Consider the following 115343-nt stretch of genomic DNA (forward strand, 5'->3'; position numbering starts at 1 on the left):
ATATGGAATTTTATAATGAAGAACGATACCAAACGAAATTAAACAGCCTAACACCGTTAGAATATCGGTACCAGGCTGCGGCATAGATTTTTATTTTTTTACTGTCCACTTGACAGGGCGCAGTTCATATTGATTACGTTCCGCATCGTAAAGACAAAACATTGATAGCTCTCTACTCGCCGCGGCAGACAAAAGAAGGAACGGTTTCAGCACCATTATTTTGGCATGAAGTGAACGAAGACTTGACACCCGCTTCCTTTACGATCGGAAACATGGTAGAACGCGTGCAATCATTCGAATGTCCTTTTGAGAGATATTTTGAGGTGGGGAATAAGCAGGATATGAGCAAGTTATTAGAAATGGTGAAAGGTAGGGACCCATAATAAAGTGAAACTTCACTACTTTGGCTCTGGGCTTTGGGCTTTGGGCTCTGACCCCAGAGTCCATTCGATCGATTAGAACCACTCTATTCAACCGAATGAAAGCGTCACGTTTGGCGAGTAATAGAATATTGCGGTTAGCCCCTAATTCCGCGATAGTTAGTGCCCAGAATCTGACGCCAAATCCATAAATTCAAGAAGTGACAGTGAACGCCCCCTGCAACTTTACGAATAAACCTTGCTTAACCCCTTTATTTATTGTTGTCCCATCAATGATAAAGAGTGTTTCCAATGCTTTACATATCTTTAATAAGGTGTCAACTTTAGGACTAGTTAACCCAGCTTCAATTCACCCAATCGTAATTTCGGGTGGTGACAGGCACTCGGAAAATGGTAAATAGGTCCAGAGCTAATTTTTGATAGTTTTACTTAAGGTCGGTCTTTTTTGCTTGAAATGAACACTTGACTAATTCTCCATTATACGTTGACCCCAATATCCTAAAAACTAGGACATTTTTCATTACGCCTAGCTTTTAATATATTTTCATCTGATAATATCGACATATTTCGAGTTGACACAGCACCCGTAGTATTATAGAACTTGTAGACAATCAGCCTATGTCCATGCCAACAACCTAGCAACATTTCTCGCCGTGGACTCTAGATTTTCAGGACCTTTTGCCAATGCTTCGTCCAACGCACAGGAACCCTCAGTAATACTGAAAACTGCATCAATACCGGCTTCATAAATCAATTCATAGTCTTTACCCAGGGTGCCACAAAAGGCAATTACTTTTTTCACACCTTGACTTTTCGCGGCTTGTGCTACACCAACTGGGGTTTTCCCATAAATCGATTGTGCATCTATTTTTCCCTCTCCTGTGATTACTAGATCTGCTCCAGTTACTCGTTTATAAAAGTCTGTCTCTTTCAAGACAATCTCCACACCTTTCTCAAGAAGGGCATCGAAACAGTGAAGCAAGCCTGCGCCAAGTCCTCCAGCTGCGCCTGCACCTGGAATGTCTTTCACGTCTCTACCTGTTACTCTAGCAAGCACGTTATGATAATTGGCCAATCCTTTGTCCAATTGCTCAACCATTTCCTCAGTTGCCCCTTTTTGAGGTCCATAAACCGCACTTGCACCATGTTTGCCTAAAAGTGGATTATCGACGTCACAGGCAACTATAATTTCAGTCTGTTCTATTCGTGAATCAAAATTTGCTAAGTTGATGTCTATCAAATCTACTAAAGTTCCACCGCCACGATTTGATGATTGGGAATCACGATAAATAAACTCCCCACCAAGTGCCTCAATCATTCCAGCACCTCCATCATTGGTCGCACTGCCGCCGATGCCAAGAATGATTTTTTTTACTCCATGGTCAAGTGCGTCTTTTATTAATTCACCAGTCCCATATGTTGTTGTAATCAACGGATTTCTCTTTTCCGCTGGAACAAGTGCGAGTCCGGACGCTTCAGCCATTTCTATAACCGCTAGTGATTGATCTCCAGATAAGGCGTATGTCGCCCTTACTTTTTCACCGAGTGGGCCGGTAACAACCTTTTCATACAGACTTCCGTGTAAGGCATCCATTAAAGACTCGATTGTCCCTTCTCCGCCATCCGCCATCGGAATGATATCTATGTCTAATGACTCACCAAAAACAGACCGGAAACCTAGTTTAATTGCTTCCGCAGCTTGTTTTGCTGTCATACTCTCTTTAAATGAGTCTGGTGCCATTACAATTTTCATTTGTACACATCCCCCCTGACATAATAGTCTTCATATAACACCGTATACAATGATAGATTTGATAGCCCTAAGCCGGATTACCTTGAAAATAACCATGATACCTGCCTATCGTTAAGAACGATTTAGATAGGCAAGGCATATTAATTTGATAGCAAACCAAATAAGTTAGGTAGCCATAGAGAGAGTTGGGGAATAAACGTAACTAATAAAAGCGCAACAATAATAGCTCCGTAAAACGGCAATAGTGGTTTTATAACATCTTCAATCTCAATTTTTGCTACGCTTACCCCAGCAAATAATGCACTTCCTACAGGCGGGGTAATATTACCAACACATAAGTTCATAACTAACATAATTCCAAAATGTATTGTATCCATTCCAAGATTGGATACAATCGGAAGAAAAATAGGTGTAAATCTCAATAGAGCTGGAGTTATATCCATAAATGTTCCAATAAACAGTAAAAATATATTTATCAATAATAGAATAAGTATTGGATTCGAAGTTATTCCTAATAGTGCTTCACTAATCATCTGTGGAATACCCGTAAATGACATTATCCATGACATAACACCAGAAGCGGCTACTAAAAGCACTATCATACATGTTAACACCACCGCTTCCATGAATATTCCAAGCTGAATACCGCCCATAACAATGACAATTAGCATTAAACTGTAACGGGGCGTGAGGCTGACCCCATAGCTTTAATGACATTGGATCTGACTCCACAGCCCCTAGCTGTTTCAGAGACTTTTCGGCCTTTTTCTTCTATCAGTTTTACTGCATATATTTTAAATTCTTTGTCATAACTTTTTTGTTTTTCCATTTAAAACACTCCGATCTAGTCGCTAGGATTCTATTATGCAAACTCAATTCGGTGTGTCCAATTTTTAGTCTAACATCAATTAATCAAACAATTCACTTACAGATACTTTATTATGAATTCGAAGCAGAGCCTCCGCAAGTAAAGGGGCTATCGATAAAACTTTAATTTTATCAATTCTTTTATCTTCAGTGAGATATATAGAGTTTGTAACTACTAGCTCTTTAATCTTGGAATTTTTTATTCTATCAATGGCCGGCCCCGATAATACCGGATGTGTACAACATGCATATACCTCTAAACAACCGTTTTCAGCTACTGCTTTTGCCGCTGCTGTCAAGGTTCCAGCAGTATCGATTATATCATCAATTATAATCGCCCGCTTTCCTTCAATATCACCTACAATGTTCATTACATCCGCAACATTGGGTTCTGGACGACGTTTGTCAATAAATGCTATCGGCACATCCATGAGGTTTGCTATTCTTCTTGCGCGACTAATCCCTCCATTATCGGGAGCAACTATTACAACATTCTCCAGTTCTTTTTCTATAAAATATTCGGATAATATATTAGTACTTAGAAGCTGGTCTACTGGTATATCAAAAAATCCTTGTATTTGTGGCGCATGTAAATCCATTGCAATTACACGATGTGCTCCAGATGTTTCTAATAAATCTGCAACCAGCTTTGCGGTAATTGGTTCACGTGAACGTGCCTTACGATCCTGACGTGCATAACCATAATATGGTATTAAAACATTAATAGTTTTTGCTGATGCTCTTTTTAATGCATCAACCATAATTATTAATTCCATTAAATGTTCATTAGTAGGGTCTGAAGTAGACTGAACGACGTAAACATCCCTACCGCGAACACTTTCCTCAATATTAATCTGAATTTCGCCGTCACTAAAGCGACCTACGGAACATTTTCCTAATTGCACTCCCAAAATTTCAGCAATCTCCTGTGCAAGTGGTTTATTTGAATTTAATGCAAATATTCTAAGTTCGGAATCATAACTCATTCTCTAAATCCTCCAATTGTAAGACTAATTCACTGCTGTTAGCGGACTTTCTCCAGTTAAAACTCTCTGAAGATTTTCCACTACTAAGTTTGCCATTTTTAATCTTGTCCCTTTACTAGCGCTACCAATATGTGGCAATGTGATCACATTTGGTAAATTTAGTAAAGGATAATCTACACTTACTGGCTCTTTTTCAAACACATCTAATCCAGCAGCCCAAATTTGCTTATTTTTAAGAGCATGGTATAGAGCAACTTCGTCCACAATTCCACCCCTAGCAGTATTGATGAGAATAGAAGAGTTTTTCATCATTTCTATTTCCTTTTCTCCAATTAAGTGGTGTACTTCTAAACTATATGGTATTAATACGCAAACGAAATCTGATTCCTTTAGTAATGTGCTTAAATCAGTAAATTCCATTTCATATTTACTTTCAAGTTCGGGTTTTCTAGAGCGATTATGATAGATAATATTCATATTAAAACCCCTTGCACGTTTTACCACAGCTTGTGCAATTCTACCCATTCCAATCATTCCAAGAGTTGCACCATAAATATCTTGTCCAGTTAATTGCATCGGTGACCAAGTTTTCCATTTTCCTTCTCGTAAATAATCAGAAGCTTCGACAAGTCGTCTAGCGGTTGCCATAATTAAAGCAAATGTTAAATCAGCAGTTGTTTCTGTTAGTACACCAGGGGTATTTGTGACTCGAATACCTCTTTTGGTCGCCTCATTTACATCAATATTATTAAAACCTACCGCCATACTTGCAACAACTTTTAATTTATTAGCATGCATAAATAACTCTTTATCAATATCTTCTGTTAACAAGCAAAATAAACCGTCCACTTCTTTTACTTCCCTTAGTAGCACTTCACGAGGAACAGGAGTGTCTTCATTCCATATAGAAACCTCGCTAAAAGTTTTCAACTTAGTAATTACAGATTCCGGTAATTTTCGAGTAACATATATTTTGGGCTTCAAGGCTAAACACCTCTTTTATATATATTTAATTATTTTGCTATAATTTGAAAAAAATCCTTCATTGCTGGGTATAATAAATTAAATTTGTAATATAAATCATCATATTTTACAAACGTTGATTCCTCTGGAATTACGTGGGAGACTGTTTTATTTTTAACAATATCCAAGTTATCAAAAAAACCTATTGATTTTCCAGCAATTAAACATGATCCGTAAACCCCAGTTTCGGATACTTCCTTAATTTCAATTTCCTTCTTTAACACATTCGCTTTAATTTGTGCCCATATTTTATTTTTTGAACCACCACCTATAGATGGAAACGTTTCTAACTGTAAATCATATTTTTTTTCGATAATCTCGTATAATTGTCTTAAACCAAAAGCAGCACCTTCATATATAGCGCGTAACATATCAGCTTTTGATGAAGTCAATTGTAATCCTGCAAAAACCCCACGTGCGTTTGGATCCCAAATTGGACTTCTTTCCCCTAACATATAGGGCAAAAAGAAAACACCATTAGATCCTATTTCTGACTCATTTGGTAATTTTTCTAGTATAGAGATGGATTTTTCATTTTCTAAAAAGTTTCTATAGAACCAATCAACTGATGCACCTGGCGTAGACATCGCCCCATGGGATAACCATTGCCCTTTCCATATATAGCACCTATTTAAAAATCGTCTGTCCATTTGTCCTGGGTCGTCAGTGCAAACTGTTAACACGTTAGAGGTTCCCACCGATTCAAACATTTGGCTCGGCTTTAATCCCAATGAAAAGCTTGAGCATGCCGTATCCGCTGCTCCAGCAACAACTGGAATCCCTTTGAAGTTACCAATAATTTCAAACGGCGAGACTACTTCAGGTAAAATACTTTTACTTACACCTAATAGTTCACAAATTTCATCCGACCATTTATATTCAATCACATTGTAAAGTCCTGTATACGAAGCCTGGGTCCAGTCCATTACAAATTCACCAGTAAGCTTATAAAGAATATATGTAGATAAGTTGCCCCATTTATCAGTGTTATTGTATATCTCAGGCTGATTTGCTTTCATCCATAAAAGAGAAGTAACCGTGTACATTCCCGGTTCTAAACGATTACGGGTTATATCAAATATATATTCGTCACTAAGCGTTTCTCGTACATGTTTAGCCTGTGTTATACTCCTTCGATCTAAGTAGATAATCCCATTACTTAATGTTTTTCCTCGAGCATCCAGGTGAACCGAAGAATTACAGAAGGTGGAGAGTGAAATAGCGTCCACTACTCCACTAATTTCACTCACCTTTTTTATCATTTCTTCAATAATTGTTTTCACTTTTTTCCAGATAACCGGAAAGTTAAGTTCTACCCAACCACTCTCGGGATATAAAAGAGAATATGATTGTTTAATAAAGAAAGTAAGGTTTGCCTCTTTATCAACCGCCCCTACTTTAATTCCACTCGTTCCAATGTCAATACCGATGATATGAGACATACTTTGTCACCTTCTTACTTATTATATAAACTCTTGTTCCCTTAAGTTTTGTGAAATATCTTTAAGCTTCATTTAATAAATGTTCATGGAGCTCTACCGCTTCCTTCACCGTACCATGATTATGAATAATATGCTTGAAGGCCTTTACTATAGCTGTAGGATTCGGACGATTCCATACAATTCGTCCAAAAGTAATACCAGTGCCGCCAGCATCAATTACATCGTAAACCATCTTAAAATAATCCTCTACATTATTTCCAATATCTCCCCCTGCACAAACAACTCTGGCAGGAGTAGATGAAACTACTTTATGGAATGTTTCAGGATCTCCAGTATATTTTGTTTTAACGATATCTACACCTAGTTCAGCTCCGGTACGTACTGCATAAGCGGTATTTCTCCAGTTGTCTCTCTCTTCTTCAGGAATTAAGTTTCCACGCGGGTAAATATGTGCAATTACCGGCAAACCTTTCGCATGTGCTTCTCCGGAAAGTTTGGACAAATTGAATAGTTGTTCTGGTTGATCTTCTCCACCAACAATAGCCCCCATAGAAATTGCATCAGCACCATGACGAATTGCTTCTTCGACCGTTGCAGTTTGAACATCGGAATTAGGTTGAAATGGAGAAAATGTAGATGCTTTAAAAATTAAACTGGTTTTACCTGCATGTTGATGAAAGCAAGAATCTGCAATCCCTTTATGCATTGTCATGGCATCAGGGCCACCTTCAACAATTTCACTAATCTTCCGATCAATTGGCATTAACTCATCAAAAACTCCACGAGCAGTTGCTTGGTCAACTGCTACAGCTAAAAGACGACCATCTTCATTTAGTAGACGATTTAAGCGAATTTGTTTACCCAATAACATAATTTACCACTCCCATTATTGTTGTTTTATATGAATAATTGACTTCATCCCAATTCCATTACGTACCGATTCAATAGCTTCCTGAATTGTGTCTAACGTAAATCCAGTTGTTGTAATAATTTCTGTATTAATTTTTCCTGAGTCAATTAAAGATAATGCCTCACGGAAGTAAGAGCGCTTTAAGGAAGAGGTGCCGTTAAGAGTAATTTCATCATAGTGAATGATATTTGGGTCAATTTCAGATAGTACACCTTTAGTAAATCCCGCAAAAAGATTTAATACTCCACCCTTCTTTAATAAACCGAGTGAACCATTTGTTAATTGCGGAACGCCAATTGCCATTATAACTATATCTGCTCCTAACTGGTCAGTTGAATCTAATACAATGTCACTCAACGACTCTTCTTCTGGATTTACAACAATATCTGCACCAGCAATCTTTGCCTTTTCACGACGATGTTCAATCAATTCACTTAAAATTACTGTTTTTGCCCCAGATATTTTAGCTAACTGTACATGTAAAAGACCAATAGGTCCTCCACCAATAATAACAACAACGTCATCCATTTTTACACTTGCTTTCTTAATACCATTTATACAACAAGCCAATGGCTCTGCAATAACTGCTTCTTCAAATGTAATATGATCAGGTATTTTTAAAATGTTTTTGGATTGAAGTGCCGTTTTAGGTATACGGACATATTCAGCGAAGCCTCCATCATACTCATACCCAATAGCAGTGCGATTTGCACAAACATTTTCCATATCATTTTGGCAATAATAGCAATGTCCACACGGAATAACAGGGGCTACCCCTACTCTATCACCCATTTCAAAATCTTTGATATTCCGACCTATTTTAGCAACAGTTCCAACCAACTCATGTCCGATAATTGAAGGAGTTCGAACCCCTTTTGTCTTTTTTCCTTGATATATTCTGACATCAGTGCCACAGACAGCAGCCATATCTACTTTAACTAATATTTCGTTTTCAGTAATTTCTGGTGTTTTTACATCTTCTAATCTAATATCATTTGGTCCATAAAATACTGCTGCTTTCATATTCATATCCCCCTTCATTTTGTAGTAAAATTCCTTCATTAAAAACATTATACACTTGATGGTAATTTCCTTCAAGCATTTATTGATTTATTTGAAATAAAATTCACAAATATGTTTTTGTTCCTGTTGGAAATACTTTTGTTTACTATATTCCGAACCATTCCAAAGGCGCTGTTATTAGTTGTGGGATGAAAATGAAAACTAACATAATAAGGAATGTTAATATAATCCAACGGAGAGTAGTCTCTGAAACTTGCTCTACCGAAAGTCCTGTTACGCTACTAGCTGTATATAAAACTACCCCAACTGGTGGAGTAATTAGTCCAAATGAAAGGAGCATGACCATAAAAATCACAAAAAATATAGGATCGATACCTGCGGCAGTGACTGTTGGCATTAATATTGGAGTAAGTAGAAAAATAGCTGCAGTGGCATCCATAAACATACCAACAATAATTAAGAATACAAAAATAAGCAACAATATAATAGTTGGGTTTTCACTAAAATTAGTAATTCCAGTAGCAATACGAGTTGGTAAACCATCATATTCAAAAATCCAACTTGCAGGTTGAGCTGTTACCGCTATAAATAAAATTGTACCTGTCATATTTGTAGTTCTTAAAAACATGTTTGGTAGCTGTTTAAGGGAAATTTCTTTATAAATAAATAATGTTACAATTAATGTGTAAAATACAGCAACAGCTGCTGCTTCCGTAGGTGTGAATAAACCACTGACAATTCCACCAATTAATATAACCGGAGCAAGCAAAGCGGGTATTGCTTTTACAAACTCTTTACCCAATACATTCAACTCAAACTTAACTGGCGCTCCAATATCATGTTTTTTACAGTAAAAGTAATTATATATCATATAAATCATAGCTAAAATGATACCTGGAATTAATCCACCGATTAAAGCAGTACCTACCGATACCCCGGCGGTTGAAGCAGCTACCACCATTAATATACTTGGTGGAATTACAGATGCTAGCATGGAAGAAATTAAGGTTATGCCTGTAGAGTAGCTTAGTGAATAACCATTTCTTGTCATAGCATTAATTGTCATACGACCTGTACTTGCTACGTCTGCTATGGACGATCCTGCCATACCAGCAAATATTAAACTTGCAAATACATTCACATGACCTAGTCCTCCACGCATCCAGCCGACAGCACTTTTTGCAAAATCAAAAATTCGTGTAGCGATTCCACCCTCGTCCATAATAATTCCAGCTAATATGAACAGGGGAACCGCGACCATTACAAAACTATTCATAGAACTATACATGGACTGTATAACAATACTTAAGGGGACATCAGTAAAGAGCAAAATAGTCAAAACAACAGAAATACCAAGCGAGGCAGCTATCGGTATTCCTATGAACAATAGAATAAAAAATAATATCAATAGAAAAATAGACAACTTTATTCACCCCTTAAATTAAATCACGATGATAAATTAAAGATTGGATAGTATTTATAATCCCAAGTGTTGCTGAAATTGGAATGCTGATTCCAATAATCCACATTGGGATCAATAACACAGAACTAGTCTCATTCATATTAATTTGCTGCCTTACTAGGTCTACCCCATATATAACCATGAACAACAGGAATCCTATAGTTGCTACGGCATAAATCCATCTCCCTAAACGTTTCACTGTTTCCGGCATGATATTAAGCAGGAAGGTTACCCGTGGTGATTCCGCTTTTCGAAAACCAATTCCTACTCCAATAAAAATCATCCAAATAAAAATATATCGAGTCATTTCTTCTGTCCAAGGTGCAGAAGTCCCTATTAATCTTCCAAACACCTGAATAATGACTACAACAAAAAGCATTACGGAAATTATTCCAGCAACAAAATCACTTGTTTTATTTAAATGTCTAAAAATTGTAGCATACTGTTTATTCTGATTTCCATCCATATTTTTATCCCCCTACATGAATCTAACTAATACAACGTCTCTTAGCTACAAATTTTTTCAATCATAAAAGAATATTTAAAACTAAATTCTTTACGGTATGTTAGAAAAGGAGTAGTCTCCATAATGATTCCATATTAGAATATGGAGACTACTGTGGTATTTTAATTACTCGTCTTTTCCGACAAATTCAAGGATTTGATTAAAGAACTCATCATTTTTTACTAATTTTTTAAAAGTTGGATAAGCTTCTTGGGAGACTTTCACAAACTCTTCTTGTTGTTCAGAAGTTATTTCATTTATTTCAATCCCCTGTGCAACAAGCTCTTCAATTATTCTTTCTGCATTTGAAGCATCGTTATCTACTTTCCATTCTTGGACTTCTTCTGTTGCTTCTCTTAAGATTTGTTGTTGTTCCTCAGTCAAATTACTAAACTTATCTTCATTAACGCCAACAACCCATGCTTCAGCCATATGATTAGAGATAGTTAAGTAATCCTGAACTTCATGTATGTTCGAAGATAAAATCACCCCTAATGGGTTTTCTTGTCCATCAATGGTACCTAGTTGAAGTGCGTTGTATACTTCGCTAAAATCCATTGGAGTAGTTGCTGTTCCAGCACCTCCAAAGAACTCTACCCATAGAGGGTTATTTGGCACTCGTAACTTAACCCCATCTAAATCTTCAGGTTCTGTAATAGGACCTAAAGAATTAGTAATCTGTCTAAATTCGCGTGACCATAAACCTAACCCTTCAATACCTAATTCATCCTTCGTATTTTTTAGCAGTTCCTCGGCAAGGTCACTATTTAAGAAGGAGGTAAATTGATCTGCGCCATCAAATAAATAAGGAATACTAATCGCATTAAATTTAGGTTCAAAGTTTGCGTATAAAGATGTGGACAGCACTAACATGTCTAAACTTCCTTCACCTAGTTGCTTAACAGCTGCCGAAGCATCTCCGCCATATAAGGTTCCATTTGGATGAACAGAAATTTCAATCGATCCTTCACTTTTTTCTTCTACAACTTTTGCAAATTCATTTGCCGCTTCCGTTATAGGTGAAGATTCTGGGTCAGGTGTTGCTAATCTAAAAGAAACAGTATCCCTGCCTTGCTCCCCACTTGTTGTTTGACCACAGGCGACTAACATTAGTGTCAAAATCACGAATAATGTTACATTGAAAACTTTCTTCATAATGTTTCCCCCCATTTTTTAATATTGCACTCGAATGACAGCGCTTTCTTCAAAGTCCAAATAAAAACCCTGTTTAAAATTACAGGTTTTTATCTGAGAATATTTTTTCATTATATACATAGTATCATTAGTGGGAATTTTCTTCAACACTTTTTCAAAAAAATAAAAGTTATTTTTATATTAGATTTTCTTTTCAATAGTGGAGTTTCTTGTTTTTTGTAAATTATCATAATAATTTTCATAGTCATTCATTGCCAAAACTGCTACCAATACATCAATAATGGTTAATTGAGCGATTCTAGAAGAAATAGCATCAGTTCGGAACAAGGTTTCCTTAGATGCGGTATGTAACAATATATCCGATACTTGGGTAATCGGTGACTTAGATGAATTAGTAATACAAATTACTGTTGCGCCAGCTTTTTTAGCCAATTTCATAGCATGGAGGACATCTCTGTTTGCCCCCGTATGCGATATACCTATCACTACATCGTCCTTACTTAACACACTGGCAGACATCGACTGTAAGACTGCATCACTATAAGCATATGTTTTCATTCCCATTTTTAATAACTTATGCTGAGCATCTATTGCAACTGCACCAGATCCACCTGTCCCATAAAATTCAACTATTCTTGCCTTAGCAATCGCCTCTACCGCACGCAGAATTTCATCATCACTGCAAACTTCTAATGAATCATATAATGCTTGAATATTTGATTGAAATATCTTTTTCTTGATAGTAAGTGCATCATCCTCTTTTTCAATCACTTCATGAATTTGTTTTTCAGGAGAAATAACATCTCTTGCTAAATGAATTTTTAAGTCTTGAAACCCCTTATAACCTAATCTCTTACATAAACGAACAACAGAGGATTCACTAGTATCACTCCGTTCAGCTACTTCTGTAATTGAAAGGTGAATAATTTCTTCGGGATTCTCTTCTATAAAGCTCACCACCTTTTTCTCCGCCCCCCTTAGCTTTGGGTAAGAAGCTTCTATTCGAGCAAAGAAACCTGGGTTTTTATTTACTTTCAATTCTTCCATATAAACTCCTCCTTATTTTATAATAAATTTAACATTGTTTTAGTAAACTTTGCAATTTTTATCTATAAGCAACTAAGTGTAACCGATTCACTGGTCGTTTTTTTAAATAATGGTTTATCACTAAATGGAAAAGGAACCATAACTATATCTTACCTTTTAAAGGTCATTATAAGCGTCATCCTTTTCGTTATCCCAAGCTTCTTTAAGCGATTCGTAAACAATTCCATCATATAAGTCATCTTCTTCCTGACTTAAAAACTGCCCAAATTTTTCTTTGATACACATAACCCGGTCAACGTAAATCTGTTGTTCTTCTTCAGAAAGAGATTTAATCAGGTTATCGAACTCATGAAGAATATCTTTTTTTAGAGCAGCCATAAATGGACACCTCGCAATTTAAGTTTTCTTTATTATATCATTTCCAATTAACTAAAAAAACTACATAGTGCACGGTCTGACCCCAATTCCCCAAGAAATTTATTGAAAAATAAAATTAAGAGGATTTGCAGTACTTCCCAGCTTTAGAAGTAACATCCACTTCTACCTCTTCTTCAACCTCCCAATATAAACAACCAGCCCAACAACAACCCCCAATAGCCCCACAATACCTCCAATATACCAACTTGGCGGGGGTCTGACCCCAATTACTCAAATAATCATATTTCAGAGAAAAACACCAAAACTTTTTGAATCGCATTCTTTATCACTAAATGCTATTTAATGCCGAAGCACTAGGCACAGACTATAAGAAAGAACGCCTTTTTTCTTTCATAATAGTCTGTGAGGTTTCAAATTGAACTTCCCTATTCCTCACTTTTCATGTGCGATTAACAGCAGATACCATTCTGGATTGATTTCTATACATAGGGTACTTTTCCCCACGTAAAAAAATATGACCAGTAATCCCTTAAGATTGCTGACATCGTCTTTATTAAATCTATCATCGGCTTCATTGGTTATATTTATTTTTGAATAAACTAAGATATTGGAGGATGTTGATATAAAAGTTCAACTGGGGCGGATCTCCTCCTTTAATGAGTATTCAAAAGCATCTATTTCTTCGGAGAAAACATTTATAGGATGTTTTTTCCGAAACACTGAAAAAATAGTAATAGATAGGAAGTCTACAAACTAAAACAATTGAGATAAACTGCAGGATTCAAGAGAAAACTACGGGTAGAATAAGGCTTTCTATGAACTTTATAAAAAACCCGCACTATTTGACTTTCGAGTTTCTATCCTTTTACAACCACACTAACCGGGGGTATGGATCTTCCCGTTTTATTGTTCCTACGGTTGATTGCAGGCCAAAAGACTACCTTACTCCAAAATCCCGCTCCCTCTCTTAATAAATATAGACATTTTTAATTTGTCTGTATAATCATACGAAATTGATTTAACTAAAGATGTTGACAATTTGGACATATATAATTATTATACTAATTAATAACTTTGTTATAACAAACTATCCATTTAAGGGGGTGGAAATAATAAAACTTACTTTAACGCAACAAATCTTTGAAGACATTTATAACAAGATCAAAACAGGTTATTATTCTGTTGGAGACCTGCTTCCGACAGAATATGAAATGCTAGAGATTTATGGAGTAAGCAGAGCTCCTGTTAGAGAGGCTCTGAAAAGACTTCAAAATGAAGGTTTTATTGTTAGAAAAGCTGGAGTAGGATCGGTAGTTGCCGAAAATACAGTTTTTTCTCGCTGGGCACCAATGGGAGGATTTAGTTATCATTTTCGTAATAAAACATCACATATCGAATGTAACACCATTGACGTATCTATAGCTATTGTAGATAAAAGCATAACGGACAGGTTGAAAGTTGCTGAAGAAACTCCATTAGTACAAGTAACTAGAGTCAGGAAAGAAAATAACATACCTATGTTCCTATTAAAACATTACTACGTAGATGTTGATATGGAGAAAATCAAGGAAGCTGGAGATATCCTCTATATGCGACAATTCGCTTCTCAAGTTCTAGAGATTGAATTTCAATATGTTGACGAAGAATTAATGGCTTGTAATGCAGATCTTCAGCTAAGTCACTATTTAAATACTGAAGTTGGTAAAGCACTTCTTAAATCTAAAAGAATCTCCTATAATTCCAATTACGAACCTGTAGAATACGTTGAGTACTATGTAAACACAGATAATTGGCCATACAAAATTTTATTTTCCAAAGACAGTAAACATCTGGAATTATAATTAGATTAATCATGAAGCCATATGATGAGTTCTTAAATTATACAAAGGGAGTGAGAATTTTGAGGAATTACAAAGACTTTGCTTCATGGGTACGAATTGTAAGCGCTGTATTATTGTTCTTAATCATAGTAATGACAATTGCTCAAGTGATTTTTAGATTTGTGCTAGGAAGTCCGCTTACTTGGACCGATGAATTGTCTAGATTCTTCTTAATATGGATGGTTTTTGTGGGAGCTGCAGCTGTATCCTTCGATGATAAACATTTAGCAGTAAATATTTTTCAAGAAGATATGGCACCTAGAACAAGGTTAATTACAGACTTAGTAATGAGGGTAGTTATTATTGCTTACTTAGCTGTTGTAGCATACGCAGCAATCGATTTAGTCATTGTAGCACAATATAATAGCTCCGGTGCATTAGATATCCCATTTTCTTATTGGAGAGCCGCTGTTCCGGTAGGCTTTGTATTAGTCATTGCTTACACCATAATAAGAAGCATCATCGATATCAAAAACTATAAATCCGGTAAGCTTAACAAAAATGAGTCAACTGGAGGTGAATTTACCGAATGATTTTTATTACTCTCATTGCAATGGTTGTATTAATTGTATTAGGGATGCCTGTAGCATTTGCGCTTGGATTAACATCTGTCATTTACTTTATTTTGGAAGGCGTAGACTTAGCTATGGTAGCACAAAGTCTTGTACGAGGAGTAGATTCTTTCACATTACTGGCAGTTCCATTTTTTCTGCTCTTAGGAGAGCTAATGAATTCAGGTGGGATCACCAATAAAATCATCGATGTTGCCAGAGTGTTTGTTGGCCATTTAAAAGGCGGGTTAGCTCAAATCAATATTTTCGCCAGTACCATATTCGCTGGACTTTCTGGTTCTGCTACTGCCGATACAGTTGCCTTAGGTTCTGTGTTAATACCAGCAATGGAAAAGGAAGGTTATGACAAAAAGTTCTCAGCTGCTATTACAGCCGCTTCCTCTATTGTTGGTCCGATTATTCCTCCAAGTATTACCTTGATTATTTTCGGAATTGTGACACAGCAGCCCATTGGCCCCTTACTTATAGCGGGAATCATTCCAGGTATATTGGTTTCCGTTTCACTAATGATTTACACCTATATATTGGCGGGTAAAAGAGAATACCCAAAATATGAACGGGCTACATTTAAGCAGGCTAAAAGCGCTATCTCATCAGGTTTTCTAGCGTTGCTCCTCCCGATTATTATTGTTGCAGGTATTGTAAGCGGCATCTTCACACCTACAGAGGCTGCTGCCATAGCAGTTCTATATGGTTTAGTCATCACGTTCTTTTATTATAAAAACGTAAATGTCAGATCACTTTTTGTAATTTTGAAAAAGACCAGCTTTGACTCTGTAAATGTTCTTTTTACATTAGCTGCAGCTACAATTTTTGCATGGGTTGTTACTATTTCAGGCATCTCACAAGTATTAGCAGATTTCCTATTAGGAATATCTACTAATCCATATATCATTCTATCAATTATGGTTATATTTTTATTAATTATTGGTTTATTTATGTTGCCTTCTGAAGGTATTATCGTTTTTGCACCAATTTTGACGCCTATTGTCATGCAGATCGGAATAGATCCTATTCATTTTGGTGTATTAATGGTTTTAACATTAACTATCGGAGGAGCGACCCCTCCAGTCGGAATTCTATTATACATTGTAGCAGATATAGCAAAGCTCCGGTATACAACCTTGGTTCGTGAAATGCTTCCAATGTATATTCCGCTAATTGTCGCTGCATTCATCACTGCATTCTTCCCATCATTATCACTAATTTTTGTTGATCTATTTATGGATTAATTTTAATTGAGGAGGCTTATTATGAGTAAAAATAAGAGCGCGTTGCATCTTATGACATGGAAAGAAATCGAAGAGGCTTTTAGAGAAAATCCTGTAGTTATCGTTCCACTTGGATCGACAGAGGAACATGGTCCACACTCTATTACAGGAGACTATTTAGCTGCCACCGAATTAGCGAAAAGAGTGGCGGAAAAAGCTAATGCTTACTACATCCCTACCATTCCGTTTGGAAACTCAGAGTATTTCAGAAGTTACCCAGGAACAATTTCTTTTTCACAGGAGACAGTTTTACGAATACTGGATGAGATTTTCAGAAGTCTAATTGAACATGGGATTACCAAGATAGTGGTATTCAATGGACATGCAGGAAATTCATCCGCAATCGATCAAGTTGCTAGAAAAGTAAGACGTGAAGAAAAAATAATGATCGCCTCCGTTGATTTATGGCAATTACTCAGCAAAGAAAAGAAAGCCAAAATTTATTATGAAGAAAAAGATCCTTCGGGACATGGGGGTGAACCACTCACTTCTGTCATGAGTTACCTTTATCCAGAAGAAATGAGGCTAGATTTACTCGATGATTGGTCGAACAATCAGAAATGGGAAGAATTCCAAGTAAATAGTTTTAAACAGGTAAAGCTCGGAGATTCATCAGCAAATATTTATTTTAATATGAACGAAATTTCAAAAGAAGGAATATTGGGTAATCCTACTAACTCTTCAGCGGAAAGAGGAGAGAAAATATTTAATGAACTTACTGATTATGGTGTACAGCTAGTCGAAAAGGTATTAAAGTCAAAAATGTCACTAGAGTAACAATTTTTTACCATACCCGACCTAGTAAAATGAGGTGGTTTAGAATGAATAGACTAATTTTAATCATAATTTTAGGGGTTAGTATCCTTATGTCCGCATGTACCCAAGATGCCAGTGGTGAAGAATCTGAGAGTTTCAATATATCATATAGTACTTGGGCTAACGAAGGTGAGCCAGCTTTTGATGGTATGAAAAAATTCAAAGAAATAGTTGAAAGGGAAACAGATGGTAATATAACGGTGGATTTATATCCCGGAAACCAACTTGGCTCCACAATAGAACAAATGGAACAGTTAAAACTAGGGATTATTGAAATGATGTCGAGTGGAGACCCAGGCTTGGACGAAATTGAATATTTGTCATTACCCTATTTGATGGCATCCAATAATCACTGGACGGCCGTATTAGAATCTGATGTAGCTCAAGAGTGGAATGATGAGCTAATTAATGTACAGGGAGTGAGAACACTTGATATTCTACCGCGAGGCGTACGAGTTATTTCTTCAAACATAGAAATAGTTAACCCTGAAGATACCAATGGGTTTAAAATCAGAACTCCTGCTGTTGATTATTACGTGCAAACCTTTGAAGCTCTCGGAGCTAATCCTACGCCAATGGATATGGGGGAACTATACAGCGGACTGCAAACTGGTGTAGTGGAAGGTCAAGAGAATCCCTTGGAAACTATTTATTCTTCAGGATTACATGAAGTTCAAAGATATATTATTAATTCTAACCATATGTTTAAGCCAGCCTTCGTTTCAATAAATGAAGAATTTTTCCAAAGTCTGCCGGAAGAATACCGAGATATAGTAGAGAAAGCTGCAGATGAAGGCAGAGAATATGCACAAGAACAATTGGAACTCGGTGAAGAAGAAATGATAAAAATAATGGAAGAAAGCGGAGTTACTTTCCTTGATCCAGATATCGAAGCTTTTAAGGAAGCCACCCAATCTGTAAGGGATAGTTTAGGATTTAAAATATGGGGAGAAGAAGATTATAGGAAAATTGTAGAAATAGGACAGTCAGAATTGGACTAGATTGTATATAGAGAAGGTTAATTACCTTCTCTATATAGCTTAAATAGGGAGGCCAAATGAAATGGATATTCAAGCATTAACTAACGAAATAAAAGACGAAATGATTCAAATCCGGAGACATATTCATCAACATCCGGAATTAAGCATGCAGGAATATCAAACAACCGAATTAATTATGGATACATTAAAAAATACAAGCATCGCTCTAACTAAATTGCCAGGCGATACCGGAGTTATTGGGGTATTACGCGGCGGTCATGATGGTAGGACATTGGGATTGCGTGCTGATATTGATGCTTTACCAATAAACGAGCAAACAGGTCTATCCTTCACCTCCAAGCGTGAAGGAATCATGCATGCGTGTGGTCATGATCTTCATACCACTGTCTTGCTAGGTACTGCGTTGGTGCTAGACCGAATAAAAGATACATTGTCGGGTAACATTAAATTCATCTTTCAACCCGGAGAAGAAATCATGCAAGGAGCTAAATTAATTATTGAAGAAGGTGTATTGGAAAAAGAACCTAAAGTTGATGAAATCATATGCTTACATACTTGGCCATTAGTGGATTCTGGTAAAATTGGAGTAAGAAAAGGACCAATTATGGCAGCAACTGATACATTTGAAATTATTATAGAAGGGTCTGGAGGACACGCAGCCCATCCTCATTTAAGTATTGATCCTATTCCTGTTGCTGGCCAAATTATTGGAGCTTTCCAGACTATCATTTCCCGAAGAACTTCACCACTTGATTCAGCCGTAGTTACTCTCGGTCAAATCCATGGCGGGAACACAAACAATACAATAGCAAAAAATGTTACAATTTCGGGTACAATACGGTCTTTGAGTCATGAATTGAGGGAAAGCATAAAAAAAGAAATAAAGGATATAAGCGAAAATATAGGAAAAGCTTTTAATACGGGTATTACCGTGACCTTTTTTCCCGGGAGTCCACCTGTTATTAATAATGATAAATTAGTGGATATTATGTCCGAAGCAGTCAAAGAAAACTTAGGAGATAACAATCTTGTATATCTACGGGAACCTTCCCTAGGGGGAGAGGATTTCTCCTTCTATCTTCAAGAAAGAGATGGGATGCTCTTTAGAATAGGAACAAGAAACGAAAATGAAGCCTCACAACGATCTTTACACAATCCTGGAATTATTTTTGATGAAGATGCCATTCCGACTGGAATTATCGCAATGAGCTCCTTTGCTTTAAAGTATTTGAATAAATATAACTAAAGTTAAACTATATTTATATGGGTACCCTCTTTAACTCGGGGTACCCTTTTTTGCTGGTGGATATAATTAAATGGCAATCTAAAACATAAAAAATTTTATTCTGGAAGGAATCTTAAAACATTTGTCTGAATAATTAAAATACATTTCAAATGCTTAGGATCAGAAGGTAATTCATACGTTGAGTTTAAGGAGGAGCAGGAGCAGGAACAAGAGCAGGGTTGGAGGAAGCAGAGGTATACTATTAATTAAATTTTGCATTGATAACAGCTAATTCAATAATAGATTTTAAACCTTTCACATCAAGTCAGGAATGATATTTTCGCCAATCAAGCCATCTTCAACTAATTCTCTTAGCGCTATCAATTCAAATTGACGCCCTCTCAAATAAGGAAAATACATCAACTATTCCCTCCAATGTTCATATAAAAAATCATTAAGTTTGGTGTAATCCTTTTTCTTAAAACTTGAAAAGTATACGAGGAACTTTAGCTCGTAAGGCACACCTCTGTATTCCTCAACCTCTTTAATATTTCTCTTCCTTAATTCACCAATCATATAGGAATGTGCAATGTTTATCTCTATATTTTCAAACCACTCCAGACAAGCTTTATAATAATTCATTTGTGTTGTATCTGGTAACTCACCATAATGCTTCATTAGAATATTCTCGTACTCTTTCTTTCTTAAAACCTTGAATATCAGTGTATGATTTAGTTTTTGCTCAAAATCTTCCGGTTCTTTTCTCATACTAATTGTATTTCTTTTTGTTAATATACATATTCCCACAGGTGTATCTTTCAGCATACCTCTTATCTTTTCGTAATTTGACTCACAAGTTACGACACAAACATGCTTAAAAGCCTTGTAGTAATCATTTATTTGACTATCCAGCCTTTCAAAGGAATCTAATTCTGTCTTTATTTCGTAGACGATTGCTTTACCATTTATTAAAACAAAATCAGCCTTTGACTTAGAAATTGGAACTTCATTTAAAGCAGTCGTCGTATGAAGACTGTGTCTCGCTAGCAATAACTTGTTTAATAAAGTATTTTTATAAAAATATTCATTTCTATATTCCTTCATTAAATACCTATAAATACTACTAATTATTTCCTTATTTGTTGTATTACTGCCCTTCAGTGAATATTGCTGAATACAGAGTTCATACAGTTCACTCCCTTTACTATTTATTAGTTTCCAAAGGGAATTTCGGGTGAATAGCTTATTTAAAGCAATATTATTACCATTCATGATTAACACCTTACTTCTACATATTATCTTAAACCAATTCTATCATAAATTAGCGTTATCGAATGTCCTGTACTTATGATATCACCTTGCCCCATTTAATATAGCTGTACCCTGTTGACCTATAATAAGTTCCATCATCCAAAAACTCCCCTGTATTTACTACATTCGACAACCGGGGTAAAAGTTCTACTTATTATTTCAACTTAATATTGTTTGAATCCATAAATCGTCGCCTATTCTTTTTGCAATAACTTGGATGTCTTCATTCCCGCTAGAGCAATTACTTCTTTTACATCCAACAAAGATCCTTCCTAAAATTGAAGATTTCTGTATCCAAAGGAAAACTACCGTACCAAGGTGTATCAATTTTTCCTTAACCTGCACCAATCAACCCAAAGGCTCTGCACTTACGGACTACCTTCAATGCAAATTCTATTGTGCTGTCAAAGCCTGCAAAATCTAAAATAACCTCAACACCACGGTTATTTGTCAAACCTTTTATCGCTGCTTCTGTATCATTATCCACACCAATAATAGCTGCATCTGACCCTAATTGTTTTGCAATTTCCAGTCTGCTTTCATTCATGTCTATAGCTATGATTTTTGCAGTAGTTAATACATTTAAAAATTGAATGGCATAACTTCCTAAACCACCTGCTCCTATAACAGCAACTGGAACTAGATATGGAGGTACCCGTTTTACAGCATTGGCTTAAGATTCAACAAAGAAGCTCTTTCGACTGTATACAGTCTTTCTCAATATACTAGCCAGTCTGAAAGGTAAGATCGGATTTTTTAGACCAACACCAGTTCTTATAACCGGTGTTGGTGCTTTGTTAAGAATAGATACCCTGACAGTATCCCTCCAACTATACCTTACTCAAACGTTCACAAGATCTGCTTCCTTCTTAGACAAATGTAGTAATTCGGAAGTTGATCTATCAATTTCTTTAAGGAGTTCCACATTTTCTATTAATGATTCATCAAAAGAAGGAATCATTTTTTTAAGTTTTGGTTGCCAAACTTCGAGATATTGAGAAAAATTGTACTTTAAAACATCGAGCATAACCGCTACAGATGTTGAAGCCCCAGGCGACTCACCGAGTAATGCTACCATTGAGTGATCTTCCGAATGGACAATCTCCGTTCCAAATTGAATTATTCCTCTTCCTAAATTCTTAGTATCTTTAATCACTTGCACACGTTTTCCAGCTACTCTTAATTCCCAATCTTCATCTTTTGCCTCTGGTACAAAGGTACGTAACTTTTCCATTCGTTTTGCCTTCGTAGCAAGGACTTCTTCAATTGAATATCTGATTAGTGAGGTATTTTTGGTAGCCGCAGCCAGCAACGTTAAGATATTACTTCCATTTATAGAATTAAAAAGGTCCAAATTAGACCCTTGTTTTAAAAATTTAGGACCAATTGCTGCAAATGGGCCAAATAACAGAGTGCTTTTTCCTTCTATATACCGCCTATCTAAATGGGGGACAGTCATTGGCGGCGTACCGTCTGGTTCCTTTCCATAAACTTTCGCTTCATGTTGATTTACAATATCTGGATTAGTACAAACCAAAAATTCACCACTGATTGGGAAACCACCAATATGCCTACTTTCAGGAATTTTTGTTTTTTGTAATAACGGAATTGCACCTCCGCCTGCTCCGATAAAAACAAAATCAGCTGTATGATATTCAATTGTGTTTTGCGAGAAGTTACGAACACTTACCTCCCATGAGCCATTTTCTGCACGTTTTATATCCGTGACGGTACTGTTAAATTGTACACTTATATTTTCCATTTTCTCTAGATTGGCAACCAACTGACGTGTCAGCTCACCAAAATTCACGTCAGTTCCTGAATCCATTTTAGTAGCAGCAATAGGATTTTCCGCCGTCCTTCCTTCCATCATTAATGGCATCCAGTTTGCTAATTGTTGTCTTTTCTCAGAATAAGTCATCGTTTCAAACATAGGCAGCCTAGATAAGGCATTGAATCGTTTCCGTAAGAAGTCAACATGTTTTTCACCGTACACAAAGCTAATATGTGGCAATGGTCGAATAAAACTTTCCGGATCACGAATTTCATTTACTTCAACCAAGTAAGCCCAAAGTTGCTTTGAAATTTGAAAGTGTTCAAAAATTTCAATCGCCTTACTAGTATCAATGGACCCATCCGGCAATTCAACAGTATAGTTTAACTCACACAAAGCAGCATGTCCTGTTCCAGCGTTATTCCATTCGTTAGAACTCTCACTTCCAGCTTGATCAAGTTTCTCAAAAAGTTTAATATTCCAATCGGGTTCTAGTTTATTCAATAGCGTGCCAAGTGTTGCACTCATAATACCTGCACCAATTAAAATAATATCTTTTTTCTGCTTAACATCCATCTTTTTTCCTCCAAGTATAATAAAGCTCTAATTATAGGATTATTCCCAAGCACTCAAGCTTCGTTTACCATGTTTTTTTCAATTGTCCAATCTTCTCAATCTCTACTATTAATTCATCTCCATCTTTCAAACACATACGCTCATCTTCCGGTCCCCTAAATCACATTTTCTGGAGTTCGTGTTAAAATTACATCTTTGGTAACAGTGTCAGATACTCTGAAAGGTAACTAACAATTTCTTCACAAGAAAATATCATATCTATTCGAATCCTACTTCACTTCGCAGCTAAGGATTGTTTTTAATACCAAATTATTTGGATTAGAAATCGTTGTTTTTGTTACGATATTAGGCCCTACTGGACAAAATCGTCAGATATTTTTCCTAACATCCACTGAGGGGTTTTCATTTGCATGTCACGAGCTGAGAAATCGTTTACTATCGTAAACCAGTCACATTCGGGAGGTACAGGCACACCAAAGCCCGGCACCCAACATATCGCTCTAGACAAATTCATAGCTATAACAAATTTTATATAATTCTTCAATCTCAGACAGTCTAGGAACTTTCGGGTTATTCTGCGGGCTTCCACTATCCAGAGCGTCCATCGCCATTTTATTGATAGCTCTTTCAAAATCTCCCTGTTCAATCCCCCAGCTACTGAGGTTAGGTATACTAAACTTCATACATAAGTCTTTTACGGAGGATACGGCAATGTCAGCAGCTTCATCATTAGAAAGTTGTTCTTTTTTAGACATAAAGATTCTCCCCAAATCTGCTAGGCGATCAATGGAAGCGTCTTTACTAAATTCAAGTATAGCTGGCAATAACATCGCATTAGAATACCCATGTGGCACATGGAATAATGCTCCAATCGGGCGCGACATTCCATGCACAAGACATACAGATGAGTTAGAAAATGCTAACCCAGCTTGTAATGCTCCTAATGACATTTTCTTCCTAGCCTTAATATTTTCTGCGTCTTCATAAGCTGTTAAAATATTGTTTACAATCAGATTCATTGCTGAAAGCGCCATGGTATCTGTCATTGGGTTTGCACGTTTTGAGATGTAGGCTTCAATAGCGTGACTAAGTGCATCGACACCAGTTGCTGCGGTTACTTGTTTTGGGGAGGTGGCGGTAAGTATGGGATCAACAATTGCCGCTTCAGGCATAATAGCAGATTGTTTTATCATCATTTTTACGTTGCTAGTTGTATTCGTTATGACCGTTACATCCGTTGCCTCGGCACCAGTCCCTGCTGTGGTAGGAACTGCAATATGTGGAATCGGGCTTATTGTTGCAATCTTTCTACCTCACATAGTCCCCTATGTAACCTCCGTTAGTCGCAACAACTGCGACTGCCTTTGCAGTGTCTATACAGCTGCCTCCTCCAAGAGATATTATGACATCGCAAGCTTCCTCGTGAAGTAAATCTAATGCCTGTGCCACATATTTGTCTGTCGGCTCAGATGTTACTCCAAGATAGCACTCGCTATCAACTCCTCTACTGGAAAGAATATTTCGACATCTATCGACGTAACCGAGACTATCCATTACCTTATCACTAATGATTAACGCTTTTCTTCCTCGAGAGGCACTTTCCTTTCCCAACCTTTCAAAAGCGTTTAATCCATATTTGATTATTTGCGGGGATTGATACAGGAATGACTCACTCATGTAATTCCTCCTAAAATCTATGAATTGGTTCATCCAGATTATATTAAGATTTTCATTTAAGACTACCTACTTTCTATAAAAAGATTGAAATATAATATATACCAGGTAAAGTTATTAAGCTTAACATCGCAGTAAACATAATTGTGATCGTACCGACTCCTTCCGAACCAGTGTATTTCTCAAAAAGTACACTTGCTGTCAAGAAGGATGGCATCCCAGCCTGGAGTGCAATAACCTGCTTTAGCGTTATACTTAATGGTAAAAATATAATGATAATCAAAGCAACAGCCGGCAAGAAAAAAGTCTTCACAAATGTTGCAGTGAAAATAAGTTTCTTGTATTGAGAACGAAGCAAAGATAGTTTTTCTTTCGTAAATAACATTCCAATATACAGCATGGAAAGCGGTGCCGCTACTGCAGCCAGCATAGCAGATAATTCCAAAAGGAAATCAGGAAGACCAATATTCAGAGATACTAAAGATAAACTAATGACAATCGTGATGAATGGAGCGTTAAGTACAGATTTGAGTTGCTTGAATGTGAATTTACTCGACTGTAAAAGCATGACACCAACTGTAAAGACCGTCAGCACCGTCCCAAGATCATAAATGGAAGCATATAATCCGGAAGACGTACCTAAAAACATACTGACAACTGGAATCCCCATAAATGCTGTGTTACCGCAACCTGACAGAACTGCTACTTTCTTTGAATTGGAAACGGATAAATGAACAAGCTTTCTGCAAATAAAATAACCAATAGTGATTCCGGTTCCATTTAAAAGTAATGCAATAAATACTACATAACTAAAGTTGATCCAGTCTTCCTTCGTGATGGTTGATTGAAAAATACTTTGAATAATCACTGCCGGTAAGGCAATATTCAAGACGATGGAAGCTAATAGATTCTTTGATTCCTTCGTCACTTCCACTCTTAAGGAGGTTAAAAATCCGATTAACCCAATAACTCCTAATATAAGAATTGGCTTTATGATTGCTATTATTGTCATTATTTCACCTATAACTTTATAGAAATAACAATAGCACTTGATGTTTTACCGCAAAGTGCTATTGCTTTATCATCTTCTTATATCTATCAAATAATATTGCTATGTGCTTTTGATTCTTCTTCATCTGTGTAAATGGACGGGTCAAACTTTCTTAAACTGCTGCTGATTATCGGTTGAAATTCCATTTGGCCCAATACATCCTTCTCCAAGTCAATTCCCTCTGCAATCTCAATTAACCTTAGACCTTGAGTGGTCAAGACGAATACAGCCCGTTCGGTAATATAATATACTTCTATACCTTGCTCGAGAGCAAATTCACCGCTGAAGGAGATCAGATCAACATTTTCAACGAATTTCTTAATCTTTCCTTCACGGTTTATAGAAATGCTGGAGTCATTAATATCAATGGCAAAACCGCCAGCTGTAAAGGTGGAGCAGAACACTACTTTCTTTGCAGCTTGGGTGATATCCATAAAGCCTCCACAGCCGACAATTCTATTGGAGAATTTACTTACATTAACGTTTCCATATTGATCAATCTCACCCGCACCCATAAAGGTCACATCAACAGCAGCCCCATGATAAAAGTCAAATTGACTTGCCTGACTTATAATCGCCTCTGGGTTTTTAGATATCCCAAATTGGTTTTTGCCAGCGGGAACTCCTCCAATCGGTCCTGATTCGACAGTGGAAATTATATTTAAATCTCTGCCTTTTTCTTTTATGATAGGGCCGATTACATCGCCTGGAATACCAATCCCTAAATTGATTACACTGTTCGGTTGCAGCTCTAGATAAGCTCTATTCCCAATGATTTTCCGTTCGTTCATAGGAGTCCTCTCACTTTTGTGCTCCGGCTCGATGAGATTCCCGTTATAAACAGGATTGTAGACATAGTCCGGTGTTTGTCGATGATTAACTTCATAATCATCCGCAATGACAACATAATCCACTAAAAATCCAGGAACTTGAACTTCTTTCGGGTGAAGCGTATTCTTTTTGGCTAGATACTTTGCCTGTACAATTACTTTTCCACCTGATGCCTTGGCAGCTTGTGCAGCAGTCAATATTTCTAATTTCAATGGTTCCTCTTCTGTTGACAGATTCCCATTTTCATCAATCGTTGTACCTCGAATGAGAACATAATCAAAAGGAACACTTTTATAGAATAGGTATTCTTGATTATCTATATGAACTACATCAATAATGTCTTCCTTATTCTCTGTAACTTGGTTTACCTTTCCACCGTTGATTCTCGGATCGACGAAAGTACGTAAACCGATGGGGGATATATGACCAGGCAGTTTATTTGCAATGGTACGGAATAGATGTGTCAACTGACCTTGTGGCAAGCAGTAAGCTTCCACTTTATTTTCTTCTATTAATTTACTCATTTTTGGTGCTAAGCCCCAATGAGCGCCGATGACTCTTTTGACTAACCCTTCTAACGCAATATGCTCTATTCCATTTTTACCATCAGATTGACCTGATGGATGGTAGATTGTCAGGTTATTAGGTTGATTTTCCTGCAAAAACCGATTTCGGATCCCTTTAAGTATCTTCTCACACTGGCTCATCCCGCCAAACCCGGCCATTGCAACCGTACTACCATTTTCCATTAAAGCTGCAACTTCTTCCTCAGTTACAAATTTAACCATGAATCTCATCATCTCCTTGATGAAGAATTATTAGACTTATCTGCCAATGTTCTTTAATAGTAAAAGAATCACATTTAAAAATAATTCCATTTTAACCATTTGGACTATTTTTGAAGTCCTCTTTATACCACCTAATGAGTTCTTTTTCTCTTTTATTATTCATTTCCTTATGGAACTTTTCATCCCAAACATAGTATCCCTTACCATTTTTTTGGCCATAGGAACTAGAATCGATCAACTCGACTAAATTCGGCAAGGACTTGCTATCATTTGATAAATCTGGGAAAATGTAATCCGAGATAGAACTGAAGACATCCAACCCTCCCATATCTGCAGTCAAGAAAGGTCCCGTAACTCCCAGCCTTCTGCCTATACTCATCTGGATAGCAGCATCAATATCTTCTACGGTCGCAACCCCTTCTTCCAGTAAGTACTGTGCCTCTCTAAAGAGAGCATATTGCAGTCTATTGCCCACAAATCCAAGTACTTCTTTTTCAACCTTAATTGGATATTTCCCAATATGTTGCATAAGCTCCACCGCTCGATCTACTGCAGTTTCCTTAGTGAATTTGTTTTTTACAATCTCCACTAGTGGGACCAGATGAGCAGGATTCCAAAAATGTGTCACTAACATTCTGTTCGGATCGATCATATCTTTGCTGATATCAGAAGGCTTTAAACTGGAAGTATTACTTGCCAAAATAGTTTCCCTGTCACAATAACCCTCTATTTCTTTATAGAGTTCTTGTTTAAATTCCAAGTTTTCGGGAGCGGCTTCGATAACGAATGTTTTATCCGCCAACGCATCCTTTAGGCTGATGGGAGTAGAGATGTTATTCTGCACTTTGATCTTTTCTTGAGGAGAAATCACCTCATTTTCCATCAATATATCTAACTTCTCATTGATACTGTTCTCGCCTTTTTTCACGTCTGCATCATCGAGTCCGATCATTGTCACTTCCATATCGGCTAGAGCGATACTTAATGCAATGGAATGCCCCATCGTGCCCGTGCCGATAACAGCTAATTTTTCTAAAGTCGGGTCTTTTACCATGCAGTCCATCCTCCGTCCACTTTAAGCGCTGTTCCGGTGACTAAATTGGACAAATCCGATGCTAAATACAATATCGCTCCCACAACATCTTTCGTTTCCCCTAATCTACCTAATGGGATTTTGTTTAATACTGCTTCTTTAAACTTTTCATCCTTGAAGTATCCTTCAGTTAACGGTGTTTCAATAAACGTTGGACAAACTGTATTAACTTGTATGTTACAAGGTGCTAATTCCAATGCAAGCACTTTATTCGCCAGCTCCAAACCACCTTTACTGGCACAGTATGCACCCCTATCGTAATATCCCACATGTCCCATCTGAGAAGATAAATTGATGATCTTACCTCTATTTCGATTTTTCATTCTATTCGCTACTGCTTGGGAAAGGAAAAATGCACCTTTTAAGTTAATGTTATGAATCGTATCCCAGTCTTCTTCAGTTACTTCTAATACTGGTTTGGGAATGTTTACACCAGCACAGTTGACTAATACATCAATATCACCTAATTTTGATTCTGTTTCTTCCACGATTCTCTTTATATCTTCAATACTTGAAACATCACCCTGAATTCCAATGGTATCGTTATTAACTTTTTTTAAATCGTCCACTGTTTCACTAAGTGTTTCAGGATTACGAGCAACTACGGCTACGTTAGCACCCAATTGTGTAAAATAAGTTGCGGTGGTCTTTCCTATTCCTTTGGAACCACCTGTAATCAAAACATTTGCACCTTTAATAGAATCAAATAAAACCATGTGACGTCCTCCCTTTAATTTATTTTAATAACGACGGTAACCATGTTGAAAGTTCCGGTATAAATGTGATAACCAGTAAAGCCACAATCATTACCAATACGAAAGGTATTATCGGCTTCGTCAGCCTTGCAACAGACACTCCTGAAATTTCAGAAGCAACGAATAAGTTAAGCCCGACTGGAGGTGTGAACATTCCAATTGCCAGGTTAACAATCATGATGATTCCGAAGTGTACAGGATCGATACCTAACTGTAATGCAATCGGTAGTAATATTGGTACCAACATTAATATTGCTGCTGCGGCTTCGATAAACATACCCGCTATTAACAGGATAAGGTTAACGAGTAAGAGAAAGACGATCGGACTATCAATAGTGCTTAATACTGCATTGGAAATAACTTCAGGGACATTTAGCAGTTGCATTACTCTACTAAATAAGCCGGCACCGCCAATAATTCCTAAAATAATTGCAGTTGTTATTGCAGAATCAACTAATATATTGACAAATTTCTTAAATGTGATTTCTCTATAAACAAAAAGACCTACGACAAAGGAGTATACAACCGCCACTACCGCTGCTTCAGTAGGAGTAAAAATTCCACCATAGATTCCACCAAGTACGATGACCGGCATAAGAATAGCTAAAATTGCTTTTCTGCCTGCTACAAGAACGTCTTTTATGGAACCTTTTTCGCCATCACCTTTATATCCATTCTTTTTAGAGTAAATATATGCATAGATTGCCAAACTAAGTGTAACTACTATTCCTGGTATTATACCTGCAATAAACATATCCCCAACAGAGGTACCTGCAGCAATCCCATATAGAATCATTGGGATGCTCGGAGGAATGATGATCCCTAGAGCACCCGCTGCGGATTGATTCGCTGTCGCAAATCTTAAATCATATTTTTTATCCACCATAGCTGGAATCAGTATTGCTCCGACTGCAGCTGTTGTTGCGGCACCGGAACCGGATATCGCTGCAAAGAACATTGAAGTTACGATAGCAACAAGGGCAAGTCCCCCAGACATATTCCCTACTAATGAGTTGGCGAAATTTACAAGCCGCTGGGAAATACCGCCATGCTGCATTAAACTACCAGCAAGTAGGAAGAATGGGATAGCCATTAACGGGAAGGAGTTGATAGAGTTAAAGATTTGTTGAACTACAACTACCATATCTGTAAGGTCGCCATTCCAAATCGTAATGGCAGAAGCGAGACTTAGTGAGAAAAAGATTGGTACACCTAATAATAACAATACAAGTAATAGTACGAATAACATTGCTATCATGCTTTTTTCTCCTCCTTCCCAACTATCTGATCAATTAATAGACTTATCGAATTCAGCACTATCACTATTCCAGATACCGGAAGTGCCAACATAGGCCACATCATGGAAACTCTTGTACTAGGAGCCGTCTGATATGAAACCATTCCTGTTAATTGAAATCCATAAATAATTAATATTAGAGCAAATAATATGCTAATAATAGGGATAATATATTTAAGTATGGCCCCAACCGTTTTACCTCCGAACTCAAGCAATACATCTAAAGAAATTAATGTTCCTTTTCTTAATGCATATGCCGAACCCAACATTGTCAGCCAAATCATGATGAATCTAGCTATCTCTTCTGAAAAAGTAAGTGGACTCCCTACAACAAATCGAGCAAACACTTGCCATGTTATCAAAATTGTCATTATAAGCAAAAGCAACGCAAGAAAGTACCCAACAAACTGATTTACTTTGCCCATCAATTTGTTGTAACCAGTTAACAATTTCATCCCATCACCTCATTCTCTATTCTTAAGAGATTTAAAAATAGAGAGAGCAGAATAATCCGCTCTCTTCTATTCTGAAACGAATTAATACTCAAAATTAAGCGCAGCATCTACTAAATCTTCACCAACTGTTGATTTCCACTCTTCAATTACAGGTTGAACCAACTCTCTAAAGGGAGCCAGATCTGGTTCGGTAACTGTCATTCCTTCATTTTCCAGTTCAGTTAAAAATTCTACTTCCTGTTCTTGACTCGCTTCACGTTGGACAGGTAACGCTGTAGCTGCCGCCTCTAAAATAAGTTCTTGATCTTCTTCAGTAAATGAATCAAACAGTTTTTTACTCATCATTAAAGGTGCTGGATGATACACATGTTTCGTAAGGTTCAAATAATCTTGTACTTCATAGAACTTTACATCATAAATTGTTGGCAACGGGTTTTCTTGACTGTCAATTACACCTTGCTGTAATCCTGTATACACTTCTGGCCACGCCATCGGAGTAGCATTCGCACCTAACGCTGTCCATGTATCGATTTGTACTTGACTTTCCTGAGTTCGATGATCAATTCCATTTAGATCCTCGGGTTTTTCAAACGCTCTTACAGAGTTTGTGTTATGTCTGAATCCGTTTTCCATCCATGCTAACAACTTTATATTTCCTTCTTCTTCCACTAATTTCGCCAATTCATCACCATATTCACTATCTAGAAAAGCATATACATGATCATGATTTTCAAAAACATATGGGAGGTCAAATAGTAAAAATTCGTCTATAAATCCACCCATCGGTCCAGTTGAAATAATACCCGCATCAATAGTTCCAACACCCATACCTTCGAAAACTTCACGTTCTCCACCTAAAGCATTATCATAATGAGGCCTTATAGTAATCCGTCCATCTGTTAACTCCTCTAGTTCTTCACCAAATTTCAACACACCAACGCCTTGCTGAGATTCAGCTCCAAGCGGCAAACTCACATCAATTACAATATTTTCTCCATCGCTATTCGCACTTGATCCCTCAGCATCACCACATGCTGCCAGTACCATTAATCCAATAATTCCAAAAACTACTAGTAAGTGTTTTTTGAATTTCATTTTTTATCCCCCTTTATAATTTATAATTGAGCTACCTCTACCACTGAATCAACCTCTTCGAAAAATTGAGCCGCAAGATTCATTGGTTCATCCCTAAATATGGCTGCTTCCATAACTTTTAATTTTGAGCTAACTGCTAATTCAAAATCGACATATGGTAAAATGTCTTTTTCAACAGAAACTCCGGGAGCTATCTCTATTAATTCAACGCCAGCATCAGTAAGTTGGAATACAGCTCTTTCTGTCACATATAAAACTTCTTGCTTGTTTTGAAGCGCAATATTTCCACTAAAGGTAATTTGTTTAACATTTTCAATGAATTTATTGAACTTACCTTCTTCTACAATAGATAGTTGCCCATCTTTAACTTCTGACATAAATCCTCCAGCTGTGAAAGTAGAGCAAAACACAACTTTCCTCGCATTTTGAGTAATATCGATAAAACCACCACAACCAGCTGTACGATTACCAAAGCTACTGACATTTACATTGCCTTGCTTGTCAATTTCAGCGGCACCCATAAAAGTTATATCTACTCCTCTACCAGCGTAATAATCAAATTGATAACCGTGCTCAATAATTGCTAGTGGATTCTCAACTACACCGAAGTCTGTACCACCCAGTGGAACGCCGCCAATTGCTCCCGACTCAACTGTTAAATAAATTTGATCTAAAATATCTTCTTCTCTAGAAACAGGACCAATAGTATCTCCAGGAATCCCTGTCCCTAAATTTACTATTGCTTCTGGAAAAAGTTCTAGTGCTGCCCTTCTGCCAATTACCTTTCTCACACTTAATGGTAGCGGTTCCATTTTGCTTGATACAGATTTGACAGTTCCGGTATACGCTGGATTAAAAGAAGTACTTGATGTTTGTCTATGCTTTTCTGTAAAGTCTTCCGTTATAACTACATGGTCAACGTAAATACCCGGAATCGTTACTTCTTTCGATGGTATACTGCCGCCTTTGACATAGTTCTTGACTTGCACAATTACTTGTCCATTGAAACGTTTGGTTGCTTGAGCGACTGATAAAGCTTCCAACTTTAACGCTTCTTCCTCGAATGAAATATTGCCATACTCATCAGCAGTAGTACCACGAATAATACACACATCTATCGGAACTTTATTGTAAAACAAGTATTCTTCACCATTAATTGAAATAACTTGTACTAGACTACTTGTCTTCTTCGCTTTTTCATTAACTCTTCCACCCTCTTGACGGGGATCAAGAAATGTTCCAAGCCCTACTTTTGAATACGTACCTGGCTTACCACCAGCCATATCACGGAACAAATGGACTAACTGACCTTGCGAAAGACAATGTGCTTCAAGTTGATTTTTTGTAATCATCTCACTTATTTTTGGTGCTAGTCCCCAATGTGAGCCAATTACTCTCTTAGTTAATCCTTCATGAGCAAAATGTTCAATCCCATCTTTTCTTCCACTGTGACCCGCAGCATGAAGTATTGTTAAATCTCTAGGGCTACCAGTTTGCAAGAAGCGATTTTCAACCTCTGTATAAATATCTTCACAAGCACCAACTAGGGAAAAACCACAAAGTGCAATGGTATCTCCATTTTTGATTACGTCTACAGCCTTTTTCGCAGATACATTCTTATTCTTCATATATATCTCCAGCCTCTTTAAGTTTTTAATTATTTTCCAATTACCGGCTCTAATTGGTTTCCATCATTGTCATATTGATAAAAACCTCTTCCAGTTTTCTTACCATAATTTCCTGATTCTACAATTTTCTTAAGAAGGGGACAAGGGCGATACTTAGAATCTTGAAAACCTTGATACAAACCTTCCATTGTCGCAAGGAGGACATCTAAACCGACGAAATCAGCTAAAGTAATTGGTCCCATTCTATGATTTGCACCTAACTTCATTGCATTGTCGACATCCCTTGGGTCGGCACCTTCCATTACTAAGTATGCGGCTTCATTCACCATCGGAATCAATAATCGATTCACAATAAATCCTGGATAATCTTGACAAAGGACAGGTTTTTTATCAATAATCTCAGCAAAAGAATACATCGTATCAATGGTAGACTGATCCGTAATTATTGATGGTATAACTTCCACCAATCCCATCACCGGTACCGGATAAAAATAATGGAAACCAATTACTTTCTCCGGACGGCTAGTAGCGGCACCAATAGCTGCTATGGATAATCCAGATGTATTGGAAGCCAGAATTGCATTTTCATTCGCATACTGGTCAATCTTAGCAAATGTATCCTTTTTTATGCTTAACTCTTCTGGGACTGCTTCAATAACAATCTCAGCATCTTTAATTTCATCCATAGAAGTCTTAGCTTCAATTAAGTCAAGTGCTTTTTGTTTAGCCTGCTCATCAATTCTACTCTTCTCAACTTTACGATTTAGTTGTTTTTCAATATTCTTTAATGATTGTGCCGCTCTGTCTTCATTCACCTCGATGATAGTTACCCTTCTTCCAGATTCAGCTGCATTTTGGGCAATACCAGCTCCCATTAAGCCTCCACCTATGACGGCAATACGTTTTATATCCATAGAATAAGTCCCCTTTCATAAAATTATAGAACCATACCTCCGCCAACATTGATGACTTCTCCCGTAATATAACTTGCCTGTTCAGACGAAAGAAATGCAATACAATTCGCAACATCTTCTGGTTTTCCTGCTTTACCCATTGGGATCTTAGAGATCATAAGATCCCAAACTTTCTCAGGTACACCTCGTGTCATATCAGTATCAACAAATCCTGGACAAATTGCATTTACAGTTATATTTTTCCTTCCAAGCTCTCTTGCAGCAGTTTTAGTTAAGCCTACAACACCAGCTTTTGCTGCTGAATAATTTGCTTGCCCTATATTCCCTAGCCAAGAGGCAGAGGAGATATTGATAATCCTACCCGATTCATTTTCTCTCATATGGACGACTGCAGGTTTCATCATGTTATAAACTCCGGTAAGATTTACATCAATTACTTGCTGCCAGTTATCAGGTTCAAGCTTATGCAGCATACTATCACGGTTAATACCGGCGTTATTTACTAAGATATCCAGTTTCCCAAGTTTTTTTATTGTTTCTTCCACTAAATTAGTTGCAGATTCATAATCAGAAACGTCTGCTACATAATACTCTGCCTTGCCACCATTCTCGATGATTTGCTCAGCTGCTGCTTTAGCCCCCTCTTCATTAACATCGCTTATGACGACATGTGCATTCAATTCTGCCAATTTACCGGCAATCCCAAAACCGAGCCCACGTGCTGCTCCGGTAACAATTGCAGTCTTTCCTGTTAGATCAATCATTTTATACTTCCTTTCTTAAACTTATTAATCTACTAATTCAAATAATGTCGCAATACCTTGGCCACCGCCGATACACATCGTCGATATGCCACGTTTTAATCCACGGCGTCGCAATTCGCTTAGTAATTTCACAGTAACAATCGCACCACTTGCACCAATTGGATGACCTAAAGCAATTGCACCACCATTAACATTCACCTTTTCCACATCCAGGTTCAAGTCTCTGATTACAGCCAATGTTTGGGAAGCAAACGCCTCATTTAGTTCTACTAGATCAATATCTTCAACAGACAGATTAGCTTTTTCCAATAGTTTTTTAACAGCTGGTACAGGAGCATATCCCATGATGGACGGATCAACACCGGCAACAGCTTGCTGTTTGACTACTGCTAGCGGCTTCAGACCTAACTCTTCCGCTTTTTCTGTGGACATCATGACTAGTGCGCCTGCTCCATTATTGATACCTGAAGAATTACCTGCAGTTACAGTACCATTCTCCTTAAAAGCTGGTCGTAATTTGTTTAACTTTTCAATCGTGAGTCCTCGCCGCGGATGTTCGTCCGTATCGACAACTGTCACATTACCTTTTCTATCTTTTAACTCAATAGGAGTTATTTCTTCTTTAAACTTGCCTTGGTCTATTGCATCAAGTGCTCGTTGATGACTTAATAGAGCGTACTCATCTTGCCTTTCTCTACTAACATCAAATTGTTCTGCTACGTTTTCTGCAGTGATTCCCATGTGTGCCTTACTAAATGGATCAGTCAGTGCTGTTACCAATCCATCTTCGAGCTCAGCATGCCCCATGCGGTAGCCATAACGAGCATCTCTTACATAAAATGGCAGCATGTCCATATTTTCTGTGCCACCGGCAACAACAACTTCCGATTCACCCAACTGGATTTGAAGTGCAGCACTATTTATTGCTTGAAGTCCGGAGCCACATAACCGATTCACAGTGAAAGCCGTAGATGATTTATCCAAACCAGCTCTTAATGCACTCATTCTAGCAATAAAAGCATTTTCTGCTACCTGACCGACACACCCTAAAATAACTTCATCCACTACTTCTTTCTCAATTCCAGCCCTCTCCACTGCCGCCTCAATGGCACGAGCTCCTAAATCTGCTGCATGATAATCCTTTAATTGTCCACCCATTTTACCAATTGGAGTCCTTGCAGTACTTACAATAACTACTTCTCTCATTTTATTCTCTCCTTTATTTTTTTATTGTTTAATTGTGCTTTCTCTCACTACTAACCTTGGTTCTAAAAAGAGTTGCAATGGTTGATGGTTTTCTTTACTATCGATAAGAGATTTCAGAGCATTGAACCCTTCCTCCCCCATACGATAAGCCTGAACATCAACAGTCGTTAACGAAACTTTAAAATACTCTGAGTAAAGTATGTTATCTGAACCAATAACGGATACATCATGCGGTACAGATAGACCTAAATCAAGACAACCCTTAATCACCCCCATAGCCATTACATCACTTGCAGCAAAAATTGCTGTAGGTACTTTGTTATTGTATTTTTTAAATAGTTTCATAGTTTGTTTGTATGCTTCACTAAAATCATAATCACCATTTATAATCCAATCCTCACGAATCGGGATACCTTGCTCATAAAGCACCTTTCGGAAACCCTTCTCTCGCAGTCGGCTGTTAAATCTGTTACCGCCTACAAAGGCTATTTCAGAATGACCTAAGTTCGTCAGATGTTTTGTGGCCAGCTCGCCGACCTTTAATGAATCGATGCCAACGTAGCTGCCTTTGTATCCCTCGGGAACCCTATTGATTAGTACTTTAGGGATTCCATATGTATCAAGTTTTTTCAATATTGGTGCTTCAGTGTCTTCTACTGTCGATAAGATGACTCCATCAACCCCTTGATCAATCATCGTATCGATAATACTCTCTTCCTCTTCCGCAATATCCCCCGTTGTGCTGAGCAGCAGGTTAAACCCTTGTTCTTTAGCAGAGTCTTCTATTCCTTTTAGCATGTAAGGATAAAAGGGGTTCGTCATTTCTGTAACTGTAGCGCCAATAATATTCGAGGTCTTCCCTTTTAATCTTCTCGCTACCTTGTTAGGTCGGTAGCCCAACTCCTTTATAGCTTCTTCAACTCTATGTCTTAATTCATCACTAACAAATTTTGTATTATTTACTACAGCTGACACAGTCGCAATTGAAACTTGAGCTCTTTTGGCAACCTCTTTCATCCCGACTGCTATAGTTGTATTCGTCATCCTCTCACCCCAAAAAAGAATTACTATTAACGGAAAATTTAAATTAAACGATTAGCTAAACGTTTAACTGTATTATAAGAGCGTTTACATTAAGATGTCAATGAAAATTTTAATTTATTAATAAAAGGACACTAATCCTAATAGTCTGAACAAACTTTTATTTATCGCACAATTCTAACCATTCTACTATATGCGAAATTTTAATCCCCCCCTAAATATACAATCTATTAAAAACAGTTTGATTTGTACTGTAATGTGTGTTAGTAATTACTTATAAATAAAATATTGTAAATACTTCAGAGATAGGGGAGAAAAAAATGGCTACATACTTGAAAGTCGGAAAAGAAAGCAATCATATCCAAAAAAAGGATGCCAAGGTCTTTGAAAGTGTCAAGTCTTCCATTGAAAAAATTGAATTGGAGGGCGAAAGTGCAATTAGGGAGTTATCATTAGAGTTCGATAACTGGAATCCAAAAAGTTTCCGCTTGTCAGATGAACAAATAGTGCAAATTTGCGAAACAATACCAGAGCAAACCGTTAAAGATATAAAATTTGCACAAGATAATATTAGAAATTTTGCAGAGGAACAGAGGAAATCTATGCAGGATATAGAAGTTAAGATCAGGCCTGGAGTTATCCTCGGCCACAAAAATATTCCTGTAAACAGCGTCGGCTGCTACATTCCTGGCGGACGTTATCCGATGGTGGCATCCGCCCATATGAGTATACTGACAGCGAAGGTTGCCGGTGTTAAAAGAGTGATTGCCTGTACACCTCCAATCAATGGGGAAATACCAGCTGCCACCGTTTATGCAATGCACTTGGCAGGTGCAGATGAAATATATATACTCGGTGGTATTCAAGCCATGGCTACTATGGCGATTGGAACAGAAACCATTGAACCGGTAGATATGATTGTTGGACCGGGTAATGCCTTTGTTGCTGAAACGAAGCGCCAACTATTCGGGCGTGTTGGAATAGACTTGTTAGCCGGACCAACCGAGGTTTTAGTAATTGCTGATGAAACAAGTGATCCTGAAATGATTGCGACAGATATTTTGGGACAATGTGAGCACGGGCCGACATCACCAGCTGCCTTTATTACAACAAGTGAAAGAGTTGCAGAATTAACGGTAGAAGAGATTGAAAGACAATTAAAAGTATTACCTACTGCAGCTGTCGCTAAGTCTGCGTGGGATGATTACGGACAAATCATTTTAGTGGAAGATGAGAAGGAGGCACTAGAGGTAGCGGATGAATTGGCATATGAACATGTTCAAGTACTGACAAAAGATCCTGATTACTTCTTGGGAAATATGACCAACTACGGAGCTTTATTCCTCGGTCCTAGAACAAATGTTGCATATGGCGACAAAGTAATCGGTACAAATCACACGCTTCCAACAAAAAGTGCAGCCAGATATACAGGGGGGCTTTGGGTCGGAAAGTTCCTAAAAACCGTTACATATCAAAAAATAACATCCGACGAGGAAAGCGCATATATTGGTGAGTACGCAGCAAGGCTTTGCCAACTTGAAAACTTTGCTGGACATGCCGAACAAGCTTTATTACGTGTTCGTAAGTATGGCAAAACAACACCAATAGTATAATGTAACTCTATTTATATTTTATGGTTTTTATCTATAGTTGAATTTTTAAATTCCAGTAGAAAGCCAAAAATGAAAGCCCTGTCATCTATGATCAATAGACTACAGGGTTTCTTCAAATTATTTATAAAACAGGCGCAAAACATCTCAATTGATAAACATTCCACCATCCACTCTTATTATTTCCCCGGTTAGAAATCCTGCATGGTTAATAACCGCATAAGTAAGTTCTGCAATATCTTCAGGAGTAGCTATACGGCCTAGCGGTGTGCCTTCAGCCAAATGTCTCATATCATCTTCATTATCTTGGATCCAGCGAGTACTTACAAGACCAGGTGCAATGCTGTTCACTCTAACTTTCGGCGCCATTACACGAGCCAATGATTTAGTTAAACTATTGGCTGCCGCTTTCGAAGCCGCATATGCAATGGAGCTGCCTAATCCAGTTTGTCCTGCAACAGAAGTAATGTTCACAATCGTGCCGGATTGCTTTTTCAAATACGGATAGGCAAGTTTACAACAGTAAAAAGTCCCCTTCACATTTACATTCATTACTCGATCCCAATACTCGTCCTTTAACCCATCCAGATCTTCGTGATCAACAAAGTTTGTTACTCCTGCATTATTTACAAGGATGTCCAACCGATTTAATTCATGGATTGTTTTCTCGATCATGTTTTTTACAGCTTCTTCGTCTTCAATTGACGCTTTGAAAACCAGACATTTTACTCCTAGATTCTCAATATCTTTTTTTGTTTTGTAAGCATCTTTCTCTGACCGAGAGTAGTTAACAATGATATTCATGCCTTCTCCAGCCAATTTTAAAGCAATTGCTCTCCCGATTCCAGTACTGCTACCTGTGATTAACGCTACCTTTCTCTCCATCAATTCCTCTCCTTATTATTACAGTTTAAAATTAACGATTATATTAACAAAAATTATAACCGATTCAGAGAGAGCCTGCCATAAAACAAAAGTCCTGTACACCGTTTTCTAGTCTTCTTCACTAGCAACATCATATTTTAATGCCACCAGCCCTTTACAGCCTCTTAATTAAACGTGATAACTTAGCTAGTGCTCTCTTTCGCTAATTAAAGACTTTATAAATTCAGTTTTTGTTTTTAACATTAAAGTCGTACACAAAATCGATCGTTGATTGCTTCCAGATACTGATAAACTCCAATCAATTTCATCAAACTTTTCAAATCCATAGTGAAATAGCATTCAACAATGTAAAGCATAAAATTTGGACTCTGGAAGAATCTCATATATTTCGTATAAAAGAAACTCTAAAAAAATTAGGGTTCGAAATAAGTGAGGGACAAGCGCTAGAATTCCAACTACTATATGAAGAAAGGTATTGTAAATGCAGTTACCCACCGTTCTTATAGTATTCAAGGAGACGATGTTAAGATCAAGATGTTCGATGACCGATTGGAAATTAGTAGCCCAGGTGACTTTCCGAATGTTGTTAATGTCGAGAACCTAAAAAAGTACGCTATTCCCGCAATCCTCGAGTAGCAAGAGCCTTAACTGAATTAGGCTGGATTAGAGAATTAGGAGAAGGCGTTAAACGTATGTTTAAAGAAATGAATGCTTTTTTCTTAGATGACCCTGTATACGAAGAAAACGAGAATTCCGTGCGGCTTATATTAAAAAACAATATTCAGATGCGCAGAATCAGAAGACATGAGCGAATTACAAACTTAATCTCAAAAGAATGGGAGATTTTATCAAAAGAAGAACAAATTGCGCTTGAGTATATCTATAGCAGAGGTAGGATTACTACACATAAATTAGCAACTCTAATATCGAGGAGTACCAATTATGCAAAGAAAATTTTAGGTGATTTATGTGATAAAAATATTTTGGAGTTAAGAAGAACAGCGTTAAATGACCCAAATCAATATTATACCTTTAAAAACAACTAATATCAGGAAAAACTTAATGGAACTAGATATGCCTAGTTCCTATTTTAGTTAAAAGGTTCGCATATTGACGATTGAAGTTCTCACGGATTTTTAAAAATATCCTTGTAGTAAAACCCTTAGATTGCTTTAAAATCAACTTCGCGGAATAAGCAAGTTCCCATTTGAAGGTTTGAGGTTCGCATATTGACGATTAAGGTTCTCACGGATTTTTAAAAGATTACCTGAGAACCGGTTTTATTCAATAAGTAGTTCTTTTTGTTGTACTAATTTATCATATTTCAATTAGAGGTCCCGAGAAGCTCGGAAATGGGACGGGCTAGGGACGGAGTGACAGTTTCGTTGTCCTACCGTCCTATCCGTCTGGGACGAGTTGCCTGTTCCATATAATCTTCAACTCCACCACCTACTTAGCACCAATTCCCAATTCCCGCATTCTTTCCTCCACTTCCTCCCTTGTGCCCCGCTTCTCCCCCTCACGTATAGCCTCTCGCAACCGCTGCCTCTCCTTCTCCTCATCATACCAATCCGGCACAATATCCTCCCCACCAAAATACCCACCACCCCCACCATACTTCCTTCCCCGCTCCCTCTGAAAACCAACAAGCTCCGCCTTCGCTCCAGCAACCGTCCGGATCCCCTTCCCCTCCCACGCCTTCAAAATACTCCTCACATAAGCCCAAGACAAAACATTCCGCTCCAATGCCCGCTTCATCGCCTCCATCACCAACTCCTCCCCCAAACTCCGAATCCAGTCCATCAGTGATTCCGCGACAAACGGACTTACCACACCGAAGTTCTCCTGATAAAACTTCAACGCGTCCGGTGCTCCTCTATCTTGCTCTTTCTTTTCATGATTAAAAATAAACGTACGCACACCTGCTGCAGCTGCATCATCATGGTTTTCTTTTGTATTGGTATTATTCTTGTATTGTTTAATTAAAGGGGTCGGGGCTTGGTTCGGATGGTGGTCCGGGGAGTGGTCCACATGGAGGTTCTGGTGCTGGTCCGAAGAGTGGTTCATCGGTTGGAGTAATGAATGGTTTTCATTTTGATTCGGCAGATAAGCGGAAGATTGCCCGCTCTGCCCGTTCTCTTCCAGACGAGGTTCCGTCGTACGATCGGGTACCTGCCCATCCTCTTCCACCACTTCCACAACTAAACTACGCATCTTGTAAATTGGAGCTTTATTTCTTCCTTGTGACGCTACTTCAATATACCCTGCATCCACAAGCTCCGTCCGCGCCCGCTTAAAACTACTTGCGGAGAGGCCTGCCTTATTTTGGAGCACCGATCCAGGGGAAGTAAATGTATTTTTCCATCTCGTTTTATTGTTCATATGCATGAGGGCATACCACAATGCAACCGCACTTCCGGAAAGCGGCTCCCGTTCCTGGTGATCATAAAACGCATTAATCTCTTTTATGTAATTCATCTTTATCTATTCCTTTCCAATTTCTCTTTAGGTTAAAATAAAAAAATACACCAATCATCCCAGCTGAACATGCTACTTCAGCTGGGATTTTTTTCACGTTCGATAAATCCTCACTTTGGACGATTCGGATGCTTCCTGGCAGCCCACTCGCGCAACTTCCGCCTCGCTCCCTTCCCCCAGCCCTTCACCGCCTCAACGGAAACGCCTTTCATTTCCGCAATTTCCTTGACTCGCATGCCTTGGATGATATAGTAATACACCCAATCCCACTGTTTAGCGGTCAGCTCAGCCTTCACGTCTTGCCACATCTCCCGCTCTTCCAGCTTACTCCCCGGCATATCTATCGTCGTATTCCTGAGTTCCGTCGTTGCATCGCTGATTCGCTGCTTTTCTGTTTCTACAATGGAATCTTTCTTCTCCATCTCACGGGTTTCTTTACGGAGCAGATCGACGAGGCGATTGCGGATGGTGTAGTTGAAGTAGGTGCCGAGGGGGCCTTTGTTGGGGTTGTACTTTTGATGGGCCGTCCATAAGGCGAAGAGACCTTCTGAGTAAAAATCTTGATGTGGATCACGGATGCCCAGGCGGTGAATGTGGTAATGGATTCTCCGCTCATTTTGTTTGAAAATCTCCTCGAATGTAAGATGCTTTTGATCTGTCATTGTAAAACTCCTCTCCTTTATTTAGTTTTTTCACCCTCCATTCATCATAAGAAAAAATGCCCCACTTGAAAAAGAGCCTTATTTCGCTAAAAAACCAACAAGGAGCGAAAATAAGGCTAAAAATAGTATGCATTTCTATAAAACTTGGTCCAATGGGTATTGCACAATTTAATTTTAAAGCTTTTTCTCTAAATAAGACCCTTTTTGCGAGAATAAGAAACGAGACCTTTAGTTAACTCTTTCATCAGGAGCACAAATTAGTGCGATAGAAAATTCAATCCTCCCGCCTTATTGCAAACAAGTTTGCCCTATCCCAAACTAAGAGCATTCCATTCTGTTTAAAAGTCTTTCAAAACTCTTAATAATAAATACAACAAGGAAGATTCTCTTGCCTGGCTGTATATAATCTTTCAAGCTTGGGTTTAGAAAAACAAGAAACGAAAGAATTACACTGCTTCCGTCACATCTTACTTTATATACTCTAGCAAGATAATATGCTCCCCCTTCCACCCTCACAAGTCTTCCAAACATAAAGGAGTGTCTCCTCGTGAAAACTATCTCTTCTGATTATCTTATTCATCCTGAAACAATGGCACTTATCCCCAGCAGACAAATAACATGCGAAACATTAATACTAGAAAAGGAAAGAGAGGTTTATGTTAATTCATCAGCATTCCACTTAATTCAAACATCCTGTCTGGAAAATTACTCTACATATGAAGGTAGAAAGCAAGCGATGATTTATCATACAAGCTTTAAACGGAAAGTTCCCATTCTGATTGGCCCAAACCAGATTATGTTTCCTACACATGCCGTTAACCATATCGATTGCTACTGGATATCCTCCCAACATATTTACGACATCACACCACATTCACCAGATTCAAAGTCCTCTATCGTCCTGTTCATGAATGGCACAGAAATTATACTGCCAGTGTCTACTTACATATTAAAAAGCCAGATGCAACGAGCTGAATATTGCCGGCAAATAATAGATAAACACGATTTCAATCTAGAATCACCAATTATGTGACGATGACAGATACCGAGATTTTCAGCATCATAGCGAAAAATAATTGCAATAAACCAACTTTATTTCGCGTAGTCACCTTTGGAGTATTCCCTTCTGTGGGATCCGTCTTTCTTTTACTAAATAATTAGTTAAAAAGGAAGATTATTTTGTTTGATGAAACGTTATATAAAAAGGTTGGAGAAAAATTAAAAATTAAGAGGATCCAGCTACAAAAAAGCCAAGAAGAAATCGAATATAAGGCAGGGCTGGGTGAAAAGCATTTAGGTAAGATTGAACGAGCTGAAATTATCCCTTTGTATCCGACTTTCTATAAAGTCTGCCAAACACTAGGAATCAATACTCAAACGATCGTTGATGAAGCAAAGGAAGAATTAAGAGCATCGAAGAAAGAAGATTAATTCTCCCATTTAACAAAACAGCTATGATTAAGAGTTCCCCTACCTTTATGAAGCAATTGCCAGGTATCACCCCTAAAATAAATAGACTCATTCAGTAGCCACTTGTATCCAACACTAACTCACACCATGAATAACTCCTTAGAAAATGCAGCGGTTTTAAAGTTGTATACAAAAAATATAATGTGCATGTTCATTATATTTTTTTGCACTAATGCTAGTTCAAATTAACTAATACAATTGGAGGGTTAGAAATGATTGAAATAACTTTGATATTGCTATTATTTGTCACTTTATTTCAGGTATGGTTTCGTGTAAAAGATATGGGAAGATGGAAGAAAGTTGGGTATTCCGCCGCTACTTTGCTTGTCTTTTTTACTATCCTTGGTTTCATCACAATCGACGATACACTTCAAAACGATCTCACAGAAGAACGAGAAAGAAATGAAGAACTTTCTCAAAATATTACGGCCCTAGAAAACAGTAAGGTAGAATTAGAATCGGAGTTAGAGGAACTGGAGAAATTAGAGATTTCAATTTCTGATTTGGAAGACGAATTAACTGCAGTCACCAAGGAAAAAGACTCCTTACAAAAGAAATATGACTCACTTGAAGAAGAAAATGGAAATTTAACTGACGAAATTACTACTATGGAAGAAGAACTAGATGAACTTAAGACAGCCGCCGCAGAGGCCGAAAAGATAGCTGAAGCGGAAAAAAGTACTGCAAGCAGTGATTCGAACAATAAATCAAGTTCTAGTACAAATAGTGGGGGTAGTAAAACGGCCAGTAGTTCCGAGCAAGATTCAGCATCCAATAGTAGTAGCGAGAATCAAACTGCTGCCTCAAATACAACGAGTAGCACCAGTCAATCAAGTAGTAGCACTAGCTCTAGTAGTTCAACTAGTGAAACTCAAACTGGAGAATGTGACATAAAAGGAAGTGTGAACGGGATTTATCATACTCCTGGAAGTCGATATTATAACCAAACAAAAAATGTTGCGCAGTGGTTTTGTTCGTCTACAGAGGCTGAACAGGCTGGATATCGAGCGCCTAAAAATTAAGACTTGATGAACTAATTTCAACAAGTTGCACTCGGTTATCGGGATTATTACCTTATTTAATAACTTTCCTACTTTTGGTGTATAACGAAATGTACATAGTCATCTAGTAAGCTGTTAAGTTAATTTTTTTAGCTTAACAGCTTACTTCATTTTCAAATATTTTTAGTTTCTCGCTTGTCTCGTTTACATATTAAGAAATCCTCATATCACTCACAATCCCCTGCCGTTCCATTTCTATCAAATCTATAATTTCTATTAGTTCACCTACCGCATCATCAACAGTGTATACATCATCTTCCATCAAACTACAGGATATTTTAATGAGTTCTCTTTCGATTTCTACCAGGGTAAGTTTACGATACAGGTTTCTGACAAGGTTTTCTTTCAGGACCTTTCCCTTAGCATGTGATCACTCCTCCTAATTAATGTTTAATTCCGTATCTTTATCGTACAACATTAACCTTATTGCACCGTACTTTTGAAGGTGCAGTCTATAAAGGAGTAGGATTAATTTAAAAAAGGTAAAGTTACAAATCAACGAGTTACTTCATCCGCATAATCTCAGCATTACACAATTGCATATTAAAACCGGCATTCGGCGGGCTACTTTAAGTGAATTAGCAAACGGAAAGCGACAGCGCGTCCAATCGGAACATTTGAGTAAAGTTGCGGAGGCATTGGATATTACGGATACGAATGAATTGTTATGTTTAGTAGAGGACGGGGATGATAATGAGAACCAATTGTAAGCAAATAGCCAACCAAATAAGCTGAATGGCAAATCATAACCATTCAGCTCATTTAATTATTAATATTTTAATAAACAACTAACTCCTATTCATATTACAGCTAAGCATCAATTATCTAAAACTACTGATCCACCACAGAACCATCAACATGGAGCCGAGTCTCTATACTTCTTCTAGAGTATGGAAATAGATTTTCAACATCTTCAACCAATTCCACACCAATCCCCGGGTTCTCCGGTATAATTATATAACCATTTTCCACTTCTAATGTTTTCTTGACTATATCCGATTGTCTAAAGCTTTTATCTTCATCATCAGTTTTAGCTGAAATATAGCGTTCAGTCGCGGAAGCTCTATCATCACCTGGATATTCCTGCAATGCAAAGTTTGGAATACATGCCGCAATCTGAATGCAAGCTGCGGTACTTACCGGACTTAAAGGGTTATGAGGAACTACCATAACATCATTTGCTTCGGCTAGGGCAGCGATTTTCTTAGCTCCTGTGATCCCTCCGCACATACAAACATCGGGTCTAACATAGTCAACAGCATCCCTCCGCAATAGGTAGGTAAATTCTTGCGGTGTATGAAATCTTTCCCCTGTAGCAAGCGGGATACTAATATTATTTGCTATATTAACCATTGAATCGAAATTATCAGGTGTTGTTGGATCTTCAAAAAATAAAGGATGGTATTCTTCAATTCCTTTAGCTAAAGCTATAGCCTCGGCTGGTTTTAGTCTTCTATGAATTTCAATACAAAGATCAACTTCATCCCCCACCGCCTCTCTGTACATTCTAACTCTGTCAATCGCATTTCCTATCTTTTGAGCATGCGTTTCATAGTATGGAATAGCTCTGTCCTCGTCTAAAAAAGGAGTCAAATGTCCCACAGCAGTATAACCCAGTCTTTTTGCCTCTTTTAAATTATCAATTATATCTTCTGTAGTATCGCCCCCAACATGATAATATACCCTAGCCTTATCACGTGTTTTTCCACCTAGTAATTGATAAGTAGGAGTATCAAAATATTTTCCTGCTATATCCCATAATGCTATATCGATAGCACTTAAAGCTCCCATAATGGCTGCACCACGAAAGTGAAAACTACGATACATGTACTGCCAATGATGTTCAATTTTTAAAGGATCTTGTCCGATAAGATATGTCTTAAATGTTTTAACGGCTTCAGCAGATGCATCTAAAAATCCCCAACTTCCAGACTCCCCTACACCCGTGATTCCTTCATCGGTATGAACTTCGACAAACAAAAAGCGATTAACGGGAATAATTTTCACATCAACAATTTTCAAAATTAACTCCTCCTAATTTTATAATTTTTTATATTGAAAGTTAATTGCCAATAATTCTAACACAATATTTTTAATTGTATAGACTAAATATTTAAATTCAGGCCTAAAAAGTCTCTCCAAAATAAATAATCACCGAAAAGATATAAATAAATAACATGCTAAAGCTTATAACTCCAGTGTTATTTATAAATAATAAGCAAGTATTATAAAGTTTTTATAAAATTCACCTTGCTATTTATCTGAATATAAATTATAATCGAAAACAAATATGGAAACGTTTCCAAATTTAAAGGAGGAATATTATGAAGTTGAAAACTGTTTTTTTAATGTTGTTTTTAGGGGGATTGATCATTCTTGCTGGCTGTGGCGATGAAACAAGCTCTAAGGAAAGTAACTATTCCATTGACGAAATTACGATCTCTCATGTAGCACCCGAAAACACTGCTAAACACGTAGGAGCCATGGCTATGAAGGAAAAAATAGAAGAAATTACTGACGGAGAAATTGAAGTAAAAGTCTATTCTAACAGCTCTCTATACAATGATAAAAATGAATTTGAAAACCTAGTTTCAAATAACGTGCAGTTTATTCTTCCTGATATGTCTAAATTGGTAAAGTACGAACCTGCCTTTGATATGGCATCGTTACCATTAGTTTTTAATTCAGATGAAGCGGCTGAGGATTTCTGGGATGGTGAACATGGACAAGATATTATGAGGACGATCGAAAAAGAAGGAGTTAAAGCATTATCAATGTGGCCAAACGGCTTTAGAGTCATAACCAATAATAAAAATGCTATTAAAAGTCCAGAGGATTATAAGGGGTTAAAAATTCGTACATCGAGTGGAGAGGTGCTTGCAGATGTATTTGATATCTTAAAGGCAGGATCCGTTTCCATAGCTTTTGATGAGGTATATACGGCACTTCAACAAGGCACAATAGACGGTCAAGAAAACACACTAAGCAGTATTGCGTCGGCTAATATTGACGAAGTTCAAAAATATTTGACTATAAATAATTTTAGTAGAGTTGACTATGTATTATTAACCAATAACACCTTTTGGGATAGCTTGGATGAGAAGACTCTAGAAGTAATCCAAGAAGGAATTGATGCGGGAACACAAACAGCTAGATCTGAGGTACAAAGACTTAATGAAGAAGGTCTTGAAGCAATGCAGGAAAGAGGAAACATTGAAATACACGAATTCTCTGACGCGGAGAAGGATGAATTTAGAACGTTATTTGAACCAGTATACGAGAAGTACAAAGAAATATTTGGTGAGGATGTCGTAGAAGATGCGTTAAACAGGTAACTAAATTAATTAGATATAGGAGGGATTACATTGCATCGAATTGAAATGCTGGAAAAGTTTATAATGGTACCCCTATTCTTAACTGGAATGTGTGTAAGCTTTTTTGGAGTAATTATGCGTTATATCTTTAACAGTCCTGTTCATTGGGTTGAAGAGATATTTTCTTTAACATTAGTTTGGGCCATATTCATTGGGTTTAGCACAGCTTTGAAAAACAACAACCATATTGCTTTAGATCTTGTATATGCAGTATTGCCAAAAAAGGCACAAAGAGTTTTAGACTTTATTGGATATCTTTTAGGGATCGCATTTTCTATCTTCTTCCTCTATTATGGCACCTTAATGGTAATCGAAGCTTTTAAAATTGGAGGGGTTTCACTTGATGCAAGAATCCCTCTTTGGATTACTTCCCTAATTATGCCGTTGACAGGGCTCCTTTTATTACTAGCATATATAGAGAAAATCATAATGTTCTTCAAAAATAAGGGGCAAGAGGAGGAACAGAATGATGGAATTCTTGCAGGATAATGCTGTTATCGTTTTGTTTATTACCTTTGCTTTACTTCTTGTTATGCGAGTTCCAATAGGTATTAGCTTGGGTATCTCAAGTATAGGGGGACTAGTGCTCATTGATTTCAATATAAGAACCATTCCCCACAACATGTTTTCAGCAGTTGACAGTGTTATATTAATGGCAATACCTGGTTTTATTTTTGCAGGATTGATAATGGCAAAAGGAGGGATATCCTATCATCTTATAGAAGCCTTAAAGTCTTGGGTCGGTCATATCAAAGGTGGTTTAGCTGTCGTAACTATCCTAGCCTGTATGATTTTTGCAGCAATTTCTGGTTCAAGCCCAGCAACCGCTGCTGCAGTTGGATCCATTATGATTCCTGCTATGATAGATGCTGGTTATAGTAAAAAGTATGCAATGGGCTTAATAGCTGCTGGTGGAACTCTAGGAATTCTAATCCCCCCTTCCATTGCGTTAATTATTTATGGTTCGATTACTGAACAATCCATTAGTGATCTATTTATTGCAGGTGTTATTCCTGGAATCCTTTTAGGATTAATGTTAATAATCTTCGCCATTATTTATGCAAGAAAACACAACCTTGGCGGATTAGAGAAAGCCACTTGGGACACAAGAAGGAAAAAGTCTATTAAAGCAATTTGGGGATTTTTCCTGCCAGTAATAATTATTGGTGGTATATATATGGGAGCTGTAACGCCAACAGAAGCTTCTATTGTTGCAGTATTTTATTCTATTATTATCTCAGTATTTATTTATAAAGAAATGAATATGAAGAAATTCATAGAGATTGTCAAAGAATCAATAAATACAACTGCAATGATTTTCTTAATTATTGCTTCTGCATTGATATTCTCTACATTTCTTACGATTGAACAAGTACCTCAATTCTTCTCAGAATGGATTGCAGACAACAGTGCAAATAAATGGATGTTTATAATTGGAGTTAATGCTTTATTCTTTATTCTAGGAATGTTCCTAGAAGCGGTGGCTATTATATTGATAACCTTACCAATATTACTTCCTGCTTTACTATTTTTCGATATCAATTTAATCCATTTTGCGATTATAATGACGATTAACATGGAACTAGCGATGATAACCCCACCAGTCGGGCTCAATCTTTTTGTTGTAAGCGGAATTACAAAAGAAAGATTAGGTACCGTGGTAAGAGGTGTCATCCCATTCTTTATCATTATGGTTATTTGTTTAATATTGGTTATATTTATACCTGAAATCTCTTTACTTCTAGTGGACAAATAATTTAATCATTACATTTGATTTGGAGACAATGCTATGAGTAGAAAAATTACAATCAAAGATGTCGCTAAACATGCTGGTGTCGGTATTGGAACAGTTTCGCGTGCAATTAATGGGAATCCAAATATCAGTACGAGTACAAAAGAAAAAATTTTAGAGAGCATTAAAATACTAGGATATACTCCTAATAATGTTGCTCAAAGCATGCGTTCACAAAGATATAAAAATATCGCCTTTTTTGCTGATATATCAAACCCTATTTTCGCACAAATTGCAAAGGAATCACAAATTGAACTAGACAAACACGGGTATACCTTATCTTTATGTAATATCGGTGAAAAAGATATTGGTAATAAAATTTCATCTTTTTTAGAAGGTAGAAAATCGGATGGTATTATTTTGTCTATCCCTAAAGAAGATGATTTTGAGTTAAATAGATCCCTAGCGAATATTAAGGTACCTATAGTTACGATTAATCGTGATGTACCAATTCTTCCTGCAGGGGTAGTAACAGATTATTATTTTTCAGTAAATGAAGCGATCGATTATTTATTAAGTCTAGGACATAGAAACATCGCTCTTATTGGGGGCGATAAGAAAATCAGACCAACTCGGGAAGGTATCAGTGCCTATAAGGATGCTTTTCTATCAAACGGGGTTAAACTAAATAACAATTATATTAAGAACGGAAAATTATCAAGCGAATCAGGAGAAGCATTATTTAATGAGTTATTACCCGATATTCAAAAAGGAGAATTAACAGCTATTTTATGCTTAAATAATCAAATGTTTTATGGAGTGCTACGGGGTATGAGAAAAGCAAAGCTGAAATACCCAGACGATATTTCACTTATCACTTTTGAAGATAGTGAACTAATGGAATTACTCGACCCACCACTTACCGTAATTCATAGACCAATTGATGAAATGGGGAAAAGTATCGTCAATACATTAATTAATTATATTGATAACCCCGAAACATATGGAAAGTTAGAGCCTGTCGTAATTCCTACAAATTTTATAATAAGAGAATCCTGCAAACCAGTATCTATAAAAAAATAGAGGAGGAAGTATGATGCTAGATATTGAAAATGAGAAATTAAATACAAGTAAATTAAATTCAAAGATTGTTGATGTGGAGGCAATCCCAATTAAAATGCCATTAAAGCGTGTGTTTAAAGGGAGTAACTATTTCATGGAGTACAGAGTTACAGTAATTACCCGGATTACCACAGAAGATGGAATAGTTGGAGAAATTTATAACGGTGATGAGCTAGATGACCTGAATCTCATTGTTAAGATGATTAAGAATGAAATGGCTCCCTTATTGATTGGCGAAAATTTATTCGAAGTGAAGAAAATATGGCAAAAACTATATCCATTAACATTCAATATTCTTGCTGATCGAAAAATTGCTCTAAACGCTTTAGCTTGTATTGATAGTGCCGTCCATGATGCTATTGGTAAAACTCTCGGTATGCCCCTTGTAAAGTTATGGGGAGGTTCAAAAGAAGAACTTCCAGTAATGTTAATAGGTGGCTATTACACCGAGGACAAAGATGTAGATGAAAAGAAGATTATCCAAGATATAGAAACATATAAAGAAATGGGTGTTGCAGCCTGTAAATTTAAAGTAGGTGGAAGATCGCCTGAAGTCGATATCGAGAGAGTCAGAATCGCTAGAAAAGCAGCAGGTGATGATTTTATTTTAACGGTAGACGCTAACCAAGGATGGGACAGAAACGATGCGCTAAAGTTTGCTTTAGGCGTCAGGGATTATAATATTAGATGGTTTGAAGAACCTTGTCGTTGGAGCTACGACAGAGATGCTATGAAAGATATTCGTTTAATGTCTGGAATTCCAGTTGCAGCAGGCCAAAGTGAAGATTCACCAGCTGCATGCATTGAGCTAATGAAGGCTGGATCAATAGATGTATGTAATTTCGACGCTAGTTGGAGTGGAGGACCTACCGCTTGGAAACAAGCTGCTGGAGCAGCAGAAGCATTAGGTTTTGACATGGCTCACCACGAAGAGCCTCATATATCAGCTCACCTATTGGGTTCTACGACTACAGGAACATTTCTAGAAGTCTTTCATCCTGACCGTGATCCATTGTTTTATGAGATTATTGAGAATAGAAATGAGTTTAAAAATGGATTTTATAAAATACCCGATGGACCAGGATTTGGAATAACACTTAATCTTTCTGTTATTGAGAAGTATAGATTAGATAAATAATTTAATTTAGTCTATTATAACCGACTGGTATAATAACTTCACTTCATAAAAGTATCATGGAAAAAAAGACGCCATCCAGCACGGTTTATTGTTTAATATACTGGGCTGGATGGCACTTTTCCACGAGAATTGACTTTGATATGTAACTTTCACCTGTGGTGATAATCGTCTTACCATATATGTTCATAGTGTAATCTAACTTAATAGTTGCAGCTACTCAACTTAAACAAAACATATTCATTTTAAATCTTATTAATCTCTGCTGAAAACATCCCGCGTATAAACCTTCTCTGCAACATCCTTCAACTCTTCAGACAAACGGTTAGCAACTATCACATCTGCCTCCGCTTTAAAGGCCTCAAAATCCTTAAACACACGTGAACCTTCAAACTCCGCAGCATCTAGCACAGGCTCGTAGATTACTACTTCTACACCTTGCTCCTGGATTCGATTAATAACGTCTTGAATCGCAGACTGCCTGAAGTTATCGGAACCAGTCTTCATTGTTAAACGATAGACGCCGACTACTTTTGGATTTCGTTTTGTAATCATATCTGCAATATGATTCTTACGGGTATCGTTCGAGTCCACAATCGCTCGAATGATTTCATTCGGTACATCTTCAAAGTTAGCAAGCAACTGCTTTGTATCCTTTGGTAAGCAGTAACCGCCATATCCGAAAGAAGGGTTATTATAGTGGCCACCAATTCGCGGATCTAATCCGACACCCTCGATGATTTGCTCACTGTCTAACCCTTTTACCTCGGCATAGGAATCTAATTCATTAAAGAATGATACACGCATGGCGAGATATGTATTAGCGAATAATTTAATTGCTTCAGCCTCGGTGGAATCTGTGAATAATACAGGGATATCTTCTTTAATCGCACCTTCTGCTAAAAGGTCTGCAAACTTTTTAGCACGCTCTGACCGCTCTCCAACAATAATTCGAGAAGGGTGTAAATTATCGTACAATGCTCTACCTTCTCTTAGAAACTCTGGAGAGAAAATAATATTATCACTATTAAACTTCTCACGTATTTCCTTTGTATATCCAACTGGTATGGTTGATTTAATAATCATAACTGCATCCGGATTTACCTCCATAACATTTTCGATAACCGATTCAACAGAACTTGTATCGAAGTAGTTCTGCTCCGGATCATAGTTTGTAGGAGTAGAGATGATAACAAATTCGGCATCTCTAAAAGCTTCAGCTGAATCTGTTGTAGCTTTTAAATTCAATTCCTTTGTTTCTAAAAAAGTCTCGATTTCAGTATCTGCGATTGGAGACTTTTTATTATTGATCATGTCCACTTTTTCTTGAATGATATCTAATGCAGTTACTTCATTGTGCTGCGCTAAGAGAACTGCATTGGATAAACCGACGTAGCCTGTGCCTGCCACTGTTATTTTCATGGGATTATGCTCCTTACTTATTCTTAAATTGTTATCTTAAATCAAAGTTTACAAACAACTATTTCTTGTTATAATACTCCACGTACCAATCAGCAAACTTCTGTAGGCCTTCTTCAATTGGTGTCTCCGGTTTAAAGCCAACAGCTTCATGTAATAGTTTAGTTGATGCATAAGTTGCCGGAACATCGCCTGGTTTGATTGGCTCATATACCTTATTGAATTCTACTTCCCTATCTAAAGCATTGCCCAGAGCTTTCTCAAGTGCTCCGATGAAGACCATTAGTTTTTCCGGATTATTATTTCCAATATTAAAGACTTTATGCTGAACATCTTCACCTTGTGGTGGATTGTGAAGCAATCGTACAATTCCTTCTACAATGTCATCAATATACGTGAAATCACGATATAGATCATTCTCAAAGTCACCGTTATTGAAAATCTTAATTGGTTCCTCGTTAAAGTATTTATCCGTAAAACCAAAGTAAGCCATGTCTGGACGTCCCATTGGACCATAGACGGTGAAGAAACGCAATCCGGTTGCAGGGATTTTATATAAGTGACTATATGTATGAGCCATTAATTCATTTGATTTCTTAGTCGAAGCATATAAAGAAACAGGAGTATCCACAAAGTCTGTCTCTTCAAATGGTACCTTCTTATTTGCCCCATAAACTGAGCTTGAGGAAGCGTATATTAGATGATCTACTGGATAGTGACGGCATGCTTCTAAGATATTATAAAATCCTATAATATTGCTTTGTATGTATACGTCGGGGTTCTCAATTGAATATCTGACACCTGCTTGTGCAGCGAGATTTACTACAATTTGGGGTTTGTATTCATTAAATATTTTCTCTACTGCTTCCTTATTAGAAATATCTTCTTTGATGAAGGTAAAACCTTCTTGGGTTTCTAATTGTTCTAAACGAGTTTTTTTAAGATTTACATCGTAGTAATCGTTTAGATTATCTATCCCAATAACTTGGCAGCCATCGTTAAGTAATCGTTTTGATATATAACTTCCTATAAATCCTGCTGCGCCAGTAATGAGGTAGGTTTTACTTGTTTCAAGTGGTTGATATAACATTTTTCTAACACTCCTAATCTCTGAAAATAGGTCACTTGTGTATACCTTGTTCTTTACCTCTTGTAACACTTGATATTCAGTTTACTATAATTTCATCAGCATTTTTATTAAATGTATCGCTATTTATGACTCTATTATTGCCAAAAAAACATCTGAAAATGTCGGTTCATACATTACTTTCGATTCCTTGACATAACCAAATCCGGAAATTAAGATTTTCATTAAAACGCCTCTTATATAAACCCTTATACTCCTATTAATTTATATAATTAATTAGCGATGAGGTATAGGAAGCTCCAACCAACTCCCCATTTTCTCTTCAAATTCTAGTGGTCTAATTTCTCCCATCCCACTTTGGTGGAAAAATGTAATTTCTCCAAACAAGATTTTACCCTTTACATAATAAAAATCAACTCTTGCATGCGGAAATTTGGAAGATAACTTTTTACTTAATTTTATCATCTCATCTAATTTTTCAGGTTTATTAATTTTTATGTCTAACTCCTTAGGATAGAATATTTCTTCATCCATAAGGTTCCATTCTAAATCATATAGATTTCTTCTCGTTCTCTTTTTATCATTTATACTCAAATCTACAGTAATAAATTTGGGCTTTCCATTGAAGCAAAAGAACCGATAGTCTCTTAATTCCTCTAAATCATCTTGCTCAATGAACTTCTCACATATTATTTTTGGCTTTATATCCTTATAAACCCATTCCCTCCTAGACCAATAATAATTAGTTTTAAGCCATCTCTTCATTTTTTTAAATTCTAGTTTCCAATCCATTTTACTTTTATCTTTACAAATTAAATTAAATCCTGAACCGTGAGTCCCTTTTAAAACAAATGAGTTTGGCAACTTATCTAAGTCTATGTCATCAACTGAGTCATAAACGGCATAGAGATCATTTAAGTATTTACTTCCAATTGTTTCAGTTACAAACTGCCGTACCTCATATTTATCAGCACATTTTGTAGCCAATGGATCACGCCAATGTAATTTTAGCCACTGAAGTTTATCATTATATTTTACGGGATTTTCTAGTTCTACCTTTCTTCCTAACCTATGTTTAAATCTTATATTGATCAGAATTTTATCTGTGACTAAGAATCTATAAAAGAATTCTTTCATTTTATCTTTAAATACCTTAAAAACACTCATTTATTTAGCACCTACTTAAACTTTGATATAATAATTAATATGCTCATAAATCTAGTTTAATATCTTTACCTTTCAACATAAACATTTCATTAAAAACTTAAAGTCATTTACTAACCCCAATAATAGATATAGAATAAGCTTCTCTTCGAAATCAGAAATAGTATGATTGAACTTTAATTGGAAAACTATACCGTTTATTCTAATCTAACGACTTATGTTCAATTGACCATTTCAATATTAACTCATTAATCATTTAATTTAAATTTCTTCTTACTGATACTTAATGTAGCTAATATTAATACAGCATTTAATATCGCTCCCGATATACTAAATAATGCTACTGCAACAAGGTCACTAGAGAATAAGTAGAAACCTATAGCCAACATTACCGTTCTGATAATAAACATAACAACTGTATAGACCAGGTGAAATCTTTGAGAATTTAAAACCGCCAGCGATCTTACACTAGGTCTGTTAATAAAATTTGTAAAAGACCATAAAGCAATCCATCTAGCATATTCTCCAGCAATCTCCCACTCAGATCCAAATATAAGCGAAAATATAAATGGTCCAAATAACATAACCACACCAAAAGGAATGATACCCACACCAGATAAAGCTAACGTTGCTTTTTTTATTAACTCAGTTACATTTTCTTTATTATTTGCCGCTTCAGCAATACGAGGATAAAAAACGTCACCCACAGACTTTCCTATAAACCGTACTGGTATTGACAATACTGTTCTACCTATAGAGTAAAATCCCGCAGAGGCTGGACCGAAGAAAGCAGTAAGCATAAGTACTGGTAATCCTTGGGTTATTGCACTAAGGAATGATTCTGGTGCTCTATATAAAGGAAAGTCATAATATTCTGTCGCTAGTTCTTTTAGTGTTTTCTTTTTTTCATTTATTGACTTATTTGTATCTTGATTATTTTTCTTAGAAAGGGTTATTAACATCATAGCCTTTAGACCGTTACCTATAGCAGTTATAACCACTAAAACTGCTGCAACAGGGTATATAAGCCCAATTCCCACTTTACTACCATTTAATATAATTGATTGAAAGAAAGTTACACGGGCACTAATAGAAAACTGTTTTACTCTAATTAACCATTGTTCGGAGACTTGCAATAAGCCCGAAAAAATTACTACTAATGGTATTAAATATAGATAGGGAGCAATTTCATCTAAGTTAAAAATATTGACGATTTGATTTTGGAAAAAAAACAAAACTAAAAGAGAAAGAAAAGAGAAAAAGACAGTGATAATCAAAGATAAACGTACAAGTCCTTTTGCGTCTTGCGCACTTTTAGGTAAAACAATAGCTATTGGGTATGTTAGAGCGACAATAGGTATTAGAATGCTAATCATTGAATTAAATGTGCCCATGACACCGAATGCCTCAGGACCATACAACCTAGTTATAATAGGAGATAAAGCCATTGCCACTACTTGCGCTCCAGCGGTCCCTGTTAACATAATTAATACATTTCGAACGAAAGATGATTTTATTAATTTGGTGATTTTGTTTTTCATGTTAAGCTCCTACTAATTCATTGCTCACCGATCTTTTTTTGAAAATCCCGTTATTTTTGTGAATTAATTTACTATGGCGTTTTGAAAATTAACCTGTTAGGTACTAATTTAAGGAAAAAGGAAATGCTCTTTTTTAAGTTAATTAGAGTTTTATTTATCAATTAAAATAATCAACATAAGTTAAATACATTTTTTGATTTATCTTATTAATGATTTTATATATATATTTTCTAGCTTTCTGATAATGTGATTAATATCATATTTACTTAAATCTCTAGCATTTTTTTCTGTAGGATTTAAATTATTAACTGCTTGAGACCATTTTTCAATTGAATCATTTAATGAAATTGGAGTCACTAAATTTGTTACAAAAGCATCTTTAGGTACGTTGTTTGATACTACACATTTAACGCCCATAGCTTGCGCTTCAATTAATACATTACCAAATCCTTCATGAAATGAGGGAAACACAAATACATCCATTATATTTAATAGCTCTGGTATATCACCACGTTGACCTAGAAAACTCACCCTATCTTGAATCCCTAAGTCAATAACTTGCTTTTTAACTTGTTCTTTAAGTACCCCATCACCTACAAGAACAAGATGAGCACAATGACACTTTTTTTTAAAATCAGCGAATAAGCTTACCAGAAATTTATGATTTTTAACTTCTACAAAACGACCAATATGTCCAATTATAAATGCATCTTTATTAATATGTAAGGCATCTAAGAGTTCTGTTTTACTATTTTTAATGTTTTTAAAGCGGTTCATATCGACACCATTAGGTAAAACTATGCAGGTATTAGTATTAAAAAAGGTATTTACTTCTTGTTTCATTCTGTTATGTAATGCTATCGGGGTCATCCCTTTTCTGTGTATACAATATTTGGACATTATTCTCAGATAATACTTTTTAAATAAAACTCTTACTTCACTATGAACTGTATAGAAAAGTTTTATATTTTTTCTTTTGTTGTTAATTGCAAAAACGTAAGGAATTGTTCTTAAATGAGTATGAATAATATTTGGTTTTTCAACATTTACCAGATTTATAAATAATTTGTATCTGTTAAAGGTATTTATTAGACGCTTTAACTTATTATTAGGATTTTGAAATATATCATTGTCACCTAAAAATATTACTCTTATACCTTCCTTTTTTAGTTTAGTTTCATTAATTGAGTTAGTTCGGCTCGATGTAGTGACTATAACTATATCAAACTTTTCTTTATTAATTTTGAGTGCATATTCGGTTATTAATGTTTCGGCACCCCCCATTTTCAAATGTCCTATCAAATGTAAAACTTTTGTTTTCAATTTTAGGCTCTCCTCTTTATCGTTTTAATCATCATATAAGAACTAAAATATTACCTTTGATATTTAAATGAATGGACAGAAATGGTAAAAAATATATAAACATTTAAACAGTATAATAGCCATAAGTAAAGGTAAGAGATCTATTTAATTAATATATACCTAATTACCTTTTCTGGCATATATTTTAAAAAGAAACGTTTTAAATTATCTTTATATTTTAGTGATAATTTATTTTTTTTTATAATCCTGTCTAAAATATCTTGATATTCATAATACTTATTATTTTTCCCTTCAAATTTAATAGTACTTCTTAAAAGAAACAAATAAAAATTCACTAGACTTTTAGGGTTTGCATACTTTTCATGTTTACTTAAAAAGTATTCTGTTGCATTATGGTTCAGTGAATTACTCATTCTATTACTTACATCATAATGCAAAATTACAGTTTTTTCTTTATTTACTACTAACCGATGTTTTTTAGCAAACCTGATAGTAAGATCCCAATCCTGATGTTTCGCTTGTTGATCATCAAAAGCAACTTCTTTGAAACATTTAGTTTCAAAAATAAATGTAGAAGTTCGTGTATCCCCATATCTAGAAAGTACGTAGTCAGTAATACTCATATTTGTAGGAATATCTCTTACATTATTCGGATTTAATTTTCCTTCCGAATTTTGAACATAAAATGCACCAAATACACCTTTACTATTACTTTCTTCCATAAGTCTAATGCCCGATTCCAAATGACTCGGTAACCATTCATCATCACTATCTAAAAAAGATATATATTTGCCTAAAGCTTTACTAGCACCTATATTTCTAGCCTTAGCTCCTCCCATAGAAATCTTATTTTTAATATATTTTATAGCAACTTTATTCCTTTCCATGTATTGTTGAATTATATTATGAGTATTATCTGATGACCCATCATCCACTATTATGATTTCGACCTTATATTTTATCTGATTACACACACTGTTCATTGCTCTTTCTATGCAATCAGCTCTATTCTTAGTTGGTATTACTACACTTACATCAACCATTTAAACCTCTTCCTGTCTTTTAAATTTTTTTATTAAAAGGGATGATTATTCAACCTAATAAATAAAAAGTCTGTTGATTATAAAAGTTCAAATTGTATAAGTATATTCTTAATTTAGATGATTTAATAATCTTGTATTAACACTGTCAATACAATCGTTACTTCATGTATGCTTTAAAGTTAGTCCCATACCAACATCAGCTGTCTTTTTGATTCCTTAGTCTTTCCCTAATTTATAACTATAGAGTGGTAAACAATAAATAATACTTTAGATTTTCCACCCCTCTAATATTTAAAAGTAGTTTTTCATTAAGCACAACTAAGTTGTTTTAATATCCTTTCATTTATTACTATTGATTTTTGCAATAATATTCTTTGGAAAAATAATAGACAGCTAATGCAAAACTTAAAAACCAGATTATAATATTGTTATTAACATCAAACAGTCCCGTTAAGTAACGATCTTCAAAGAACTGTCCGAAAAAGATAGCAATTATTATAGCAAAAGATAACACTGCAATATGATTAGAAAACTTAAATTTTATAATAAATCTTTTGTGTAATACTAAAATTGCTATACAAACTGGTAGAAATAATATAGCTACCAAACCAACAACACCGACTTCTGATATTAATCTTATATATAGGTTATGAGAACTAGCCGCAGCCGCATCTATATTTGCAGATTGTAGTAATTGTTGACTTCCCCACCATCCCAATCCTCCAAATAGTGGATTTTGAAAGAAGTATTGAAACATTATATCTGATGCTCCACTTCTTGTCTCTAGATTTTCTGTGTTAAATAACCGAATAATTATTAAATCATAATACTTACTATTTTTAAGAATGATTGTAGTTAAAAAAGAAATAAATATAACAAACATCATTTGGATCAACGACTTAAATAGTCTTTTTGCATTAAATCCAGCAAAAATTTTTTTAATCATAAAGTAAGAAATATATATAAAGTAAACAATGAAAAATGTCAAAAGTACATTTCGAGAAAAGGTCCACAATAATACGATTAGAGCCGTTATCCAAACTACAATTTGGAATTTTTTCCAACTGTTATTTAGCAGTGCATTTAAGTGCGTCTGTAAAAGTATAAATAAAACCACAAAAGCTATTGAATTGGGATTAGTTCCACCACTTAATCTTAATCCACCTACACCGAAACTCCATTCTGGTATTGTAAGTTGACCAATAATTATTAGTAAGAGAAATAGAAATGAAATTATTTCAAAAAAGTTCCTCCATTTAATTTGACTAAGATAATTTAATTGAATAGTATAAAAAACAGTCAAAATAATACCTAGCATTAAAATTGAATATAACATCCTCGGAAAAGAATATACTGGGTTAAGGGAGTAAAATGTACAAAATGATAATATCGCTAAAAGTATTATTAAGTAAAAGTATATGCCTTTTAGATTATTTATTTTTTTAAATTGTGGTTTGTTTTTAACTGAGTGTAATAATAAAATATATACTATGCTTCCAAAAAGTAATTGAGATACGTAAGTATTTGATAAGGGAATACTTACCAAATCTGTACCTGCTATATAACTTACAAAGAAAAAGGAAAGTACATACGCCGGTAGTATTCCAGGCCAAGATTTTAAACTTAACATATATTTTCACTCCTTTCCACAAGACAGCAATTTTTATAAGTTAAACAAACTTTATACACTTCTTATCTACTGTGATTCCATATATTAATAATTATCAACCATATCATTTTTTTAGAAAGTCATCCCATTTTTCACATATATTATCTGACGAAAAATTCAAAACTTGTTTTTTTGCAATTGTAGCACGTGTAACAGCATCATCATAATTGTTAATTATATCTTCAATAGCTAGCGCTAAGGATTCCAGATCATTTATATTAACTAATATACCATTCATTCCGTGTTCAATTAACTCATTTGATCCAGCACAATTAGTTGATATAACGGGTGTTTCAAGCATCATAGCTTCAAGAAGAGCATTTGATAAACCTTCATAATTAGATGACAATATAAACATATCTGCATTATAGACAACATGAAAAACATCTTTAGTTCTACCCATCAAGAAGACTCTATTCTCAAGTTTCTTTTCAATTATTAACTCCTTAAGTTCTTCTCTTAGCTCACCTTCACCATAGATACATAATTTATACACAGGGTATTTTTCTGCTATTAACGAAAATGCGTTAATTAAAAGCTTATGATTTTTTTGCTCCATCAATTTCCCTACGGAAATTATTGTGTTATTTAATGTTTTCTTTTTGGTAAAGTCAAATTTAATGTTGATTGGGTTAGCTATAATTGTAGACTTTCTTTGAATATGTTTTGGGAAACAATCTTTTGCATGCTTAGTTTGGAATATGATACCAGTACTTAAAGGATATAAAATAAAAGTTAAATATTTCACAATTAAACCTCTATTATCAGCATTTGGGTCATTTCTTTCGGAGACAAACACCGGTATATCACTTCTAAGTAAGGCAAATAAAACTAAAATATTAATTTTGGCAAAAAAAGATACTATTACATCAGGTTGTTCACTTTTAACATATCTTCTTATCTTCCATAACCAAGCAATAGGGCGAAAAACTCCACTAGAGTTTTTTGCCGATAAATAATTAATCTTGACACCTTTCGGTAGCTCATAATCCAGGCGATCATTGAGAAGCGTTAAAATCTCGATATTGACACTTTGATTGTGGTAGTATTCAGTTAAATTTGAGATTACTCTCTCCGCTCCTCCTCCTGCCATACTACCCAATATAAAAGTAATTTTATTTATTTTAGACATTTAATATCCACACCTATTTAAAGTAATTCTAATTTATGTAACATTATTTTATTAATCTCATGAACATTAAACTTTTCTTCACAAATACTCCTGCTTAATTTTCCCATCTTATTAACCTGACTCTCATTTTCAATCATCCAGACCATTTTTTCTACAAGAGAGTCTACATCTTTAGGGGGAACGATAAAACCATTAAGTCCATTAATTACCGTTTCGCGACATCCAGGTGAATCGGTTGTAATAATAGGTCTTCCCATAGCCATAGCTTCGAGAATAGATCTTGGTATACCTTCTGGATAATACGATGGAAGAACAAAGACTCTGGACTTTTTTATATATGATCTTACATCATTAGTTTTACCTTTTATATTTATTACATTTTCATTTACTAGTTGTTGTAGTCTATTTATATCAATACTATCATCATCGTCGTCCATAGGCCCTACTAGGTAAAACTCGACTCTAGGATACTTCTTTTTCACCTGCCGAGCCGCCTCCATGTATTCATTAATTCCCTTCCTTCCAGTTAACCTACTTATCATAATGAATACAGGCCTAGTTTCTAATTTACTTGGGTAGTATTCTTGTAAATTTACACCTGAACCGTTAACTAAACTATAATTTTTTTTCCATAATAGTCCTTTTCTTTTAATCATGTTTTGATCATCTTTATTTTGAAATAATATACTGTCAGATAAGGAAAAAGCTAGAAACAACATAGGATAAGAAATAAGTTTAACAAGTAAACCTTTAATTCCTTTAAGTTCAAATAAGCGACCGGATCCATTAACAACGCATAAAACCTTATCTACCCCTGCTAATTTTGCTGCAATAACCATTGTAGGAAACGTTCTTATCCCATACACAATTATTGTATTAATTTTGTTTTTCTTAAGTGCTTTACTGACTTTATATATGGTATGTATTTCTTTTAAGGGATTAGTATTACTCCTACCAATTGAAATAGGTATAAATTGGACATTATATTTTTCATAATCAGGGTGTAGCTCATCTTTGGATTCTTGTCCGACATAATAAACATCGTGTCCTATATCTTGTAAACTTGTTACTAATTCATGCCTATTTATTCTTATATTTTTAGTTCTTATAGCAGATATGGCAACGTTCATATCACACCTCAATCTTATAAATCTATCTTAAGTATACTTCTGTTTCTTTTTCGTACTTTCATTCACTTCGTTATTAGTATATAGACCTTCTTTTCTAAACACCGTTAAAAAAGTCTTGATAAGAATCTTTATATCTAACCAAAATGTTAAATTATTTGAGTACCATGCATCTTTAAGTCTTTTTTCTCTATTGGATAGTTTGTTCCTATAGTACGCTTGGGTATATCCTGTAATACCTGGCCTGACTTTCATTTTATCAATTTCATCAGTTTGGTAAGTATCAAGAACACTTGCTAAACTAGCTCTAGGGCCAATTATACTCATATTACCCTTAAGAACGTTTAAAATTTGAGGAATTTCATCAATACTAGTTTCTCTTAAAAACTTACCTATTTTAGTGACCCTAGGATCAACCTCTGAATTGTAGGTACTTCCATCAGAATTTAATAAGACTGGGGCATTAACTTTCATTGATCGAAATTTATACATCTTAAATATCTTGGAATTTTTCCCAATTCGATCGGCTTTATATAATACAGGACCCTTGTCCTCTATTTTTATTAGTATACCAAGAACAATATATAACAAAATAAAAAATGGTAACCCAATTATACTTACTAAGATGTCTATAGTACGCTTGAAAAATTTTAAGTACATATTACTCACCCCCCAGTGTTAGATAGTTTATTCTCTGATAATTCCTCTATCGATTATTTCTTTAGATTTCATAGCTTTTTTAAAAGCATTTTGAACACTTGGCGATACTGATACTATGTAACCACAGCCATCTAAATTATTTTGATATTTTTTAATCTCATCTCCGACTTCTAAACTATGGTAAGTTTTTACTTGACACTCTTTTTCAATCACTTTGAAATCAGGTAAGCTTTTTACTTTACCTGGCGATAATGCCAGTATCCTAGTAACAACATTCGATTTTAGAACTTGAACTCGCTCTCTTATCTCGAATGGGCTATCTGTTGCAGCCTTTATTATAATACTTGGATAGTCTATACCAGTACTTAATGGGATAATATGGGTACCTATTAAATTCCCTCCCATACGAGCACCAATATCAATGATACAAACATCGCCATTTTTCGTTACTAATAAGTCCATATTAACTGATCCGAAATTAATACCCAATGATTTTATAGCTTTAATTACAATACTTTTGATTTTTTCCTCCATTGAGGAACCACTCGGGATAAAATGACCCAGTTCGGCATAATAAGGTGGTTTTGTCATTTCTTTTCCCATGACCCCAAGCACATGCACTTCTCCATTATAAACAAAAGATTCAACTCCGAATTCTTCCCCGACAATGAAATCTTCTATTAATGCTCTACCAACTAAAGAAACATTCATCGCTTCCTTGCAAGCAGTAACTAACTGTTCATATGTTTTTACTTTATTAATACCCTTACTTCCCGAACCATCACATGGTTTAACAATTACCGGATAATTTATTTTATCTCTAAGTTCAGCTATTAAATCTAAATTTTCAACTTCAAAGTACTGACTTATATCATCAACTTGATTTTCAGACAAGTTACGCCGAACTAAATATTTATTTTTAATTATTTTTGCAACATCGTAATCAAGACCCGGAAGATTCATCTCTCGGGCAACATATGCAGCAGATAATACACCATAATCTGTCGCAGCTGTTATAACTCCATCAATTTTTTTGAGTGAGCATACTGGAGGCAAGCATGTTCATCTAAAATGTCAACTATCTCGTATTCATCAGCATATTTAAACCCAGCTGAATTTGGATTTTTGTCTATTGCGAGGGTATAATAACCCATGTCTTTAGCTTTCTTTATCATGAACGATTGTAAGAAACCGGCACCTAATATTAAAATTTTCTTCAATATAATCAATCCTTTTGTAAAAAACAATATTATAATTATAATATTTTTTCCATTATATATATCGAGAAGTGCTTGGTTGGTTTAGAAGAAGTAATGCTAAATCCACGATTCTTATAAAATTTAATTGCTTTCTCACTTTTGTCGTAAACGTCTAAAGTAATTTTAGATACTTCTTTCTCACGACAATAATCTTCTATAAAATCCATACTTTTTTTTCCTATGCCTTTTCCAGAAACAACTGGGAGTGTAGCGAATTTATTTATTGACGCAAAGCTAACATATCCCTTGATTTTATTATTCATAGTTTTAGGCTCAAATTCTAACTGAAAAGTATGAACATAGAGGTCTGATTGTAAATCTTTAATTAAAAAAACCTCTCTATTTTCACAGTCAGCTTTAATTGATTCTATAGGATACGGAGTTTTCCAATGAACCAATCCTTGCTTTTCAAACATATCTTGACCGCTGAGTGTAATTATCTTATATATTTCATTTATCATGTTCTCATCATTCTTTAACACTCTTCTAAAACTTAACTCCATCAAGTCCCCCCCTTTCTTCTCTCTAATTTCCCGCAATAAAACTCTTTAACCAGGATATAACATACTCTATATCTCCATTACTAAGAGAAGTATGAAGAGGGAGTGATATCTCATTTTTATATTGCTCATAAGCATTCGGAAATTCTCTGATGTCAAACCCTAAATTTTTATATGCTGTAAACATTGGTAACGGCTTATAATGGACATTACAAGAAACTCCAACTTCTGCCATCTTTGAGATAATATTATTTCTTCTTTCTTCGTTAATTCCAAGGATCCTTAATAAATACAAATGACCTGAGGAAGAATATTCTTTTCCAAAGTGCTTAAGTGTTTGGACATTCATAGAAGAAAATGCTTGATCATACATCCCAATAATTTCTTTCCGTCTTTGCAACATTTTTTTATAACGTTCCAGCTGAACTAAACCAATACTTGCTGTGATATCAGTCATATTACACTTATATGCCGGATAAACAATATCATACTCCCATGAGCCTTTTTCTGATTTAGTAAGTGCATCCTTCGATTGTCCATGAAGGCTATAAAGCATAAATTGTTTATAAAGCCAATCATCATCCAATCCTAAGTCATTACGCCATACAACTGCTCCTCCCTCTGCAGTTGTAAGGTTCTTTACTGCATGAAACGAGAAGCAAGTAAAATCTGCGGCTTGTCCGCTTTTTAACCCTTTTCTGTCAGCACCAAACGAATGTGCGGCGTCTGCCATAACGATTACTCTATTAATTTGAGTTTGAATTTCGTTTTTAGACTTAAATAGTTCCTTCTTTCTTTCAATAATCTCATATATTTTATCATAATCACACATTTTTCCGGCAATATCTACTGGGATTATAGCTTTTGTATTTTCATTTATGGCATCAGCTACCTGGTCATAATCCATTTCAAAAGAATTCGGTTCTGTATCGACAAGTATGATTTTTGCTCCTACGTGTTCGATTACAGAAGCAGACGCAGTATAAGTGTATGGAGAGGTGATTACTTCATCTCCAGGCCCTATTCCAAGTATTCGTAACGTAAGCTCCATTGATGATGTTGCGGAATTCAAACACACCGCTTTATTGACACCTACATACTCAGCTATTTTCTTTTCAAATTCCTTTGTTTTTGGTCCTGTCGTAATCCAGCCAGATTTCAAAGATTTAATAACTTTTTCTATCTCAGCATTTGTAATATCTGGAGGAGAAAAAGGTATATCTCTTTTCTCAATATTTAACAATCTATATCCCTCACTTTGCAATAAAACACTATCCTACTTTAGGTTTAAGATAATTTATTTAATCGAATGTAAATTATATTAAATAAGTTTTAAGTAAATTAGACTTTAGTCGATATCAAGTTTCTATTTTAAACTCACCTTCAAATTCACTAACACACTGTATTGATTTAACTCTTAAATTTAGACTACCGAAAATAGTGTTTACATAAGTCAGACTTTGATGATTCAAGAAGCTAGATAGCTCCCACATGTTAACTAGTTTAGTTGACTTTTAATGTTATTTCCTCTACCTTCCGCACAAGGTACTCATATAATTCATTTTTCATATCATCATTTTCTAAGGCAAAATCAATCGTTGTTTTTACGAACCCCATTTTTTCACCAACATCATACCGTTTACCTTTAAAATCATAAGCATAGACATTTTGAATCATGTTTAGTTTCTCAATTGCATCAGTTAACTGTATTTCTCCACCAGTACCAATTTCCTGTTTACCTAATAGATCAAATATTTCAGGAGTAAATACATAACGCCCCATAATTGCTAAGTTTGAAGGTGCCGTTCCTTTCGCCGGTTTTTCCACAAACTTATTAACTTCGTATCTTCTACCTTCTTTTTCACCAGGATCAACAATACCATACCGATCAGTTTCCTCTTCAGAAACCTGCTGAACACCTACAACTGAGCTTCCTGTTTCATCATATTGTTCAATTAGTTGTTTCAGGCCTGGATTCTCAGCCTGTACAATATCATCACCAAGAAGTACTGCAAAAGGCTCGTCCCCAATAAATTTACGTGCACACCAAACTGCATGCCCTAATCCTTTTGGATCCTTTTGACGAATGTAGTGTAAATCAATATTGGAAGCGTGATTCACTTTTTCAAGGACATCATACTTTTCTTTATTCAATAGGTTCTGTTCTAATTCGTAGTTATGATCAAAATGATCTTCAATTGCCCGTTTGCCTTTACCTGTTACAATAATAATATCTTCTATTCCAGATTCAATTGCCTCTTCTACAATGTATTGAATCGTTGGCTTATCTAAAATCGGCAGCATTTCTTTCGGCATCGCCTTTGTTACTGGCAAGAATCTTGTACCGAGTCCAGCCGCCGGAATGATAGCTTTTCTTACTCTTTTCATATTAAGTCCTCCGATTTGTATTATAATTTTATTTATCTACACCTAAATTAGGCCTGAACAGCGAGCTGCTCCCGCTCCAAATAAACAATCTTCATCAATTCTTCTTTTAACTCCACACGTTCAAACTCCACAAAATCCTCTAGAAGCCCTTCAATTAGACTCGGGTTTACCTCAACCGTTCTCCCCACATAAATCTTCTCATAAACCTCACCAGGTAGAACCTCATCCTCACCGAGTAATTCCTCAAACATTTTCTCTCCAGGCCTTAGACCAGAATACTCCATTCTGATTTCGTCTTCCGTATAGCCCGATAACTTGATTAAATTCTTTGCTAAGTCAACAATTTTCACAGGCTCACCCATATCCAGCACGAAGATTTCTCCACCCTTCGCAAGTGTTCCAGCCTGAACTACAAGCCTGGACGCCTCAGGGATTGTCATAAAGTATCTTGTAATATCCGGATGGGTTATCGTTATCGGTCCGCCATTTTCAATTTGCTTGCGAAACAACGGAATAACACTCCCCCTGCTTCCAAGCACATTTCCAAACCGAACAGCGACAAATTTCGTATCACTTTTCTTCGCTAGATGTTGCACGACCATTTCAGCAATACGTTTCGATGCTCCCATCACATTCGTTGGATTCACTGCTTTATCCGTAGATACTAAAACAAACGTCCTTACATAGAACTTGTCAGCAGCTTCCGCGACATTTTTCGTGCCAATAATGTTGTTCTTTACAGCCTCGTGCGGATTATACTCCATCAATGGAACATGCTTATGTGCTGCTGCATGATAAATAATTGCCGGCAAATGTTCCCCGACAATTTCAAAAATACGTTTTCGGTCTTTCACATCACCAATAATCGGAACAATCTCGGTCTGTTCTTCACCAAATGTTTTCCTTAATTCCATATCGATGTTGTAAATGCTATATTCACCGTGTCCGACAAGTAGAATCTTCTTGGGGGTAAAACGCATCAATTGACGGCAAATCTCAGATCCTATCGATCCGCCGGCTCCGGTGACCATAACCGTATTCCCCGTTACATATTCTGAAATGGCATTAATATCAAGTTTAACAGGTTCACGGCCTAGTAAATCTTCTACTTCAATATTTTTCAGACTGCTTACAGTGATTCTCCCTGTCATCAAATCCTCGATTTTCGGAATCATTTGCACTTGGGCAGACGTACTAGCACAAGCTTCAACAATGTTTTTTAGTTCTCCATTTCTTAATGAGGGAATCGCAATTACAATATGTTCAACATTATATTCTTCAACAATCCTTGGTATATCATTGACGGATCCGACAACGGGAAGATTATACATTTCCATTTTTTGTTTACTTAAGTCATCATCAACAAACGCAATTGGTGTCAGTTCAGTATTATGTTCATTTTGTAGTTGACGTACAATCATTGCCCCAGCGGCTCCAGCGCCAACAATAAGAGTACGTTTTTGAGACTTATTATTATTACTTATGTAACGATCTCGGTACATACGCCATATAAATCGAGACCCTCCAATAAATATAATGTGTAAGAGCCAAGCAACAACCAAAGCCCGCCGAAGTATTGTAAAATCATTTAAAAAGAGCTGTACGAGACCAGCAGAAATTATAGAAAGTGTTACGGCTTTTACGATGGCGACCAATTCTCCGACACTTGCATAAGACCACACTTTATTATAAAGTTTAAAAACTGCTGCGAATAAATGATGAAAGATGACGAGTGCAATAGCGGATGTAATGATTGCATTTGAAGTAAGTATGTCGGTATATGCAGGATACACAATCCATGCCGCAACGAATATTGCTGTTGCAACGATCAACGTATCAAGTAAGAAGAGTAATGATAAACGTTTTGAATAAGACATGAGTTCTCCTTTCTCATGAGGTTTAAGCCTTCATGTCAGTTAGATTATTTTATGTAAAAGCTAGATAGTTTTTCGACTACGACTTAATGGTACTAAAGTCGGATTATGAATTCAATAGTAAATGCTTAATTTTACCAAGTAGAGCCTTCCTAGTTAAAGTCACATACAATATTCTACTAAAATTGCAATCGGGTTTTAAGTGACTTTTGCCATACGAAGACACTTTATATCAAGATTGTGAATTTAATTCGACAATCCTAGTATATATATCACAGAAGAGCAGTACTTAATTTACGTATTATTTTACGCTTATGTACCAAATACACATGAAGACTTCCTTGGTCAATACTAAAATAGACCAAGGAACTTTTTTCTTTTTATATTGGACGGTTCTACACGATTCACATTCTGGTTATCTATCAGTAGTTGGCTGTTCTCAAGATACATATACACATAGTCATCACCATAATCATTCTGAATCAGTTGAAAGGCTTCGTTCATTGCAAAACCTCTTGTTGTTGTATTGTGAGCATCCGATGCGATGAAATGAGTTAAATTAGCTTCAATAATTTGCCTGCTGAATTTCTGAATGTTTTTCCCAAACTTCCCTACTACGCTCGCTGCTGTAACTTGCGTAAGTGCACCCTTTTTCACAAATTCATACAGTCTATTCGGATGTTCAATCAATTCCTGATTTCGTTCTGGATGAACAATAATTGGTATATAACCTGCAACTTGAATATCAAATAACATCTGACTGGCATAACGAGGAACGTGAGCTGAAGGGAACTCTACAAACACATACTTTGTATTATTGATTGGCAAGATGATCTCCTTCTCCAGTTCTGCAATCATATCACCATTGATTCGTGTTTCTTGACCTGGAAGTACAGTAAGTGGAATGCCTTCATTCGTAATTAATTCATTTAACGTATCCACCCAACGAACGATATTATCTCGTTCATTATCATACTTTCCGTTCCGATGGTGAGGTGTCGCAACAATCGTAGTAATTCCTTCTTTTACTGCAGCTCTTGCCATCTGTAAACTATCTACCTCAGTTTGAGCTCCATCATCTATACCAGGAAGAATATGTGAATGAATATCAATCATTTTAGACACTCCCCTTCTCTGTTTCTATATCAATTGAACAAATACTAAAATATATTTCAAGCTTCGTACAAATAAATTATTTGATATACCATTATAGCAAAGTTTGTCGAGTTTTAATAGACCTTCCCAAATACTTAATGTAGATTTAAAGTACAATTCAATGAATCTATCAAACCCACGCAAAAAGAGCTCCCTCTGCCGCTGATTCCGCGAAAGGAAGGAGCTTTATCATTAGTTCGTGCCGTAATAGTAATAATAATTAGATGCCTTTTTCTCCCGATCATTCAAAACTACACCGAGTAGTTTTGCCTTCGCAGGTTCAAGCGCTTCTTTCGCTTTCTGAGCTGGCTCAATTTCTGTACTGCCACTTCGGACAACGAGCACTGAACCATCAACTATATTAGCTAGAATCTGGGCATCCGTTACTGCTAGTACAGGCGGAGTATCAAATATAACGAGATCATAGCTTAATTTTGCTTCTTTCAAAAGGGTCTCCATTTTTCTTGACCCAAGCAATTCGGAAGGGTTGGGAGGAATCGGCCCACAAGTCATCACATCAAGTGTATCGATATCCGTTTCATTCACCGCTTCTTCAAGTGAGATTTCCCCTACAAGCACATTGCTTAATCCCCGCAAGTTATCAAGTCGGAATGTATAATGCATGGTTGGCTTTCTTAAGTCAGCATCGACAAGTAATACACGCTTGCCTTGTTGGGCATATACAATCGCTAAATTCGCAGTTGTTGATGATTTACCTTCCGCCGGACCGGATGAAGTTACAAGAAATGATTTTAAATCATTATCAACAGAAGAAAATTGCATATTTGTTCTCACTGTACGATATTGTTCCGATATTGGAGACTTCGGATTTACTTTTGTGATTAAGTGACGGACATTACTGCTGACTTTAGACAGATTCTTTTTGCGCAGCATTAAATCCACCTCTCTTCTGCCTATTTGGCTGGAAACTCATTTGATTCGTACGGACATCCTCTGAATTAATATGTGAGATAACCCCAAGTACCGGAAGTCCAAGATGTTTTTCTACATCATCTTCTGTCGTAACCGAATTATCAAGATATACAAGTAAGAAAGCTAAACCAATACCAATCATCAAACCGAGAACTACTGCAATTGCGATATTCAAAATTGGATTAGGCGCTACAGGAGATGGGTTTGCGCTAAGTTGAGCTTCTGTTAGCACGCCCACGTTATCTACATTCATAAAATCTTGAATTTTATCTTGGAATACAGCAACTGTTGTATTAGCAATATCTACTGCCATTGCTGGATTTTCGTCCGTTACTGTCACAGTTACGACTTGTGATTCATTTGCATTGGCGACACTTATATTTTGACCTAGTGCTGCAACAGTATATGGCAAGTTAAGTTCATCGATGACCTCTCCTAAAATTGCCGGAGCTTTAATAATCTCATTATAAGTATTTATAATTTCCACGTTTGCCCGAATATCGTTAACATTATATGGAACTTCTTGCTCCTGTGCACTTTGATTCACAATGAACTGTGAACTGGATTCATAAGTCGGCGTAAGAACAAAATAACTTAAAACTGCCGCTATAACAGCTGCACCAAGTGTGATTGCTAGAATAAGCAGGATTCGCTGCTTGATTACCTCAAATATTTCCTTTAAGGAAATTGTCTCCTCCATGGTGTTACCTCCATATTCCTTTAGTATTCTAATTTTTGCGGACATTGCCACTAATATAATTTAGTTTATTTCAGACTTTGCACTTTACAATATGTGATTATAACACATAACCGGGAAAAAAGTAGGGGGTTTTTTAGAATTGTTTCAGAGTTTGCTAGATGGTTAGATGTTCTAGTTGGTATTATATAGAAAAAAACTTATGTACTACAGCTAGATCTTAAACTTTTATAGTGTGGAAATAGTTGTAAAATAAATCTTCAATCTAATTATTCAACCAATTCTACCACAACACCCTCTCCAATGTTTCTCTATTATATTACAAAGACATTACAAATCCATTAATTTTCTATCAAACTAGCGATTTTACGCTATAATGGATGGTAGTTATTTCTAATTTTGATATCTTGCAGGCATTTAACAAATAAATACGACAATTTTTTCAGAGTATGAATCTTGTAAATCATACAACATGAATGAGAGGGAGGATTTTTTAATTGGCAAATAAGAAAATCTACATGTCCGTAACAGCAGGAGCAGCGATTGCAGCAGCACTATTTGGAGCGGACGAAGCATCTGCAGCATCGCACAAGGTACAATCAGGTGATTCTCTGTGGTCGATTGCACAAAAGTACAATACGAATGTATCAACATTAAAGAAGTTGAACAACCTAACATCCGATATTATTTATCCGAACCAAGTAATTGAAACATCCGGTTCAGCAACGCCATCAAAACCGAGCAGTTCAAAGCCGAGCAACAATAACTCAAATAACAGCAGTTCCGGAAATACATACACGGTGAAGGCTGGAGACACGTTAAGCGGAATTGCATCACGCCACGGCGTTTCTTTACAAAACCTGATGAAGTGGAACAATCTCAATACAACGCTCATTTACCCAGGGAATGTATTCCATGTGAAAGATCCGGGTAATTCAGGTAAGTCGACACCACCGAAGAATTCAAACCCTTCAAAGAAAACTCCAAGCACACCAAAAACAGGGAACGCCACTGTTTATGTTGTTAAATCTGGAGACACACTATCAAAAATTGGAAAAGAGTACGGTGTTTCGGTTGCAAACCTGAAAAGCTGGAACAATTTATCTTCTGATATGATTTATATTGGCCAGAAACTGAACATTAATGGAAGCAAGTCAACTCCACCTGCCAATAATAAACCAAAAGAGCAACCGAAAAATAATGTTGGTTATAATGTAGACAAGCTCATCAGCACGGCACGTAACCATATTGGCGTACCATACGTCTGGGCAGGTACCACACCTAGCGGATTTGATTGCAGCGGGTTCATCTATTACGCGTACAAAAATGCTGGCATGAGTATTAGCCGGACATCCACACAAGGGTATTTTGACCGTTCGTTCTATGTCAATTCACCACAAGTTGGAGACCTTGTCTTCTTCTCTAACACCTATAAATCAGGTATTTCGCACATGGGAATTTACCTTGGGAATGGCCAGTTCATCCATGCTGGATCATCAACTGGTGTAACCATTTCAAACGTGAACGACTCTTATTGGGGTAAACACTTCGATAGCTATAAGCGATTTTATTAAACAGCTTGAATAGTAGAAGCCTCCCAGGGTGGGAGGCTTTTTTTGTGTTGTGGTAAGGGGGAAGCCGGACTGGTGCGAGGTTGCGTTGTGGCGTGCGGGTTCGAGCGGGTGTCGTGCGATTTTCTGACAAGAGCGTGCGGGTTTCTGCTGAGGTGGTGCGGGATTACGGCGAAGGCGTGCGGTTCAAGGCAGAGATGGTGCGCAATTACGGCAAGGACGTGCGGTGTCAGGCTGAAGTGGTGCGCTTTTTCGGCGACAACGTGCGGTGCTAAGCTGGAAACACGCACCACCCCTACCATTCATCCCCCACCCCTCCATCGCTCAAACCTGTATTCTCTCCCATCTCCTCCTTCTCTTAGAATACTGCAATCTCGGATGTTTTTTCAGTAATCGTGAAACGGTATACCTGGAGTCTATATTTAGATAGTTTAAAATTTCCTTATTTGTTACCCACGGTTTCACCAGCAAGAGATATTCGTCTATTCCTTTTATCGCAGCCATTCTATCATTATACTGACAGCTCGGGCAGACCCAACGCTTCATACCCAAATGATTGCAATGGTGACAGCGAATCCCCGGAATTAATTGCCCAGGTAGAATCCCCTGTTCGGTAAGAATATCAAGATCAAAGTCTTTACAACGCCGCAAGAGCACGTGTCCTATTTTTTGGTGTTGATATTTTTGATTTGTTGTATATTGTTTTTCATATTCAATTATTTTCCAAGGGATATTTTCGCTGTGGGTAACCGTGTTGGCTATTTTTTCGTGGTCACCGATGACATTTATAATCGTGCTGGGGGCGCTAATTGCGATGAAGATGTGGATCGGGATGTTGGGCTGATTATGTTCAAATAACCAGTTTTGCAATTTGAGCTTCTGTGCTTTTGCTTGGGTGATTGGATGATTGTAGCCGGATTGTCGGTTGCCACTTCCGGTGATAAATTGGTCGAGATTCGTGTCGAAGGTTAAGTTCGAGCGCAGTGATTTTACCTCGATGATGTAGAGGGCATTCGGAGTGATGACGATGGTGTCGATCTGGAATGTTTGCTTATCGGAGACGAGGCAGACATCCTTTAGAATGGTAAACCTGGTGGAAGGAATCGTTAAATATTTGTCGGTATGCAACTCCCCTTGATACCCACGGGTCGCATGCTCGATTTGACGTTCGATGAGGGGATGATGTTCAGAGTTTGCTGGAAGCCGAGCTTGTAATGCTTCATATTTTTGCAAAGGTAGTGGTTTGTTTCGTTTACGGAGAATCATATATTTATTCCTTTCTATCTGCATTTTCAGATATAATAGAATACTTCTCTGGAATTGTCAATAAAAGAGATTTAGACAAAATGATATATGTTGAATTTAAGTTTTATCTATCTTTATAAGCGCTGTTGATTTTGCTGCGATTAGCGCACGATCATTAAGCAGATTCGCACGTCAGCTAGGAATGTCGCACAATTCCCTGGAATTTGCGCACCACCCCCGAACAAAAACGAACGACGCACTGGAAGTTGCGCACCACCCCAAAACAAATTCGCACGCCCCCAGGAATTCACGCACCGCGTACGAACCAAAAATGCCACTTTTTTTATTCTACTTCCAGATGAACAGAATATTTTCCCCCAGCTCTCAATAGAATGGTGACAGGGGGCATGCCAAATGGATAATAAAATCAACACGGACAAGCTGGAACGGTTTTATAATCTGCAGGAGATGAAACGGGAGATTGAGCAGGAATTAGGTGAACTAAAGAAGGAATTCAATCAAGCTTTTGACGAGTCGGTTGGCAAGAATCAAACGGGTGAGTTTATTCGAGATGGTTATCACCTGAAACGGCAAATACGGAAAACGGAGAAGTTTGATGAGGAACGAACGGTTCATCGGTTGGAGGAGCTTCGAATGGAAGACTTGATTGAGACGGTACGACGGCCGGATAAGGCGAAGATTCAGGCGGCGATTGAACTCGGTTTATTGCGGGCAGATCAATTGGAAGATTTAGTCGTGCGGCAGTATTCGAAGGTGCTGCTTGCGAAGCGTGTTTAATATTTTTTTGCGTAAAAAGAGGCTATTGTCTGGACAATAGCCTCTTTTCATAGTATTATTTATTATTCATTATCTCCCCAAGCCGCTTCGTCAATAATAACCGTTGCATTCGGATGGTTATATAGAGCGGACGCTGGGATGTCTTCTGAGATAGTACCTTTAAGCAGATTTGTCACGGCATCTCTTTTATTCTCACCAGAGATAATCATGAGAACTTCTTTACTGTCAAGAATCGTGCCAATTCCCATTGTAATTGCTTTTGTCGGAACTTCATCAATGGAATCAAAGAAACGAGCATTCGCTTGAATCGTTTCATCTTTAAGGCCGATAATATGAGTTCGCTCGTTAAAGGAAGTACCTGGCTCGTTGAAACCGATATGGCCGTTATTTCCGATGCCAAGTAACTGAAGATCAATATTGCCTGCAGCTTGGATCGCTTCTTCATATTCACGGCATTCTTTATTCAAGTCATCTGCCATGCCACTTGGAACATGCGTGTTCTCTTTTGGAATATTGACATGCTTGAACAGATGCTCATCCATGAAGTAATGGTAGCTGTTCGGATCATCGTCTGTGATGCCGACATATTCATCTAAATTGAATGTCGTTGTATTTGCAAAATCAATTTCGCCTTTGTTATATTTTTCAATCAGAATCTGATACATACCCTCTGGAGTCGAGCCAGTCGCAAGGCCAATGTTCGGCTTTTCAATCGCGTTCATCCGCTCGGCTACGATTTCTGCAGCCTTTCTGCTCATTTCCTCATAATCTTTCACTTTAACAATTTTCATTTCTTCATTCCTCCTAAAGGATGAGTCTTAATATCTATTCTTTGGTTCTCAACAAAACATCATTACTATTATATCTAATTCAACGTGTATTTAATATCATTTTTGTTAAACACGTGAAAAATACTTTCTAAGTGTACACGAAAACTTACTATTTGACTACAATTTTTGTGGATTTTTTTGTAAAAATATTGCTTCTCTACTCGGAGAAGGCTTTCGGAAAGCATGAGACGAAAGTAACTGATTTTTCCCGGTTGACGCGGGAAAATAACGTTAGAAAGTGATTTCCCAGAACTCCAGGTCTTCGAGGACCAAATCATAAGGTTCCAACACATCCGACCAGCGAATGTGCCGTCTTTTTGAAATGGCGGATTCCTCTTTACCGTTCAAACAAGTGAAATACTCTACAACGCCGCTTGCCTGGAGAGCTTCTTCTATATAAGCATGCAGAATGCCTAAACACTTCGCTTCCTCCGCCGTCCCTCGTAACTGAAGTTTCAACGGGATGTTGCGAGCATCTGCGGCTACTTGATGCTTGAAGGAAAAGTGCGGGCTATAGGAAAATCTCTGTTTTAATTCAGGATCATAATTGTTTTCAAAATGTAAGTGGGCAAAATCCAATTCACTGTTAAAGATATTCGGTTGTTCAGGCGCTAAAGGTGACTGTCCAAACGAACCTTTTGGCAGTCTGATGGGGGACGCGAGATAAATATATTGGGTCATGGTTGTTTTCCTCTCTTGGCTTTTAAGATTTATCACTTTATACCAACACTCGAGAATATAATTCCAATCATGAATGCTATTATCGTGAAGTTAATGATAGAAAGAATGATTTTACTTTTTAATGATAACGAATCGAAACGTTTAAATAACGTAAACGCTAAAAATAATAAATAGCCTAGAATAGGAAGACATATGATGCTCGCTAGGACATCAACCTTCGTAAACGGTGGGCCAAGATGAATGTCGTAAAAATAATTCACGATGATAATCAACCCAAATAATATCGACTCCTGAATAAGAAACTTAACATAATGCAAGTTGCATTGCTCCTCAACCTCATGTTTTTTTCATTGCCCTACTTTGCTGATTTATAACGAAAGACGAACAGCGTAATGGCATTTAATAGAATCGTCACGATGAGTAAAACTGTGGCGGCAAAAACAACCGCCCCAGCTGTATCCATCAGAGCAGCCCAGTCCTCCATTTTCACGAGATGATAATTGTAAAACATCTGGAAACCTAGCGAAATCGCACAAGCACTCAAACTGAGAATGGAAAGCGTGACCCAATTCGTATTGTTAGTGCTTCTATATTTCAATAGACTGATGACAGGCAGGATCCAAGCAATCAGTCCAAGTACGAGACTCCCAACATGAAGCAAACCAATCATATGTAATTTCCCCTTCTATTTTTCTTTTCACTCCGCGGTGTTTTTCTTCGTATCTTTATCATCGAAAACAATTTCGAGTGTGGCAATAAAGATTGCAATGATAATCTCTGTTTGAAGCGATAGTGTGATACTCCTCATCAGCTCATCCACTGTAAAGATGACAACCCAGTTCGTGATTGCCTCGATAAGAAATCGGATCATGAGCACTTTTGCTTTTCCCGTCATATTTCGGACGGATAATTTGAATATGACGTTGGAAAACACTTCAAAAATGAGGCCGATCACAAGCAAATTGACAACAAAAATAGCTAACGACCAGACCGAATCATACTGGACACCGAGCACTTTAAAAACCCCTGCGAGTCCAAAGAAATAAAGTCCAAATATAAAACCTGCGACAAACAGTATGAGAAGTGCTATCCCTACAACGGTTGCGATTTTTTCTTTTTTATTCATATTACGAAATGAATCATCATTGGATTCTGGCATAACTGTATTTCCCCTTTTGTTTTTCTATAACTTCATGCTGTATATAATGGAGTGGTAATCTCGGTTTCACGTGAGGGCAGCCGCTCATTCGAGTATTCCCCATTTCCAACTTCATGTAAAGTATTGATCGATCTCTGCCCGATTGCTTTCATCCAACCAATCCGCATATTTTTCATAAATAGGGCGTATCGCTTCTCTATCCCTTGCGATCACCTCACACCCGCGATCATCATACATGTTAAAAATAATATTTCTCGTCGTGTTCATAAAGAATATATCCGGCTCCTCCAAGTTAGATGGATTATGTATGCTTGGCTTCAATGACGGAAAATCCTGATTGCAAATTGCCTTTATTAAAATAGAATACCGGATGTCTTGCTTACAGCATCGTAAAGAAAATTGGCATGTATATTTTTCTTCCTTCTCCTCGTCGTCCTCAAACATATAAGGTAAGGTTGCTTGTGTTAAGCGCGAACGGACATCTTTACTTTTAATATAATGAAGATATACTCCAAGCTTTCTTCTCTTCTTTCTCCTTTCCTTTTTATACCGATAACTATTCGTTACCAATAGTATTTCATCTTCGGCTGAGAATAGGTCGTGAAACAGGGAGATGGCTTGATGATAGACGGTTTGAAAATAAACTGGATTTAGCTCGTCACTCCCCTCTTTGAATGGATAAAGTCCTTTGGCTAGTTCGAGATGGAGACCTGGTTTCCACTCGGAGGTGAGATTTGGTTTTAGCGTTAGGCCTCGGAAGTTTGTTTGCATATATTTTTTTAATTGCATTATGTATGGTCTCCGTTCTCGTACAATCTGTTTAACTTTATATTTTAATGCTCTGCTTTTTCATTCGACTTCTAATCTAGTTCCTATATTGCATTTTACCATTCTTTGTTATTTATATTAATTCGTAATACGGAATTGTTTAGCAGAAGGTTTCGGGTTGGGGGTATTTTTTTATAATGCATGAAAACAACCCTTCTCTATTATAAGAAGGGCTGGGAAAGATTTGATTATATTACGTTCGGTTCTTTTTAACTACGCTACCATGTTATATTGTCCGCCGGCTGGTCTTATCAATTATTGTACATGAAATCAGCCACAAGAAGGTAGACCCATATTGCGACAATGAGACATAGTAGATAGAAGTATTTTAGATAACTTATTCGCTTCTAGAGATGACCTATCTTTACTCCCCAGTTTCTGCAAAACGTTTAATGCGGTCTCCGACTTCATCCCGAACACGCTGAAATACGGCCCATTTCTCTTCAGGGGTTCCCTCCGCCTTTGCTGGATCATCAAATCCCCAATGTTCTCTTCTTACATGTGGCGGTGTCATTGGACAACGGTCAGCTGCATCACCACAAAGCGTTACGGCTAACGTGGCATGATTGAGAAAGTCTGTATCAATCAATTCTGATTGCTGGTTCGAAATATCTATCCCTACTTCATCCATAGCTTTGACAGCATTGGGATTTAATCCGTGTGCTTCAATACCAGCGCTCTTAACCACCCATTCTTCTCCAAGCAGTTTCTTCGCCCACCCTTCTGCCATCTGACTTCTGCAAGAGTTTCCCGTACATAAGAAATAGATTGTTTTTTTATCCATATCAATGCTCCTTTTTTAAAAAATGATCAATGTTACATATAGACCTAGTAACGTGATAAACAGGATTGGTATCGTTAAAATAATTCCAGTCCTGAAATAGGTTCCCCAAGAAATTTTGATACCTTTTTGCGATAATACGTGAAGCCAGACTAACGTTGCCAAAGAACCAATCGGCGTAATTTTCGGCCCTAAGTCAGATCCTACAACGTTAGCATAGACAAGTGCTTCTCTTACTACACCAGAAGTATCCGTTTCGGCAATTGCCAACGCATCAATCATCACAGTCGGCATATTATTCATAATCGATGATAAGAAAGCAGCAATGAATCCCATTCCAATTGTCGCAACAAACAAGCCCTTTTCAGCAGTAGCCTCAATCAAGCTTGACAGTGCAGATGTAAGACCGGCATTTCCAAGCCCATATACAACGACATACATTCCGATGGAAAAGAACACAATATCCCACGGGGCACCCTTTATTGCCTTTTTTGTATCGACAGCAGGACTTTGTCTGCCCATTATAATGAATAAGATAGCAATCGTTCCAGCAATAATGGAGACCGGTACATGGATAAATTCGCTCGTAAAGTAGCCAATTCCTAATAAACCAAGAACATACCATGATAGACGAAACATTTTATTGTCCTTAATTGCGTTCTTCGGTTCATCCAATTTAGAAACATCATACGCCTTTGGGATATTTTTCTTAAAGTAGATGAGCAGTACGGAAATCGTTGCTATCAACGAGAATAGGTTTGGGATAACCATGCGTGAAGCATATTGAACAAATCCAATACCAAAGAAGTCGGCTGATACGATATTCACTAAGTTACTAACAATAAACGGTAATGAGGTTGTATCTGCAATAAATCCACTTGCCATAATAAAGGGAAAGATCATTTTTTCTTTAAACTGTAAATTCCGTACCATTGCCAGTACAATCGGTGTGAGTATCAGTGCAGCACCATCATTCGCAAATAAGGCGGCAACAATCGCACCTAAGATACTAATATAGACGAACATTTTTATCCCATTTCCCTTTGCAAATCGCGCCATATGTAAGGCAGCCCACTCAAACAATCCTACCTCGTCTAATAGTAAGGATATTAGAATAATAGCCACAAAGGCAAGCGTCGCGTTCCATACGATTTCCGTCACTGCCATTACATCACTAAATCCGACAACTCCTGCTAATAAAGCTACAACTGCCCCGCCCATCGCAGACCAGCCGATGTTTAATCCTCTAGGCTGCCAAATAACCAGGACTAGGGTAGCTATAAATATTAAAAGTGCGAGTATGAGCGTTGCCTGCAACATGATACCTCCCATTTAACAACATGAAATTCTTGTACCTTCTTCTTCCAATTTTTTTATCCGATAATTTTGGTTCGGTAATTGTTTCAAAACGGATTGTATGAAAGCATAATATTCATGGTTGTTATTCATCGAATAAAAAATCCATTGTCCCCGTCGCTCTTCTTCTACAAGCCCCAAATCTTTCAGCTTGCGTAAGTGCTGACTAATCGCCGGCTGACTAATTTGAAAGATTTCTACAAACTCACATACACAACAAGCATGCTCATCCATTAACTTCAACATGGTCAGACGGGTCTCGTCGCCAAGCAGTTTTAAAATAATAGATGCTTTATCTATTTCAATCGTTGTTTGCAAAATAGCTGTTCCTCCTTTTTAGTTGGGTTGGTATATAAGTATATAGTTATTTGCTTATGTAGGCAATGAAAAAGTAATTGTTAAGTTATGGGATGTACACGAAAAAACACACTGACATATTGAATGAACAGTGCGTTAAACAGTTTCAAGGTAAATATTCATATAACACCTATTTTTTAGTAAATCTTGCAAGAATCTTGGCTTCTATAGGGTCTCTTGAACGGATGCATGCCTTGATTAAGTTTTTGTTTTTAATTTTAAAAGTCATCTGATCAATCGTTTTTTTATATTTCTTTGAGTTACCCGAAACCCTTGCTTCGATATCACTTAGTCTGAGAGTGGTCATTTTTACATCACCCTTATTTTTACTTTCCATATACCCACATCCCTATAAGAGACAGTATATGTATTTATTACTCTTATTATACCATATTGTTTGAAAAGCAAACAATTTATCAAGGAGTAAACTTTCTTACATCAGAAAAAACTCCTCTTCTCTACCAGAAGAAAGGACTAGCTTATTATATCACATTCTTTTCCTCTTCCTTCACACGTTTTCATCTTATCCGGCAGCTGGTGAATGGAATCGCTATCGCTTAGATTTTTGTAGGCTTGAAACAAATGACCATATTTTTCTAGAATTTTGTCTAGATCGGCAGGTAGAAGTTGCTTTATGGTTTTCGTTAATATATATATTACTATGCCCAAGGAAATATGTTCTTAAACAGTTGACTTCCTTCATGTATAGTGATAATCTAATTCACATCAAGGACAACAAGAATCTGTAATATCTATTTTAAGGATAAGGAGGATATGTATGAGGTATTCAAACGCGACAAACTACGCCCTGCACACAATCGTCCATTTAATGCTGCAGCCCAGGGAGAGCTTGGTGGGAGTGCAGGAATTGGCCGAAATGCAACGTCTTTCGCCAACGTACCTTTCTAAGATATTAACCAAGCTTACGAAAGCTGGTTTGATTCAGTCGACACCAGGTGCGAAGGGGGGCTATAAAATCTCCACAACAAAACATGAAATATCTTTTTTGGATGTTATTCATGCGATTGAAGGAGATACTAGTCTTTTTGAATGCACGATTCATCATGAAGGCTGCTTGATTGAAAGTACCATGAGGAAAGCAGAGAAAAATATGAAGAGTGAACTGGAATCCATGCTTTTAAACGACATTGCCGACGAAGCGAAAGCCAAACAGAAAAAAAGTTAAATTTATTTATAAAGGGGAATATAGATGCATCATTCACATGGCAAGCATAGCAAAGGAAAAATATCGTACTTGGAAAGTCCTGAACGAAGAAAAGAACTTTCACCAGAAGGGTTACTGAACATGATTCCTTTAAAAGAGACAGATAGCATCTTAGACTTTGGCGCTGGAACTGGGTATTTTACCATCCCAATCGCAAAGCGGACGACAGGTGATGTATACGCGCTGGATATCGATCCTGCTATGCTAGAAATAATTAAAGAAAAAGCCTTGAAGGAACAGCTTGCGAACATTGTCCCTTTAAAAGGAAGTACCAGGGAACTTTCGTCACTTGGCACTGTCGATGTGATCATCGCTTCTCTCGTAATGCATGAAATTCAGCCGCTCGGACCACTGTTGCAGCAATTGAGAAATGTACTGAAAAAAGATGGCTATTTCATATGTTTGGAACTGAAACCAAAAGGAGGTTCCGATTCAGGACCAAGAATTACCTTGGACGGAATGGAAAGAGAAATGAAAGAGGCAGGCTTCCAGATAACGGAGAAATACTTCCCATCGGAATCTCTATACATGCTGGTTGCGCAGAAAACGGATTAATCAATCAATTTATTGCCTGATTAAGGATATTAAGTGTCTTTAATACTGTTAATTGGTTCTCCAGCATATGACAGAAAGTATTTTAAATTGCACAAGAGCAACGCACAAATTTTGCGTTGCTCTTATTTAACTTTCCGCACCCTTTAGCACAAAAAGCTGAAACAGCATGGATTAAAAGTTTATTTATAAATATCCCCGCGATTTCCAATGGCTTCGATATAAACGATTTGCTTTTGATGGTCGATATTAAAAAGTACACGAAAAGTCCCGATTCTTCATCGATACAAATCGGTTTACCCTATAGGTCTTTCAATATCTCCCTCAGCTGGTGGAAGTCCTTTTAATCCTATTTGCTATGCTATCATCTAAATCACTTATTGCTAATATTGCTCATCTTAACTCAGCCATTTAGCAATTTTTTCCTTTACTTCATCATGAGAATAAAATTCTACATTATTTAAGAACAGTTGATCAGCCCCCCTTAATTGACTATAACAGATTTTTAACCCTTGAATAAGCAGAACATAACTGTTACACTCGCCATAGAGATTAAACTATAACAACCTGAAAATGAATACAGAAATATACCGAATGAACTTTAGTCAAGATTGGAGATTTATATGATTACTCTTCACAATGTTACCAAACGATATGGCACGTTTAAAGCGATTCAGTCAATATCATTAAACATTAAGGCTGGTGAAATTCACGGTATTATTGGTGCAAGCGGTGCAGGAAAATCAACGCTGTTACGTATGATGAATTTACTTGAAAAGCCTGATGAAGGCGATGTCATTATTAATAATAAAAAACTCAACCATTTAAAAGGTAAAGAGATTCGTCATATACGTCAGTTCTTAGGCATGATTTTTCAAGGATATCATTTAGTTGGCAATAAAACGGTTTTTGATAATGTCGCTGTGGCATTAGAAATAGCTAAAATAACAAAGAAGGACCGAACAGAACGCGTTATGGAGAGCTTGCGTTTCGTCGGTCTAGAAACACATAAAGATCAATATCCTAGCCAACTTAGTGGTGGACAAAAACAGCGTGTCGCTATTGCACGCGCAATTGTTAATAATCCTAAAGTATTGTTATGTGACGAACCAACATCAGCACTTGATTCAAAAACGACAACAGAAATACTTGAGGTACTAAAACAAATTAATCAGCAATTTAACGTAACAATCGTTATTGTGAGCCATGAGTTGGAAGTCATTCGAAGCCTTGCTGAGCGAGTGACAGTTATGGCAGATGGTCAAATTTATGATGTAGTAGACATAGAGCCGACAGGTGTAAATAAAATTGAAAAAGGTGCAGCAGCATTTGTCGAACAGCTGAAGTCAGGGGGAGATACCAATCTTTCCTGATATATTAATTAAGTATCAATCTGAGATTTGGGTGGCGATTAGCGAATCATCTATTATGGTAGGATTTTCAGTAATAGCAGCATTGTTAGTTGGACTACCCATTGGAACATTTTTATTTTTATGTCGCAAAGGGCAATTGCTTGAGAACAGATTCGTTTTCTCATCATTAAATTTAATCGTGAACATTATTCGATCATTCCCATTTTTATTGCTCGTTATTTTTATGATTCCATTTACTCGTTTTGTTATGGGGACAGCAATTGGCACAGCTGCCGCAACACTTCCAATGATGGTGATCGCAATTGCGCACTACTCACGTCTTGTGGAGCAATCCCTTCTTGACGTACCAAAGGGGGTGATTCATGCAGCTGTTTCAATGGGAGCATCCGTCAAAGATATTATTTTTAAGTTTTTATATGTTGAAGCACGTTCTGCACTCGTTCTAAGTATGACAACATCTACAATTAGTTTTATTTCTTATTCAACGATTATGGGGGTTGTCGGTGGTGGCGGAATTGGAGACTTTGCCATTCGCTATGGTTATTTACAATATCGCACAGATTTAATGATTTATATCATTATCATTATCGTAATATTTGTACAACTGATCCAATATGCAGGAATCACTTTAGCAAGAAAAATAGATAAACGATAGAAAGAAGGGAACAATCTATGAAAAAATCACTTTTCGTAATGATCGCCGCACTTGTGACTTTACTCGTTGCATGTGGTGATAACCAAGATAATAATACAAATGAAGAAAATAACGCACAAACATTAAGAGTTGCAGCTGTAGAGTCACCGATGACAGATGTTGTAGAAATTGCAAAAAAACTTCTCGCTGAAGATGGTATTGAGCTAGAAGTTGTGGAGATGGGCGATTATATTCAGCCAAACGAAGCATTAAAAAATAAAGAGATTGATGCAAACTTTTCACAGCACATACCATTTATGCAACAATTTAATGAAAACGCAGATGGTAACTTAGTTGACGTTCAACCGATTTACTTTGCTAACTTCGGTCTTTATGCAGATGGATATGAAAGTATTGATGAATTACCAGATGACATAACAATTGGTATTGCCAATGATCCATCTAATGTTGATCGCTCTTTACGCTTATTGGATTCACATGGTTTAATTGAGTTAAGTGAGATTGACGGAGAGCAATATGGATTAGAAGATATCATAGATGACTCACACAACTACAGTTTTGAGCAAGCAGAAATTGCTTCGTTATCACGTTTATACGAAGATGTGGATGGTGTCATTATGAATCCAACGCATGCGAGTCATTTAGATTTAACACCGGCTGATGATGCGCTTATCACTGAAAAAGAAGATAATAAATTTGCTATTACATTAGTAGCCCGCGAAGATAACGTAGATTCAGAGTTAATTCAAAAATTATCTGAAGCAATGACAAGTGAAGAAGTACGAGAGTTCTTGGAGGAACGTGAAGGAGAATCAGCAGTTCCGGCATTTTAAAACAGAAAATCTTCACTCTTCCTATCTTTTGAAGGGTACTTGGAAAGCAGGTACACCCTTCCGTTGAACTAAATTTGAAAGAGTTACAGGAAAATTAATTTTTGATTTTAAGAGTCTATTCTCGGGTGGCGTCAGGAAAATGTGCTTAGCGTTGTAAATCCGCATTTTCTTGACGTCACCCGTACATACATTTTCTCATCTTTTAACGTTAAGAGTACTTGATCAATATGTTCGTTTAAAAAAGTTCATCCAGTCATCAAATCCTTCCGTCTTACCTCTTTTAACATTCAATTGAATGAATTTCATAATTACCAAAGTCAGCTTCACCATCACCATATGTAGTTGGGAACGAACCAACTCAACTACATATGGTGATGGCGAAGCATTAAATACTATTATGAAATTCATTAAATTTAGATAAATTAACTTTTTTGTATCCAAAATATTGACGTAGATCCATTTCTTTATTTGACCACATGGGGAATTCGAATATTAGGAATTGGATATGAAATAATATAACGTGCAGCCAAGACGGCGCATCAAGCTATTGCAGCTTGCTAAAAAGTCCAAAAAACCTTATTCCTTCATTTGTCGGAATAAGGTTTTTTTGTTATGCAAGAATAAACTGGAATCATCATCTATTATTTCATCTTATCCGGCAGCTGGTGAATGGAATCGATGAGCAGGTTGAGCTTCCCTTCGATCCGGTAGAGTAAATAAAAAGTCACCGCAATCGGGAAGCCAACTTCCGCGACAAACGAATACCAAGCATCCATTTCTCATCCCTCCTTCTTGAAAGTGATTGATTCGTTTTCTTTAATATAGCGTAAGACCCCAATCGTCCAGATGAACAATTGGGGCCCCGCTAATCTCTAGATTTTAATAAATCTCGATTTCTTCTGTTATCTGTTCAACGACACGAGCGCCTCGTTTCGCAACTAATTCACCGCCACTGGAATTGAACGCGTTCTGGGCAATAACCGTATCCATTGCCTCGTTTACCGCCTCATGGTCGATTGGCTCAACCGGGTCATCCAGTGTATACGTGACGACTTTTCCTTCTTGGTTTTCAAATTGCATTTGTAACCTTTTCATGGTCCCCCTCCTCTCTGTAGTTGATTGGTTCGCTTGGATCTAGGCTGCGTGTTCGAGCTTAGCCTTCGCGAATCTCGGAGTTGTCACGACGGTTGATCTGCGTGAGCGGGTGCTGCTGCAACCCTTCGAACGCAATCGCGATTTCATATAACTGATCCGCCGTTGCGCTCGTTTTCACGTTGTTAAAGCTCTTATTCTTGTACGTGGAGTTACCCGATTCCGGGTCAACCCCTGTCAGAAAAACGAGTTGCAGTGTCGACTGTGTTAAGTCTTGTGTTGCCATGTGCCTCACCTCCCTTTCAACTCTATAATCGAAGGGGGGTGGGGATTGGGGGTGTGGGTACGAGAAACTTTTTGAAATAGTTTTTGATAGATCTGAGATAGGAATAAAATAAACGTTCCAGCTGGTAACGTGCAGATAGAATGAACTGGCAATGAATAAAGGGGTAGCAGAAGGAAGGTATGGCAATAGAATGAGATTATTAGCGGATTTTCAAAAAATCGGCGGAGGATTCATTGTCCTATCCACCACTCGGCATTTGTAATCCGCATCAAGTCTATCAGCCGGGAGTATAATTATCCGGTTATAAGTATTATTAAATTAGAAATAGCAGAAGTTCTCATTCCATTATCCTGCTATGTGAGACTATTAATGAATCACTTCAAAAAACGTTGTTCCTCCCTCCGTTCAATTGATAACGTTCTTTTAACATATTAATAAGAAGATTAGACACCTTCGTTGTGTAGGTATCTTTTTTATACACTATAGCTAAGGGCCAGATAAGAACCGGGTCATTTACTGTAAAAATTGAGATGTTTTCCGGTAAATGTTCTTCTTTTGCGCCAATTTCAGGAATAAATGTAAACCCCATTCCAGCTGAAACTAAATTAATAGCTGTTGTTAGATTTTCAATCTCTAATATATTCTTAGGATCTAAATGTCGTTTACTAAAGTGTTGTAATATGGCTTTAGTCAAATTTTGACCTGTCTTTGTAATGATAAATAGTTCATTAACCAATCGAGCCGTATCAATAAAAAGGTATCCATTAGAATCATCTTGAATGCTTTCTGCCTCCTTTACTAATTCGTGATTTTTATTGCCTGCAAGCAATATTTGTTCCTGTATAAGTGTATCGTAGGTTAATTTTGTAAAATCCATATTAGTTGGTAAATTCATGATAGCAAAATCCAGTCTTTCTGAGAGTAATTCATTTACAAGGAAATCAGATTTACCTTCTGTAATACTTACTTCTATATTGGGATATTTACTTGAAAAGGTTGGTAAAATATCTGGTAAAATGTTAGTTCCCCTCCATAAAGCAAGCCCTATTTTAACTTTACCTCGTTCGTTCGCCTGTATCTCTGAAAACTCCTTTTGTATCTGTTTATCTAACGTCATAATTTGCATGATATATGTATAGTATCGTTCACCCATATACGTTAATTTTAATGGCGAACTACTGCGGTCAAACAATTCTACTCCCAGATTCATTTCTAGTCGTTTTAAATATTTACTGAGAGAAGGTTGAGTAATATATAATCTCTCTGCTGCCCTGGTTAGCCCACCTTCTTCTACAATTGCCAAAAAATATTCATAGTTTTTGAATAACACTTCATTCACCCTCTCCATTATAGCCATAAGTCTATAATAACTATAATCCAAGTACCATTGGGATTCAAATGGATTCTATTATACAATGAATATACTGAAAAGCATACTCGATTCATTGATTCCATTAAATGTAAGCGCGTTCTCGAGAGGTTTACATGGAATTTTGGATTAGAATATGCAGTTATGCGCATAGTCAAGTAACTTTATTCATTTACCTATATATAATAGGGGAGGGAAATAGGAAATGAACATAGAAGCGATTATTACATTGGTTGTTCTTGCCATCATGGTAATTTTCTTTGTAACTGAGAAAATACCATTAGCAGTAACCTCAGTAACTGGGGCGATCGTTCTTGCCTCATTAGGAATCATAGATAAATCAGTTGTCTTTAATTCCATGGGAGGATCGACAATTGTTTTATTGGCATCCATGATGATTGTAGGATCTGCGTTGTTCCATACTGGGATTGCAGAAAAGTTAAGTATTTGGATTACAAAGTTTACAGGGAACTCCGAAAACGGAATTATGATTGCAGTTGTTTTAGTTGCCTTATTACTTTCTTCCATTGCAAGTGGGCTTGGAGTAGTAGCCATGATGCTGCCAATTGTTATTGCAATGAGCATGAAAGCCAAGGTTTCTGTCTCTAGACAGCTGATACCGTTAGCATTTGCCGCTAGTATCGGGGGTAACCTTACTTTGGCCGGGGCAGCAAGTAATATAAGTACGGCTGGTTTAATTGAAGATATGGGTATTTCATTTTTATCTTTCTTTGAATTAGGCAAAATCGGTTTACCGATCAGTATCCTTTTCTTGGTTTACTTCCTTACCATTGGTAAGAAAGCGTTAACGCAAGGAGACTCATCTGACCCGAAGTATCTAAATGAGTACACTGAAAAAAGCGGTGGAAATCCAACATTTAGTCCTGGAAAAGCTATGATTGCGGGTATAATCCTTGTGGCTGTTTTAATTGCTATGGCTATTAATCACGAAAGCTTTCCTATGTATTTTGTGTCAGCAGTCGGGGCAATATTGCTTATTTTAACAGGCTGTATGACGGAAAAAGAGGCAATAAAATCAATTGATTGGCCGACTTTATTTATTGTCGGAGGAATGAGTGCTGTATCAATAGCAATGACTGAAAGCGGTGCAGGCGCTATGATTGCCGATGGCGTAGTTTTAATGTTAGGTGAAAATCCTAATAAACTCATTTTCTTATTCCTTGTTTTATTTTTAACAATGCTTTTAACAAATATGATGATGAATACATCGACCGTACTTTTGGTTACACCATTATTTATCCCAATTGCATTGACTCTTAATGTTAACCCAGTTGCAATTGGCGTAGCTATTTGCGTAGCTGCCTCTTCTCCATTCCTAACGCCAGTGGGTTCAGGAACGAACACATTGATCATTAAACCGGGGAATCTTTCATTTAGAGATTTCTTTGTTCCAGGGATTGGGCTTTCAGCAGTTATCTTGATTTCCTGTATGATACTCATCCCGATATTCTGGCCTTTATAAAATTGAATAGGAGGTAACTATTATAATGAAAAAGGCAATAGTTGTTGATAAAGACTATGGCAGTGTGACAGATAAAGATTTAGATTCGCTTCGAAAAAGATTTGCGAAAGATAATATAAATTTAGAGTTAGCACATTTTGATACAGAAGAGAAGATTATAGCTGAATGTCAAGACGCGGAGGCTATTTTAGGGACGGGTAATCCTCCGATTACAGAAAAGGTATTAAGCTCGCTACCAAATCTTAAAGTAATTCAGAGATTTGGAATAGGAGTCAATTCTATTGATCTACAAGCAGCAACAAAGAATAACAAAGTTGCATTATTTATGCCAGGTTTTTGTGTAGATGAATTAGCAGCGCATGCTACTTCATTAATTCTTAGTTTAATTCGAAATACCACTTATTATGACCGTTCGATAAGGAATGGAAAATGGCCTAAGGCAACATATTTTGCTCCAAAGGCAGTTCCTGAAATGACACTCGGACTATATGGATTTGGTGGTTCCGCCAGACCTTTATATCAAATATTCAGAAAAGGATTTGGCTCAAGGGTGATTACCTGTGACCCCTATATACCAGAAGCTATTCGAGAACAGTTTGATGTTGAATTTGTGGATTTTGATACGATGTTAAAAGAATCTGATGTTATTTCTATCCACGCTCCCCTTAATGATATGACAAGACATATTTTTAGCCATGATGCATTTCGAAAAATGAAAAATGATGCCATGATCATAAACATTGCGAGAGGGCCTTTGATTGATGAGGAAGCATTAATCAAAGCCCTAACAGAAGAGGAGATCCGTTTTGCTGGTCTCGATGTATTTGAAAGCGAACCGATAAGCAAGGATTCTAAACTTTTAAAAATGGAAAATGTAATCCTTACACCCCACAGTGCTTTTTACGGTGAAGGATCTAAACGAACCCAATTAAATTGGGCATATGAACTTGTAAGTCAAGCATTAAACGAACGAAGAGTGCAAAAGAAATATGTAGCAAACGGAGATATTTGCAATGCCAACTTAGAATTTACTTTTGAATAGAGGAGTTAATAATATGAAAAATGTAGGATGTCGTATTGTAAGTGATTTTAATCGACCGGACGTAGAATTAGTTAACTTATTTAAAGATCTTCCAGTTGCAAATATTGATGATTGTATGAATCGTATGGGAGCGATTGATTCACATTTCTTCCCACTGAATAAAACACCGTTATTAGGGGTTGCCTTCACCGTAAAAGTACCGGAAGGAGACAATCTAATGTTCCATAAAGCGATGGACATCGCACAGCCCGGAGATGTCATTATGGTTGACGCTGGAGGGGATAAACATCGCGCTATTCTTGGTGAATTAATGATTTCCTATTGTAAATCAAGAGGAATTGCCGGCGTGATTGTAGATGGCAGTGTAAGAGATGCGGATGCGCTTGAGGAAATGGACTTTCCTGTATACGCAAAAGGTGTCACTCCTAATGGGCCATATAAAAATGGTCCCGGTGAAATTAATACCCCGGTAACTATCGGGGGACAAGTTGTTTGTCCTGGTGATATTGTTGTTGGTGATCAGGATGGTGTGGTCATTATAAAACCAGAAGATGCAAAGGAACTAGCAAAGCAAACTAGGAAAGTAACGGAAAAGGAAACATTAATCATGGAAGAAATCGTAAAAAAAGGCACTTACAATCGCCCATGGGTAAATGAAAAGTTAGAAGAACTTGGTTGTGAGTATTTATAAAAGCTTGGTTAGTTGTCCTAGTTACTTCTCATTAATCTATTAATTTTTATATCATTAATTGACATCGCTCAAACAATTATGATTTTCTAAAGGCGCTTTATTGGATAAACTTAGATCTGATGAACGGTCTAATAGGGATGCCCGATTAGTGGATCCAGGAAAGAAACCGGCAGAACATCTTAATAAAAGCACGCAACGTCTAGCACTCCGGACTTTGACACAACAAAACAGCCCACAACCAAGCAGGGGGCTGTTTTATTGTGTGCTTATCGTTAATCCAACTGCCCATTTTATCTCTAGAAACAAAGGGACTAAATCTTTATACATATTACAGCCCTTTTATCTTCCCTTCTAATAAAGCTTCTCACGCCTACTTTCTTCTACAACATGGGCTTATAACCCTATTTCATCCACCGCATAACTAGCGTCTTCATTACTAAAACCTTCAAATATCAACTGTTCTATTAACCCACTTCTTGAGAAACTGGAGTAGTCCAAGTAATCCTGAGCCATTTTTACTGCTTGCTCCCGCCAATCAACATCGACCTGGTTTACTGCATAAGTGGCATCTTCATTGCTGAAACCTTCAAATTTCAATTGCTCTACCAAACCGCTCTTTGAAAATGATGTAAAGTCTAAATAGCTTCTAGCAGCACCCACTGCATTTTGTTGTGACAATGTAACTTCAGAATTAGCTTCAGAGGTTTCCTCGGACGATGTCTCTGCCGTTTTTTCTACCTCGACTTCTTCTGTTTCTTTTTCTTCTGTCATTGCAGTAAGCTCTTCTTGCCGTTCACTAATTTCAGCCTGAAGCGATTCCAAGTCACTTTCTGCGTCTTCAACTTCTTTCGTTATGCTATCTCGGTTGGCAGCAAGCTCCTCCAACCCTTCATATTTATCCTTGTTTTCATCGATTGCATCTTTAACTTTTGCTAGTTCCGTATTCGCGTCATCTACTTCCTCATTAACGGAATCCAGTTCTGCTTGCACTGTTTTTAATTCTTCTTCAGCTTCTGAAATTTTGTCCTGTAATTCCTCATAATGAATTGCCTCGCCATCCATATCTACCGTTTCTTCGGAGCAAGCAACTAAGAATAAGAAGGACAACAATAGTATTAGATACTTTCTCATATATCCATCCCCCCTGATAATATACGATAATTCCATTATCCTAGAAGCGGATGGATTAAGCAATAACTTTTGAAGAAATTGTGCAATAATTCTAATATATTATTCTTGGATTAAATGAGCAGTATTTTTGCTGTTGTGGGGTGCGATGAAGTTAAAAGCGATTTTACATAAATAATGGCATATATAAGAAAACTCCCAGCACAATCATGGCAATAAGCAATACAATACTTTTCCAGCGTTTTCTTCTCCAGAATAAGAGGGAAACGATGATGCTTTGCACAAATATGAGCGTAGCACCGATGATTACCATCCATAAAGAGCCAATTGCGTTTCCTAACATATTGATGACAATCCCAACAGGCATTAAAGCAACAGCAATGATGGCTGCAGGGCTACTTTTAATTCGCTCTACAATTCTTTTCCGTTCTGCTTCGGGATATTGATCGTATTCCATAAGCGCAAACCACCCAGTGAGGATAACGATTGCACCTAATACCGTAAATGATCCGATGAGAAAAACCTCCCTTACTACCATTTTAACCAACTCCCAGTTAAATGAAACGTGGAGGTTGACATTGGGGTGAGAGCAGTTATCCCAATACGAGTGGGGCATAGGGTCGGACGAACTGTTCCAGTACAATTGTTAACTTCAGGGTTTCAGTTGTGAATTTGAGCTTTTTATCGATGAACATGAGCATTCTCCCCTCAGTTAAATCTAAAAAAGGCCCCCCAACACCTTTCACAGCTGAATTTTGCTGTTATGATGTACGGAGAGGCTTTTTATAATTATTAATTTATTCAAACACTGAAATACTTAACTCCTAAAAGCAGAACAGTCACTCTATCCCCAACACCTAAAATTAGATTAAATCTTCGTATTTGCGACGACTATAGAGTACTCTCATTACAACTACTTCTTTTTCCATCTCATCCACCAAATATAAAGCAACATAGTTATCAATTATTAGTTTTCGATACCCTTTTTTCTGTAAATATTCATCTGCCACAAAATTACATGAAAATGGAAAATCCTTTAGTCTCATAATACTTAATTCTATCCTGTCTAAAAGATCATCTGCCGAGTTTGATTCAACAATTCTCCAGAAATGTAGCTATAAATATCATCTAAGTCATCATTTGCTTTTGGAGTTATTTTGACACTGTAGTTACTTTCTTCCATACTTTTTTCTCAACTTCTCAAAAACGTTTTCAGCATCTAAAAGTAACTCTCCGTCATTAAGTTGCGCTTCTGCTTCAGCAAGGTTTTTATAAAGGTCTGCCCGAGCGATTTCTCTTCTATAAGTGTCTATGCTCATTACAACTAAATCACCGTACCCATTTTTGGTGATAAATACAGGTTCCTTGGTGCTATGACAAAGTTCTGAAATTTCGGCTGTATTTCTCAAATCCTTTATCGGTCTAATTTCGGCCATGATAAATCACCTCTTCATCATAATTATGTCTTAATTATAGCATAATTATGATGGTCCGTATATTGTTTATAGTTGATAATTCCTTCATTCGTCAGGAGGGTGGAGTAGCATAATTCTAACCTTTAGCAATCAGTAGGATCGTAAATTTAATAACTACCCTGCATATCCACTTGTAAATTTGAGCATTTAAGTTGTGAACATGAGCGGATGTCCTGTGAATTTGAGCTTTTTATCGATGAACATGATCATTCTCCCCTGATTTAAATCCAAAAAAGGCCTCCCTGCACCTTTCACAGCTGAATTTTGCTGTTATGATGTACGGAGAGGCCTTTTATAATGATGATCTGTTCGATTAATGAAATAATCTTTCCTGGAAAGCGGGACAGTTGCTCTGACCCGGATGTCCCCAATCTAGGCTTTACTCTGTTTCTACTATCAAGTTCACAACAGAGGCGTCGTGTCCCTTAATCCGTAGTGGTGCTGAGAATGCGGATTTTAGCGTTTTTCCGATGAGTGGCTCTGGGTTAATGTCTTCATAGATGAGCATGGTTGGTTCGCTATACTTTTCGTCGTCTAGGAAGGCATGGTGGACAAAATAGCCATTGTCTGCTGCTTCTGTTAAATTTTCAATACTTAATGTATCGATCGCTACTGCTTTACATTTCGGAAGTTGTGTCCGAATATACGCTGCCGCCTCGGGGGAAACTGCCGGGAAATTATTCGAGTATTCCTTAAAATTCTGATTTCTTAGCTTCCAATATCCCGTATTAAATATAAGAATGTCAGCTTCAAATAATGCATCCCCATATTTCTCCAAATGTTCTAATGTAACAAATTCATCCGGACCAAGCGGACAGTCAATCAATAACGGGTTACTGTAAATAAAGTCTTCTATCGGAATCTCGTCAATTCCCTTCCCGTTTGGCATATGATGCCATGGTGCGTCAACATGGGTACCGGCGTGTAAATAAATACTTAAAACGGTGCCATTCCACGGATCTCCCTTGTCCAGCCGCTCACGCCCCTCAAGCTTCACCTCTGGTAATCCTGGATATACCGGCATTCCTTCATAGATTGGCCATGCTAATTCTACATATTTACTCATGATATGTATCTCCCCTCGATTTTTGCTGCTATTAAAGCCCTCTTCCTCCATCTACAAAAAGCGACGTCCCAGTTACCATCTTCGCACCATCTGAAAGCAAATAACTAACACCTTCCGCGATATCCTCTGGCTGAATTAAACTCCCTAATGGCACACTCTGTTTAAATACATCCCTATTCAGCCCTTCTTTTTGCTTTTCCACGGATGAAAACTGTCCGAGCATATTTGTCTCGGCAGGTCCCGGGTGCAATACATTCACTCGAATGTTATCTGAAGCCGTCTCGATTGCTAGCGCTCTAGAAAATGCTTCCATTGCACCTTTAGAGGCGATATAGGACTGGAGTCCTGGTCTTGGCCGCGCGACAGAGACAGATCCAACATTCACAATCGCCCCATACTGATTTTGCCTCATATAAGATACCGCTTCCTTACAGGTCAGAAATACGCCCGTTGCATTAATGCCGATCAATTTACTCCATTCATCCAAGGTTACTTCCTGAATCGGCTTCCCTGCTTGAGCAATTCCTGCGATATTCACAAGACCGTCAATCTTGCCAAACTTCTCAAAGTATTTCTTGAAAACAGCCTTTACGCTATCCTCATCCAGCAAGTTTATTTCTTCTTTATAAAAAGCTTCATGATTAATTTCTTCCATCCCTTTTTTCGATAAATCTAATCCAATAACGCTTGCCCCTTGTCCCAGCAGCTTTTGTACGACAGCTTTCCCCATGCCGCCTCCAGCTCCGGTTACGATGATTACTTTCCTCTTGTTTGTCAAATGGCTCTCTCCCTTATCGTAATGGTAATTTTCTTATAATATAGATTATATAATATAGGGTTTTTTCTGTAAATCTCGGTCTCTTTTAATCGATCAAGATAGCGGGACACTGGGGAGAGAGCAACTGTCCCAGTTTAATTATGAAATTCGGTAAATAAATTTTGAACTTCGAAAGTTTTTTGTCATCTACAGCATAACCACTGTGAATTTGAGCATTCTCTCCTGGTTTAAATCCAAAAAAGACCTCTCCGCACCTTTCACAGCTAAATATCGCTGTTACTAGGTACAAACAGGCCTTTTATATTTCTTACTTTATTGATCAACGAAGTAATCAGACTGGCAAAAGCTAGTTCTACTTGTCTGGAGTGAGCAGGCAAGATTTGGCGTTGCTTGTTGCTTGATCGAATCCACACCTCATGTCCAGCTTTACATTCTGGCTTTCCAGTGAGAACTTGTTCTGATTCGCTTTATTCCGCTATAAGTCAACTTTTGCTTCCCGGTCAGTATAAGTCTTTTTACAACCACAAGTTAACCCCTTACTTCGCATTCCGTTGTATGTTTTTAGCCTCAAACCCCAACCCGCTGATCCTCTCGGTAATAGCCTCGATGCTTGTAAGGCTTTGATTATAGGTAACATACCCATTTTCATTTTCATAATCAACTGTGACTTGATTTACGCCCGCCAATTTTGATAGGGTTCTTTCGACTTTTGCCGGGCAATCGGGACAATGCATTCCTTTGATCTCTAAAAATATCGTTTCCCTCATTTTGCTTCACCACCTTTATTATCTCCCCTATTCTCACACCTATTTAATCCTACTTAGACTGTCTGGTTATTATGACAAAGGATTTTGGCCCTCCTCTTCGACATCAGGGACTAAGCGACTTGAGAGGACCATGCCCAGCTTGTGGATTCCAAGCATTAAAGATCCCGCAATCACTTGGTCATATTTTGTATGGAAGAACGGCGGCAAGATGTTCAAATCCATGGCTTCTGGTGGAAAGCAAAGTTGGGCGGAGAGTTGATGCAGGAATGGATGTTGTGCCCCATCGATGAGCGCCTGAGCGATAAATATCGTGCAAGCGGGCATTAACAAAATGCCGCTCAGAAAGAGATAACGTTTTTTTCGTTCCTTGTAAAGTCTTTGCTCTGGGATTGGAGAAAGGACCGGCCACCATAAGTTAAAAGAGAGAAAAAATAAAAAGAACAACAGTCCATTCTGGACGATAGGATATTGGGAAAAGAGGCTCATCGCAACTGGTAAGTGATAGATCAAAAATAAGAAGGAAAATAATATTAATGCGAATTTAGCTGGTAAAAAGATGCTGCCTATCCATTTGATTGTGCGATTAGGATGGATCGTTTCAAAGAATTGGGGTGGTATGCCTGCGAGAAGTAAAGGGGGGATAATAAAGTAAAGGATGCTCATCTGGAACATATGCAGACTGAATGAAAGATGGCTGAAAGCGGATAAAGGACTGCCTATCGTGAAATACAAAAGACAGATAGACAGAAGAAATAGGACGGGTGGTTTACGGTATAATTTGACCGTTGTGTAGCGTTTAAGTATATAAAAATAGAGAAAAAGAATCCCTGCGAGTATCGCCAAAAGTGGAAAATTCCAGACTAACTCCCCGTAAAGCAATATTTCATAAGACATGAAGTCACCTCTCCTGTTGTATTCCACCCGACGATAAATTATATGTTTGGATTGGATATTTATTATCCTTTCACGGATGAATGGCTTCGATATCCGGCTTTGGAGTTCAAGAGGATAGTATAAATAAAGAAAAGAACAGTGACCTGTATCAGTTCACTGCTCTTTTCTTGGTTAATAGCCCGGAGTGGGGCGGAGAATTCTTGTTTAATAGTTGATAGGCTTTCTTATTGCCCGAATTTGATTGAATGCCATTCATTCGGTATGTTATGGGCTCGCTCATTGACTGAATTTGCCTGAATGCTGTTCGTTCGGGAGTTTATACGCCCGCTCATCGACCGAAGTTACTTAAAGGCTGCTCGTTCGGGAGTTTATACGCCCGCTCATCGACCGAATTCACTTAATTGCTGCTCGTTCGGGAGTTTATAAGCCCGCTCATCAACCGAAGTTACATAAATACTGCTCGTTCAGGAGTTTATACACTACTTCATCAACCGAAGTTACATCAATGCTGCTCGTTCAGGAGTTTATACACTACCTCAACAACTAAATCTCCATAAATACTGCTCGTTCAGGAGTTTATAAATTCCCTTACTCCAACCCCACCATCCGACTACTTCTGAAAATGCGCCGTAATCGCATCCGCAATCCGGCGGGAGGCTTCCCCATCACCATACGGATTCGAAGCTTTGGCCATTTTCTCATGTGCATCCTCATCGGATAACAATTCATTCGCCAGCTGGAAGATATTCTCTTCTTCTGTTCCTGCCAATTTCAGTGTACCTGCGTCGATTCCTTCTGGGCGTTCTGTTGTGTCACGTAATACGAGAACTGGCACGCCGAGGGACGGTGCTTCTTCCTGTACCCCGCCTGAGTCAGTTAAGATTAAGTATGAACGGGCCGCGAAGTTATGGAAGTCGACAACGTCCAGTGGCTCGATTAATTGAATGCGGTCGTCATTTCCTAAAATCTCATTAGCCGTTTCTTGAACAACTGGGTTCAAGTGTACGGGATAAACAACATGAATATCATCATGCGTCTCCACTAGACGTTTGATCGCGCGGAACATTTGGTGCATATTTTCACCTAAGTTTTCCCGGCGGTGTGCGGTCATGAGTACGAGGCGACGGTCACCAATCTCATCCAAGATCGGGTGAGAATAATTTTCGTCAACCGTTGTTTTCAGTGCATCAATCGCAGTATTTCCTGTAACGGAAATCGCATCTTTTGGTTTATTTTCATTAAGTAGGTTCTGCTTTGATTTCTCTGTCGGTGAGAAATGCAAATCAGCCATGACACCTGTTAACTGACGGTTCATCTCTTCCGGGTACGGGGAGTATTTATCCCATGTACGGAGACCCGCTTCCACGTGGCCGACTGCAATCTGGTTATAGAAAGCAGCAAGACCGGCTACGAATGTTGTGCTCGTGTCACCATGGACAAGCACGATATCCGGCTGTGTTTTTTTCATTACTTCATCTAATCCTTCTAACGCACGGGTCGTAATTTGTGCGAGGGATTGCTGTTTCTTCATAATGTTTAAGTCGAAATCCGGTGTGATTCCGAAGATTTCAAGCACTTGGTCCAGCATTTCCCGGTGCTGAGCGGTTACGGTTACAATCGCTTCAAATTCTTCTGGACGTTTTTTCAGTTCTAGCACGAGGGGCGCCATCTTGATTGCTTCCGGCCTCGTACCGAAAATCGTCATTACTCGTATTGGTTTCGTCATTATATGTCACTCCAATTATTCTATTTATCAATTTGTTATTTTGTAAATCATGTCTAACAAATCAATCATACCCCAAACATCATAGGTAACTCAACATTTTCGAGAAATATTCCAATGCAAGCTTGCATGAATTACGAAAAAATCATCCATAATAATAGAGAAAATTGATTTTTACACTATGACGGAAAGCAGATTCGCGTTAAACTAGAAGAAGATTGTCAAAAGGGGTCTAAACATTGAGCAGAAAAAAGAAAATTATCATTACAGTACTTGTAATTGTCGGCCTCGCATTTACCGCTATGATCGGTTATGCGGCTTATTTATATAATGAAGCAAATAATCTCGTCTCCGATGCACATGAGGAGATCGGGCGGGAGAATGAAAAATCTGCCCTCCGAACAGGAGAAATCGATCCAGTTGATGACCATGTATCGATTCTGTTCATCGGGGTTGATAGCGGTGAAGAGATTGAGAATGACAGGAGCCGGTCAGATGCGCTCTTGCTTGCGACGTTCAATAAAGATTCAAACACCGTGAAACTCCTCAGCATTCCGCGGGATTCTTATGTCCATATCCCGGAAGTCGGCTATTACACTAAAATCAACCATGCCCACGCATTTGGCGGTGCCCGGGCGACGGTGGAAACGGTGGAAGACTTTTTAAATGTACCGGTTGATTATTATGTCCGGGTAAATTTTAATGCGTTTGTCGATCTTGTCGACGCGATTGACGGGATTTGGTATAACGTACCGTATGAAATCTCCGAGCCGAACTCTGGGAATAAACGGGATTCCATCCGTCTCTATCCAGGCTATCAGCATCTAGATGGGGAAGAGACATTGGCACTCGCCCGAACTCGGAAATATGACAGTGATATCCAGCGCGGAGAAAGACAGCAGAAAATTCTCAAGGCAATTGCCGATGAAGTGTTATCCACCTCTTCCCTATTGAAGCTGGATGACGTCATGACAGCGGTTGGAAGAAATATGAGTACAAATCTCAGAATGCCGGAGATTCGCGGATTTTTCTCCTATGCGTTAGATGGCAATATTCAGATTGACACACTGAATCTGGATGGAATTGGCGATTACATGGCAGACGGCGGCTGGTATTTCCAAGTCGACGAAGAAAGCAGACGAGAAATCCAAGAGACAATGCGAAGACATCTAGATCTCGAGCCATTTGTCGAAGAAATGTACCAACCTCCAAATTAAGACAATTTCATTACATATTTTCTATGAAACTAAGAAATTTGTATTGTAATTGTAACCTTTTAGAGGTTTAGTTCGTCTATAATAGAGAGTGGCGAATTCGGAGGAGGAAGCTCTCGTAACGACGCCGCTAGTCGTTGAGCGCTGGAGCTGGACGTAGCCAACCAGTAAACATACACATTCCTATTGAATGATATGGGTGTATTACCAAAAATTAAGATTGCAATGTTCCGAGAATGAACTTATAATAATGAGGATAACCATTAAAAGGAGTAATAACCATGGGGAAACGAGTAGTTAGAAGAAAAAGAAAAAAAGTTAGACGCTTACGGGTGTTTCTTTTCATCGTTTTGCTGTTGTTCCTAGGAGTTGTTGGTTTCGGTGGATATTTAGCAGTACAAACGATGCAAGCTGCTAGTGAATCCTATGATGACCTTGGGAGAGAGAAATCCGAACTGCGGGAAGAAGCAGTCTCGATTAGTAATGATCCCGTTTCCGTATTATTAATGGGTATTGAGGATTATCAGTCGGATGGAGATTTAGGCAGGACCGATACCTTAATGGTCGCAACCTTTAATCCGAATGATGAGAAATTGAAGCTCGTCAGTATTCCGCGTGACACGATGGTAGAAATCGCTGGCCGCGGCTATGAAGATAAAATCAACCACGCCCATGCATTTGGCGGGAAGACGATGACGATTGATACAGTCGAGAACTTCCTAGGTATCCCGATTGATTACTATGCAACAGTAAACTTTGACGCGTTTAAAAATATAATAGATATTCTTGGTGGAATCACGGTTGATGTACCGTTTGATTTCCAGCAAAACAGTGATGACCGGAAAGCAGAGAAACTTCAATTCTATGAAGGTGAAATGCGACTGGACGGCAGATATGCGCTTGCTTATGCGCGTATGCGATATGAAGACCCGCGTGGTGATATCGGCAGAAATGAGCGCCAGCAAGAAGTAATCTCAGCAATTATCGATAAAGCTGTATCTGTTGGCACGATTACGAAAGTTGATGATCTCGTTCAAGAGATTGGTAGAAATGTCGAAACAAATCTTAAAGTTTCAGAGGGACTCGGCTTTGCAAAACAATATGCCGGCTTCAATACGAACAAGATTGAAAAGCTGAATGTCGAGACATATCCAACGATGATTAATGGCGTCAGTTACCAAATTGCAGACGAAGAATCTTTATATGCGGTTCAGATGGAGTTGAAGGAACATTTGGAGATTGCGACGAATGAATATGAGCAGCCGTATGAACAGCAAGAAGAACAAGAACAAGATTCTTATAATAATAGCTATGAGCAAGTTTCCGGTTATGAATAAAATGTGAAAAGAGAGCCAGATGATTATTTTCATCTGACTCTCTTTTTTTAATTGATAATATTTGAAAGGTTGCGCTGCACACCTGGTGCGACACTTGCTGGTCCACCAATGATGGTTACTTTTTCGATCTTATGATCTTTTAAAACTTCACGCACTTGCCACGGCACTCCTCTATTTACGAGCAGGACACCGGTTTTATTTTTCGCAGCTAAAGCCGCACTTGAAAGAGCATCAGGGAAATCCGTTCCGGTTGCAATATAATACTCATCCGTATCTAGGTTAAAATGTCTCGCTACCGCTGCAGTTGTTGCATAGCGGTTATCTCCGTTGATTCGTGTTGGTTTTGGCAGCTTGTTTAAAACGTCATTCGATATCGCTCCTTTACCACCAACGACAATTGTTTCAGAGTAGTTTGCGAGTGTTTGCTCCGTCTCTTCTGGCAAGCGTTCCGGTTGTGTCAGCAGAATCGGCATGCCGAGTTGTCCAGCATAGCCCGCAACAGACAACGCATCTGGGAAGTTATAGCCGTTTACGATAACTGCTTTATTCCCGCCGATTTCTTTTGCGATTGCGGTTGCTGTTCCAATTCGTGTCGTGCCGCTAATTCGTTTGACCGTGACACCAAGCTTCTTCAGCTCGCTTTCGACTGTTTTATCCAGCGCACCTTCCCCGCCGAGAACGTAAACCGTTTTGGCATTCAGGCGGCTAATTTCGTTCTTCGTCACTTCTGTTAATTTATTCGATTGGCTTAAAAGTAATGGTGCGTCATGTTTTGCAGCGAGTGGAACGCCTGCTAGTGCATCGGCATATTGATCGCCACGAGCGAGGACAACATTGTTCGAACGATCCCAGCCCGACTGGCTTACTTTCACGGCAGTTTTGTATCTGCTGCCACCGGAAATTCTAGTAACATCTAGTTCTTCGTATTTCTGGACAACAAGCTGAGTGAATTCATACCAGCTGTATCCCCATTTTTCGAAGTATTGATGCGGGTCAGGCGAGTTTGTTCCGCCGAGATGTTTGGACACAGCCCAGTGTGACCAAAGTGATCCTTTTCCGCTTAACTCAGCACTCGTAACACCTAAGTTATAGTTTTTTAAAAGGGTTGCGATGTAGTAAGCATAGTTGTTGATCGACTTGGCAAAGTCATCAAAATTACGTAAGTTGGTTAATTCCACATGGATGAATCGCTGGTTTCCATAACGTCCAGCACCCCATGCCCCGTAATCTGGCGGATGGATTTCAATAATCCGATTATGATCGACAAAAGCATGGACGAATGCGTTATGATAATTCCGTTCCATGTAAGCAATTTCGTTTTCAATCTTGTCGTTATTCGGATTTCCCGTATCATGGGCAACAACACCTTCTGGTCTTCCTACACCGTAACGGTAAGGAAAACGGGGAAATTGTTGCTTATGCTGATATTCGATTTCGGCATGTTCCATGTTTGCTATGTACTTGTTGACATCAGGATAATTGCTTTGCAGCTTACCCTTCGTTCCCTCTGGATCATAATCCTCATCAACCGTCCCGTGCGGCTCTTCGAATTCCCCGTCACGCCAGCCTTCCGGGATATATTGTAGTTCTTCTTCAGGGAGTTCACTGATGTCTTCTCCGTAGATGATCGTGCCTTGCTTGATGCCGTGTACGTTGTATACGTCCCCACGTGGCTCATCTTCCGCTTTTTCTACCAGTTCTGTTTCTGCTTGGACAACCAAGGGCGTAGGTAGTAACAACGCGAGTATGAGCGTATAAACAGTGAGCAAATTTAGCTTCTTCATGGTTCCCTCCTATTATTTTCTTTAAAATTTCTACCAAACGAAATATAGTTATTAATGCCTATTAACTGTCTAAAAGTGCGATGTTTTACTTTGATAGAATGGCAGTTTAAGTCTATCATACCAGAATAATAGCGAAATTTGTTAGTTTTTCTGGATTTTTTTGGCGGAACAGCGGGGTCAGAGCTTTTGTCCCAGTCGGGTGCGTGCTCGGACCTTGTATCGTGTATATTTTTTTTAACTTATTACGTGCTGATTTATTTCTATTGGACTGTTATGTATGTATTGTTGTTGAATTTGTCTGATTGAAGGGCCCTATTAGACAATTTTGCATGAGATCCGGTTGAGGTTGTCTCATAGAAGCACTTTATTAGACAGCTTGGCATGATTTTCGATTAAGTTTGTCCAATAGAAGCACTCTATTGGACAGTATTTCAATGAATCGCTGTTAATAGGGCTTAGAGAGTGCCTCTCTGTTACCTTTCCCAGAAGATATCCCTGCTGTAGGTCGTTGACAAGGCTGGTCAGTGCCCGATCCCGCTGAATTTCAGCGCTTTAGGTAACTGACTGCTCCTATCAGTGCCCACCTCAGCTAATTCACAGCACTACAAGGTACTGACAAGTGGGGCAAGCCTCCGATCCTGTCCCAGCCCCAACCCCAAAAAATCTTCTCCAGCTTTTAAAAAGCCGGAGAAGATTTAGAATTTAGTCAATCAAGCGTTTAAATTCCTCAAAGATTTCGTCGCTTACTGCGGCTTGTCCACCAACGATGGTAAGGATGTCGAAGTCTTTTGCTGTGATGAATTCTTCCATGTAATCATGGACGTATTTTCCTACTAGAATTACTCCGGTGTCGTCTTTTGCTGCGATTGCTGCTGCGGCAAGGGCGTCAGGGAACTCCATTCCAGTAGTTACATAGTATTCTTTTGTATCTAAGTCAAAGTGCTTCGCGATTTCAACTGATGTAGCAAATCGGTCCGCACCGGATACGCGGTTCGCTTTCGGTACTTGACGCAATACGCTGTCATGGATTGCGGTTTTCCCACCAATGACAAGTGTTTCGGATGCTTTCAAGTCATATAGTGCAGTTTGCGTAGCTTGTGGAAGTCGCCCGTCCTGGGTTAAGAGGATTGGTATTCCTTCTTCAGCCGCGTATGCTGCAATGGAAACAGCGTCAGGGAAGTTATAGCCGTTCACAAGCACTACTTCGTCCACTGGCTCACCATCTGTCACGATTGTTGCAATTTCTGCAGCGGTTGCATCACGGGAATCACCGGATACGCGGACTACTTCAATTCCTTGTGCTTTCAGTTCACTTTCGACTGTTTCATTGATTGCTCCGACACCACCAAGGACGTAAACCGTAGAGGCACCGAGGCGCTCGATTTCTTCTTTCGTTACAGGTGTATAGCGATCCGTTTGTGTTAAGAGTAACGGTGCATCAAATTTATGTGCAAGTGGTACACCGGCAAGGGCGTCTGCAAAGTCATCACCGCGAGCGAGAACGACTGTATCTGCGGAATCCCAGCCATCTTTACTTAATGCCACTGCAGTCTTATAACGGGAATCGCCATAGAGACGGGAGACCGCTTCATCGTCTGCAGATGTTGCACGGTAAATCTTCACCTGTTCTACTGTTTCATTTCCTGCAAGGTCGACCGCTTTTACTTCAAACGTATTCTGACCTGGTTCTAAGGAAACTTCAACGTTTTCTGTCTCATCAATTGCTACCATGTCATAGCCAGATTCTTCATAAAATGCAATCTCACTGCCATCAAGATAGAGGCGGAGATTCTCTGCGTTATCCGTTACATTGATATCCATTTCCACAGAAGCAACATCATGTTTCACATGACCTGGTGCCGCAACATCAATAACGGCAGGTGCTGTGTCAACATAGAATGATCTACTGTTGGATAAGGAAGCTTCATTACCGAATTCATCCTTCGCGTACACTTCAAGCTTATTCACACCATCTTCAAATTCTTGAACAGTGTCGAAGCTGTATACGCCTTGGGATTCTTTCGTTAATTCGACATCCTCACCAGAAATCGTAAATTCCACTATCTCTGATTTATCTTCTACTGTACCGGTAATCTGAACTTCATTTGTATTGAATGCTTCAAACGTTTCTGGAGTTTCCACATAGATATTCGGGATATCTCCGTCCGTGCCATTTGAAACATCAACTGTTGTTTCGTTACCAGCATAGTCCACCGCTACAAAGGTTACACGGTTGTCTTCTGATAACTCATCGAATGTGTACTGATTCGCATCAGCTGCCACAATGTCAACTAGTTCGCCATCGACCATCACTTCGATATGTGAGACACCTGATAATTCATCAGCTACATGCAATGTCGCAACCTTATCTTTCAGTGTTGCCATTAAGGTTGGAGCAGCCGTATCGACTTTCACAGGAACACGTACGGTTTGTGCATCTTTACCTTCATAATCAATCGTTGCAGCGATCTCAATGAAGTATTCACCATCCGCGACTGCTTTGTCTTTCACCGTTCCATCCCAAGCCGCTTGCGGATTCAGGTAGAAGGTTGGTCCACTTCCTCCATCATAATAGTTCTTTGTTACGTTCTTATCTGTAAGTAATTTCCGCAGTTCCTTCCCATTGCTGTCAAGCACACGGTACTCCACAGATTTTGCGTTACGCAGGAAGGATAAAACTGGGATAATCTCATCGCGTGCTTGATCATCATTTGGTGAGATTGCCAGATTCTCTACAGAACCTTCTTCCGTTGTCGGATCAATTCCTAAATAATCATATAATCCGTCACCTGCATCATAAACAAATCCAGCTTGCTCATAGAAGGAATCTGCTCCATCGTAAATGAACTCATCCAGGATTGGTGCTTCATTCCAGTCCCCGTTAAATCCAACGAATGGAACGGATAGCTCTGGATATGCTTCGTTTGCAAATGTTACGAAACCTTCAACGAAATAACCGTTAGGGAAAATCTCGTTCGGGTCTACATGGTCAACAGCGCCATCATCTGTCACTGTTAATGCTTTTGCATTGCTTAGATCTACATCGACATTCACTAGAACACTACCATTCGCAGGGATTTTTACGGAAGTGTTTCCATTGTCGATTGCCACATCGGCATCTACAATTTCAGCTGCCTCAAGTCCGTCAAGTGCACCTGTATGGTAGGCATTTCCAAGCACACCGAAGATCTGGAGATCCGTTTGCAAGTTCGCACTCACGTCATAAGAAACAGGCTCATTGCTTGTGTTTCTTGCTACGAGTGTAAAGCTGAACGCATTATCGACTTCCTGTAGTGCAACTTTCGCTTCCCCAGTACTCTGTTCAGTTACGACAACCGGTGTGCTCGCTGCTGCGTGGAGCTGCATGATTCCAGCACCTTGTCTTCTCGGTGAGTAAGGTGTTTCACCGTCTCCGTAGTCTGCATTGAATTCACCTTTGTCGCTTACTGGTTTAGCGGTGTTCATTAAAATATTCTTCGCCATTTGAACGCGGTCTGCACCTTCTAAGTCAAACTGATTGTCCACACGCTCTAAGATCAGTGCGGAACCACCAGCGACATGTGGTGCGGCCATGGATGTACCGCTCATGGAGCCGTACGCATCATTTTCAAGTGTTGATAAGATATTTCCGCCTGGAGCGGTGATTTCTGGCTTAAAGTCTAAGTTTGGTGTCACACCCCAAGATGTGAAGTTAGACATGGAATCTGCCAGTTCATTCACTACCGTTGTTGTTTCCTCATTAAAGGAAATTGTTACGGTCTCGCCAGCATCAAGTGCTGCTTTTAGCTCGTCACCATCGGTTTTCGCCATGAACAGCTGCGGAATTGTAATCCCTGGTTCTGACGCCATGCTTACCCATCCATCTGAATGGTTATAAACAATTACACCTTCTGCACCTGCATCCATCGCATTGTATGCAGTATCCGTAAATGTATTTCCACGTACGGCGAATGCAAATTTACCTGTTAAATCTTTTCCTGCAAAGCCTTCTTCATCTCCAATTCCGACCTCTTCAATTTCAAATGTGCCGTCGAGTTCATTCGGATGAACGGAGCTTGCAGATAGGAATGGTGCTGCTCCTTCTGTGTCACCATAACTGAAGTTCAGCGCATCCATATCCATATGACTGTTTTCCAATGATGCAACCTGCAATGATTCATACGTTAAGCCAGGTGCACCGACTACTCCGATGTCAGGATTGGATGCATACGGGTTAAAGAACCCATTTCCAAGATGTGCGGAGTTACCAGCAGAGATGGAGAAAAGAATTCCATTTTCTACTGCATTACGGATTGCTTCCTGTTCCGCATTTTCCGGATCAACAAAAGACGCAACCGAACCAAGACTCATGTTCACAACATCGGCACCTAAAATAAGTGCGTCATCAATCGCTTTAATGTAAATGTCACCCCAAGTGGAGCCCATATTCGGGTCATTTCCGAATACTTTCATCGCTAGAAGCTGGGCTTCCGGTGCAACACCTTTGATTCCGCCATTTTCTTCGTCACCATTCGCTAAAACAGTACCGGAGACGTGCATTCCGTGCATGGATGCCCCGTCACCCTTGTCCTGGATGACATCATTTTCATCCATATAGTTATGACCATATGGAACTTTCTCATTGAAATATTTACCAGGTAAATCATGACCTGAAATATAATCATTCACCTGGGATTTGGATAGTGCTGGCTCTGTATCGTCTGAAAGGATAAAGTCACGATGATTCGGGTCTGCTCCGGAGTCGATTACTCCAACAATCATCCCTTCCCCGTCATAATCGTACTCATCCCATGTCTTTTGTGCTTCGACAATTTCTTTACTGTACTTCATATCCGGTTCAACTTCCGGACGTTCGTATTCCGTACTGATTGTTACACTTTTGACACCAGCTATTTTCTCAATTTTTTCGATATCTTTGAATGTAACAACCCCACTGAATCCGTTGAATGCGGTTGCAAAGGATTGTTTGTAAGCTATGTCCAGCTTCTCACTATTCAAGGCTTGTTTTACTTTATCTTGTGTTGCTAGATTCTTAGCTTGCAAGTCTAGCTTCTCCGCCTCTGATAAATCGCTGAACTTCTTCCCCTTCGCAGTTGCTGCTTTGATCGCAGGATCCCCTTCAACTTCTACAATGACACGTACTTCATCATCTGGATTGAACTGCTCTTCCAGTTCTTCTTTACTGATTTGGTCTCTGCGTTCCAGTTCTTTTGTGACTTCTTTCGTGGTGATGGTTGATGGTGTAGCTGCTACAAATGTGAGATTCGAAAAGACTAATAGAAATGCTGCAAATAGAGTAAGACTTTTCTTCAACTTCCTCAACTAGAAACCTCCCCTTTTTAACATCATTTTCAGAACAAATATAGAGGCATCTATCCTCCTTTCAACAAATAGATTAAAATCTAATGACAAAGATTTACATATTATTATATTTGTTCTGAAATTATTAGTCAATTGATATTAAGGGAATTATCTGAAGTTACTTCAAATGTCTCAACTTTTTCGGATGTTTCGGCAAGATCACGTGCAGTCAGATAAATTTTGATGGTATATTCACCTGGATCAAGTGATGGCAGTTCGACATCAAATGTCTGCTCGTCACCGGCAGCTAATTCAATTTCCTCTACCGCTTGCATGAAGGCCTTACCTTCTGAATAGGTCGAAATTACACCAGTTTCATCACTTATTTCATATTCATACTTTTGGCTCGTCGAAAAACGTAATGTTGTTGCAGTGTCTCCATCGTTTTGTACGGTGTAGGTCATTTGATCACCTTCTGCGTTTAGTGCAAAGTTAAGCTCGGTGTCCACATTTTCATCTCCTTCGTTTTCTTCCTCTGTTCCATTTTCTTCCTGTTCCTCTTGTCCGTTATTGTCTTCAGGTTGCTCCTCTTGCCCTTCATCGTTTTCTCCCTGGCAAGCTGTAAGAATCAGTGCTGCCAACAGAATAAGGATCCCTATTAATTTCTTCATTATCATCACCTCAGCTGATTGAATTAAAAACCGGACCATAACTAGCTTCCTCGCAGACTATCTGCAGTCAAGTCCGTCATGCTCCGGTTTATTTTTTTAGTTTAATAAATCAAGTAATTCTTTTCTTATATCTTCGCTTACAGCGCCTTTCCCTCCGAAAATGGTTAAATTCTCAACATCATTTTCCGTAATAAATTTCGTGACGCTTGCTGGAATCCGGTCATGTACTAAGAGGATTCCTGTATTGTTCTTCGCTGCAAGTGTCGCACCTGCTAATGAATCGGCAAAGTTTCTTCCCGTTGCAATATACATATTTTCAACATCCGGGTTGAAATGCTGAGCAAGTAACGTGTTGGTAACATAGCGGTCGCTTCCACTGATGCGATTTGCTTGTGGCAGCTTGTTCTTCACGCCATTTGTTACAACACTTGCACCACCGACAACGATTGTTTCCTCTACTTTCAGTTCGTTCAGTGCTTTCGTCGTTGCAGCTGGGATTCTATCCTTCTGCGTGACGAGGATTGGAATGCCATTTTTCGCTGCGTATGGTGCTACGGATAGTGCATCCGGGAAATCGTAGCCATTTACGACAAATGCCTGGTCTGATCCGCTCGGCTTCACTTCTTTCGCAATAAGAAGTGCTGTATCTGTCCGGCTGGATCCGCTAATTCTTCTTACATTTAAACCTTCATCTTGTAAAGTGGATTGGATGCCATTGCTGATTGCGCCCGTTCCGCCGATAATGACGACATTTTTAGCCTTTAATCGTTTAATCTCACGCAATGTCTTGTCATACAGTTTGCTTGAGGCGGTTAAGAGAATCGGTGCATCTTCTTTAAAAGCAAGCGGGACGGATGTGAGTGCATCGGCAAAGTCATCGCCTCTTGCTAAAACAACGGTATCCGCACGATCCCAGCCTTCCTTGCTAATCTCAATTGCTGTGTCATAGCGTAAGTAGCCACTGATTCGTTGCACGGATTTGTCTTTCTCTGCTAACGTCTTCTCCATCGCAGCTGCTGCGTTGAGCAAGCCATATCCGTACCCATTATTCGGGTGACTTGTGAATTCATCGTCCGTCAGTGGTGTTGCAGATGAACGGATAATGGTCTGAATTTCTTGCACAGACAAGTTCGAATGCGCCTGCTTCATGAGTGCCACGACTCCAGATACTGCTGGGCTTGCCATCGAAGTACCCGGCTTTGTTCCATACCTTCCATTTGGGATAGAAGAATAAATGTTTACTCCTGGTGCGACAACATCGGGCTTGGTTTCCCCATAGGGAGACGGACCGAGTAATGAGAATGGTGCTAATTCATTTTCTTGGTCAACCGCACCGACAGCGATTGATTCCGGGTAGTTGGCTGGTGCTTCGACGGAGCCTGGTGTCTGATTATAATCATTTCCAGTTGAGAAAACAGGGACAATTCCTGCTGCCACCCAAGCTTTCACGATATCACGGTAGAATTCTTCGTAACCGCCACCGCCGCCCCAAGAGTTATTCACGATATCAGGAGCAAGATCTGGTCGTTCCACGCCATTTGCATCAGTCGGATTGAGTACCCATTCGGCTGCTTCCAGCAGATCACTGTCATAAGCGTACCCACTACTGTCAAAAGCACGGACCGCAATCCATTCTGCACCTGGTGCAACACCAATACCTTGCTCGCCATTCTTGCCGACGAGCGTGCCCGTTACATGTGTTCCGTGATCAACGACATCGACCGGTTCACTGGAATCACCGGTAATATCATACCAGCTGTAAGCATGATTCACTTCACCAGTTGTTGCATTATAGCCCCGGTAGTTCTGTTTGATTGCCGGATGCGTCCAATCCGCTCCAGAATCAATCGTTGCTATTACTATTCCTGTACCATCATATCCTTGTTCCCAAACATCTGGTGCCTTCACTCGGTCAACGTTCCATACTACGCTTGTTGGGAGTGCTGCTTTTTCTGCATTCGTTGTGTTATGTAAGTATTTTTGTTTATTTGGTACGACTTTTTCTACTTCGTCCAGATTATTGATTTTCTCTGCAACTTCTTTTGTTGCCGTAACTGCTACCGTGTTCGCAACATAATACGGTTTAATATCTGCCGCGTTTCCTTGTTCCGCTTCTGCCTCAAGCAGTTGCATCACTTCTTCTTGTGACGTTTCCGCCGCTCGTTGCAATTCTGTTACGACAGCTTCCCGCTGCAATTCTTTTACGTTTGCGTCAGATAGTGTCGCACCTGCTTTTGCAGCAGCTGCCCTCGCAATCTTCTCCACCTCTGGCTTCTCGGTAAACGTGATGATGAAAGAGGTCTGCTCTTCCTCTTCAAATTCACTGAGAAGTTCGGATGAAAGCTTTCCCTTATTCCCCGCGGGTTCTGTCTTATCTGCTGCAAAGGCTGCTCCTGGCAAGATGCTTTGCAAAAAGACGAGAACAACCGCTAATACAGACAACAATTTAATCGTTTTATTCTGCATGCTTCATTCTCCTTACTTTTAGACTATGTAACTCGTATAGATACCATTTTAACACTTCATAGTTACCAGTTCTATGGAAATTA

At 37.8% G+C, this 115343-nt stretch carries 109 protein-coding genes and 3 pseudogenes; 32 read left to right on the plus strand and 80 right to left on the minus strand.

Features of this window, described 5'->3' with window-relative positions; genetic code table 11:
* Positions 1–128: 128 nt before the first annotated feature.
* Complete coding sequence (gene ligD, locus LZD48_RS19015) at positions 129–383, plus strand: non-homologous end-joining DNA ligase LigD (protein ID WP_369010251.1); 255 nt, start codon at positions 129–131, stop codon at positions 381–383.
* Between the two features lie 613 nt (positions 384–996).
* Here ligD and LZD48_RS05310 read toward each other — a convergent pair.
* From LZD48_RS05310 to LZD48_RS05370, 13 genes and pseudogenes are all read right to left on the minus strand, one after another.
* Positions 997–2133, minus strand: coding sequence for a glycerate kinase (locus LZD48_RS05310; protein ID WP_235761708.1), 1137 nt, complete (start codon positions 2131–2133; stop codon positions 997–999).
* Between the two features lie 140 nt (positions 2134–2273).
* A pseudogene (locus tag LZD48_RS05315) lies at positions 2274–2810 on the minus strand (TRAP transporter large permease subunit); the annotation flags it as partial.
* Positions 2804–2962 carry a transposase gene (locus LZD48_RS05320; RefSeq protein WP_235761709.1) on the minus strand — a complete coding sequence of 53 codons (159 nt, stop codon included), beginning with the start codon at positions 2960–2962 and terminating at the stop codon, positions 2804–2806. The gene LZD48_RS05320 and the pseudogene LZD48_RS05315, both read right to left, overlap by 7 nt.
* 79 nt (positions 2963–3041) lie before the next feature.
* Positions 3042–3986, minus strand: a complete 945-nt coding sequence (locus LZD48_RS05325; RefSeq protein WP_235761710.1) for a ribose-phosphate diphosphokinase — start codon at positions 3984–3986, stop codon at positions 3042–3044.
* Positions 3987–4010: 24 nt separating this feature from the next.
* On the minus strand, positions 4011–4970 hold the full coding sequence (locus LZD48_RS05330; RefSeq protein WP_235761711.1) for a 2-hydroxyacid dehydrogenase: 960 nt from the start codon (positions 4968–4970) through the stop codon (positions 4011–4013).
* A gap of 29 nt (positions 4971–4999) precedes the next feature.
* Positions 5000–6451: a xylulokinase gene (locus LZD48_RS05335; protein WP_235761712.1), complete on the minus strand. Its 1452-nt coding sequence runs from the start codon at positions 6449–6451 to the stop codon at positions 5000–5002.
* Between the two features lie 61 nt (positions 6452–6512).
* Positions 6513–7322 carry a class I fructose-bisphosphate aldolase gene (locus LZD48_RS05340; protein ID WP_235761713.1) on the minus strand — a complete coding sequence of 270 codons (810 nt, stop codon included), beginning with the start codon at positions 7320–7322 and terminating at the stop codon, positions 6513–6515.
* 15 nt (positions 7323–7337) lie between these two features.
* Complete coding sequence (locus tag LZD48_RS05345) at positions 7338–8384, minus strand: zinc-dependent dehydrogenase (RefSeq protein WP_235761714.1); 1047 nt, start codon at positions 8382–8384, stop codon at positions 7338–7340.
* A 145-nt stretch (positions 8385–8529) separates the two neighbouring features.
* Positions 8530–9807, minus strand: a complete 1278-nt coding sequence (locus LZD48_RS05350; RefSeq protein WP_235761715.1) for a TRAP transporter large permease — start codon at positions 9805–9807, stop codon at positions 8530–8532.
* Between the two features lie 13 nt (positions 9808–9820).
* Entirely contained in the window at positions 9821–10312 is a 492-nt protein-coding gene (locus LZD48_RS05355; RefSeq protein ID WP_235761716.1) for a TRAP transporter small permease, read from the minus strand.
* 165 nt (positions 10313–10477) lie between these two features.
* Positions 10478–11506 carry a DctP family TRAP transporter solute-binding subunit gene (locus tag LZD48_RS05360; RefSeq protein WP_235761717.1) on the minus strand — a complete coding sequence of 343 codons (1029 nt, stop codon included), beginning with the start codon at positions 11504–11506 and terminating at the stop codon, positions 10478–10480.
* A gap of 180 nt (positions 11507–11686) precedes the next feature.
* Positions 11687–12553 (minus strand): MurR/RpiR family transcriptional regulator, encoded by an 867-nt coding sequence (locus LZD48_RS05365; protein WP_235761718.1) that lies wholly within the window; start codon positions 12551–12553, stop codon positions 11687–11689.
* A gap of 156 nt (positions 12554–12709) precedes the next feature.
* Positions 12710–12931, minus strand: coding sequence for a hypothetical protein (locus LZD48_RS05370; RefSeq protein ID WP_235761719.1), 222 nt, complete (start codon positions 12929–12931; stop codon positions 12710–12712).
* Between the two features lie 1103 nt (positions 12932–14034).
* On the opposite strand from LZD48_RS05370, the gene LZD48_RS05375 reads away from it, so the two are divergent.
* From LZD48_RS05375 to LZD48_RS05400, 6 genes are all read left to right on the plus strand, one after another.
* Positions 14035–14772 (plus strand): GntR family transcriptional regulator, encoded by a 738-nt coding sequence (locus tag LZD48_RS05375; protein ID WP_235761720.1) that lies wholly within the window; start codon positions 14035–14037, stop codon positions 14770–14772.
* A 59-nt stretch (positions 14773–14831) separates the two neighbouring features.
* Positions 14832–15344 carry a TRAP transporter small permease gene (locus LZD48_RS05380; protein WP_235761721.1) on the plus strand — a complete coding sequence of 171 codons (513 nt, stop codon included), beginning with the start codon at positions 14832–14834 and terminating at the stop codon, positions 15342–15344.
* Positions 15341–16615 (plus strand): TRAP transporter large permease, encoded by a 1275-nt coding sequence (locus LZD48_RS05385; RefSeq protein ID WP_235761722.1) that lies wholly within the window; start codon positions 15341–15343, stop codon positions 16613–16615. Before LZD48_RS05380 ends, LZD48_RS05385 begins: the two co-directional genes overlap by 4 nt.
* Positions 16616–16636: 21 nt before the next feature.
* Positions 16637–17431, plus strand: a complete 795-nt coding sequence (locus tag LZD48_RS05390) for a creatininase family protein (protein ID WP_235761723.1) — start codon at positions 16637–16639, stop codon at positions 17429–17431.
* A 44-nt stretch (positions 17432–17475) separates the two neighbouring features.
* The gene (locus LZD48_RS05395) at positions 17476–18471 is read left to right on the plus strand and encodes a TRAP transporter substrate-binding protein (RefSeq protein ID WP_235761724.1); all 996 of its coding nucleotides are present in this window, start codon (positions 17476–17478) and stop codon (positions 18469–18471) included.
* Positions 18472–18532: 61 nt separating this feature from the next.
* Positions 18533–19717, plus strand: a complete 1185-nt coding sequence (locus LZD48_RS05400; protein WP_235761725.1) for a M20 metallopeptidase family protein — start codon at positions 18533–18535, stop codon at positions 19715–19717.
* Positions 19718–20119: 402 nt separating this feature from the next.
* Here LZD48_RS05400 and LZD48_RS05405 read toward each other — a convergent pair whose 3' ends face one another.
* The 16 genes and pseudogenes from LZD48_RS05405 to LZD48_RS05480 form a co-directional block, all read right to left on the minus strand.
* A complete protein-coding gene (locus LZD48_RS05405; protein ID WP_235761726.1) occupies positions 20120–20968 on the minus strand; it encodes a sce7726 family protein in 849 nt (282 codons plus the stop codon).
* A 373-nt stretch (positions 20969–21341) separates the two neighbouring features.
* Positions 21342–21632, minus strand: coding sequence for a zinc-binding dehydrogenase (locus tag LZD48_RS05410; RefSeq protein ID WP_310739786.1), 291 nt, complete (start codon positions 21630–21632; stop codon positions 21342–21344).
* A 216-nt stretch (positions 21633–21848) separates the two neighbouring features.
* Positions 21849–23357, minus strand: a complete 1509-nt coding sequence (gene mqo / locus LZD48_RS05415; RefSeq protein ID WP_235761727.1) for a malate dehydrogenase (quinone) — start codon at positions 23355–23357, stop codon at positions 21849–21851.
* A gap of 500 nt (positions 23358–23857) precedes the next feature.
* Positions 23858–25034: pseudogene (locus LZD48_RS05420) on the minus strand (iron-containing alcohol dehydrogenase).
* Between the two features lie 73 nt (positions 25035–25107).
* Positions 25108–26043, minus strand: coding sequence for an AEC family transporter (locus LZD48_RS05425; RefSeq protein ID WP_235761728.1), 936 nt, complete (start codon positions 26041–26043; stop codon positions 25108–25110).
* Between the two features lie 86 nt (positions 26044–26129).
* Positions 26130–27701 (minus strand): acyl CoA:acetate/3-ketoacid CoA transferase, encoded by a 1572-nt coding sequence (locus LZD48_RS05430; RefSeq protein WP_235761729.1) that lies wholly within the window; start codon positions 27699–27701, stop codon positions 26130–26132.
* Positions 27702–27792: 91 nt separating this feature from the next.
* Entirely contained in the window at positions 27793–28764 is a 972-nt protein-coding gene (locus LZD48_RS05435) for a 3-hydroxyacyl-CoA dehydrogenase family protein (protein ID WP_310739777.1), read from the minus strand.
* Entirely contained in the window at positions 28749–29510 is a 762-nt protein-coding gene (locus LZD48_RS05440; protein WP_235761730.1) for an SDR family NAD(P)-dependent oxidoreductase, read from the minus strand. The genes LZD48_RS05435 and LZD48_RS05440 overlap by 16 nt, the downstream gene beginning before the upstream one ends.
* 19 nt (positions 29511–29529) lie before the next feature.
* A complete protein-coding gene (locus LZD48_RS05445; RefSeq protein ID WP_235761731.1) occupies positions 29530–30807 on the minus strand; it encodes a TRAP transporter large permease in 1278 nt (425 codons plus the stop codon).
* Positions 30804–31301, minus strand: coding sequence for a TRAP transporter small permease (locus LZD48_RS05450; RefSeq protein ID WP_235761732.1), 498 nt, complete (start codon positions 31299–31301; stop codon positions 30804–30806). The genes LZD48_RS05445 and LZD48_RS05450 overlap by 4 nt, the downstream gene beginning before the upstream one ends.
* A gap of 81 nt (positions 31302–31382) precedes the next feature.
* Entirely contained in the window at positions 31383–32396 is a 1014-nt protein-coding gene (locus LZD48_RS05455; RefSeq protein ID WP_235761733.1) for a TRAP transporter substrate-binding protein, read from the minus strand.
* Between the two features lie 20 nt (positions 32397–32416).
* Entirely contained in the window at positions 32417–34024 is a 1608-nt protein-coding gene (locus LZD48_RS05460; RefSeq protein ID WP_235761734.1) for an acyl CoA:acetate/3-ketoacid CoA transferase, read from the minus strand.
* Positions 34025–34053: 29 nt separating this feature from the next.
* The gene (locus LZD48_RS05465) at positions 34054–34938 is read right to left on the minus strand and encodes a 3-hydroxyacyl-CoA dehydrogenase family protein (protein WP_235761735.1); all 885 of its coding nucleotides are present in this window, start codon (positions 34936–34938) and stop codon (positions 34054–34056) included.
* Positions 34939–34961: 23 nt separating this feature from the next.
* Positions 34962–35702, minus strand: a complete 741-nt coding sequence (fabG, locus tag LZD48_RS05470; RefSeq protein ID WP_235761736.1) for a 3-oxoacyl-ACP reductase FabG — start codon at positions 35700–35702, stop codon at positions 34962–34964.
* Positions 35703–35726: 24 nt separating this feature from the next.
* Complete coding sequence (locus LZD48_RS05475) at positions 35727–36908, minus strand: thiolase family protein (protein WP_235761737.1); 1182 nt, start codon at positions 36906–36908, stop codon at positions 35727–35729.
* A 21-nt stretch (positions 36909–36929) separates the two neighbouring features.
* Complete coding sequence (locus LZD48_RS05480; protein ID WP_235761738.1) at positions 36930–37952, minus strand: LacI family DNA-binding transcriptional regulator; 1023 nt, start codon at positions 37950–37952, stop codon at positions 36930–36932.
* A 317-nt stretch (positions 37953–38269) separates the two neighbouring features.
* Between LZD48_RS05480 and hisD the strand changes: the two genes are divergently transcribed.
* Entirely contained in the window at positions 38270–39562 is a 1293-nt protein-coding gene (gene hisD / locus LZD48_RS05485) for a histidinol dehydrogenase (protein ID WP_235761739.1), read from the plus strand.
* A gap of 144 nt (positions 39563–39706) precedes the next feature.
* Here the strand turns inward: hisD and LZD48_RS05490 are convergent, their stop codons facing one another.
* Positions 39707–40444 (minus strand): SDR family NAD(P)-dependent oxidoreductase, encoded by a 738-nt coding sequence (locus tag LZD48_RS05490; RefSeq protein ID WP_235761740.1) that lies wholly within the window; start codon positions 40442–40444, stop codon positions 39707–39709.
* Between the two features lie 534 nt (positions 40445–40978).
* On the opposite strand from LZD48_RS05490, the pseudogene LZD48_RS05495 reads away from it, so the two are divergent.
* Positions 40979–41490: pseudogene (locus tag LZD48_RS05495) on the plus strand (ATP-binding protein).
* Between the two features lie 403 nt (positions 41491–41893).
* Here the strand turns inward: LZD48_RS05495 and LZD48_RS05500 are convergent.
* Together LZD48_RS05500 and LZD48_RS05505 are read right to left on the minus strand one after the other, a co-directional pair.
* Entirely contained in the window at positions 41894–42922 is a 1029-nt protein-coding gene (locus tag LZD48_RS05500; protein ID WP_235761741.1) for a DnaD domain-containing protein, read from the minus strand.
* A 110-nt stretch (positions 42923–43032) separates the two neighbouring features.
* The gene (locus LZD48_RS05505) at positions 43033–43584 is read right to left on the minus strand and encodes a sigma-70 family RNA polymerase sigma factor (RefSeq protein ID WP_235761742.1); all 552 of its coding nucleotides are present in this window, start codon (positions 43582–43584) and stop codon (positions 43033–43035) included.
* A 547-nt stretch (positions 43585–44131) separates the two neighbouring features.
* Here LZD48_RS05505 and LZD48_RS05510 point away from each other — a divergent pair.
* From LZD48_RS05510 to LZD48_RS05525, 4 genes are all read left to right on the plus strand, one after another.
* Positions 44132–44617 (plus strand): competence protein ComK, encoded by a 486-nt coding sequence (locus LZD48_RS05510; RefSeq protein ID WP_235761743.1) that lies wholly within the window; start codon positions 44132–44134, stop codon positions 44615–44617.
* Positions 44618–44763: 146 nt separating this feature from the next.
* Positions 44764–45015: a helix-turn-helix domain-containing protein gene (locus tag LZD48_RS05515; RefSeq protein WP_235761744.1), complete on the plus strand. Its 252-nt coding sequence runs from the start codon at positions 44764–44766 to the stop codon at positions 45013–45015.
* Positions 45016–45266: 251 nt separating this feature from the next.
* Positions 45267–46076 (plus strand): sunset domain-containing protein, encoded by an 810-nt coding sequence (locus LZD48_RS05520; protein WP_235761745.1) that lies wholly within the window; start codon positions 45267–45269, stop codon positions 46074–46076.
* Positions 46077–46609: 533 nt separating this feature from the next.
* Entirely contained in the window at positions 46610–46825 is a 216-nt protein-coding gene (locus tag LZD48_RS05525) for a helix-turn-helix domain-containing protein (RefSeq protein WP_310739787.1), read from the plus strand.
* A 121-nt stretch (positions 46826–46946) separates the two neighbouring features.
* On the opposite strand, the gene dgoD is transcribed toward LZD48_RS05525, so the two are convergent.
* A complete protein-coding gene (dgoD, locus tag LZD48_RS05530) occupies positions 46947–48137 on the minus strand; it encodes a galactonate dehydratase (protein WP_235761747.1) in 1191 nt (396 codons plus the stop codon).
* 302 nt (positions 48138–48439) lie between these two features.
* Here dgoD and LZD48_RS05535 point away from each other — a divergent pair, with 302 nt between their 5' ends.
* From LZD48_RS05535 to LZD48_RS05555, 5 genes are read left to right on the plus strand one after another with little or no spacing between them, the layout of a single operon-like run.
* Positions 48440–49450, plus strand: a complete 1011-nt coding sequence (locus LZD48_RS05535) for a TRAP transporter substrate-binding protein (RefSeq protein ID WP_235761748.1) — start codon at positions 48440–48442, stop codon at positions 49448–49450.
* A gap of 30 nt (positions 49451–49480) precedes the next feature.
* A complete protein-coding gene (locus tag LZD48_RS05540) occupies positions 49481–49978 on the plus strand; it encodes a TRAP transporter small permease (protein ID WP_235761749.1) in 498 nt (165 codons plus the stop codon).
* A complete protein-coding gene (locus tag LZD48_RS05545) occupies positions 49956–51245 on the plus strand; it encodes a TRAP transporter large permease (protein ID WP_235761750.1) in 1290 nt (429 codons plus the stop codon). The genes LZD48_RS05540 and LZD48_RS05545 overlap by 23 nt, the downstream gene beginning before the upstream one ends.
* 33 nt (positions 51246–51278) lie before the next feature.
* Positions 51279–52304 (plus strand): LacI family DNA-binding transcriptional regulator, encoded by a 1026-nt coding sequence (locus LZD48_RS05550; RefSeq protein WP_235761751.1) that lies wholly within the window; start codon positions 51279–51281, stop codon positions 52302–52304.
* Positions 52305–52317: 13 nt separating this feature from the next.
* Complete coding sequence (locus LZD48_RS05555; RefSeq protein WP_235761752.1) at positions 52318–53481, plus strand: mandelate racemase/muconate lactonizing enzyme family protein; 1164 nt, start codon at positions 52318–52320, stop codon at positions 53479–53481.
* Between the two features lie 252 nt (positions 53482–53733).
* On the opposite strand, the gene LZD48_RS05560 is transcribed toward LZD48_RS05555, so the two are convergent.
* The 19 genes from LZD48_RS05560 to LZD48_RS05650 all read right to left on the minus strand — a co-directional run bounded on the left by LZD48_RS05560 (position 53734) and on the right by LZD48_RS05650 (position 74452).
* Entirely contained in the window at positions 53734–54900 is a 1167-nt protein-coding gene (locus LZD48_RS05560) for a nucleotide sugar dehydrogenase (RefSeq protein ID WP_235761753.1), read from the minus strand.
* Between the two features lie 58 nt (positions 54901–54958).
* A complete protein-coding gene (locus tag LZD48_RS05565; protein ID WP_235761754.1) occupies positions 54959–55987 on the minus strand; it encodes an SDR family NAD(P)-dependent oxidoreductase in 1029 nt (342 codons plus the stop codon).
* Between the two features lie 273 nt (positions 55988–56260).
* The gene (locus tag LZD48_RS05570) at positions 56261–57151 is read right to left on the minus strand and encodes an ATP-grasp fold amidoligase family protein (RefSeq protein ID WP_235761755.1); all 891 of its coding nucleotides are present in this window, start codon (positions 57149–57151) and stop codon (positions 56261–56263) included.
* A gap of 245 nt (positions 57152–57396) precedes the next feature.
* Positions 57397–58689: a lipopolysaccharide biosynthesis protein gene (locus LZD48_RS05575; protein ID WP_235761756.1), complete on the minus strand. Its 1293-nt coding sequence runs from the start codon at positions 58687–58689 to the stop codon at positions 57397–57399.
* A 198-nt stretch (positions 58690–58887) separates the two neighbouring features.
* Complete coding sequence (locus tag LZD48_RS05580; RefSeq protein WP_235761757.1) at positions 58888–60012, minus strand: glycosyltransferase; 1125 nt, start codon at positions 60010–60012, stop codon at positions 58888–58890.
* 140 nt (positions 60013–60152) lie between these two features.
* Entirely contained in the window at positions 60153–61055 is a 903-nt protein-coding gene (locus LZD48_RS05585) for a glycosyltransferase family 2 protein (protein ID WP_235761758.1), read from the minus strand.
* 349 nt (positions 61056–61404) lie between these two features.
* Complete coding sequence (locus tag LZD48_RS05590; RefSeq protein ID WP_235761759.1) at positions 61405–62685, minus strand: O-antigen ligase family protein; 1281 nt, start codon at positions 62683–62685, stop codon at positions 61405–61407.
* Positions 62686–62788: 103 nt separating this feature from the next.
* Positions 62789–63856, minus strand: a complete 1068-nt coding sequence (locus LZD48_RS05595) for a glycosyltransferase (protein WP_235761760.1) — start codon at positions 63854–63856, stop codon at positions 62789–62791.
* Positions 63857–63873: 17 nt separating this feature from the next.
* Positions 63874–64986: a glycosyltransferase family 4 protein gene (locus LZD48_RS05600; RefSeq protein WP_235761761.1), complete on the minus strand. Its 1113-nt coding sequence runs from the start codon at positions 64984–64986 to the stop codon at positions 63874–63876.
* Between the two features lie 27 nt (positions 64987–65013).
* A complete protein-coding gene (locus tag LZD48_RS05605) occupies positions 65014–65643 on the minus strand; it encodes a sugar transferase (RefSeq protein ID WP_235761762.1) in 630 nt (209 codons plus the stop codon).
* A 27-nt stretch (positions 65644–65670) separates the two neighbouring features.
* Complete coding sequence (locus LZD48_RS05610) at positions 65671–66699, minus strand: ATP-grasp domain-containing protein (protein WP_235761763.1); 1029 nt, start codon at positions 66697–66699, stop codon at positions 65671–65673.
* Positions 66657–66863 (minus strand): hypothetical protein, encoded by a 207-nt coding sequence (locus tag LZD48_RS05615; protein WP_235761764.1) that lies wholly within the window; start codon positions 66861–66863, stop codon positions 66657–66659. Before LZD48_RS05615 ends, LZD48_RS05610 begins: the two co-directional genes overlap by 43 nt.
* A 35-nt stretch (positions 66864–66898) precedes the next feature.
* A complete protein-coding gene (locus LZD48_RS05620; protein WP_235761765.1) occupies positions 66899–67405 on the minus strand; it encodes a GNAT family N-acetyltransferase in 507 nt (168 codons plus the stop codon).
* A 22-nt stretch (positions 67406–67427) separates the two neighbouring features.
* Positions 67428–68645: a DegT/DnrJ/EryC1/StrS family aminotransferase gene (locus tag LZD48_RS05625; protein WP_235761766.1), complete on the minus strand. Its 1218-nt coding sequence runs from the start codon at positions 68643–68645 to the stop codon at positions 67428–67430.
* Positions 68646–68905: 260 nt separating this feature from the next.
* On the minus strand, positions 68906–69790 hold the full coding sequence (galU, locus tag LZD48_RS05630; RefSeq protein ID WP_235761767.1) for a UTP--glucose-1-phosphate uridylyltransferase GalU: 885 nt from the start codon (positions 69788–69790) through the stop codon (positions 68906–68908).
* Positions 69791–69837: 47 nt separating this feature from the next.
* The gene (locus LZD48_RS05635; protein ID WP_235761768.1) at positions 69838–71667 is read right to left on the minus strand and encodes a polysaccharide biosynthesis protein; all 1830 of its coding nucleotides are present in this window, start codon (positions 71665–71667) and stop codon (positions 69838–69840) included.
* A gap of 348 nt (positions 71668–72015) precedes the next feature.
* Positions 72016–72780, minus strand: a complete 765-nt coding sequence (locus tag LZD48_RS05640) for a tyrosine-protein phosphatase (protein ID WP_235761769.1) — start codon at positions 72778–72780, stop codon at positions 72016–72018.
* Positions 72781–73011: 231 nt separating this feature from the next.
* Positions 73012–73713, minus strand: coding sequence for a CpsD/CapB family tyrosine-protein kinase (locus tag LZD48_RS05645; protein WP_235761770.1), 702 nt, complete (start codon positions 73711–73713; stop codon positions 73012–73014).
* Positions 73688–74452: a YveK family protein gene (locus LZD48_RS05650; RefSeq protein ID WP_235761771.1), complete on the minus strand. Its 765-nt coding sequence runs from the start codon at positions 74450–74452 to the stop codon at positions 73688–73690. Before LZD48_RS05650 ends, LZD48_RS05645 begins: the two co-directional genes overlap by 26 nt.
* Positions 74453–74946: 494 nt before the next feature.
* Here LZD48_RS05650 and LZD48_RS05655 point away from each other — a divergent pair, with 494 nt between their 5' ends.
* Both LZD48_RS05655 and LZD48_RS05660 read left to right on the plus strand, forming a co-directional pair.
* Entirely contained in the window at positions 74947–76023 is a 1077-nt protein-coding gene (locus tag LZD48_RS05655) for a C40 family peptidase (protein WP_235761772.1), read from the plus strand.
* Positions 76024–76115: 92 nt separating this feature from the next.
* Positions 76116–76295 (plus strand): hypothetical protein, encoded by a 180-nt coding sequence (locus tag LZD48_RS05660; RefSeq protein ID WP_235761773.1) that lies wholly within the window; start codon positions 76116–76118, stop codon positions 76293–76295.
* A 49-nt stretch (positions 76296–76344) separates the two neighbouring features.
* Here the strand turns inward: LZD48_RS05660 and LZD48_RS05665 are convergent, their stop codons facing one another.
* The gene (locus LZD48_RS05665) at positions 76345–77286 is read right to left on the minus strand and encodes a nuclease-related domain-containing protein (protein WP_235761774.1); all 942 of its coding nucleotides are present in this window, start codon (positions 77284–77286) and stop codon (positions 76345–76347) included.
* Positions 77287–77679: 393 nt separating this feature from the next.
* Here LZD48_RS05665 and LZD48_RS05670 point away from each other — a divergent pair, with 393 nt between their 5' ends.
* Entirely contained in the window at positions 77680–78063 is a 384-nt protein-coding gene (locus tag LZD48_RS05670; RefSeq protein WP_235761775.1) for a hypothetical protein, read from the plus strand.
* 62 nt (positions 78064–78125) lie between these two features.
* On the opposite strand, the gene nagB is transcribed toward LZD48_RS05670, so the two are convergent.
* From nagB to LZD48_RS05720, 10 genes are all read right to left on the minus strand, one after another.
* Complete coding sequence (nagB, locus tag LZD48_RS05675; RefSeq protein WP_235761776.1) at positions 78126–78854, minus strand: glucosamine-6-phosphate deaminase; 729 nt, start codon at positions 78852–78854, stop codon at positions 78126–78128.
* A 270-nt stretch (positions 78855–79124) separates the two neighbouring features.
* Positions 79125–79574: a hypothetical protein gene (locus LZD48_RS05680; RefSeq protein ID WP_235761777.1), complete on the minus strand. Its 450-nt coding sequence runs from the start codon at positions 79572–79574 to the stop codon at positions 79125–79127.
* A 32-nt stretch (positions 79575–79606) separates the two neighbouring features.
* Entirely contained in the window at positions 79607–79891 is a 285-nt protein-coding gene (locus tag LZD48_RS05685; RefSeq protein WP_235761778.1) for a hypothetical protein, read from the minus strand.
* A 38-nt stretch (positions 79892–79929) separates the two neighbouring features.
* Complete coding sequence (locus tag LZD48_RS05690) at positions 79930–80244, minus strand: hypothetical protein (RefSeq protein ID WP_235761779.1); 315 nt, start codon at positions 80242–80244, stop codon at positions 79930–79932.
* A 27-nt stretch (positions 80245–80271) separates the two neighbouring features.
* Positions 80272–80733, minus strand: a complete 462-nt coding sequence (locus LZD48_RS05695) for a regulatory YrvL family protein (RefSeq protein WP_235761780.1) — start codon at positions 80731–80733, stop codon at positions 80272–80274.
* A 111-nt stretch (positions 80734–80844) separates the two neighbouring features.
* Positions 80845–81522 (minus strand): DUF3885 domain-containing protein, encoded by a 678-nt coding sequence (locus LZD48_RS05700; RefSeq protein WP_235761781.1) that lies wholly within the window; start codon positions 81520–81522, stop codon positions 80845–80847.
* A 403-nt stretch (positions 81523–81925) separates the two neighbouring features.
* Positions 81926–82345: an arsenate reductase (thioredoxin) gene (gene arsC, locus LZD48_RS05705; protein WP_235761782.1), complete on the minus strand. Its 420-nt coding sequence runs from the start codon at positions 82343–82345 to the stop codon at positions 81926–81928.
* 15 nt (positions 82346–82360) lie between these two features.
* Positions 82361–83662 carry an arsenic transporter gene (locus LZD48_RS05710; RefSeq protein ID WP_235761783.1) on the minus strand — a complete coding sequence of 434 codons (1302 nt, stop codon included), beginning with the start codon at positions 83660–83662 and terminating at the stop codon, positions 82361–82363.
* Positions 83663–83674: 12 nt separating this feature from the next.
* Positions 83675–84019, minus strand: a complete 345-nt coding sequence (locus LZD48_RS05715; RefSeq protein WP_188858052.1) for an ArsR/SmtB family transcription factor — start codon at positions 84017–84019, stop codon at positions 83675–83677.
* Between the two features lie 166 nt (positions 84020–84185).
* Positions 84186–84392, minus strand: a complete 207-nt coding sequence (locus LZD48_RS05720) for a hypothetical protein (RefSeq protein ID WP_235761784.1) — start codon at positions 84390–84392, stop codon at positions 84186–84188.
* A 441-nt stretch (positions 84393–84833) separates the two neighbouring features.
* Between LZD48_RS05720 and LZD48_RS05725 the strand changes: the two genes are divergently transcribed.
* From LZD48_RS05725 to LZD48_RS18725, 6 genes are all read left to right on the plus strand, one after another.
* Positions 84834–85241, plus strand: coding sequence for an RrF2 family transcriptional regulator (locus tag LZD48_RS05725; RefSeq protein ID WP_235761785.1), 408 nt, complete (start codon positions 84834–84836; stop codon positions 85239–85241).
* A 24-nt stretch (positions 85242–85265) separates the two neighbouring features.
* Positions 85266–85835 carry a class I SAM-dependent methyltransferase gene (locus tag LZD48_RS05730; RefSeq protein WP_235761786.1) on the plus strand — a complete coding sequence of 190 codons (570 nt, stop codon included), beginning with the start codon at positions 85266–85268 and terminating at the stop codon, positions 85833–85835.
* 620 nt (positions 85836–86455) lie between these two features.
* Positions 86456–87205, plus strand: coding sequence for a methionine ABC transporter ATP-binding protein (locus LZD48_RS05735; RefSeq protein WP_235761787.1), 750 nt, complete (start codon positions 86456–86458; stop codon positions 87203–87205).
* A 55-nt stretch (positions 87206–87260) separates the two neighbouring features.
* A complete protein-coding gene (locus LZD48_RS05740) occupies positions 87261–87860 on the plus strand; it encodes a methionine ABC transporter permease (protein ID WP_235761788.1) in 600 nt (199 codons plus the stop codon).
* A 17-nt stretch (positions 87861–87877) separates the two neighbouring features.
* Positions 87878–88693 (plus strand): MetQ/NlpA family ABC transporter substrate-binding protein, encoded by an 816-nt coding sequence (locus LZD48_RS05745; RefSeq protein WP_235761789.1) that lies wholly within the window; start codon positions 87878–87880, stop codon positions 88691–88693.
* Positions 88694–88988: 295 nt separating this feature from the next.
* Positions 88989–89114, plus strand: coding sequence for a hypothetical protein (locus LZD48_RS18725; RefSeq protein WP_255770703.1), 126 nt, complete (start codon positions 88989–88991; stop codon positions 89112–89114).
* A gap of 220 nt (positions 89115–89334) precedes the next feature.
* Here the strand turns inward: LZD48_RS18725 and LZD48_RS05750 are convergent, their stop codons facing one another.
* The 4 genes from LZD48_RS05750 to LZD48_RS05765 all read right to left on the minus strand — a co-directional run bounded on the left by LZD48_RS05750 (position 89335) and on the right by LZD48_RS05765 (position 91401).
* Positions 89335–89469 (minus strand): YvrJ family protein, encoded by a 135-nt coding sequence (locus LZD48_RS05750; RefSeq protein ID WP_188858022.1) that lies wholly within the window; start codon positions 89467–89469, stop codon positions 89335–89337.
* 103 nt (positions 89470–89572) lie between these two features.
* Positions 89573–89788 carry a DUF2922 domain-containing protein gene (locus tag LZD48_RS05755; protein WP_188858020.1) on the minus strand — a complete coding sequence of 72 codons (216 nt, stop codon included), beginning with the start codon at positions 89786–89788 and terminating at the stop codon, positions 89573–89575.
* A gap of 58 nt (positions 89789–89846) precedes the next feature.
* On the minus strand, positions 89847–90071 hold the full coding sequence (locus LZD48_RS05760) for a DUF1659 domain-containing protein (RefSeq protein WP_235761790.1): 225 nt from the start codon (positions 90069–90071) through the stop codon (positions 89847–89849).
* Between the two features lie 379 nt (positions 90072–90450).
* On the minus strand, positions 90451–91401 hold the full coding sequence (locus LZD48_RS05765) for a LysR family transcriptional regulator (RefSeq protein ID WP_235761791.1): 951 nt from the start codon (positions 91399–91401) through the stop codon (positions 90451–90453).
* A 244-nt stretch (positions 91402–91645) separates the two neighbouring features.
* On the opposite strand from LZD48_RS05765, the gene LZD48_RS05770 reads away from it, so the two are divergent.
* From LZD48_RS05770 to LZD48_RS05780, 3 genes are read left to right on the plus strand one after another with little or no spacing between them, the layout of a single operon-like run.
* Positions 91646–92923: an SLC13 family permease gene (locus LZD48_RS05770; protein WP_235761792.1), complete on the plus strand. Its 1278-nt coding sequence runs from the start codon at positions 91646–91648 to the stop codon at positions 92921–92923.
* 25 nt (positions 92924–92948) lie between these two features.
* Positions 92949–93965 (plus strand): C-terminal binding protein, encoded by a 1017-nt coding sequence (locus tag LZD48_RS05775; protein ID WP_235761793.1) that lies wholly within the window; start codon positions 92949–92951, stop codon positions 93963–93965.
* A gap of 13 nt (positions 93966–93978) precedes the next feature.
* Positions 93979–94656 (plus strand): RraA family protein, encoded by a 678-nt coding sequence (locus LZD48_RS05780; protein ID WP_235761794.1) that lies wholly within the window; start codon positions 93979–93981, stop codon positions 94654–94656.
* 393 nt (positions 94657–95049) lie between these two features.
* Here LZD48_RS05780 and LZD48_RS05785 read toward each other — a convergent pair whose 3' ends face one another.
* The 9 genes from LZD48_RS05785 to wecB form a co-directional block, all read right to left on the minus strand.
* A complete protein-coding gene (locus LZD48_RS05785; RefSeq protein WP_235761795.1) occupies positions 95050–95787 on the minus strand; it encodes an Ltp family lipoprotein in 738 nt (245 codons plus the stop codon).
* A 163-nt stretch (positions 95788–95950) separates the two neighbouring features.
* Positions 95951–96322, minus strand: coding sequence for a hypothetical protein (locus tag LZD48_RS05790; RefSeq protein ID WP_235761796.1), 372 nt, complete (start codon positions 96320–96322; stop codon positions 95951–95953).
* 325 nt (positions 96323–96647) lie between these two features.
* Positions 96648–96830, minus strand: coding sequence for a type II toxin-antitoxin system RelE/ParE family toxin (locus tag LZD48_RS19020; protein ID WP_369010249.1), 183 nt, complete (start codon positions 96828–96830; stop codon positions 96648–96650).
* A 123-nt stretch (positions 96831–96953) separates the two neighbouring features.
* Positions 96954–97220: a type II toxin-antitoxin system Phd/YefM family antitoxin gene (locus LZD48_RS05795; protein ID WP_235761797.1), complete on the minus strand. Its 267-nt coding sequence runs from the start codon at positions 97218–97220 to the stop codon at positions 96954–96956.
* Between the two features lie 418 nt (positions 97221–97638).
* Positions 97639–98325: a cyclase family protein gene (locus tag LZD48_RS05800; RefSeq protein ID WP_235761798.1), complete on the minus strand. Its 687-nt coding sequence runs from the start codon at positions 98323–98325 to the stop codon at positions 97639–97641.
* A gap of 31 nt (positions 98326–98356) precedes the next feature.
* Positions 98357–99103, minus strand: a complete 747-nt coding sequence (locus LZD48_RS05805) for an SDR family NAD(P)-dependent oxidoreductase (RefSeq protein WP_235761799.1) — start codon at positions 99101–99103, stop codon at positions 98357–98359.
* 536 nt (positions 99104–99639) lie between these two features.
* Positions 99640–99870 carry a heavy-metal-associated domain-containing protein gene (locus LZD48_RS05810; RefSeq protein WP_235761800.1) on the minus strand — a complete coding sequence of 77 codons (231 nt, stop codon included), beginning with the start codon at positions 99868–99870 and terminating at the stop codon, positions 99640–99642.
* A gap of 69 nt (positions 99871–99939) precedes the next feature.
* The gene (locus tag LZD48_RS05815) at positions 99940–100764 is read right to left on the minus strand and encodes a cytochrome c oxidase assembly protein (protein WP_235761801.1); all 825 of its coding nucleotides are present in this window, start codon (positions 100762–100764) and stop codon (positions 99940–99942) included.
* Positions 100765–101374: 610 nt separating this feature from the next.
* Positions 101375–102490: a non-hydrolyzing UDP-N-acetylglucosamine 2-epimerase gene (gene wecB, locus LZD48_RS05820; protein WP_235761802.1), complete on the minus strand. Its 1116-nt coding sequence runs from the start codon at positions 102488–102490 to the stop codon at positions 101375–101377.
* Positions 102491–102726: 236 nt separating this feature from the next.
* Between wecB and LZD48_RS05825 the strand changes: the two genes are divergently transcribed.
* Complete coding sequence (locus LZD48_RS05825) at positions 102727–103704, plus strand: LCP family protein (RefSeq protein ID WP_235761803.1); 978 nt, start codon at positions 102727–102729, stop codon at positions 103702–103704.
* Positions 103705–103982: 278 nt separating this feature from the next.
* Positions 103983–105038, plus strand: coding sequence for an LCP family protein (locus LZD48_RS05830; protein ID WP_235761804.1), 1056 nt, complete (start codon positions 103983–103985; stop codon positions 105036–105038).
* Positions 105039–105085: 47 nt separating this feature from the next.
* Here the strand turns inward: LZD48_RS05830 and LZD48_RS05835 are convergent, their stop codons facing one another.
* From LZD48_RS05835 to LZD48_RS05850, 4 genes are all read right to left on the minus strand, one after another.
* On the minus strand, positions 105086–106822 hold the full coding sequence (locus LZD48_RS05835; protein WP_235761805.1) for a cell wall-binding repeat-containing protein: 1737 nt from the start codon (positions 106820–106822) through the stop codon (positions 105086–105088).
* Between the two features lie 702 nt (positions 106823–107524).
* On the minus strand, positions 107525–112144 hold the full coding sequence (locus LZD48_RS05840) for a cell wall-binding repeat-containing protein (protein ID WP_235761806.1): 4620 nt from the start codon (positions 112142–112144) through the stop codon (positions 107525–107527).
* Positions 112145–112272: 128 nt separating this feature from the next.
* Positions 112273–112833, minus strand: a complete 561-nt coding sequence (locus tag LZD48_RS05845) for a BsuPI-related putative proteinase inhibitor (protein WP_235761807.1) — start codon at positions 112831–112833, stop codon at positions 112273–112275.
* A 57-nt stretch (positions 112834–112890) separates the two neighbouring features.
* Positions 112891–115260, minus strand: a complete 2370-nt coding sequence (locus LZD48_RS05850; RefSeq protein ID WP_235761808.1) for a S8 family serine peptidase — start codon at positions 115258–115260, stop codon at positions 112891–112893.
* Between the last annotated feature and the right edge of the window lie 83 nt (positions 115261–115343).

Origin of the sequence: Oceanobacillus alkalisoli (assembly GCF_021556485.1) — a bacterium.
Taxonomy (GTDB): domain Bacteria; phylum Bacillota; class Bacilli; order Bacillales; family Amphibacillaceae; genus Oceanobacillus; species Oceanobacillus alkalisoli.

What these genes read in the sequence shown, in the direction of transcription:
- arsC (WP_235761782.1), bottom strand. Translation starts at nt 82,345, where the DNA reads ATGGATAAAAAAACAATCTATTTCTTATGTACGGGAAACTCTTGCAGA.
- LZD48_RS05395 (WP_235761724.1), top strand. Translation starts at nt 17,476, where the DNA reads ATGAATAGACTAATTTTAATCATAATTTTAGGGGTTAGTATCCTTATG.
- LZD48_RS05400 (WP_235761725.1), top strand. Translation starts at nt 18,533, where the DNA reads ATGGATATTCAAGCATTAACTAACGAAATAAAAGACGAAATGATTCAA.
- LZD48_RS05560 (WP_235761753.1), bottom strand. Translation starts at nt 54,900, where the DNA reads ATGAAAATAACAGTGGCAGGCACAGGCTACGTCGGTTTATCCAATGCA.
- LZD48_RS05755 (WP_188858020.1), bottom strand. Translation starts at nt 89,788, where the DNA reads ATGAAAAGGTTACAAATGCAATTTGAAAACCAAGAAGGAAAAGTCGTC.
- LZD48_RS05520 (WP_235761745.1), top strand. Translation starts at nt 45,267, where the DNA reads ATGATTGAAATAACTTTGATATTGCTATTATTTGTCACTTTATTTCAG.
- LZD48_RS05590 (WP_235761759.1), bottom strand. Translation starts at nt 62,685, where the DNA reads ATGTTAAGTTTAAAATCTTGGCCTGGAATACTACCGGCGTATGTACTT.
- LZD48_RS05365 (WP_235761718.1), bottom strand. Translation starts at nt 12,553, where the DNA reads ATGGAAGAATTGAAAGTAAATAAAAACCCAGGTTTCTTTGCTCGAATA.
- LZD48_RS05555 (WP_235761752.1), top strand. Translation starts at nt 52,318, where the DNA reads ATGCTAGATATTGAAAATGAGAAATTAAATACAAGTAAATTAAATTCA.
- LZD48_RS05785 (WP_235761795.1), bottom strand. Translation starts at nt 95,787, where the DNA reads ATGAGAAAGTATCTAATACTATTGTTGTCCTTCTTATTCTTAGTTGCT.
- LZD48_RS05360 (WP_235761717.1), bottom strand. Translation starts at nt 11,506, where the DNA reads ATGAAGAAAGTTTTCAATGTAACATTATTCGTGATTTTGACACTAATG.
- LZD48_RS05640 (WP_235761769.1), bottom strand. Translation starts at nt 72,780, where the DNA reads ATGATTGATATTCATTCACATATTCTTCCTGGTATAGATGATGGAGCT.
- LZD48_RS05770 (WP_235761792.1), top strand. Translation starts at nt 91,646, where the DNA reads ATGAACATAGAAGCGATTATTACATTGGTTGTTCTTGCCATCATGGTA.
- LZD48_RS05665 (WP_235761774.1), bottom strand. Translation starts at nt 77,286, where the DNA reads ATGATTCTCCGTAAACGAAACAAACCACTACCTTTGCAAAAATATGAA.
- LZD48_RS05850 (WP_235761808.1), bottom strand. Translation starts at nt 115,260, where the DNA reads ATGCAGAATAAAACGATTAAATTGTTGTCTGTATTAGCGGTTGTTCTC.
- LZD48_RS05320 (WP_235761709.1), bottom strand. Translation starts at nt 2,962, where the DNA reads ATGGAAAAACAAAAAAGTTATGACAAAGAATTTAAAATATATGCAGTA.
- LZD48_RS05310 (WP_235761708.1), bottom strand. Translation starts at nt 2,133, where the DNA reads ATGAAAATTGTAATGGCACCAGACTCATTTAAAGAGAGTATGACAGCA.
- LZD48_RS18725 (WP_255770703.1), top strand. Translation starts at nt 88,989, where the DNA reads ATGAATTTCATAATTACCAAAGTCAGCTTCACCATCACCATATGTAGT.
- LZD48_RS05700 (WP_235761781.1), bottom strand. Translation starts at nt 81,522, where the DNA reads ATGCAATTAAAAAAATATATGCAAACAAACTTCCGAGGCCTAACGCTA.
- hisD (WP_235761739.1), top strand. Translation starts at nt 38,270, where the DNA reads ATGGCTACATACTTGAAAGTCGGAAAAGAAAGCAATCATATCCAAAAA.
- LZD48_RS05565 (WP_235761754.1), bottom strand. Translation starts at nt 55,987, where the DNA reads ATGTTATATCAACCACTTGAAACAAGTAAAACCTACCTCATTACTGGC.
- LZD48_RS05435 (WP_310739777.1), bottom strand. Translation starts at nt 28,764, where the DNA reads ATGGACTGCATGGTAAAAGACCCGACTTTAGAAAAATTAGCTGTTATC.
- LZD48_RS05830 (WP_235761804.1), top strand. Translation starts at nt 103,983, where the DNA reads ATGGGGAAACGAGTAGTTAGAAGAAAAAGAAAAAAAGTTAGACGCTTA.
- LZD48_RS05500 (WP_235761741.1), bottom strand. Translation starts at nt 42,922, where the DNA reads ATGAATTACATAAAAGAGATTAATGCGTTTTATGATCACCAGGAACGG.
- fabG (WP_235761736.1), bottom strand. Translation starts at nt 35,702, where the DNA reads ATGATTGATCTAACAGGAAAGACTGCAATTGTTACCGGAGCAGCACGT.
- LZD48_RS05475 (WP_235761737.1), bottom strand. Translation starts at nt 36,908, where the DNA reads ATGAGAGAAGTAGTTATTGTAAGTACTGCAAGGACTCCAATTGGTAAA.
- LZD48_RS05735 (WP_235761787.1), top strand. Translation starts at nt 86,456, where the DNA reads ATGATTACTCTTCACAATGTTACCAAACGATATGGCACGTTTAAAGCG.
- LZD48_RS05425 (WP_235761728.1), bottom strand. Translation starts at nt 26,043, where the DNA reads ATGACAATAATAGCAATCATAAAGCCAATTCTTATATTAGGAGTTATT.
- LZD48_RS05545 (WP_235761750.1), top strand. Translation starts at nt 49,956, where the DNA reads ATGATGGAATTCTTGCAGGATAATGCTGTTATCGTTTTGTTTATTACC.
- LZD48_RS05585 (WP_235761758.1), bottom strand. Translation starts at nt 61,055, where the DNA reads ATGGTTGATGTAAGTGTAGTAATACCAACTAAGAATAGAGCTGATTGC.
- LZD48_RS05445 (WP_235761731.1), bottom strand. Translation starts at nt 30,807, where the DNA reads ATGATAGCAATGTTATTCGTACTATTACTTGTATTGTTATTATTAGGT.
- galU (WP_235761767.1), bottom strand. Translation starts at nt 69,790, where the DNA reads ATGAAAAGAGTAAGAAAAGCTATCATTCCGGCGGCTGGACTCGGTACA.
- LZD48_RS05595 (WP_235761760.1), bottom strand. Translation starts at nt 63,856, where the DNA reads ATGTCTAAAATAAATAAAATTACTTTTATATTGGGTAGTATGGCAGGA.
- LZD48_RS05745 (WP_235761789.1), top strand. Translation starts at nt 87,878, where the DNA reads ATGAAAAAATCACTTTTCGTAATGATCGCCGCACTTGTGACTTTACTC.
- LZD48_RS05690 (WP_235761779.1), bottom strand. Translation starts at nt 80,244, where the DNA reads ATGATTGGTTTGCTTCATGTTGGGAGTCTCGTACTTGGACTGATTGCT.
- LZD48_RS05450 (WP_235761732.1), bottom strand. Translation starts at nt 31,301, where the DNA reads ATGAAATTGTTAACTGGTTACAACAAATTGATGGGCAAAGTAAATCAG.
- LZD48_RS05670 (WP_235761775.1), top strand. Translation starts at nt 77,680, where the DNA reads ATGGATAATAAAATCAACACGGACAAGCTGGAACGGTTTTATAATCTG.
- LZD48_RS05570 (WP_235761755.1), bottom strand. Translation starts at nt 57,151, where the DNA reads ATGAGTGTTTTTAAGGTATTTAAAGATAAAATGAAAGAATTCTTTTAT.
- LZD48_RS05650 (WP_235761771.1), bottom strand. Translation starts at nt 74,452, where the DNA reads ATGGAGGAGACAATTTCCTTAAAGGAAATATTTGAGGTAATCAAGCAG.
- LZD48_RS05645 (WP_235761770.1), bottom strand. Translation starts at nt 73,713, where the DNA reads ATGCTGCGCAAAAAGAATCTGTCTAAAGTCAGCAGTAATGTCCGTCAC.
- LZD48_RS05730 (WP_235761786.1), top strand. Translation starts at nt 85,266, where the DNA reads ATGCATCATTCACATGGCAAGCATAGCAAAGGAAAAATATCGTACTTG.
- LZD48_RS05720 (WP_235761784.1), bottom strand. Translation starts at nt 84,392, where the DNA reads ATGGAAAGTAAAAATAAGGGTGATGTAAAAATGACCACTCTCAGACTA.
- LZD48_RS05605 (WP_235761762.1), bottom strand. Translation starts at nt 65,643, where the DNA reads ATGTACTTAAAATTTTTCAAGCGTACTATAGACATCTTAGTAAGTATA.
- LZD48_RS19020 (WP_369010249.1), bottom strand. Translation starts at nt 96,830, where the DNA reads ATGAGACTAAAGGATTTTCCATTTTCATGTAATTTTGTGGCAGATGAA.
- LZD48_RS05490 (WP_235761740.1), bottom strand. Translation starts at nt 40,444, where the DNA reads ATGGAGAGAAAGGTAGCGTTAATCACAGGTAGCAGTACTGGAATCGGG.
- mqo (WP_235761727.1), bottom strand. Translation starts at nt 23,357, where the DNA reads ATGGATGTTAAGCAGAAAAAAGATATTATTTTAATTGGTGCAGGTATT.
- wecB (WP_235761802.1), bottom strand. Translation starts at nt 102,490, where the DNA reads ATGACGAAACCAATACGAGTAATGACGATTTTCGGTACGAGGCCGGAA.
- LZD48_RS05455 (WP_235761733.1), bottom strand. Translation starts at nt 32,396, where the DNA reads ATGAAATTCAAAAAACACTTACTAGTAGTTTTTGGAATTATTGGATTA.
- LZD48_RS05335 (WP_235761712.1), bottom strand. Translation starts at nt 6,451, where the DNA reads ATGTCTCATATCATCGGTATTGACATTGGAACGAGTGGAATTAAAGTA.
- LZD48_RS05810 (WP_235761800.1), bottom strand. Translation starts at nt 99,870, where the DNA reads ATGAGGGAAACGATATTTTTAGAGATCAAAGGAATGCATTGTCCCGAT.
- LZD48_RS05620 (WP_235761765.1), bottom strand. Translation starts at nt 67,405, where the DNA reads ATGGAGTTAAGTTTTAGAAGAGTGTTAAAGAATGATGAGAACATGATA.
- LZD48_RS05505 (WP_235761742.1), bottom strand. Translation starts at nt 43,584, where the DNA reads ATGACAGATCAAAAGCATCTTACATTCGAGGAGATTTTCAAACAAAAT.
- LZD48_RS05340 (WP_235761713.1), bottom strand. Translation starts at nt 7,322, where the DNA reads ATGTTATTGGGTAAACAAATTCGCTTAAATCGTCTACTAAATGAAGAT.
- LZD48_RS05800 (WP_235761798.1), bottom strand. Translation starts at nt 98,325, where the DNA reads ATGAGTAAATATGTAGAATTAGCATGGCCAATCTATGAAGGAATGCCG.
- LZD48_RS05635 (WP_235761768.1), bottom strand. Translation starts at nt 71,667, where the DNA reads ATGTCTTATTCAAAACGTTTATCATTACTCTTCTTACTTGATACGTTG.
- LZD48_RS05815 (WP_235761801.1), bottom strand. Translation starts at nt 100,764, where the DNA reads ATGTCTTATGAAATATTGCTTTACGGGGAGTTAGTCTGGAATTTTCCA.
- LZD48_RS05695 (WP_235761780.1), bottom strand. Translation starts at nt 80,733, where the DNA reads ATGCCAGAATCCAATGATGATTCATTTCGTAATATGAATAAAAAAGAA.
- LZD48_RS05680 (WP_235761777.1), bottom strand. Translation starts at nt 79,574, where the DNA reads ATGACCCAATATATTTATCTCGCGTCCCCCATCAGACTGCCAAAAGGT.
- LZD48_RS05845 (WP_235761807.1), bottom strand. Translation starts at nt 112,833, where the DNA reads ATGGTCCGGTTTTTAATTCAATCAGCTGAGGTGATGATAATGAAGAAA.
- LZD48_RS05355 (WP_235761716.1), bottom strand. Translation starts at nt 10,312, where the DNA reads ATGGATGGAAATCAGAATAAACAGTATGCTACAATTTTTAGACATTTA.
- LZD48_RS05775 (WP_235761793.1), top strand. Translation starts at nt 92,949, where the DNA reads ATGAAAAAGGCAATAGTTGTTGATAAAGACTATGGCAGTGTGACAGAT.
- LZD48_RS05465 (WP_235761735.1), bottom strand. Translation starts at nt 34,938, where the DNA reads ATGGATATAAAACGTATTGCCGTCATAGGTGGAGGCTTAATGGGAGCT.
- LZD48_RS05345 (WP_235761714.1), bottom strand. Translation starts at nt 8,384, where the DNA reads ATGAAAGCAGCAGTATTTTATGGACCAAATGATATTAGATTAGAAGAT.
- LZD48_RS05325 (WP_235761710.1), bottom strand. Translation starts at nt 3,986, where the DNA reads ATGAGTTATGATTCCGAACTTAGAATATTTGCATTAAATTCAAATAAA.
- LZD48_RS05535 (WP_235761748.1), top strand. Translation starts at nt 48,440, where the DNA reads ATGAAGTTGAAAACTGTTTTTTTAATGTTGTTTTTAGGGGGATTGATC.
- nagB (WP_235761776.1), bottom strand. Translation starts at nt 78,854, where the DNA reads ATGAAAATTGTTAAAGTGAAAGATTATGAGGAAATGAGCAGAAAGGCT.
- LZD48_RS05750 (WP_188858022.1), bottom strand. Translation starts at nt 89,469, where the DNA reads ATGGATGCTTGGTATTCGTTTGTCGCGGAAGTTGGCTTCCCGATTGCG.
- LZD48_RS05790 (WP_235761796.1), bottom strand. Translation starts at nt 96,322, where the DNA reads ATGGTAGTAAGGGAGGTTTTTCTCATCGGATCATTTACGGTATTAGGT.
- LZD48_RS05550 (WP_235761751.1), top strand. Translation starts at nt 51,279, where the DNA reads ATGAGTAGAAAAATTACAATCAAAGATGTCGCTAAACATGCTGGTGTC.
- LZD48_RS05460 (WP_235761734.1), bottom strand. Translation starts at nt 34,024, where the DNA reads ATGAAGAATAAGAATGTATCTGCGAAAAAGGCTGTAGACGTAATCAAA.
- LZD48_RS05385 (WP_235761722.1), top strand. Translation starts at nt 15,341, where the DNA reads ATGATTTTTATTACTCTCATTGCAATGGTTGTATTAATTGTATTAGGG.
- LZD48_RS05370 (WP_235761719.1), bottom strand. Translation starts at nt 12,931, where the DNA reads ATGGCTGCTCTAAAAAAAGATATTCTTCATGAGTTCGATAACCTGATT.
- LZD48_RS05390 (WP_235761723.1), top strand. Translation starts at nt 16,637, where the DNA reads ATGAGTAAAAATAAGAGCGCGTTGCATCTTATGACATGGAAAGAAATC.
- LZD48_RS05725 (WP_235761785.1), top strand. Translation starts at nt 84,834, where the DNA reads ATGAGGTATTCAAACGCGACAAACTACGCCCTGCACACAATCGTCCAT.
- LZD48_RS05575 (WP_235761756.1), bottom strand. Translation starts at nt 58,689, where the DNA reads ATGAAAAACAAAATCACCAAATTAATAAAATCATCTTTCGTTCGAAAT.
- LZD48_RS05795 (WP_235761797.1), bottom strand. Translation starts at nt 97,220, where the DNA reads ATGGCCGAAATTAGACCGATAAAGGATTTGAGAAATACAGCCGAAATT.
- LZD48_RS05835 (WP_235761805.1), bottom strand. Translation starts at nt 106,822, where the DNA reads ATGAAGAAGCTAAATTTGCTCACTGTTTATACGCTCATACTCGCGTTG.
- LZD48_RS05440 (WP_235761730.1), bottom strand. Translation starts at nt 29,510, where the DNA reads ATGGTTTTATTTGATTCTATTAAAGGTGCAAATGTTTTGATTACAGGT.
- LZD48_RS05740 (WP_235761788.1), top strand. Translation starts at nt 87,261, where the DNA reads ATGGTAGGATTTTCAGTAATAGCAGCATTGTTAGTTGGACTACCCATT.
- LZD48_RS05760 (WP_235761790.1), bottom strand. Translation starts at nt 90,071, where the DNA reads ATGGCAACACAAGACTTAACACAGTCGACACTGCAACTCGTTTTTCTG.
- LZD48_RS05710 (WP_235761783.1), bottom strand. Translation starts at nt 83,662, where the DNA reads ATGTTGCAGGCAACGCTCATACTCGCACTTTTAATATTTATAGCTACC.
- LZD48_RS05480 (WP_235761738.1), bottom strand. Translation starts at nt 37,952, where the DNA reads ATGACGAATACAACTATAGCAGTCGGGATGAAAGAGGTTGCCAAAAGA.
- LZD48_RS05600 (WP_235761761.1), bottom strand. Translation starts at nt 64,986, where the DNA reads ATGAACGTTGCCATATCTGCTATAAGAACTAAAAATATAAGAATAAAT.
- LZD48_RS05780 (WP_235761794.1), top strand. Translation starts at nt 93,979, where the DNA reads ATGAAAAATGTAGGATGTCGTATTGTAAGTGATTTTAATCGACCGGAC.
- LZD48_RS05405 (WP_235761726.1), bottom strand. Translation starts at nt 20,968, where the DNA reads ATGAATGGTAATAATATTGCTTTAAATAAGCTATTCACCCGAAATTCC.
- LZD48_RS05430 (WP_235761729.1), bottom strand. Translation starts at nt 27,701, where the DNA reads ATGGTTAAATTTGTAACTGAGGAAGAAGTTGCAGCTTTAATGGAAAAT.